The 109,209-nt window shown below is 73.5% G+C and carries 110 protein-coding genes and 1 riboswitch (2 of these 111 only partly in view); of the genes, 57 read left to right on the forward strand and 53 right to left on the reverse strand.

The window, feature by feature from the left end:
- Positions 1-347: the 3' portion of a luciferase domain-containing protein gene (locus tag SAM23877_RS05785; RefSeq protein ID WP_053127556.1), read on the forward strand. It extends 43 nt beyond the left edge of the window; 347 of the gene's 390 nt are visible here — the last part of the coding sequence; its start codon lies beyond the left edge, outside the window; it ends in the stop codon at positions 345-347.
- Between the two features lie 52 nt (positions 348-399).
- Here the strand turns inward: SAM23877_RS05785 and SAM23877_RS05790 are convergent, their stop codons facing one another.
- Together SAM23877_RS05790 and SAM23877_RS05795 are read right to left on the reverse strand one after the other, a co-directional pair.
- The gene (locus SAM23877_RS05790) at positions 400-1,992 is read right to left on the reverse strand and encodes an MFS transporter (RefSeq protein WP_053127558.1); all 1,593 of its coding nucleotides are present in this window, start codon (positions 1,990-1,992) and stop codon (positions 400-402) included.
- A gap of 127 nt (positions 1,993-2,119) precedes the next feature.
- Positions 2,120-2,593 carry a MarR family winged helix-turn-helix transcriptional regulator gene (locus tag SAM23877_RS05795; RefSeq protein WP_053127560.1) on the reverse strand — a complete coding sequence of 158 codons (474 nt, stop codon included), beginning with the start codon at positions 2,591-2,593 and terminating at the stop codon, positions 2,120-2,122.
- Positions 2,594-2,713: 120 nt separating this feature from the next.
- Between SAM23877_RS05795 and SAM23877_RS05800 the strand changes: the two genes are divergently transcribed.
- Complete coding sequence (locus SAM23877_RS05800) at positions 2,714-3,082, forward strand: DUF779 domain-containing protein (protein WP_053127561.1); 369 nt, start codon at positions 2,714-2,716, stop codon at positions 3,080-3,082.
- Between the two features lie 33 nt (positions 3,083-3,115).
- Here the strand turns inward: SAM23877_RS05800 and SAM23877_RS05805 are convergent, their stop codons facing one another.
- From SAM23877_RS05805 to SAM23877_RS05830, 6 genes are all read right to left on the reverse strand, one after another.
- On the reverse strand, positions 3,116-3,310 hold the full coding sequence (locus SAM23877_RS05805) for a hypothetical protein (RefSeq protein ID WP_053127564.1): 195 nt from the start codon (positions 3,308-3,310) through the stop codon (positions 3,116-3,118).
- 152 nt (positions 3,311-3,462) lie between these two features.
- Entirely contained in the window at positions 3,463-4,326 is an 864-nt protein-coding gene (locus SAM23877_RS05810; protein WP_053127566.1) for a phosphatidylinositol-specific phospholipase C/glycerophosphodiester phosphodiesterase family protein, read from the reverse strand.
- A 204-nt stretch (positions 4,327-4,530) separates the two neighbouring features.
- Positions 4,531-5,619: an acyl-CoA dehydrogenase family protein gene (locus tag SAM23877_RS05815; protein WP_053127568.1), complete on the reverse strand. Its 1,089-nt coding sequence runs from the start codon at positions 5,617-5,619 to the stop codon at positions 4,531-4,533.
- Positions 5,616-6,797 (reverse strand): acyl-CoA dehydrogenase family protein, encoded by a 1,182-nt coding sequence (locus SAM23877_RS05820; protein WP_053127570.1) that lies wholly within the window; start codon positions 6,795-6,797, stop codon positions 5,616-5,618. Before SAM23877_RS05820 ends, SAM23877_RS05815 begins: the two co-directional genes overlap by 4 nt.
- On the reverse strand, positions 6,794-7,765 hold the full coding sequence (locus tag SAM23877_RS05825) for an NADPH:quinone oxidoreductase family protein (protein WP_053127572.1): 972 nt from the start codon (positions 7,763-7,765) through the stop codon (positions 6,794-6,796). Before SAM23877_RS05825 ends, SAM23877_RS05820 begins: the two co-directional genes overlap by 4 nt.
- 104 nt (positions 7,766-7,869) lie before the next feature.
- A complete protein-coding gene (locus tag SAM23877_RS05830) occupies positions 7,870-8,445 on the reverse strand; it encodes a helix-turn-helix domain-containing protein (protein WP_053127574.1) in 576 nt (191 codons plus the stop codon).
- 77 nt (positions 8,446-8,522) lie between these two features.
- Here SAM23877_RS05830 and SAM23877_RS05835 point away from each other — a divergent pair, with 77 nt between their 5' ends.
- From SAM23877_RS05835 to SAM23877_RS05860, 6 genes are all read left to right on the forward strand, one after another.
- Positions 8,523-9,557 carry an NAD(P)/FAD-dependent oxidoreductase gene (locus SAM23877_RS05835; protein WP_053142198.1) on the forward strand — a complete coding sequence of 345 codons (1,035 nt, stop codon included), beginning with the start codon at positions 8,523-8,525 and terminating at the stop codon, positions 9,555-9,557.
- A 628-nt stretch (positions 9,558-10,185) separates the two neighbouring features.
- A complete protein-coding gene (locus SAM23877_RS05840; RefSeq protein ID WP_053142200.1) occupies positions 10,186-11,724 on the forward strand; it encodes an ATP-dependent DNA ligase in 1,539 nt (512 codons plus the stop codon).
- Positions 11,721-12,188 (forward strand): NUDIX hydrolase, encoded by a 468-nt coding sequence (locus SAM23877_RS05845; protein ID WP_053127576.1) that lies wholly within the window; start codon positions 11,721-11,723, stop codon positions 12,186-12,188. Before SAM23877_RS05840 ends, SAM23877_RS05845 begins: the two co-directional genes overlap by 4 nt.
- A gap of 110 nt (positions 12,189-12,298) precedes the next feature.
- Positions 12,299-13,684, forward strand: a complete 1,386-nt coding sequence (locus SAM23877_RS05850) for an NADP-dependent succinic semialdehyde dehydrogenase (RefSeq protein WP_053127578.1) — start codon at positions 12,299-12,301, stop codon at positions 13,682-13,684.
- 25 nt (positions 13,685-13,709) lie between these two features.
- Positions 13,710-13,946, forward strand: a complete 237-nt coding sequence (locus SAM23877_RS05855; protein WP_030969080.1) for a DUF6213 family protein — start codon at positions 13,710-13,712, stop codon at positions 13,944-13,946.
- Between the two features lie 308 nt (positions 13,947-14,254).
- Positions 14,255-15,475 carry a cytochrome P450 gene (locus SAM23877_RS05860; RefSeq protein ID WP_053127579.1) on the forward strand — a complete coding sequence of 407 codons (1,221 nt, stop codon included), beginning with the start codon at positions 14,255-14,257 and terminating at the stop codon, positions 15,473-15,475.
- 187 nt (positions 15,476-15,662) lie between these two features.
- Here SAM23877_RS05860 and SAM23877_RS05865 read toward each other — a convergent pair whose 3' ends face one another.
- Entirely contained in the window at positions 15,663-16,889 is a 1,227-nt protein-coding gene (locus SAM23877_RS05865; protein WP_053127581.1) for an acyl-CoA dehydrogenase family protein, read from the reverse strand.
- Between the two features lie 169 nt (positions 16,890-17,058).
- Between SAM23877_RS05865 and SAM23877_RS05870 the strand changes: the two genes are divergently transcribed.
- Positions 17,059-17,715, forward strand: coding sequence for a TetR/AcrR family transcriptional regulator (locus SAM23877_RS05870; RefSeq protein ID WP_053127583.1), 657 nt, complete (start codon positions 17,059-17,061; stop codon positions 17,713-17,715).
- Positions 17,716-17,741: 26 nt separating this feature from the next.
- Here the strand turns inward: SAM23877_RS05870 and def are convergent, their stop codons facing one another.
- Positions 17,742-18,347 (reverse strand): peptide deformylase, encoded by a 606-nt coding sequence (gene def, locus SAM23877_RS05875; RefSeq protein WP_235614521.1) that lies wholly within the window; start codon positions 18,345-18,347, stop codon positions 17,742-17,744.
- Positions 18,348-18,515: 168 nt separating this feature from the next.
- Here def and SAM23877_RS05880 point away from each other — a divergent pair, with 168 nt between their 5' ends.
- From SAM23877_RS05880 to SAM23877_RS40165, 5 genes are all read left to right on the forward strand, one after another.
- Positions 18,516-19,754: a MurT ligase domain-containing protein gene (locus SAM23877_RS05880; protein WP_053127586.1), complete on the forward strand. Its 1,239-nt coding sequence runs from the start codon at positions 18,516-18,518 to the stop codon at positions 19,752-19,754.
- 23 nt (positions 19,755-19,777) lie between these two features.
- Positions 19,778-20,506 (forward strand): type 1 glutamine amidotransferase, encoded by a 729-nt coding sequence (locus SAM23877_RS05885; RefSeq protein WP_053127587.1) that lies wholly within the window; start codon positions 19,778-19,780, stop codon positions 20,504-20,506.
- Positions 20,507-20,722: 216 nt separating this feature from the next.
- Positions 20,723-21,748, forward strand: coding sequence for a 6-phosphofructokinase (locus SAM23877_RS05890; RefSeq protein WP_053127589.1), 1,026 nt, complete (start codon positions 20,723-20,725; stop codon positions 21,746-21,748).
- A 119-nt stretch (positions 21,749-21,867) separates the two neighbouring features.
- Positions 21,868-22,818 (forward strand): cytochrome c oxidase assembly protein, encoded by a 951-nt coding sequence (locus SAM23877_RS05895; RefSeq protein WP_053127590.1) that lies wholly within the window; start codon positions 21,868-21,870, stop codon positions 22,816-22,818.
- 190 nt (positions 22,819-23,008) lie between these two features.
- Positions 23,009-23,179, forward strand: a complete 171-nt coding sequence (locus SAM23877_RS40165; RefSeq protein ID WP_107291848.1) for a hypothetical protein — start codon at positions 23,009-23,011, stop codon at positions 23,177-23,179.
- Positions 23,180-23,203: 24 nt separating this feature from the next.
- On the opposite strand, the gene SAM23877_RS05900 is transcribed toward SAM23877_RS40165, so the two are convergent.
- From SAM23877_RS05900 to SAM23877_RS05915, 4 genes are read right to left on the reverse strand one after another with little or no spacing between them, the layout of a single operon-like run.
- Complete coding sequence (locus tag SAM23877_RS05900; protein WP_053142202.1) at positions 23,204-24,409, reverse strand: sensor histidine kinase; 1,206 nt, start codon at positions 24,407-24,409, stop codon at positions 23,204-23,206.
- Positions 24,410-24,417: 8 nt separating this feature from the next.
- On the reverse strand, positions 24,418-26,148 hold the full coding sequence (locus SAM23877_RS05905) for a sodium/solute symporter (RefSeq protein WP_053127592.1): 1,731 nt from the start codon (positions 26,146-26,148) through the stop codon (positions 24,418-24,420).
- Positions 26,149-26,167: 19 nt separating this feature from the next.
- Positions 26,168-26,527: a hypothetical protein gene (locus tag SAM23877_RS05910; RefSeq protein WP_053142204.1), complete on the reverse strand. Its 360-nt coding sequence runs from the start codon at positions 26,525-26,527 to the stop codon at positions 26,168-26,170.
- A 2-nt stretch (positions 26,528-26,529) separates the two neighbouring features.
- Positions 26,530-27,288, reverse strand: a complete 759-nt coding sequence (locus tag SAM23877_RS05915; protein WP_053127594.1) for a LytR/AlgR family response regulator transcription factor — start codon at positions 27,286-27,288, stop codon at positions 26,530-26,532.
- Between the two features lie 77 nt (positions 27,289-27,365).
- On the opposite strand from SAM23877_RS05915, the gene SAM23877_RS05920 reads away from it, so the two are divergent.
- The 3 genes from SAM23877_RS05920 (at position 27,366) to rocD (ending at position 30,060) form a co-directional block, all read left to right on the forward strand.
- Positions 27,366-27,869 carry an Lrp/AsnC family transcriptional regulator gene (locus SAM23877_RS05920; RefSeq protein ID WP_053127597.1) on the forward strand — a complete coding sequence of 168 codons (504 nt, stop codon included), beginning with the start codon at positions 27,366-27,368 and terminating at the stop codon, positions 27,867-27,869.
- 125 nt (positions 27,870-27,994) lie between these two features.
- Complete coding sequence (gene ddaH, locus SAM23877_RS05925; RefSeq protein WP_053127599.1) at positions 27,995-28,843, forward strand: dimethylargininase; 849 nt, start codon at positions 27,995-27,997, stop codon at positions 28,841-28,843.
- Positions 28,840-30,060 carry an ornithine--oxo-acid transaminase gene (gene rocD, locus SAM23877_RS05930; protein WP_053127601.1) on the forward strand — a complete coding sequence of 407 codons (1,221 nt, stop codon included), beginning with the start codon at positions 28,840-28,842 and terminating at the stop codon, positions 30,058-30,060. Before ddaH ends, rocD begins: the two co-directional genes overlap by 4 nt.
- A gap of 18 nt (positions 30,061-30,078) precedes the next feature.
- Here the strand turns inward: rocD and SAM23877_RS05935 are convergent, their stop codons facing one another.
- Positions 30,079-30,534 (reverse strand): RpiB/LacA/LacB family sugar-phosphate isomerase, encoded by a 456-nt coding sequence (locus SAM23877_RS05935; protein WP_053127605.1) that lies wholly within the window; start codon positions 30,532-30,534, stop codon positions 30,079-30,081.
- 129 nt (positions 30,535-30,663) lie between these two features.
- On the opposite strand from SAM23877_RS05935, the gene proP reads away from it, so the two are divergent.
- Entirely contained in the window at positions 30,664-32,190 is a 1,527-nt protein-coding gene (gene proP / locus SAM23877_RS05940; RefSeq protein WP_235614522.1) for a glycine betaine/L-proline transporter ProP, read from the forward strand.
- A gap of 25 nt (positions 32,191-32,215) precedes the next feature.
- On the opposite strand, the gene SAM23877_RS05945 is transcribed toward proP, so the two are convergent.
- The 4 genes from SAM23877_RS05945 to SAM23877_RS05960 form a co-directional block, all read right to left on the reverse strand.
- Positions 32,216-32,935, reverse strand: coding sequence for an alpha/beta fold hydrolase (locus SAM23877_RS05945; RefSeq protein ID WP_053127607.1), 720 nt, complete (start codon positions 32,933-32,935; stop codon positions 32,216-32,218).
- A gap of 21 nt (positions 32,936-32,956) precedes the next feature.
- Positions 32,957-33,949, reverse strand: a complete 993-nt coding sequence (locus SAM23877_RS05950; protein ID WP_053127609.1) for an alpha/beta hydrolase — start codon at positions 33,947-33,949, stop codon at positions 32,957-32,959.
- 173 nt (positions 33,950-34,122) lie between these two features.
- Entirely contained in the window at positions 34,123-34,467 is a 345-nt protein-coding gene (locus SAM23877_RS05955) for a GNAT family N-acetyltransferase (RefSeq protein WP_053127611.1), read from the reverse strand.
- Positions 34,468-34,490: 23 nt separating this feature from the next.
- A complete protein-coding gene (locus SAM23877_RS05960; RefSeq protein ID WP_053127613.1) occupies positions 34,491-35,480 on the reverse strand; it encodes a pirin family protein in 990 nt (329 codons plus the stop codon).
- An 88-nt stretch (positions 35,481-35,568) separates the two neighbouring features.
- On the opposite strand from SAM23877_RS05960, the gene SAM23877_RS05965 reads away from it, so the two are divergent.
- From SAM23877_RS05965 to SAM23877_RS05985, 5 genes are all read left to right on the forward strand, one after another.
- A complete protein-coding gene (locus SAM23877_RS05965; RefSeq protein ID WP_053127615.1) occupies positions 35,569-36,051 on the forward strand; it encodes a carboxymuconolactone decarboxylase family protein in 483 nt (160 codons plus the stop codon).
- The gene (locus SAM23877_RS05970; protein ID WP_079030043.1) at positions 36,048-38,441 is read left to right on the forward strand and encodes an ATP-binding protein; all 2,394 of its coding nucleotides are present in this window, start codon (positions 36,048-36,050) and stop codon (positions 38,439-38,441) included. The genes SAM23877_RS05965 and SAM23877_RS05970 overlap by 4 nt, the downstream gene beginning before the upstream one ends.
- A gap of 184 nt (positions 38,442-38,625) precedes the next feature.
- The gene (locus tag SAM23877_RS05975; protein ID WP_244903058.1) at positions 38,626-39,633 is read left to right on the forward strand and encodes an AraC-like ligand-binding domain-containing protein; all 1,008 of its coding nucleotides are present in this window, start codon (positions 38,626-38,628) and stop codon (positions 39,631-39,633) included.
- A 50-nt stretch (positions 39,634-39,683) separates the two neighbouring features.
- Entirely contained in the window at positions 39,684-40,406 is a 723-nt protein-coding gene (locus SAM23877_RS05980; protein WP_053127619.1) for a lysophospholipid acyltransferase family protein, read from the forward strand.
- Between the two features lie 67 nt (positions 40,407-40,473).
- A complete protein-coding gene (locus SAM23877_RS05985; RefSeq protein WP_079030044.1) occupies positions 40,474-41,508 on the forward strand; it encodes an NAD-dependent epimerase/dehydratase family protein in 1,035 nt (344 codons plus the stop codon).
- 57 nt (positions 41,509-41,565) lie between these two features.
- Here the strand turns inward: SAM23877_RS05985 and SAM23877_RS05990 are convergent, their stop codons facing one another.
- The 8 genes from SAM23877_RS05990 to SAM23877_RS06025 form a co-directional block, all read right to left on the reverse strand.
- Positions 41,566-43,173 carry an alpha/beta hydrolase gene (locus tag SAM23877_RS05990; RefSeq protein ID WP_053142210.1) on the reverse strand — a complete coding sequence of 536 codons (1,608 nt, stop codon included), beginning with the start codon at positions 43,171-43,173 and terminating at the stop codon, positions 41,566-41,568.
- A gap of 128 nt (positions 43,174-43,301) precedes the next feature.
- The gene (locus SAM23877_RS05995) at positions 43,302-44,072 is read right to left on the reverse strand and encodes an urease accessory protein UreD (RefSeq protein WP_425314749.1); all 771 of its coding nucleotides are present in this window, start codon (positions 44,070-44,072) and stop codon (positions 43,302-43,304) included.
- Entirely contained in the window at positions 44,060-44,734 is a 675-nt protein-coding gene (gene ureG / locus SAM23877_RS06000) for an urease accessory protein UreG (protein ID WP_053127623.1), read from the reverse strand. The genes SAM23877_RS05995 and ureG overlap by 13 nt, the downstream gene beginning before the upstream one ends.
- Before the next feature lie 94 nt (positions 44,735-44,828).
- A complete protein-coding gene (locus SAM23877_RS06005; RefSeq protein WP_053127624.1) occupies positions 44,829-45,503 on the reverse strand; it encodes an urease accessory protein UreF in 675 nt (224 codons plus the stop codon).
- Between the two features lie 8 nt (positions 45,504-45,511).
- Complete coding sequence (locus tag SAM23877_RS06010; protein ID WP_053127625.1) at positions 45,512-47,233, reverse strand: urease subunit alpha; 1,722 nt, start codon at positions 47,231-47,233, stop codon at positions 45,512-45,514.
- On the reverse strand, positions 47,226-47,537 hold the full coding sequence (locus SAM23877_RS06015; protein WP_053127626.1) for an urease subunit beta: 312 nt from the start codon (positions 47,535-47,537) through the stop codon (positions 47,226-47,228). Before SAM23877_RS06015 ends, SAM23877_RS06010 begins: the two co-directional genes overlap by 8 nt.
- Positions 47,538-47,550: 13 nt before the next feature.
- Entirely contained in the window at positions 47,551-47,853 is a 303-nt protein-coding gene (locus SAM23877_RS06020) for an urease subunit gamma (protein WP_053127629.1), read from the reverse strand.
- A 166-nt stretch (positions 47,854-48,019) separates the two neighbouring features.
- Positions 48,020-48,673, reverse strand: a complete 654-nt coding sequence (locus SAM23877_RS06025) for a TetR/AcrR family transcriptional regulator (RefSeq protein WP_053127631.1) — start codon at positions 48,671-48,673, stop codon at positions 48,020-48,022.
- 106 nt (positions 48,674-48,779) lie between these two features.
- Here SAM23877_RS06025 and SAM23877_RS06030 point away from each other — a divergent pair, with 106 nt between their 5' ends.
- Positions 48,780-49,772 carry a hypothetical protein gene (locus tag SAM23877_RS06030; RefSeq protein ID WP_053127633.1) on the forward strand — a complete coding sequence of 331 codons (993 nt, stop codon included), beginning with the start codon at positions 48,780-48,782 and terminating at the stop codon, positions 49,770-49,772.
- Positions 49,773-49,912: 140 nt separating this feature from the next.
- On the opposite strand, the gene SAM23877_RS06035 is transcribed toward SAM23877_RS06030, so the two are convergent.
- Positions 49,913-50,194 carry a type II toxin-antitoxin system Phd/YefM family antitoxin gene (locus tag SAM23877_RS06035; RefSeq protein ID WP_053127635.1) on the reverse strand — a complete coding sequence of 94 codons (282 nt, stop codon included), beginning with the start codon at positions 50,192-50,194 and terminating at the stop codon, positions 49,913-49,915.
- 109 nt (positions 50,195-50,303) lie between these two features.
- Between SAM23877_RS06035 and SAM23877_RS06040 the strand changes: the two genes are divergently transcribed.
- From SAM23877_RS06040 to SAM23877_RS06055, 4 genes are all read left to right on the forward strand, one after another.
- On the forward strand, positions 50,304-50,663 hold the full coding sequence (locus SAM23877_RS06040) for a VOC family protein (protein ID WP_053127637.1): 360 nt from the start codon (positions 50,304-50,306) through the stop codon (positions 50,661-50,663).
- A gap of 130 nt (positions 50,664-50,793) precedes the next feature.
- Positions 50,794-51,429, forward strand: a complete 636-nt coding sequence (locus SAM23877_RS06045; RefSeq protein ID WP_053127639.1) for an ATP-dependent Clp protease proteolytic subunit — start codon at positions 50,794-50,796, stop codon at positions 51,427-51,429.
- Positions 51,430-51,435: 6 nt separating this feature from the next.
- Positions 51,436-51,744: a hypothetical protein gene (locus tag SAM23877_RS06050; protein ID WP_053127641.1), complete on the forward strand. Its 309-nt coding sequence runs from the start codon at positions 51,436-51,438 to the stop codon at positions 51,742-51,744.
- A 291-nt stretch (positions 51,745-52,035) separates the two neighbouring features.
- Positions 52,036-52,258: riboswitch (cyclic di-AMP (ydaO/yuaA leader) on the forward strand.
- A 3-nt stretch (positions 52,259-52,261) separates the two neighbouring features.
- A complete protein-coding gene (locus SAM23877_RS06055) occupies positions 52,262-52,735 on the forward strand; it encodes a C40 family peptidase (RefSeq protein WP_053127643.1) in 474 nt (157 codons plus the stop codon).
- A gap of 225 nt (positions 52,736-52,960) precedes the next feature.
- On the opposite strand, the gene SAM23877_RS06060 is transcribed toward SAM23877_RS06055, so the two are convergent.
- Positions 52,961-53,452 carry an ATP-binding protein gene (locus SAM23877_RS06060; RefSeq protein WP_053127645.1) on the reverse strand — a complete coding sequence of 164 codons (492 nt, stop codon included), beginning with the start codon at positions 53,450-53,452 and terminating at the stop codon, positions 52,961-52,963.
- Positions 53,453-53,666: 214 nt separating this feature from the next.
- Here SAM23877_RS06060 and SAM23877_RS06065 point away from each other — a divergent pair, with 214 nt between their 5' ends.
- The gene (locus tag SAM23877_RS06065) at positions 53,667-54,527 is read left to right on the forward strand and encodes a helix-turn-helix domain-containing protein (protein WP_053127647.1); all 861 of its coding nucleotides are present in this window, start codon (positions 53,667-53,669) and stop codon (positions 54,525-54,527) included.
- A gap of 9 nt (positions 54,528-54,536) precedes the next feature.
- The gene (locus SAM23877_RS06070) at positions 54,537-54,779 is read left to right on the forward strand and encodes a DUF397 domain-containing protein (RefSeq protein ID WP_053127650.1); all 243 of its coding nucleotides are present in this window, start codon (positions 54,537-54,539) and stop codon (positions 54,777-54,779) included.
- Between the two features lie 42 nt (positions 54,780-54,821).
- On the opposite strand, the gene SAM23877_RS06075 is transcribed toward SAM23877_RS06070, so the two are convergent.
- On the reverse strand, positions 54,822-55,949 hold the full coding sequence (locus tag SAM23877_RS06075; RefSeq protein WP_053127651.1) for an 8-amino-7-oxononanoate synthase: 1,128 nt from the start codon (positions 55,947-55,949) through the stop codon (positions 54,822-54,824).
- Between the two features lie 151 nt (positions 55,950-56,100).
- Here SAM23877_RS06075 and bioB point away from each other — a divergent pair, with 151 nt between their 5' ends.
- The 10 genes from bioB (at position 56,101) to mug (ending at position 66,596) form a co-directional block, all read left to right on the forward strand.
- Positions 56,101-57,363 (forward strand): biotin synthase BioB, encoded by a 1,263-nt coding sequence (bioB, locus tag SAM23877_RS06080; protein ID WP_053127653.1) that lies wholly within the window; start codon positions 56,101-56,103, stop codon positions 57,361-57,363.
- The gene (locus SAM23877_RS06085; protein WP_053127654.1) at positions 57,356-58,642 is read left to right on the forward strand and encodes an adenosylmethionine--8-amino-7-oxononanoate transaminase; all 1,287 of its coding nucleotides are present in this window, start codon (positions 57,356-57,358) and stop codon (positions 58,640-58,642) included. The genes bioB and SAM23877_RS06085 overlap by 8 nt, the downstream gene beginning before the upstream one ends.
- Position 58,643: 1 nt before the next feature.
- Positions 58,644-59,360, forward strand: a complete 717-nt coding sequence (gene bioD / locus SAM23877_RS06090; protein ID WP_053127656.1) for a dethiobiotin synthase — start codon at positions 58,644-58,646, stop codon at positions 59,358-59,360.
- Between the two features lie 285 nt (positions 59,361-59,645).
- Positions 59,646-60,335, forward strand: coding sequence for a class I SAM-dependent methyltransferase (locus SAM23877_RS06095; RefSeq protein ID WP_053127658.1), 690 nt, complete (start codon positions 59,646-59,648; stop codon positions 60,333-60,335).
- Between the two features lie 222 nt (positions 60,336-60,557).
- Positions 60,558-60,983: a GNAT family N-acetyltransferase gene (locus tag SAM23877_RS06100; RefSeq protein ID WP_053127659.1), complete on the forward strand. Its 426-nt coding sequence runs from the start codon at positions 60,558-60,560 to the stop codon at positions 60,981-60,983.
- 192 nt (positions 60,984-61,175) lie between these two features.
- Positions 61,176-62,522, forward strand: coding sequence for a hemolysin family protein (locus tag SAM23877_RS06110; protein ID WP_053127667.1), 1,347 nt, complete (start codon positions 61,176-61,178; stop codon positions 62,520-62,522).
- On the forward strand, positions 62,519-63,532 hold the full coding sequence (locus SAM23877_RS06115) for a hemolysin family protein (RefSeq protein WP_053127669.1): 1,014 nt from the start codon (positions 62,519-62,521) through the stop codon (positions 63,530-63,532). The genes SAM23877_RS06110 and SAM23877_RS06115 overlap by 4 nt, the downstream gene beginning before the upstream one ends.
- Positions 63,533-63,722: 190 nt before the next feature.
- Positions 63,723-64,502 (forward strand): SGNH/GDSL hydrolase family protein, encoded by a 780-nt coding sequence (locus SAM23877_RS06120; protein WP_053127671.1) that lies wholly within the window; start codon positions 63,723-63,725, stop codon positions 64,500-64,502.
- Between the two features lie 103 nt (positions 64,503-64,605).
- Positions 64,606-66,048: an adenylosuccinate lyase gene (purB, locus tag SAM23877_RS06125; protein WP_053127673.1), complete on the forward strand. Its 1,443-nt coding sequence runs from the start codon at positions 64,606-64,608 to the stop codon at positions 66,046-66,048.
- The gene (gene mug, locus SAM23877_RS06130; protein ID WP_162492140.1) at positions 66,045-66,596 is read left to right on the forward strand and encodes a G/U mismatch-specific DNA glycosylase; all 552 of its coding nucleotides are present in this window, start codon (positions 66,045-66,047) and stop codon (positions 66,594-66,596) included. The genes purB and mug overlap by 4 nt, the downstream gene beginning before the upstream one ends.
- Before the next feature lie 7 nt (positions 66,597-66,603).
- On the opposite strand, the gene SAM23877_RS06135 is transcribed toward mug, so the two are convergent.
- Genes SAM23877_RS06135 through SAM23877_RS06145 form a run of 3 tightly spaced genes read right to left on the reverse strand, consistent with a single transcriptional unit; the run spans position 66,604 to position 68,751 of the window.
- Positions 66,604-67,044, reverse strand: a complete 441-nt coding sequence (locus tag SAM23877_RS06135) for a hypothetical protein (protein ID WP_053127677.1) — start codon at positions 67,042-67,044, stop codon at positions 66,604-66,606.
- 58 nt (positions 67,045-67,102) lie between these two features.
- The gene (locus tag SAM23877_RS06140; protein ID WP_053127679.1) at positions 67,103-67,828 is read right to left on the reverse strand and encodes an ABC transporter permease; all 726 of its coding nucleotides are present in this window, start codon (positions 67,826-67,828) and stop codon (positions 67,103-67,105) included.
- A gap of 2 nt (positions 67,829-67,830) precedes the next feature.
- Positions 67,831-68,751, reverse strand: coding sequence for an ABC transporter ATP-binding protein (locus SAM23877_RS06145; protein WP_053127680.1), 921 nt, complete (start codon positions 68,749-68,751; stop codon positions 67,831-67,833).
- 107 nt (positions 68,752-68,858) lie between these two features.
- Here SAM23877_RS06145 and SAM23877_RS06150 point away from each other — a divergent pair, with 107 nt between their 5' ends.
- The 3 genes from SAM23877_RS06150 to SAM23877_RS06160 all read left to right on the forward strand — a co-directional run bounded on the left by SAM23877_RS06150 (position 68,859) and on the right by SAM23877_RS06160 (position 71,947).
- Entirely contained in the window at positions 68,859-70,016 is a 1,158-nt protein-coding gene (locus SAM23877_RS06150; RefSeq protein ID WP_053127682.1) for a sensor histidine kinase, read from the forward strand.
- A 14-nt stretch (positions 70,017-70,030) separates the two neighbouring features.
- Entirely contained in the window at positions 70,031-70,693 is a 663-nt protein-coding gene (locus SAM23877_RS06155) for a response regulator transcription factor (RefSeq protein WP_053127684.1), read from the forward strand.
- A gap of 99 nt (positions 70,694-70,792) precedes the next feature.
- A complete protein-coding gene (locus SAM23877_RS06160; RefSeq protein ID WP_053127686.1) occupies positions 70,793-71,947 on the forward strand; it encodes an ROK family transcriptional regulator in 1,155 nt (384 codons plus the stop codon).
- Between the two features lie 239 nt (positions 71,948-72,186).
- Here SAM23877_RS06160 and SAM23877_RS06165 read toward each other — a convergent pair whose 3' ends face one another.
- Both SAM23877_RS06165 and SAM23877_RS06170 read right to left on the reverse strand, forming a co-directional pair.
- Complete coding sequence (locus SAM23877_RS06165) at positions 72,187-72,948, reverse strand: GntR family transcriptional regulator (RefSeq protein ID WP_053127688.1); 762 nt, start codon at positions 72,946-72,948, stop codon at positions 72,187-72,189.
- A 174-nt stretch (positions 72,949-73,122) separates the two neighbouring features.
- Complete coding sequence (locus tag SAM23877_RS06170) at positions 73,123-74,010, reverse strand: RNA polymerase sigma-70 factor (RefSeq protein WP_053127690.1); 888 nt, start codon at positions 74,008-74,010, stop codon at positions 73,123-73,125.
- 188 nt (positions 74,011-74,198) lie between these two features.
- Between SAM23877_RS06170 and SAM23877_RS06175 the strand changes: the two genes are divergently transcribed.
- The gene (locus SAM23877_RS06175; protein WP_053127692.1) at positions 74,199-75,077 is read left to right on the forward strand and encodes an alpha/beta fold hydrolase; all 879 of its coding nucleotides are present in this window, start codon (positions 74,199-74,201) and stop codon (positions 75,075-75,077) included.
- Here the strand turns inward: SAM23877_RS06175 and SAM23877_RS06180 are convergent.
- Positions 75,029-75,898 (reverse strand): alpha/beta fold hydrolase, encoded by an 870-nt coding sequence (locus SAM23877_RS06180; RefSeq protein WP_053127694.1) that lies wholly within the window; start codon positions 75,896-75,898, stop codon positions 75,029-75,031. The two genes, SAM23877_RS06175 and SAM23877_RS06180, sit on opposite strands and share 49 nt — an antisense overlap.
- 366 nt (positions 75,899-76,264) lie before the next feature.
- On the opposite strand from SAM23877_RS06180, the gene SAM23877_RS06185 reads away from it, so the two are divergent.
- From SAM23877_RS06185 to SAM23877_RS06210, 6 genes are all read left to right on the forward strand, one after another.
- Positions 76,265-76,891, forward strand: coding sequence for an HD domain-containing protein (locus SAM23877_RS06185; protein WP_053127696.1), 627 nt, complete (start codon positions 76,265-76,267; stop codon positions 76,889-76,891).
- A 49-nt stretch (positions 76,892-76,940) separates the two neighbouring features.
- The gene (locus SAM23877_RS06190; protein WP_053127698.1) at positions 76,941-78,698 is read left to right on the forward strand and encodes an NAD(P)/FAD-dependent oxidoreductase; all 1,758 of its coding nucleotides are present in this window, start codon (positions 76,941-76,943) and stop codon (positions 78,696-78,698) included.
- Positions 78,699-78,922: 224 nt separating this feature from the next.
- The gene (locus tag SAM23877_RS06195; protein ID WP_053127700.1) at positions 78,923-79,372 is read left to right on the forward strand and encodes an RNA polymerase sigma factor; all 450 of its coding nucleotides are present in this window, start codon (positions 78,923-78,925) and stop codon (positions 79,370-79,372) included.
- A 52-nt stretch (positions 79,373-79,424) separates the two neighbouring features.
- The gene (locus SAM23877_RS06200; RefSeq protein ID WP_053127702.1) at positions 79,425-80,144 is read left to right on the forward strand and encodes a hypothetical protein; all 720 of its coding nucleotides are present in this window, start codon (positions 79,425-79,427) and stop codon (positions 80,142-80,144) included.
- Positions 80,145-80,234: 90 nt separating this feature from the next.
- Positions 80,235-81,800, forward strand: coding sequence for an ABC1 kinase family protein (locus tag SAM23877_RS06205; protein ID WP_053127704.1), 1,566 nt, complete (start codon positions 80,235-80,237; stop codon positions 81,798-81,800).
- 115 nt (positions 81,801-81,915) lie between these two features.
- Positions 81,916-82,785, forward strand: a complete 870-nt coding sequence (locus SAM23877_RS06210) for an SAM-dependent methyltransferase (protein ID WP_053127706.1) — start codon at positions 81,916-81,918, stop codon at positions 82,783-82,785.
- A gap of 60 nt (positions 82,786-82,845) precedes the next feature.
- On the opposite strand, the gene SAM23877_RS06215 is transcribed toward SAM23877_RS06210, so the two are convergent.
- The 9 genes from SAM23877_RS06215 to SAM23877_RS06255 all read right to left on the reverse strand — a co-directional run bounded on the left by SAM23877_RS06215 (position 82,846) and on the right by SAM23877_RS06255 (position 91,730).
- Complete coding sequence (locus SAM23877_RS06215; protein WP_053127708.1) at positions 82,846-84,087, reverse strand: wax ester/triacylglycerol synthase domain-containing protein; 1,242 nt, start codon at positions 84,085-84,087, stop codon at positions 82,846-82,848.
- Between the two features lie 76 nt (positions 84,088-84,163).
- Positions 84,164-85,486: an NAD(P)/FAD-dependent oxidoreductase gene (locus SAM23877_RS06220; RefSeq protein WP_053127710.1), complete on the reverse strand. Its 1,323-nt coding sequence runs from the start codon at positions 85,484-85,486 to the stop codon at positions 84,164-84,166.
- Positions 85,483-86,067, reverse strand: coding sequence for a flavin reductase family protein (locus tag SAM23877_RS06225; RefSeq protein WP_107291850.1), 585 nt, complete (start codon positions 86,065-86,067; stop codon positions 85,483-85,485). The genes SAM23877_RS06220 and SAM23877_RS06225 overlap by 4 nt, the downstream gene beginning before the upstream one ends.
- Positions 86,039-86,506, reverse strand: a complete 468-nt coding sequence (locus tag SAM23877_RS06230) for an SRPBCC family protein (protein WP_053127712.1) — start codon at positions 86,504-86,506, stop codon at positions 86,039-86,041. Before SAM23877_RS06230 ends, SAM23877_RS06225 begins: the two co-directional genes overlap by 29 nt.
- A gap of 42 nt (positions 86,507-86,548) precedes the next feature.
- The gene (locus SAM23877_RS06235) at positions 86,549-87,826 is read right to left on the reverse strand and encodes an aspartate aminotransferase family protein (RefSeq protein WP_053127714.1); all 1,278 of its coding nucleotides are present in this window, start codon (positions 87,824-87,826) and stop codon (positions 86,549-86,551) included.
- Positions 87,823-88,941, reverse strand: a complete 1,119-nt coding sequence (locus SAM23877_RS06240; protein WP_053127716.1) for an SDR family oxidoreductase — start codon at positions 88,939-88,941, stop codon at positions 87,823-87,825. The genes SAM23877_RS06235 and SAM23877_RS06240 overlap by 4 nt, the downstream gene beginning before the upstream one ends.
- Before the next feature lie 50 nt (positions 88,942-88,991).
- The gene (locus tag SAM23877_RS06245) at positions 88,992-90,125 is read right to left on the reverse strand and encodes an acyl-CoA dehydrogenase family protein (RefSeq protein ID WP_053127718.1); all 1,134 of its coding nucleotides are present in this window, start codon (positions 90,123-90,125) and stop codon (positions 88,992-88,994) included.
- A 152-nt stretch (positions 90,126-90,277) separates the two neighbouring features.
- A complete protein-coding gene (locus SAM23877_RS06250; protein WP_053127720.1) occupies positions 90,278-91,240 on the reverse strand; it encodes a bifunctional lysylphosphatidylglycerol flippase/synthetase MprF in 963 nt (320 codons plus the stop codon).
- A complete protein-coding gene (locus SAM23877_RS06255) occupies positions 91,224-91,730 on the reverse strand; it encodes a hypothetical protein (protein ID WP_053127721.1) in 507 nt (168 codons plus the stop codon). The genes SAM23877_RS06250 and SAM23877_RS06255 overlap by 17 nt, the downstream gene beginning before the upstream one ends.
- Before the next feature lie 263 nt (positions 91,731-91,993).
- Here SAM23877_RS06255 and pdxR point away from each other — a divergent pair, with 263 nt between their 5' ends.
- The 3 genes from pdxR to SAM23877_RS06270 all read left to right on the forward strand — a co-directional run bounded on the left by pdxR (position 91,994) and on the right by SAM23877_RS06270 (position 96,703).
- A complete protein-coding gene (pdxR, locus tag SAM23877_RS06260; RefSeq protein WP_053142216.1) occupies positions 91,994-93,376 on the forward strand; it encodes a MocR-like pyridoxine biosynthesis transcription factor PdxR in 1,383 nt (460 codons plus the stop codon).
- Between the two features lie 188 nt (positions 93,377-93,564).
- Positions 93,565-95,151, forward strand: a complete 1,587-nt coding sequence (locus SAM23877_RS06265; RefSeq protein ID WP_053127723.1) for an alkaline phosphatase D family protein — start codon at positions 93,565-93,567, stop codon at positions 95,149-95,151.
- A gap of 196 nt (positions 95,152-95,347) precedes the next feature.
- A complete protein-coding gene (locus SAM23877_RS06270; RefSeq protein ID WP_053127725.1) occupies positions 95,348-96,703 on the forward strand; it encodes a GNAT family N-acetyltransferase in 1,356 nt (451 codons plus the stop codon).
- A 22-nt stretch (positions 96,704-96,725) separates the two neighbouring features.
- Here the strand turns inward: SAM23877_RS06270 and SAM23877_RS06275 are convergent, their stop codons facing one another.
- Entirely contained in the window at positions 96,726-97,949 is a 1,224-nt protein-coding gene (locus SAM23877_RS06275) for a trans-sulfuration enzyme family protein (protein WP_053127727.1), read from the reverse strand.
- Between the two features lie 60 nt (positions 97,950-98,009).
- On the opposite strand from SAM23877_RS06275, the gene SAM23877_RS06280 reads away from it, so the two are divergent.
- Both SAM23877_RS06280 and SAM23877_RS06285 read left to right on the forward strand, forming a co-directional pair.
- Entirely contained in the window at positions 98,010-98,513 is a 504-nt protein-coding gene (locus tag SAM23877_RS06280; RefSeq protein WP_053127729.1) for an Lrp/AsnC family transcriptional regulator, read from the forward strand.
- Positions 98,514-98,591: 78 nt separating this feature from the next.
- Positions 98,592-100,280, forward strand: coding sequence for a DUF885 domain-containing protein (locus SAM23877_RS06285; protein WP_053127731.1), 1,689 nt, complete (start codon positions 98,592-98,594; stop codon positions 100,278-100,280).
- Between the two features lie 7 nt (positions 100,281-100,287).
- Here SAM23877_RS06285 and SAM23877_RS06290 read toward each other — a convergent pair whose 3' ends face one another.
- From SAM23877_RS06290 to SAM23877_RS06300, 3 genes are all read right to left on the reverse strand, one after another.
- Complete coding sequence (locus tag SAM23877_RS06290; protein WP_053127733.1) at positions 100,288-101,133, reverse strand: SDR family oxidoreductase; 846 nt, start codon at positions 101,131-101,133, stop codon at positions 100,288-100,290.
- Between the two features lie 110 nt (positions 101,134-101,243).
- On the reverse strand, positions 101,244-101,759 hold the full coding sequence (locus tag SAM23877_RS06295) for an immunity 21 family protein (RefSeq protein ID WP_053127735.1): 516 nt from the start codon (positions 101,757-101,759) through the stop codon (positions 101,244-101,246).
- A gap of 21 nt (positions 101,760-101,780) precedes the next feature.
- Positions 101,781-102,257 (reverse strand): rhodanese-like domain-containing protein, encoded by a 477-nt coding sequence (locus SAM23877_RS06300; RefSeq protein ID WP_053127737.1) that lies wholly within the window; start codon positions 102,255-102,257, stop codon positions 101,781-101,783.
- A gap of 121 nt (positions 102,258-102,378) precedes the next feature.
- Between SAM23877_RS06300 and SAM23877_RS06305 the strand changes: the two genes are divergently transcribed.
- Positions 102,379-102,825 (forward strand): Lrp/AsnC family transcriptional regulator, encoded by a 447-nt coding sequence (locus SAM23877_RS06305; protein ID WP_053127739.1) that lies wholly within the window; start codon positions 102,379-102,381, stop codon positions 102,823-102,825.
- Between the two features lie 16 nt (positions 102,826-102,841).
- Here SAM23877_RS06305 and SAM23877_RS06310 read toward each other — a convergent pair whose 3' ends face one another.
- The 4 genes from SAM23877_RS06310 to SAM23877_RS06325 form a co-directional block, all read right to left on the reverse strand.
- Positions 102,842-105,835, reverse strand: coding sequence for an AAA family ATPase (locus tag SAM23877_RS06310; RefSeq protein WP_053127741.1), 2,994 nt, complete (start codon positions 105,833-105,835; stop codon positions 102,842-102,844).
- A complete protein-coding gene (locus SAM23877_RS06315; protein ID WP_053127743.1) occupies positions 105,832-106,995 on the reverse strand; it encodes an exonuclease SbcCD subunit D in 1,164 nt (387 codons plus the stop codon). Before SAM23877_RS06315 ends, SAM23877_RS06310 begins: the two co-directional genes overlap by 4 nt.
- 245 nt (positions 106,996-107,240) lie before the next feature.
- On the reverse strand, positions 107,241-107,867 hold the full coding sequence (locus tag SAM23877_RS06320) for a YigZ family protein (protein WP_053127745.1): 627 nt from the start codon (positions 107,865-107,867) through the stop codon (positions 107,241-107,243).
- A gap of 71 nt (positions 107,868-107,938) precedes the next feature.
- Entirely contained in the window at positions 107,939-108,661 is a 723-nt protein-coding gene (locus SAM23877_RS06325; protein WP_053127747.1) for a cysteinyl-tRNA synthetase, read from the reverse strand.
- 208 nt (positions 108,662-108,869) lie between these two features.
- Between SAM23877_RS06325 and SAM23877_RS06330 the strand changes: the two genes are divergently transcribed.
- A protein-coding gene (locus SAM23877_RS06330; protein WP_053127749.1) for a CoA-binding protein crosses the window boundary here: on the forward strand, positions 108,870-109,209 show its 5' portion. The gene runs 68 nt beyond the window's last position; only the first 340 of its 408 coding nucleotides appear in the window; its start codon is at positions 108,870-108,872; its stop codon lies beyond the right edge, outside the window.

Below are 109,209 nucleotides of genomic sequence, written 5' to 3' on the forward strand. Positions count from 1 at the left end.
CCGACCTCACGACGGGTCAGGCCAGTTGCGGAACCGGACGGGCGCTGCGCTCCGTCCGCGACGAGATAGTCCACTTCCACTCGGACCGGGACGTGGACCTCCACCTGACCCACCGGGCCATCCAGCGTTTCCAGTACGACCTGGGCGGCTCCAGCGCCATCCGCATGGTCCCCGGCTCGCGGTGGGTGACCGTGCACCTGGACTGCGACGCCGACGTCGACCTGCTGCTGAGCCTGGTGAGCATCGCGCTGAAGGCCCACCAGACCAGGCCCCCCTCCGACCTGCCCTCGGGCTGCAACTTCCGCCGGGTCACGGTGCTCCCCCGGACCGCGGCCGGGGACTTCTGAGGCATCCGACGGCGGAGCCCCCCGACTCGGAGGGGCGCCGCCGTTCCGTTCCTCAGTGCTCCGCCGGCCGGTCCGCGGTGCGCCGGATGCCGGCCGCGGCGAGCACGGCGCCGAGCACACAGAGCGCGCCGGTGACGACCACCGCCGCGTGCACGCCGTTCATGAAGGCCTGCCCGCTGCCCTCCACCACGGCCGCCCGCAGGCCGGCCGGCATGTCGCCGGAGACGGGCGCCACGCCCATCGCCACGGCGTCCTTCGCCTCCCGCAGACCGTGGGCCATGGCCGGGGGCACGCCCGCGCCGGTCAGTTCGCCGGTGAGGGTGGAGCCGACCTTGCCGCTGATCAGGGAGACGAGCACGGACGTACCGAGCGCACCGCCGATCTGCAGGGTCGTGGCCTGCAGACCGCCGGCCACACCGCCGTCGCGTACGGGGGCGTTGCCGACGATGGCGTCGGAGGACGCGGACATCACCATGCCGACGCCGAGGCCGAGCGCGATGAACGGCGGCCACATCGTGGCGTAGGAGGAGTCGGTCTGCCAGGTGAGCATGCCGAAGCAGGACGCCGCCTGGAGCAGCATGCCCAGCGGCATGGTCAGCCGGGGTCCGAAGCGCTGGGTCAGGGCCGCGCCCAGGGGCGAGGCGACCAGCGAGGCGAGGCTGAGCGGGAGTGTCCGCACCCCCGCCTCGACCGGCGTGAAACCGCGTACGTTCTGCAGGTAGAGCATGACGAAGAAGATCACGCCGAGCATGACGAAGAAGTTCAGTGCGGTGATGATCGCGCCGATCGTCAGCGCACGGTTGCGGAACAGGCGCATCGGCAGCAGCGGGTGCTCGACCCGGGTCTCGTACCAGCCGAACACGAGCAGGAGCACGAGTCCGGCGGCTACGGCGCCCAGGGTGCCGGCGGACGTCCATCCCCAGGTCTCGCCCTTGACGACGCCGAAGACCACGGCCAGCAGGCCGAGGGCCAGCAGGACGAGGCCAGGGATGTCGAAGCGTTCCCGGCCGGCGGCGTTGCGGCTCTCGGGGAGGACCAGGGCGCCGAAGACGATGGCGGCGATGCCGATGGGGGCGTTGATGTAGAAGACGGACTCCCAGTTGACGTGCTCCACGAGGAGGCCGCCGACAATGGGCCCGAGTGCCGTCGCGACGGCGGAGACCATGGCCCAGATGCCCACGGCCATGCCGAACTTCCTCGGCGGGAAGACGGACCGGAGCAGGCCGAGGGTGTTGGGCATCAGCAGTCCGCCGAAGGCACCCTGGAGGGCGCGGAAGGCGACGACGCCCTCGATCGACCCGGCCAGGCCGATGGCTATCGAGGCGAGGGTGAAGCCGGCGACGCCCACGAGGTAGTAGGTGCGCCGGCCGAACCGGTCGCCGAGCTTGCCGCCCAGGATGAGCGTGGCGGCGAGGGCGAGCAGGTAGGAGTTGGTCACCCACTGCAGCTGGGCGGTCGAGGCCTGCAGGTCGCTGCCGATCTCGGGGTTGGCGATGGCGACGACGGAACCGTCGAGCTGGACCATGAACAGTCCGAACGCGACCGCGAGGAGGGTCAGCCAGGGGTTGGACCGCAGGCGGCCGACCGCAGGCGGGGCGGTCGGGGCCGCGGGTGCGGCGGGGTGGTCCAGGGACGTGGGCGGCATGGGTGTGCCTTCTCTTCCAGGTTCAGGGGTGGTGCGTGGGGGCGGGGCGGCCCCCGGGAGCACGGCGGGCCGGCCGCGGGCACGTCGGCGTGCCCGCGGCCGGCGGGAATGCCCGGGCCCCGCCCGGTCAGCGGGCGGCGGGGTGGAGGTGCCGCGTCAACGCGTCGAGGGCGTCCAGGGCGGAGCCGAGCGCGCCCTGCTGGCCCTCGGTGAGGGAGGCCAGGGCGTTGCGGATGAACGCGGTCTCCAGGTCCCGTACCTCGGACACTCGCTCCCGGGCCGTGGCCGTGAGGTGGAGGTGCGCGACGCGCTTGTCGGCGTCGTCCTGCCTGCGCTCCAGGTCGCCCGTGTCGGTGAGCTGGGAGACCAGGGCGCTGACGTTGTTGGGCTTCATCAGCAGGGCCTCGGCCGCCTCACGCACCGTGGCGCCCTCGTGCTGGGCGACGAACCGCAGCAGGGCGAGCTGGCCCTCCGGGGGCTTGGGGTGCGGGTACTGGGCGGAGACCCGACGGTCCAGCGCCCGGTGCAGCGCGGGAAGGCATGCCGCGAGCCCGGAGGCCACACGGTCGATGTCCCGGCGAGGGGTGCTGGAGTCGGTCACCCGACGATATTAGCTATGTGAAAATAGGTATGTCAAAAGAGGTAATCTTGGGGAGGCGGTTCCCGACGTGGTGACGCGGTGCAACCCTCCCGCAACCTTCACCGTGCTGGTGTGGGGGGCATGCCCGACACATACGAGGAGACGCCCCGCGTGGCGGTCACGCCCGACGCGGCCGCACTGCTGCGGCGGCTGCGCGAGGCGCACGGTCCGCTGATGTTCCACCTGTCCGGCGGCTGCTGCGACGGCAGCTCCCCCATGTGCTACCCGGCCGGCGAGTTCCGCACCGGCGCGGCCGACGTGCTGCTGGCGGAGCTGGTGATCGACGGCGTCGAGGAGCCGGTGGGGTTCTGGATGTCGCGCAGCCAGTACGAGGCGTGGAGCCACACCCGGTTGATCGTGGACGTCGTCGCGGGCCGGGGCGGCGGCTTCTCGCTGGAGGCGCCCGAGGGGGTGCGTTTCCTCATCCGCTCCCGCCTCGTCGGCGCCTAGCCACCCGGGAGGCCTCGGCGCCCGGCCCGCCCGTCACGGTCTGAGGCTGCTGACGATGTCCGCCGTCGCGGTCAGGCCGCTGTTGATGGTCGGCGCGATGCTCGTGCCGGACAGATAGAAGCCGAGCAGCAGACACACCAGGGCGTGCGAGACCTTCAGCCCGCCGTTCCGCAGGAAGATCACCGCCAGGACGGACAGCAACAGCACCACAGAGATGGAAACGGCCATCGTCAACCTCCTCCGCCACGTCCACTTCGCGGCGTTCGGCCGCAAGTGTGGCGTAGCGGAGGGTTCGTCCGGGCGGCTGACCTGTCCGCCGAACGAGTGGTGTCCCGCGGTGTCGGCCGGCGCCCCGGGCCCGGCCTGGGCGTCCCGGTGTCCTACGCGCCCCGGTGGGCGTCGAGGAACGCCTCCAGGCCGGCGAGGTCGTCGGTGTTGAGGTGGTCGACACCGGCGGCGAGCAGCTCGGTCCACACGGCGTCCCGGGCGGGCCCCGCCAGGTCGGGCGTGGCCCAGAACCGCACCCGCTGCCCGCGGGCGTGTGCCGCGCCGACGAGGTCCCGCAACCTGCGCCGCTCGGCCGCCGGGAAGGCGCCCACGCCCTGCCAGGTGAAGTTGAGCGTCCAGTTGTCGCTGATCAGCGGGACGAAGGAGGCCGGCGCGGAGGTACCGAGGTCCTTGAGGCGACCGTCGTAGAAGGCGTGGCGGGTGCTCTGCGCCTCCATGGGCGCACGGGCCGCCCGGTCGCCCGAGACCACCGCGGTGACCGCGCCGGGGAACACCCGTCCGTGGGCGTACGTGGTGAACAGATGCCGGTAGCGGCGCAGACGGCGGTCGAGTTCCAGGTACGTCGACGCCCCCTCGGTCTTGATGTCGATCAGGAGTTGCAGGGCGCGGCGGTCCCGTCGGTACACCCGGCCGTGGTGCGCGCGGACGCGGGCGGCGAGGGGCTCCAGGTAGAGGGACTCCAGGGTCCGGCCGGGATCGAGGTCCTCCGCGTCGTGTGCGACGAGGAGTTGGCCGCCGACCAGGTGGATGTCGGCCTCGACGCTGCCGAAGCGGTGGTCGAGGGCGTCCAGGAGGGGGCGGGCGTGCTCGTAGTCGTTGTGGGCGTGGGCCCGCCACAACGGGCGCGGTCCGGGCCTGCCTTCGCCGGCCAGCGCGGTGCCGGCGGGCAGGGCGACCGCGCCCGCGAGGGCGGTGCCGAGGGTGGTGAGGGCTCTGCGTCGGGTGGTGAGGGCCATGCTCTGCCTCCCTGGAAGTGCCGTACGGGACGCATGTGAGTATGGGGTCCCGACACCCTCGGGAAGCAGGGTCCTGCGCGGAGTTGGCCGGACTGCCGCCGCTCGTTCACTTCGGCGCAGCGGGGCGCACGGACCGTCCGCCCCGGTGGGACGGAGATGCCCGCCCCTGGCGGGACGGGCATCTCGCGTGCCGGATCGCAGCCGTCAGGGGGCTTGCAGGTCGACCAGAGCGGCCAGCGCCTCCCGGTGGGTCCCCGCCGTCCCGTACGCGATCGAGTCGGCCTTGGCCCGCTTCAGGTACAGGTGGACCGGGTGCTCCCACGTCATACCGATACCGGCGTGCAGTTGCAGCGCCTCCTCGGCGGCGTGCACGGCGACCTGGCCCGCGTACGCCTGGGCCACGGCGACGGCCACGTCCGTGTCCTCGCCGGTCGCCAGCGCGTCGGCGGCGTTGCGGGCCGCGGCGCGCAGGCCCGCGACCTCCAGCCACAGCCGGGCGAGCCGGTGCTTGAGCGCCTGGAAGCCGCCGACCTGCCGGTTGAACTGCCTGCGCTCCTTGAGGTAGCGGACGGTCTCGGTCAGCAGCCAGTCGGCGAGGCCCAGTTGCTCGGAGGCGAGCAGCCCGGCGCCCGCCCGCAGGGCCCGTCGTACCGCGGCCTCGGTGTCGCCCAGCCGGCGCCCGGTGACGCCGTCGAGGGTCACGCGGGCGAGTGGCCTGGTCAGGTCCAGGGACACCTGCGGGGTGACGGTGACCTCGGCGGCGCGGACCGCGTACAGACCTCCGTCGTCCGCCGGCACCAGCAGCACGTCGGCGACGGCCGCGTCGGCGATGCCGGTCAACTCGCCCCGCAGGGCGCCCTCTTCGAAGCGCACCCGGTCGATGTCGCGGCCGGGCGCGGTGTGCAGTCCGACGGCGAGTACCGCGATCGTCGTCGCGGACGCCAGGTCGCGGAGCAGGTCGTCGGCTCCGCAGCCGAGCAGGGCCTCGGTCGCGACCACGGCGCTCGTCAGGTACGGCACCGGAGCGACCGCGCGCCCCAGCTCCTCCAGCACCACGGCGACTTCCCGGTGGCCGGCGCCCTGACCGCCCAGTTCCTCGGGGATCAGGAGGCCCGCGAGGCCCATCTGCCCGCACAGCGCCTTCCACAGCGACACGTCGTGCGGCGCGGCCGACTCGGTCCGGGCGATGACGCCCGCCGGGTCGCAGTGGTCGGTGAGCAGGTCCCGGACGGCGGCGCGCAGCGCCTCTTCCTCCTCCGAGTAGAGAAGACCGGGTTCCGACTGTGCGCTCATCGGGCGAGGTCCTTCCATGCGACGTCCTTGTCGGTGCGCGGTTCGGCGGGCAGGCCCAGGACGCGCTCGGCGACGATGTTCAGCAGGACCTCGCTGGTCCCGCCCTCGATGCTGTTGCCCTTGGAACGGAGGTAGCGGTACCCGGCGTCGCGGCCGGTGAAGTCCACCAGTTCGGGGCGGCGCATGGTCCAGTCGTCGTACAGCAGGCCTTCCTCGCCGAGGAGTTCGACCTCCAGACCGCTGATCTCCTGGTTCAGGCGGGCGAAGTTCAGCTTCATACCGGCGCCCTCGGGGCCCGGCTGGCCGGCCACCAGTTGCTGGCGCAGCCGCACGCCGGTGAGCCGTGCGACCTCGGCCTCGACCCACAGACCGAGCAGCCGCTGGTGGAGGTCGTGGGTGCGCAGGTCGGGGCGTTCCCGCCAGGTGGCGGCGATCTTGCCGATCATGCCGCCCTCGCGGGGGATCGGGGTGCCGCCGATGGCCACGCGTTCGTTGTTCAGCGTGGTCTGCGCGACCCGCCAGCCGTCGCCGATCTCGCCGAGGCGGCGGGAGTCGGGGATGCGGACGTCGGTGAGGAAGACCTCGTTGAACTCGGCCTCGCCGGTGACCTGGCGCAGCGGACGGACCTCGACGCCGGGGTCGGTCATGTCGCACACGAAGTACGTGATGCCCCGGTGCTTGGGCACGGCCGGGTCGGTGCGGGCGATGAGGATGGCCCAACGGGCGACGTGCGCGCTGGACGTCCACACCTTCTGCCCGTTGACGACCCAGCCGTCACCCTCGCGCACGGCCCTCGTGCCGAGCGCGGCCAGGTCGGACCCGGCGCCCGGCTCGCTGAAGAGCTGGCACCAGACCTCCTCGCCCGTCCACAGCGGGCGCAGGAGCCGCCGCTTCTGCTCCTCCGTGCCGTACTGGAGGATGGTCGGGGCGGCCATGCCGAGGCCGATGCCGATGCGCCGGGGGTCGTTGTCGGGGGCGCCCGCGGCCTTCAGTTCGGCGTCCACGACGGGCTGGAGGGAGCGGGGGGCGGCGAGTCCGCCCAGGCCCTGGGGGAAGTGCACCCAGGCGAGTCCGGCGTCGAACCGGGCCCGCAGGAAGTCCAGGCGGTCCGTGGTCGCCGGCGGGTGCGCGGCCAGCAACTCCTTGGTGAGGCGGCGCAGTTCCGCTGCGTCGGTCATGCTGCGGCTCCCTTCTGAGGGACGACGGCCACCCGGCCGGTCGTCGTGCCGTCGGCGACGCGCTGCACGGCGTCCGCGGCCCCGTCGAGCGGTACCCGCTCGCTCACCAGGGGCTTGATCGCGCCCCGGGCGGCCAGCTCGGTCAGCTGCTCGTGGCAGTGCTGGACCAGCTTGGGGTTCTTGGTGTTGTACAGGCCCCAGTGCAGGCCGAGGACGGCGTAGTTCTTCACCAGGGCGTGGTTCAGCGCGGGGCTGGGGATCGTGCCGCTCGCGAAGCCGACGACGACGATCCGGCCCTCGAAGGCGACGACCTTGGCGGACTGGGCGTAGGCCTGACCGCCGACCGGGTCGTAGACCACGTCGGCGCCCCGGCCGCCGGTGGCCTCCTTCACGGCGCCGACGACGTCCTCGCCGTGCCGGTCGACGACCACGTCGCAGCCCAGTTCGCGGGCGACGGCCGCCTTCTCGGGGCCGCCGACGACACCGATGACGGTGGCGCCGGCGGCCTTGCCGAGCTGCACGGCCGCGCTGCCGACCCCTCCGGCGGCAGCGTGGACGAGCAGCGTCTCGCCGGCCTCCAGCCGGGCCCGGCGGTGCAGGCCGAACCAGCCGGTCTGGTAGCCGATGTGCAGGGCGGCGGCCTCGGCGTCGTCCAGCGCCTCGGGTGCGGGCAGCAGGGCGCGGGCGTCGGCGACCGCGTACTCGGCGAAGCCGCCGTGCGGCAGCGCCGGGTTGGCGAGGACGCGGCGCCCGTCCTCGGTCTCGCCGCAGATCTCCACGCCCGGCGTGAACGGCAGCGGCGGCCTGACCTGGTACTGGCCCCGGCACATCAGGGCGTCCGGGAAGTTGATGTTCGCGGCGCGGACCCTCAGCAGGACCTGGCCCTCGCCGGGGGTCGGCGGCGCCACGTCCGCGAGGCGCATCACCTCGCGCGGCTCGCCGTTCTCGTGCACCTGCCATGCCTGCATGCGGGGCCTCCACCGACTGCGTCGTCCGTCCGGGTCCACCGCATACTAAGCGGTCGCTTGCCGATCAGGGAACAGGTGGGCGCGGTCGCCGCCCGGGCCGCAGGTCAGGACCGGGTCGGTCGCGCCCGGACGTGCATCCGCTCCCCCTGCGGGCCGAACAGGCTGAGGAACTCGACCGGCCCCTCCCCCGTCGACCCGAACCAGTGCGGCACCCGGGTGTCGAACTCCGCGGCCTCGCCCGCCGACAGCACCACGTCGTGATCGCCGAGCACGAGCCGCAGCCGGCCCGAGAGGACGTACAGCCACTCGTATCCCTCGTGGGTCCGCGGGTCCGGTTCCTCCTTGCGCCGGGGCTCCAGCACCTTGAACGCCTGGAGTCCCCCCGGCTGGCGGGTGAGGGGCCAGTGGGTGCGGCCGTGGCGCTCGATCGGCTTGGCCCGCACCCGGGGGTCGCCGACCGGCGGGGCGCCGACCAGCTCGTCCAGCGGCACCTGATGGGCCTGGGCGATGGGCAGCAGCAGTTCGAGGCTCGGTCGGCGCAGTCCCGACTCCAGCCTCGACAGGGTGCTGACCGAGATGCCGGTGGTCTCGGAGAGCGCCGCCAGGGTCACCTCCCGTTCCTTGCGCACCTGGCGGAGCCTCGGCCCTACGCCGGCGAGAACGTCGTCTGCAGTGGTCATGCCCTTATTGCAGAACCGGCAAATGTATTTGTCAATCCCGGCGCGTTCGAGCGACCTTTTCCGTGGAGGTGGTCACCATGACCCGCTACAAGGACCCGTTCGAGAAGCAGCCGTCGGGGACGTACGACGTGGTCGTCGTCGGCGGCGGCGCGGCCGGGCTCTCCGCCGCGCTCGTCCTGGGCCGCTCGCGGCTGCGCACCCTGGTCGTCGACGCCGGTGAGCCGCGCAACGCGCCCTCGGACCACATGCAGGGCTACCTGACCCGCGACGGCATGCCGCCCGCCGAGTTCCTCGCGCTCGGCCGCAAGGAGATCGCGCGGTACGGCGTGGAGCTGGTCCGCGACCGGGCCGTGGACGCGACGCGGGGCGTGGACACGCCCCGAAGCGACGACGGGACCCGGGGCGACGACGCGGCCCGGGGAGCGGGCGTGGCCACGGGCGAGGACTTCGCCGTGGCGCTGGCCGGTGGCCGGACCGTGCACGCCCGTCGGCTGATCGTCACCACGGGGCTCAGGGACGAGCTTCCCGCGGTGCCCGGCGTCGCCGAGCGGTACGGCCGGGACGTGCTGCACTGCCCGTTCTGCCACGGCTGGGAGGTGCGCGACGAGCGCTTCGGAGTCCTCGCCACCAGCGCGCTCAGCGTGCACCAGGCGCTGATGGTGTCCCACTGGTCGGACGACGTGACCCTCTTCCTCGACACGGTCGCCGAGGACGAACTCTCCGACGAGGATCTGCGCCGGCTCGCGGCGGCCCGGGTGAAGGTGGTGCCCGGTGCGGTGGCCGGTCTGCGGGTCGAGGACGACCGGCTCACCGGGGTCCGGCTGGCGGACGGCACGGTGCACGACCGCTCGGTGGTGTTCGTCGCCCCCCGGGCCGTGCCGCAGACCGGTCTGATGGAACGGCTGGGCGCGGAGCTGCGGGAGACCCCGTTCGGCGCCTACCCCGTGGTCGATCCGACCGGCCTGACCACCGTGCCCGGCGTGTGGACCGCGGGCAACGCGATGGGCTTCGCCGAGCAGGTCGTCCACGCGGCGAGCGGCGGCTACCGGGCGGCGTCGGCCGTCGTCGGCGACCTGATCATGTCCCGCCTGGACGCGGCGGTCGCGGGTTAGGCCGGGTGGCGGGGTCACCGCGCGGTGGCCGGACCGCCGCCGGATGACCGGACCGCCGCCAGGTGACGGGGCCGCGGCCAGGTGACCGGTCCGCCGCGCAGTGACCGGTCCGCCGCGCAGTGCCCGGACCGCCGCGCAGTGCCCGGACCGCCGTGAAGTGACCGGACCGCCGTGAAGTGCCCGGTCCGCCGTGAAGTGCCCGACTGGCGGGTGGCGGGAACACCGCTAGGTCGCCCGACCGGCTCCGGGTGGCCAGACCGCCGCGAGGTGATCGAACCACCGCGAGCTGGCCGGACCCCCGCCGGACGGCGGGACCACCGCGGGGCGACCAGCCGCAGCCCGGCGGCGGGACCACGACGGAGGAGCCGAACCGCCGGCCGGTGACAGGACGACCAGCGGAGGAGCCGAACCCCCGCCCGGTGACAGGACCACCAGCGGAGGAGCCGAACCCCCGCCCGGCGGCGGGACCGCCGAAGGCCGCCCCGTCCGGCAGGGCCGCACGGCGTCGCCGGGTACGCGGGCGTCGCCGGGTACGCGGGCGTCGCCGACGGCGCGGCCGGGGGGGCCGCCGGACGGAAACCGGAGCCATCGGGGTGTGACCCCGTGCTTCCCGGTGCACCATGACTGCATGCTGCTCGCCCGGTTGGCCCAGGTGTCCCGGGAGGTCGCCGCCACCTCGGCGCGGTCCCGGAAGACCGCCCTGCTCGCGGAGCTGTTCCGGGAGGCGGAGGCGGCGGACGTGCCGGTGGTCATCCCGTATCTGGCGGGACGGCTCCCCCAGGGCCGGATCGGCGTCGGCTGGAAGGTGCTGAGCCGCCCGGTCACGCCGGCCGCCGGGCCGACCCTGACCGTGCGCGAGGTGGACGACCGGCTGACCCGCCTCGCGGCGGTGTCCGGCGCCGGTTCGCAGGCCGAGCGGGCACGTCAGGTGGACGAGCTGATGGGCACGGCCACCGAGGACGAGCAGCGCTTCCTGATCGGGCTGCTCACCGGCGAGGTCCGGCAGGGCGCCCTGGACGCGGCAGCCGTGGAGGGCCTGGCGGCGGCGACCGGCGCGCCCGCGGCGGACGTGCGGCGCGCGGTGATGCTCGCGGGCTCCCTTCAGACGGTGGCCGAGGCCCTGCTCGCCGACGGCCCCGGCGCCCTGGACGGCTTCCGGCTCACCGTCGGACGGCCGGTCCTGCCGATGCTCGCCCACAGCGCCTCCTCGGTCGCCGAGGCGATCGGCAAGCTCGGTGCCGCGGCCGTCGAGGAGAAGCTGGACGGCATCCGCGTCCAGGTGCACCGCGACGGCGCCACCGTACGCGTCTACACCCGCACCCTGGACGACATCACCGACCGGCTCCCCGAGGTCACCGCGACGGCCCTCGCCCTGCCCGGGGAGCGGTTCGTCCTGGACGGGGAGGTGATCTCCCTCGACGAGGACGGACACCCCCGCTCCTTCCAGGAGACCGCCGGACGCGTCGGCTCCCGCACGGACGTCGCCACGGCCGCACGGGCGGTGCCCGTCTCCGTCGTGTTCTTCGACGCGCTGTCCGTCGACGGCCGTGACCTGCTCGACCTGCCGCTCACCGAGCGCCACGCGGAGCTGGCCCGGCTGGTTCCCGAGCCGACGCGGGTACGGCGCACGCTGGTGCCCGGCCCCGAGGAGACACCGGCGGCGCAGGAGTTCCTCGCCCAGGCGCTGGAGCGCGGCCACGAGGGCGTCGTGGTGAAGGGCCTCGACGCCGGTTACAGCGCGGGCCGGCGCGGCGCGTCCTGGCTCAAGGTCAAACCCGTGCACACCCTCGACCTGGTCGTCCTGGCCGCCGAGTGGGGACACGGCCGCCGCACCGGCAGGCTCTCCAACCTCCACCTGGGCGCCCGCACCGCGGACGGCTCCTTCGCGATGCTCGGCAAGACCTTCAAGGGCATGACCGACGCCCTGCTGGCCTGGCAGACCGAACGTCTGGGAGAACTGGCCGTCGAGCAGCACGACTGGGGAGTGACCGTACGCCCCGAACTGGTCGTCGAGATCGCCTACGACGGTCTCCAGCGCTCCACGCGCTACCCGGCCGGCGTCACCCTCCGCTTCGCCCGCGTCGTCCGCTACCGCGAGGACAAGCGCCCCGAGGAGGCGGACACGGTGGAGACGCTGCTCGCCGCGCACCCCGGGGCGGCCCCGTGAGACGCAGCGCGGGCCTCCTCCTGCACCGCCCCACCGACCGGGGCCGCGAGGTGCTGCTCGGTCACATGGGCGGCCCCTTCTACGCCCGCCGGGACGCCGGCGCGTGGACCGTCCCCAAGGGCGAGTACGACCCCGCCGAACCGGCCTGGGACGCGGCCCGGCGCGAGTTCGAGGAGGAGCTGGGACTGCCACCGCCCGAGGGCGGGGCCGTTCCGCTCGGCGAGGTCCGGCAGGCGGGCGGGAAGGTCGTCACGGTGTGGGCCGTCGAGGCCGACCTGGATCCGGCGACGGTCGTCCCCGGCACCTTCCGCATGGAGTGGCCGCCGAGGTCGGGCCGGATCGAGGAGTTCCCCGAGCTGGACCGGGTGGCCTGGTTCCCGGTGGACCGGGCGCGCGAGGTGATCGTGAAGGCGCAGGCCGCGTTTCTCGACCGGCTGGATGAGCACTCGCACGGACGGAAGTGACGAGGAGCGACGAGAAGCTCGGGACGGTGCCGACGGGGCCCCGTCCGCGTTGCGGCACCCCACGCCGCGCGCCAAGGTCGAAGCACGAGTCAGCACCAGGGAGGTCGGCCATGCCCATCGCGACGGTGAACCCGGCGAACGGCGAGACGCTCAGGACGTACGAGGCCATGGGCGAGGAGGAGATCGAGCGCCGGCTCCAGCTCGCGGAGGCCACCTTCCGCACGTACCGGACCACGGGGTTCTACGAGCGGGCCGGACTGATGCGCCGGGCCGCCGACCTCCTGGAGGCCGATCAGAACGAGATCGGCAAGGTCATCACCACCGAGATGGGCAAGCCCGTCAAGCAGGCCCGCGCGGAGGCCGCCAAGTGCGCCAAGGCGATGCGCTGGTACGCCGACCACGCGGCGGAGCTGCTCGCCGACGAGGAGCCCGCCGAGTCGGACGTGAAGGACTCCGGCGCCTCCCGGGCCCTGGTCCGCTACCGGCCGCTCGGCCCGGTGCTCGCGGTGATGCCGTGGAACTTCCCGCTCTGGCAGGTGATCCGGTTCGCGGCGCCCGCCCTGATGGCCGGCAACGTGGGGCTGCTCAAGCACGCCTCCAACGTGCCCCAGACGGCCCTGTACCTGGAGGACCTGTTCCACCGGGCGGGCTACCCCGAGGGCTGCTTCCAGACCCTGCTCATCGGCTCGGCGGCGGTCGACGACATCCTGCGCGACGAGCGGGTGCGGGCCGCCACCCTCACCGGCAGCGAGCCGGCCGGCCGCGCGGTGGCCTCCACGGCCGGGGAGATGATCAAGAAGACGGTGCTGGAGCTGGGCGGCAGCGACCCCTTCGTCGTGATGCCGTCCGCGGACGTCGAGAGGGCCGCCGAGGTCGCGGTGACCGCGCGCACCCAGAACGCCGGGCAGTCCTGCATCGCCGCCAAGCGGTTCATCGTCCACACGGACGTGTACGACGCCTTCGCCGAACGCTTCACCGAGGGCATGCGGGCGCTGACGGTCGGCGACCCCATGGACGAGGGGACCGACGTCGGCCCGCTCTCCAGCGAGCAGGGCGTCGAGGACCTGGTGGAGCTGGTCGACGACGCGGTGCGCGGCGGCGCGGCCGTCCTGTGCGGAGGCGAACGCCCGGACGGTCCCGGCTGGTACTACCCGCCGACGGTCCTCGCCGGTGTCACCAGGGAGATGCGCATCCACCGCGAGGAGGCCTTCGGCCCGGTCGCCACGCTGTACCGCGCCGCCGACCTGGACGAGGCCGTGCTGATCGCCAACGATTCGGACTTCGGGCTCAGTTCCAACGTGTGGACGCGCGACGACGCCGATGTGGACCGTTTCGTCCGGGACCTGGAGGCGGGCGGCGTGTACGTCAACGGGATGACGGCGTCCCATCCGGCGTTCCCCTTCGGCGGGGTCAAGCGCTCGGGCTACGGCCGTGAGCTGTCCGGGCACGGAATCCGGGAGTTCTGCAACATCACCACCGTATGGCACGGAGCGTGAGCCTTCCGCGACTACGATCCCCTTTGTGAACCGCGAAGTGACCCTGCCTCTGATCGTCGACGACCGCGGTACCTTGCAGGTCGCCGCGTCCGACGTGAGCAAGCTGCTGCGCACGGTGGGCGGGAGATGGCTGCGGCTGGTGGAGGCCGGCGAGGAGAGTCTGGACGAGGACACGGTCGCGGCCCTCACCATCGAGCTGGCCAAACTCGCCGACCGGATCGACGTGGCCTGCATCGCCCACAGCAGCGGCCAGTCCTCCTGACGCCGCGCGCCCCGGCCCGCACGGGTCGGGTTCCCCGGGACGGAGCAGCCCGGCGGGAGAACGCCGCTCCCGTGAGTGATCGTGGGTGAACATCCCCGGGAAGGCGCACCCCGCTGCCCGGCCGGGGTCGAGACCTTCCGCGAGGCGAGAGCAGGCACGGTTCATGGCGACGTCGCGCAGACCCCCGGCCGCCGTCTCCGAGGACGTCGTCACGAGCGGAGAGACGCCGGGGCCGCACGCGGGCGCCCCGCCGGCCACCCGCGACGGCCCCCGGTCCCCCGGCCGATGGAGAACGGTGTGAGGCAAGCGTGAGCGAAGACACCCTCGACCGGGCCGAGAGCGCGCCGCCGGTCCGCGACTGGCCGGCCAACGACCTGCCCGGCACCGACTTCGACCCCGTCCTGCGCGCGCTGATGCGGGAGGGGCCCGTCACCCGCGTCTCGCTGCCCGACGGTGAGGGCTGGGCCTGGCTGGTGACCCGCCACGACGACGTCCGCCTGGTCGCCACCGATCCACGGTTCGGCCGCGAGGCCGTCGTGGACCGGCAGGTCACCCGGCTCGCCCCGCACTTCGTCCCGGCGCGCGGCGCGGTCGGTTTCCTCGATCCGCCGGACCACACCCGGCTGCGCCGCTCGGTGGCCGCCGCGTTCACGGACCGGGGTGTGGAGCGCGTGCGCGGTCGGTCGCGCGGCCTGCTCGACGAACTGGTCGACGCCATGCTGGAGGCGGGCCCGCCGGCCGACCTCACCGAGGCGGTGCTGGCCCCTTTCCCCGTCGCGGTGATCTGCGAGCTGATGGGCGTCCCGGACTCCGACCGGCACAGCGTGCACACCTGGACCCGGCTGGTCCTCTCCTCGTCGCACGGCGCGGAGGTCAGCCAGCGGGCCAAGCACGAGATGGGCGCGTACTTCGCCGACCTGATCGGAGCCCGGTCCGACGCCACCGGCGAGGACGTCGCCTCGCTCCTCGGTGCCGCCGTGGGCCGGAACGAGATCACGAGGGACGAGGCGGTGGGGCTGGCCCTGCTGGTGCAGCTCGGCGGTGAAGCGGTCACCAACAACAGCGGGCAGATGTTCTACCTGCTGCTGACCCGCCCCGAGCTCGCCGAACGCCTGCGCGCCGAACCGGAGATCCGGCCCCGGGCCGTCGACGAGCTGCTGCGCTGGATTCCCCATCGCAACGCGGTCGGGCTGTCCCGGATCGCCCTGGAGGACGTGGAGATCAAGGGGGTGCGGATCAGGGCGGGCGACGCGGTGTACGTGTCGTACCTGGCCGCCAACCGCGACCCGGCGGTCTTCCCCGACCCGGACACGATCGACTTCGCCCGCGGCCCCCGCCCGCACGCGTCCTTCGGCTTCGGCCCGCACTTCTGCCCCGGCGGCGCGCTGGTCCGGCTGGAGTCGGAACTCCTGGTCGGCACCGTCCTGGACCGCGTGCCGGGCCTGCGGCTCGCGGTGGCGCCGCAGGACGTGCCCTTCCGGAAGGGCACGCTGATCCGCGGCCCCGAGGCACTGCCGGTGACCTGGTGAGTGATCTCGCGGCCGCGCACGCCTTCGCGAACCCGGCGGTCGCGCGCGCCTTCGCGAACCCGACGGGCGGGCCCGCCGGGATGTCCTCCCCGGCGGACCCGCCCCGGTCCACGACACCTTCGGGGCGCCGCGAGCCGAGGACGTGAGGAAACAGCCGCCACCGGCACCGGCACCGGCCTGAACGGTCCTAGCGGATCGGCATCCCCGCCAGGGTTCGCGCGATCACCAGCCGCTGGATCTCGCTCGTGCCCTCGAAGATGGTGTAGATCGCGGAGTCCCGGTGCATCCGCTCCACCGGGTACTCCCGCGTGTAGCCGTTGCCGCCGAGGATCTGGACCGCCTGGGCGGTCACCTTCTTGGCCGTCTCGCTCGCGAACAGCTTGGACATCGACCCCTCGGCCGCCGTGAACGGCTTGCCGTTGATCGCCATCCACGAGGCCCGCCACACCAGCAGCCGCGCGGCGTCGATGGACGTCCGCATGTCCGCGAGCTGGAAGGCGATGCCCTGGTTGTCGATGATCGGCCGCCCGAACTGCTCACGGGTCTGCGCGTACTCCAGTGCCACCTCGTACGCGGCCCGGGCGGTGCCCACCGCCATCGCGCCGACCGCGGGACGGGAGGCCTCGAAGGTGGCCATGGCGGCGTTCTTGACCCGCTCGCCGCCCTTCCTGGCCTTCTCCCGGGCGCGGGCGAGGCGCGCGTCCAGCTTCTCCTTGCCGCCGAGCAGGCAGGAGCCGGGGACCCGCACGTTGTCCAGGACGACCTCGGCGGTGTGCGAGGCGCGGATGCCGTGCTTCTTGAACTTCTGGCCCTGGGACAGTCCCGGGGTGGCCGGCGGGACGATGAAGGAGGCGTGGCCCTTGGAGCCCAGCTCCGGGTCGACGACCGCGACCACGACGTGGACGTTGGCGATGCCACCGTTGGTGGCCCAGGTCTTGGTGCCGTTGAGCACCCACTCGTCCTTGGCCTCGTCGTACACGGCGCGCGTGCGCATGGAGGCGACGTCGGAGCCGGCGTCGGGCTCGGAGGAGCAGAAGGCGGCGACCTTCACGTCGTTGGCATCGCCGTACATCTGGGGGATCCAGGTGCCGATCTGCTCCTCGGTGCCGTTGGCGAGGACGCCGACGGCGGCGAGGCCGGTGCCGACGATGGACAGGGCGATGCCCGCGTCACCCCAGAACAGCTCCTCCATCGCCATGGGGATGCCGAGGCCGGTGGAGTCGAAGTACTGCTGGGCGTAGAAGTCGAGCGAGTAGATGCCGACCTTGGCGGCCTCCTGGATGACCGGCCAGGGAGTCTCCTCGCGCTCGTCCCATTCGGCGGCCGCGGGGCGGATGACGTCGGCGGCGAAGCCGTGCAGCCAGTCCCGGACCTCCTTCTGTTCGTCGCTCAGCTCCATGGTGAACTCGGCCATGTCCCCTCCAGTGACGCACGTGCATGTTACTTGCGGTAACACGAGTCTGTTACCGGCGGGTAGGAAAAGTCAACTCCCCGGAACCCGTCGCCCTCCCGTTCGATGTCCGGCGTCCCGTGGGTGTTAGTTTGCGCAGGCGTCACCGAACCAGCACGGGTGGGGAGAGCACATGAACACCACGCAGCGGACCGATCAGCAGCGGTCCGCCGACCGCAGACGGCGCGAGCTGCTGGAGGCCGCCGACCGGGTGGTGCTGCGCGACGGCCCGCAGGCCTCGATGAACGCCATCGCCGCCGAGGCCGGAATCACCAAGCCGATCCTCTACCGCCACTTCGGCGACAAGGGCGGACTCTACGCCGCCCTCGCGCAGCGGCACACGGACGCCCTCCTCGCCTCGCTGCGGGCCGCCCTGGACGCCCCGGCGGACCGCCGTGACCGCGTCGAGGCCACGCTGGACACCTATCTGGCGGCCATCGAGGCACGCCCGCAGGTGTACCGCTTCCTGATGCATCCGGCGGAGGGAGCCACCGCGCCGGGCGACCAGGCCGAGCAGGGTTTCGACGTCGGCAAGCACTCGGCGCCGCTGCTGCGCCGCATGGGCGAGGAACTGGGCACGGTCATCGAGGAGCGCCTCGACATGGGACCGGACAGCCGGCAGCTGTCCCGCGTGTGGGGGCACGGCATCGTCGGCATGATGCACGCGGCCGGCGACTGGTGGCTGGGCGAACGGCCCTGTTCCCGGGCCGAGTTGGTGCGCAGCCTCGCCGACCTGCTGTGGGGCCGGCTGGCCGCGGCCGGGGACAAGGTGGGCGGGCCCGGCTTCTGAGGTCCCGCGGACGGCCGCCGGGACGGTCAGCGGCCGGGGTGAGGGCGGGCGGGCCCGGCCTCCGGGGGCCCGGGGGCGCCCGCCGGGACGGTCCGGCCGCTCCAGGACGCCCGGGCGGCCCGACGGAGCACCTTGCGTCTGCGCCACCCCGTGAGGCGGTCGACGTAGATGCCGCCCTCCAGGTGGTCGCACTCGTGCTGGAGGCACCGGGCGAAGAACCCCGTCCCGCGCACGGTGACCGGCTCCCCGGTCACCGTGAAGCCCGTCACGACCGCCTCGTCGTGGCGTTCCGTACCGGCCTCCAGCCCCGGCAGCGACAGACAGCCCTCCGCCCCGCGCACCACCACCCCGCCGGTCTCGACGAGCCGGGGGTTCACCACGTGGCCGAGGTGGCGCTCGTCCTCGTCGTCCGGGCAGTCGTACACGAAGACGCGGACCGGCTCGCCGATCTGGTTCGCGGCCAGACCCACTCCGTGGGCGGCGTACATGGTCGCGAACAAGTCCTCCACGAGCGCCGCGAGTTCCGGACCGAAGTCCGTCACCTCCTCGCAGGGGGCGTGCAGGACGGGGTCGCCGAGGATTCTGAGGGGCCGGACGCGCCCGTGGACGCCCGGGATGGAGCCGTGTCGCATGGCGGCAAGAGTAAGGTCCCTGTGTCCCCCGGCGGCTCGCGCCCACCGTCGGAACCCGTGGCCGGTGCCGCGATTCGGGAGTGCGAACGGATCTCGATAGGCTGAGGTCCACACCACGTGGCCGTCAGGCTTCAGGCGCGGCGCGTACGCAAGGAGGATCGAGAACTGATGGCAGGCAACTCGGACCCGCTCACGCCCCGGGCCAAGATCGCCGTGACCGCGGGCAAAGCGGTCGCGGCGGCTTCGCGCGCCGCGGGGCGCGGCAGCGGTTCGGTGATCGGCGGCAAGGTCGCGCTGCGACTCGATCCCGACCTCCTGGCCCGGCTCGCCCAGCACCTGGATGTGACGCTGGTCTCGGCCACCAACGGCAAGACCACCACCACCCGGCTCATCGCCGAGGCGCTCAAGGCGGCCGGGCCGGTCGTGTCCAACGCGCTCGGCGCCAACATGCCGGCCGGCATCACCTCGGCGCTCGCGGGCGGTTCGGACGCCCGGTTCGGCGTCATCGAGGTCGACGAGAAGTACCTCGCGGGTGTCGCCCGGGACACCGACCCCAAGTGCATCGCGCTGCTCAACCTCTCCCGCGACCAGCTCGACCGCGCCGCCGAGACCCGGATGCTCGCCGAGAACTGGCGCGAGGGCCTGGCCGGTTCGAAGGCCGTGATCGTCGCCAACGCCGACGACCCGCTGGTGGTGTGGGCCGCGTCCTCCTCCCCCAACGTCATCTGGGTCGCCGCCGGGCAGATGTGGAAGGACGACGCCTGGTCCTGCCCGTCCTGCGGCGGTGTGATGCAGCGTCCGGGCGACGACTGGTTCTGCGGCGAGTGCGGCTTCCGGCGTCCCACGCCGAGCTGGGCCCTGTCCGGCGACCACGTCCTCGACCCGCACGGCTCCGCCTGGCCCATCCACCTCCAGCTGCCGGGCCGCGCCAACAAGGCCAACGCCGCCTCCTCGGCCGCCGTCGCCGCCGTCTTCGGGGTGCCGCCGCAGGTCGCGCTGGAGCGGATGTACCAGGTGCAGGCGGTCGCCGGGCGCTACGACGTCGTGCAGTTCCAGGGCCGCGACCTGCGTCTGCTGCTCGCCAAGAACCCGGCGGGCTGGCTGGAGACCTTCTCCCTGATCGACCCGCCGCCGACCCCGGTGATCCTCTCGGTGAACGCGCGCGGCGCCGACGGCACCGACACCTCCTGGCTGTGGGACGTGGACTACACCCGGCTGTCCGGCCACCCGATCTGCGTGATCGGCGACCGGAAGCTGGACCTCGCGGTGCGTCTGGAGGTCGCGAACCAGCAGTTCCAGGTGTGCGAGAACCTCGACCAGGCGATCCAGCTGTGCCCGCCCGGCCGGATCGAGGTCATCGCCAACTACACCGCCTTCCAGGACCTGCGCCGCCGCGTCGGCAACTGACCGCGAGACTTCAGGGGACTTTCGTGAGCGACAACCAACTGCGGATCGTCTGGATCTACCCGGACCTCCTCAGCACCTACGGCGACCAGGGCAACGCCCTCGTCGTGGAGCGCCGGGCCCGCCAGCGCGGCCTCGACGTGGCCCGGCTCGACGTGCGCAGCGACCAGCCGATCCCGACCTCCGGCGACATCTACCTGATCGGCGGCGGCGAGGACCGGCCGCAGCGGCTGGCGGCCGAGCGGCTGCGCCGCGACGGCGGTCTGCACCGGGCGGTGGCGAACGGCGCGATCGTCTTCTCCGTCTGCGCCGGCTACCAGATCCTGGGTCACGAGTTCATCAACGACCTGGGTCAGCGCGAGCCGGGCCTCGGCCTGCTCGACGTGGTCTCCACGCGCGGTGAGGGCGCGCGGTGTGTCGGCGACGTCCTCGGCGACATCGACCCGCGCCTCGGTCTGCCCCCGCTGACCGGCTTCGAGAACCACCAGGGCGTCACCCATCTGGGCCCCGGTGCCCGGCCGCTCGCCCAGGTCCGTTTCGGCAACGGCAACGGCACGGGGGACGGCACGGAGGGCGCGTACAACGACACCGTCTTCGGTACGTACATGCACGGCCCGGTGCTGGCCCGCAACCCGCTGATCGCGGACCTGCTGCTGAAGCTGGCCCTCGACGTGAACGCGCTGCCGCCGACCGACGACCGCTGGTACGAGGCGCTCCGCAACGAGCGCATCGCGGCTGCGCAGCAGCCTGCGTAGGCACCGCTGCGCAGCAGCCCGAGGCACCGCTGCGCAGCAGCCCGCGTGGATGCCCGTGCGGCCGGCCCGTCTGATGTGTCATCCGCACAGGTGAGCGGGCACGTCCAGTAGGCGGACGCACGGTTCGGTCTCGCCCCCCGATGCCGCTAGGGTGGCGGGGATCGAGCCGGACAGCGCGGTCCGGACCCGTGCCACGTTGAGAAGGTATTTCGGGCTATGCGCATTGGTGTCCTCACGTCCGGCGGCGACTGCCCCGGCCTGAACGCCGTCATCCGGTCCGTCGTGCACCGCGCCGTCGTCGACCACGGCGACGAGGTCATCGGCTTCCGGGACGGCTGGAAGGGCCTCCTGGAGTGCGACTACCTCAAGCTCGACCTGGACGCGGTCGGCGGCATCCTGGCCCGCGGCGGCACCATCCTCGGCTCCTCCCGGGTCCGTCCCGAGCATCTGCGGGACGGCGTGGAGCGCGCCCGGGGGCACGTCGAGGAGCTCGGCCTCGACGCGATCATCCCGATCGGCGGCGAGGGCACGCTGAAGGCGGCCCGGCTGCTGTCCGACAACGGTCTGCCGATCGTGGGCGTGCCGAAGACCATCGACAACGACATAGCGGTCACGGACGTCACGTTCGGCTTCGACACGGCCGTCACCGTCGCCACCGAGGCCCTGGACCGGCTGAAGACCACCGCCGAGTCCCACCAGCGGGTGCTGATCGTCGAGGTCATGGGACGTCACACCGGCTGGATCGCGCTGCACTCGGGGATGGCCGCGGGCGCCCACGCCGTCGTCGTCCCGGAGCGGCCCTTCGACATCGAGGAGCTGACCGCCAAGGTCGGCGAGCGCTTCTCGGCGGGCAAGCGGTTCGCGATCGTGGTGGCCGCGGAGGGCGCCAAGCCGAAGGCCGGCAGCATGGACTTCGACGAGGGCGGCAAGGACGTCTACGGCCACGAGCGCTTCGCCGGGATCGCCCGCCAGCTCTCGATCGAGCTGGAGGAGCGGCTCGGCAAGGAGGCCCGGCCGGTGATCCTCGGGCACGTCCAGCGCGGCGGGACGCCGACGGCCTACGACCGGGTGCTGGCCACGCGGTTCGGCTGGCACGCGGTGGAGGCCGTGCACCGCGGCGAGTTCGGGATGATGACGGCTCTGCGCGGGACGGACATCAGGATGGTGCCGCTCGCCGACGCGGTCGAGTCGCTGAAGACGGTGCCGGACGCGCGGTACGCGGAGGCGGAGTGCGTTCTGTGAGAACGCGGTAGTACGTCGACACCGCCCCCGGTCACATCAGTGGCCGGGGGCGGTTCTACTCTTGCTTCGGACAGACGGCGCTCAACCGCGCTCAACCCCCACGAAACAGGAGCCGGCGGATGGATCACAGCGGGCACGGCATGACGATGGATCTGCCGCCGTTCACGCTGGGGCGAGGTCTCGCGTGGTCGGCGGACCCCTTCTTCCTCGTCGCCTGCCTCCTGGGGCTCGCGCTGTACGGCTGGGGCGTCCTCCGGCTGACCCGGCGCGGCGACAAGTGGCCGGTGGGGCGCACCGTGTCCTTCGTGACCGGTGTGCTGAGCGTCGGGCTGATGATGTGCACCAAGCTCAACGACTACGGCATGGTCATGTTCAGCGTGCACATGGTGCAGCACATGATCATCAGCATGGTGTCCCCGATCCTGCTGCTGCTCGGTGCTCCGATCACGCTGGCCCTGCGCGCGCTGCCGACGGCCGGTCGTGGCCGCAAGGGCCTGCGCGAGCTGCTGCTGATGCTGCTGCACAGCCGCTACATGCGGATCATCACCCATCCCGCCTTCACCATCCCCCTGTTCATCGCGAGCCTGTACGCGCTGTACTTCACCCCCCTCTTCGACTTCCTGATGGGCTCCCAGGCCGGGCACATCGCGATGATGGTGCACTTCCTCGCCGTGGGAGTGGTGTTCTTCTGGCCGATCATGGGCGTGGACCCGGGCCCGCACCGGCCGGGCTACCTGATGCGGATGCTGGAGCTGTTCGCGGGCATGCCGTTCCACGCGTTCTTCGGCATCGCGCTGATGATGGCGTCCTCGCCGATGGTCGAGACGTTCAGGAACCCGCCCGCTTCGCTCGGCATCGACGCGCTCTCGGACCAGAACGCGGCCGGTGGCATCGCCTGGGCCTTCAGCGAGGTGCCCTCCGTGCTGGTGCTGCTCGCGCTGCTGTTCCAGTGGTACGCCTCGGAGGAACGGCAGGCCCGGCGCACCGACCGCGCCGCCGACCGCAACGGCGACAAGGAGCTCGAGGCGTACAACGCCTACCTGGCCTCACTGAACGCACGCGGCGGCTGAGCGCGGGTGCGCGGATTCACCCGGTCGGCCCCTGGCGTCACGTCCCTCTAGGTGCCCGCGGCGGGTGCGCGGAAGGTGCCTCCGCCGGTCCTGGGCGCGGGGAAATCCGGCTCACTTCTCGCCGTCCGCACCGTGCGGAGGCGAAACGGGGCACCATGGAGGGGATCGGACCCATGAGGAGGGTGTTGCGATGCCCGGTTCCACGGACAGTTCGACGAAGACGATGGGGGCGCTCACCATCGGCGGCCTGGTCGCGGTGACCGCCTACACGGTGGCGCTCGGGAGCAACGGCTGGCTGTGGTTCGGCTGGGTGGTGCTGGGCCTGATCACGCTCGGGATGGTGGCCACCCGCAGCGCCTGAGCCCCGCCCGGGGCGCAGGACGACTCACTCGCGGCCGAGCCGGCCCGCCGAGTGCACGCCCGGCTGGTACTTCGGCAGCCGGACGGTGATCCTCATGCCCGCGCCGACGGCCGTCTCGATGACGAGCCCGTGGTCGTCTCCGTAGACCTGGCGGAGCCGGTCGTCGACGTTGGACAGCCCGATGCCGCCCGACGGGCTGACCTCGCGCGCGAGGATGCGGCGCAGCAGCCCGGGGTCCATTCCGGCGCCGTCGTCCTCGATGACGACCAGGGCCTCCGCGCCCGCGTCCTGCGCGGTGATCTGGATGCGGCAGCGGTCGGACTTGCCCTCGAGGCCGTGTTTGACGGCGTTCTCGACGAGGGGCTGCAGGCACAGGAAGGGCAGGGCGACCGGCAGCACCTCGGGCGCGATCTGGAGGGTGACGGCGAGACGGTCGCCGAAACGGGCCCGCACCAGCGCCAGGTAGTGGTCGATGGCGTGCAGCTCGTCGGCGAGGGTGGTGAAGTCGCCGTGCCGGCGGAACGAGTAGCGGGTGAAGTCGGCGAACTCCAGCAGCAGCTCGCGGGCGCGCTCGGGGTCGGTGCGGACGAAGGACGCGATCACCGCGAGCGAGTTGAAGATGAAGTGCGGGGAGATCTGGGCCCGCAGCGCCTTGATCTCGGCCTCGATGAGCCGGGTGCGGGACTGGTCGAGGTCGGCCAGTTCCAGCTGGACGGAGACCCAGCGGGCGACCTCGCCGGCGGCCCGGACCAGGACGGCCGACTCGCGGGGCGCGCAGGCGACCAGGGCGCCGTGCACCCGGTCGTCGACGGTGAGCGGGGCGACCACCGCCCAGCGCACCGAGCAGTCGGGGGTGTCGCAGGTGAGCGGGAAGGCCTCCCCGCGGCCGGTCTCCAGCGGGCCCGCGAGGCGCTCCATGATCTCGGCCCGGTGGTGGGCCCCGACGCCGTCCCAGACCAGCACGTCCTTGAGGTCGGTCAGGCACAGCGCGTCCGTGCCGAGCAGGGAGCGCAGTTTGCGGGCCGACTTGCCGGCTGTCTCCTCGGTGAGACCGGCCCGCAGCGGGGGCGTGGCCAGGGAGGCGGTGTGCAGGGTCTGGAAGGTGGCGTGCTCGACCGGGGTGCCGAGTCCGCCGAGGTGCCGCGGGCGGGCCGTGCGCCGGCCCAGCCAGAAGCCCGCGGCCAGCAGGGGGAGCACGGCGACGGCCAGGCCCGCCAGGAAACCGCTCACGGAGCCGCTCACGGGGTCGCCTCCTTGCGCAGTTCGTCGGCGTGCAGCTCTTCCGGCAGGTGGAAACGGGCCAGGATCGCCGCCGTCCCGGCCGGCACCCGGCCCGGGGTGGCCAGGGACACCAGCACCATCGTGAGGAAGCCCAGCGGCACCGACCACAGCGCCGGCCAGGCCAGCAGCGCGTGCAGCGCTCCGCCGCCGCCGGGGAAGCCGCCCATGGTGGCGGCGACCGCGAGCAGCGCGGAGCCGCCGCCCACCAGCATTCCGGCCGCCGCGCCGGGCGGGGTGAGCCGCCGCCACCAGATGCCGAGGACGAGCAGCGGGCAGAACGACGAGGCGGACACGGCGAAGGCGAGACCCACCGCGTCGGCCACCGGAAGCCCGCCGACCAGGGCGCTCGCCGCCAGCGGCACGGCCATGGCGAGGACGGTGCCGAGCCGGAAGTGCCGGACGGCGCGGGACGGCAGCACGTCCTGGGTGAGGACGCCCGCGACGGCCATGGTCAGCCCCGACGCGGTGGACAGGAACGCGGCGAAGGCGCCGCCCGCGACCAGCGCCCCGAGCAGGTCGCCGCCCACTCCCCCGATCATCCGGTCGGGCAGCAGCAGGACGGCGGCGTCGGCATCGCCGGTGAGGGTGAGCTCCGGGGCGTACAGGCGGCCGAGGGCGCCGTAGACGGGCGGCAGCAGGTAGAAGGCGCCGATCAGGCCGAGGACGGCGACGGTGGTGCGGCGGGCGGCGACGCCGTGCGGGCTGGTGTAGAAGCGGACCACGACGTGCGGCAGGCCCATGGTGCCCAGGAAGGTGGCGAGGATCAGGCCGTACGTGGCGTACAGCGGGCGTTCCGTGCGGCTCTCCGCCCGGGAGGGCGACAGGGCGTCGTCGGCGCCGCGTCCGGCGGCCGGGACCGAGGTGCCCCGGGCGAAGGTGAGGCGGGTGCCGGCCTCGATGCGGTGGGTGCCGGTGGGCAGGACGGTCCGGGTGCCGTCGTGGGCGCGGCCGTCGACGGTGCCGTCCACGGTGACGGTCAGCGGTTCGTCGAGTTTGAGCGTGAGGCCGTCCTCGACGCGGACGGAGCGCTGCTCGCGGAAGGTGGCCGGTTCCTCGAAGGGGCGGCCGGGGGCGCCGTCGTCCTGCCAGGCCAGGACGAGGAAGAGGGCGGGGACGAGCAGGGCGGTGAGTTTGAGCCAGTACTGGAAGGCCTGGACGAAGGTGATGCTGCGCATGCCGCCGGCGGCGACGATGGCGGTCACGACGACGGCGACGATCACCCCGCCGAGCCAGTCGGGCGCGTCGCTGAGCACGGTCAGGGTCAGTCCGGCGCCCTGGAGCTGGGGCAGCAGGTACAGCCAGCCGACGCCGACGACGAAGGCGCCCGCGAGGCGTCGTACGCCCTGGGAGGCGAGGCGGGCCTCGGCGAAGTCGGGCAGCGTGTAGGCGCCGGAGCGGCGCAGCGGGGCGGCGACGAAGAGCAGCAGGACCAGGTAGCCGGCGGTGTAGCCGACGGGGTACCAGAGCATGTCGGGGCCCTGGACGAGGACCAGGCCGGCGATGCCGAGGAAGGACGCGGCCGAGAGGTACTCGCCGCTGATGGCGGCGGCGTTGAGGCGGGGGCCGACGGTGCGGGAGGCGACGTAGAAGTCCGAGGTGGTGCGGGAGATGCGCAGGCCGAAGGCGCCGACGAGGACGGTCGAGACGACGACCAGCGCGACGGCCGGTATGGCGTAGGTGCTGTTCACGGTTCCTCGGGGGAGAGGGTCATCGGTCCTCGACGAGGCGCACGAAGTCGCGTTCGTTGCGCTCGGCGCGGCGGACGTACCAGCGGGCGAGGAGGACGAGCGGGGCGTACAGGCCGAAGCCGAGGACGGCCCATTCCAGGAGGTGGGCGTCCGGCATCGCCGCGAACAGCAGGGGCAGCGGGCCGACGAGGAGCCCGAGGACCGCGAAGGCGGCGAGACCGGCGCGCAGCTGGCTGCGCATGAGGGAGCGGACGTAGGTGTGCCCGAGGGTGGTCTGCTCGTCGATCTCGGTGCGCGGCCGGTAGTAGCCGGAGGCGGGCCTGCTGCGCCTGGGCGGGCCGGTGACGGTGACGCGGCGTTCGGTCGGGTCCTGGGGCACGGTCACGGCCTCCGCATGAGCAGGTCCCGCAGTTCGCGGGCGTGGCGTCGGCTGACCTGGAGCTCCTCGGTGCCGACCAGGACGCTGACGCTCCCCGCGTCCAGGCGGAGCTCGCCGATGTGGCGCAGGGCGACGAGGTGGCGGCGGTGGATGCGGACGAAGCCGCGGGCGCGCCAGCGCTCCTCCAGGGTGGACAGGGGGATGCGGACGAGGTGGCTGCCCCGGCCGGTGTGCAGGCGGGCGTAGTCGCCCTGGGCCTCGACGTGGGTGATGTCCTCGACGGGGACGAAGCGGGTGACGCCCCCCAGTTCCACGGTGATGTGGTCGGGGTCGGGCTCGTGCACGGGCACGCGGGGGGCGGGGGGCGCGGTGCCTCGGCGTTCGGCGGCGCGGCGGACCGCCTCGGCGAGCCGTTCCCGGCGGACGGGCTTGAGGACGTAGTCGACGGCCTTGAGGTCGAAGGCCTGCACGGCGAAGTCCTCGTGCGCGGTGACGAAGACGACCAGCGGCGGCCGGGCGAAGCCGGTCAGCAGCCGGGCGAGGTCCAGCCCGTCGAGGCCGGGCATCTGGATGTCGAGGAAGACGACGTCGATGGCGTCCGGCCCGTCGGGGCCCGACTCCAGCGCTCGGTTGATGCGGCGCAGCGCCTCGGTCGCGTCGCCCGCGCCCTCCGCCGTACCGATGCGGGGGTCGGCGTTCAGCAGGTACACGAGTTCCTCGAGCGTGGGGCGTTCGTCGTCGACAGCCAGGGCGCGCAGCATGAGGCTGGAGTGTAGGGGCGATCCGTACGCCTGAACACGGGCCCGACAGGGACGTATCCGCTGGATACAGTGCCCGCATGAACAGCAGGCCCACCCCGTTCGACGAACTCGACCGGAAGATCGTCACCGCTCTGACGGCGAACGCCAGGACGTCCTTCGCCGAGATCGGCGCCGCGGTCGGACTGTCCTCGACGGCGGTCAAGCGCCGGGTGGACCGGCTGCGCGAGACCGGCGTGATCACCGGCTTCACCGCGACGGTACGGCCCTCCGCGCTGGGCTGGCGGACCGAGGCGTACGTGGAGGTGTACTGCGAGGGCGCGGCGCCGCCGCGGCGGCTGGCGGAGGTGGCGCGCGGCTATCCGGAGATCACGGCGGCGATGACGGTGACCGGGGGCGCGGACGCCCTGCTGCATGTGCGGGCGCGGGACGTGGAGCACTTCGAGGAGGTCCTGGAGCGGATCCGCGCCGAGCCGTTCATCCGGAAGACGATCAGTGTGATGGTGCTGTCCCACCTGATCCCGGACAGTCCGGAGGCCGGCGCGGGCCTGCCCGCCACGGAGGACGCAGCGGACATGCGCTGACCGGTGCGACAACGCAGCATTGCTGCGGGGACACGCAGCTTTCCGCGCTTGTCGGGCGGCCTCGTCGCTTCCTACCGTGGTGTCAACCCCTCGTCACACACCGTGAGGAACGGAGGTACCCCTCTGTGCCCGACTCCCGTGTGCCGCGTCGGCGGCGCTTCCTGGTCTGCGAACCCAGACACTTCGCCGTGCAGTACGCGATCAACCCGTGGATGAGCACCGGCCGGCCCGTCGACGTCATCCGCGCCCTGGACCAGTGGCAGTCACTGGTCGACGCCTACCGCGCGCACGGCCACACCGTACACACCGTCCAGCCGGTGTCGGGGCTGCCCGACATGGTCTTCGCCGCGAACTCCGCGGTCGTCGTGGAGGGCCGGGTGTTCGGCTCCCGCTTCCACGCTCCCGAGCGCCGTCCCGAGTCCGTGCCGTACGCGGCGTGGTTCAAGACCGAGGGCTTCGAGGTGCACCCGTCCGAGGCGGTCTGCGAGGGCGAGGGCGACCTGGTTCCGGCCGGCCGCTGGATCCTGGCCGGCACCGGGTTTCGCACCACGCGTGAGGCGCACCGCGAGGCGCAGGAGTACTTCGGTGTGCCGGTGATCTCGCTGACGCTGGTGGACCCGTACTTCTACCACCTGGACACGGCGCTGTTCGTGCTCGACGACGGAAGCGGGGGGACCCCCGGCACGGCGGGGAACGTCGCCTACTACCCCGGGGCCTTCTCGCCCGGCAGCCGTGAGGTGCTGGAGCGGCTCTACCCGGACGCGGTGATCGCGACCCGCGAGGACGCCCTGGCCTTCGGGCTCAATTCCGTCTCCGACGGACGACACGTGTTCATCTCGCCCGGGGCCAGGGGACTCGCCGATCGGCTGGCCGTCCTCGGCTACGTCCCCGTCCCCGTCGACCTGTCCGAGTTCCACAAGGCCGGTGGCGGCATCAAGTGCTGCACCCAGGAGATCCGGGAGATCCGCTCATGACCGCACCCGCCCGCACCCGCGGCTCCGAGGAGCTCATCCGCGCCGAGGAGCCCGTCCTCGCGCACAACTACCACCCGCTGCCGGTCGTCGTGGCCCGCGCGGAGGGCGCCTGGGTCGAGGACGTGGAGGGGCGCCGCTACCTGGACATGCTCGCGGGGTACTCGGCGCTCAACTTCGGCCACCGCCACCCGGCGCTGGTCGAGGCGGCCCACCGCCAGCTGGACCGGCTCACCCTCACCTCGCGGGCCTTCCACAACGACCGGCTCGCCTCCTTCGCCGAGCGGCTGGCCGCGCTCACCGGCACGGACATGGTGCTGCCGATGAACACCGGCGCCGAGGCGGTGGAGAGCGGCATCAAGGTGGCCCGCAAGTGGGCCTACGACGTGAAGGGCGTGCCGCGGGACCGGGCGACGATCGTGGTCGCGGCGGACAACTTCCACGGCCGTACGACGACGATCGTGGGCTTCTCCACGGACGAGACGGCCCGCGCCGGCTTCGGCCCCTTCGCCCCCGGCTTCCGGGTCGTGCCGTACAACGACCTGGCGGCGATGGAGGCGGCGGTCGACGAGACGACGGCGGCCGTGCTGATCGAGCCGATCCAGGGCGAGGCGGGGGTGAACATCCCGGACGACGGCTATCTGGCCGGCGTACGGGAGCTGACCCGCCGAGCCGGGTGCCTGTTCATCGCGGACGAGATCCAGTCCGGTCTCGGCCGTACGGGGCGCACGCTCGCCGTGGAGCACGAGCCGGTCGTGCCGGACCTGGTGCTGCTCGGCAAGGCGCTGGGCGGCGGGATCGTGCCGGTGTCGGCGGTGGTCGGCAGCCGGGAGGTGCTCGGTGTGCTGCGTCCGGGCGAGCACGGCTCGACGTTCGGCGGCAATCCGCTGGCCGCCGCGGTCGGCACGGCGGTGGTCGAGTTGCTGGAGACGGGCGAGTTCCAGCGGCGGGCGACCGAGCTGGGCGTGGTGCTGCGCGAGGGGCTCGCCGCCCTGGTCGGCAAGGGTGTCGTCGGTTTCCGCGCGCGCGGGCTGTGGGCGGGCGTCGACGTCGACCCGGCGCTCGGGACCGGGCGTGAGGTCAGCGAGCGCCTGATGCGCGAGGGCGTCCTCGTCAAGGACACCCACGGCTCCACGATCCGCCTGGCGCCGCCGCTGACCGTCACCGGTGCGGAGCTGGAGGGGGCGCTCGGGACGCTGGAGAAGGTGCTGACCTCCTGAGAAGCGCGCCCGGGGAGGTCACGGAGCGGCTCGGCCCTCGTCGAGCCGCCGCACCCGCGTCACCCCGTCCCGGTCCTCGGCGTCCTCGCTGGGCGTCCCCGCGAACCAGGCGTCGAGGATCTCCCCCAGCAGCGGCCCCGAGGTCAGGCGCAGGCTGAGGGCGAGGACGTTGGCGTCGTTCCAGCGGCGGGCACCGTCCGCCGTGTAGGCGTCCGTGCACAGGGCCGCCCGTACGCCCGGCACCTTGTTCGCCGCGATGGACGCGCCCGTGCCGGTCCAGCAGCACACCACCGCCTGGTCGGCCGTGCCGTCGGCGACCTCGCGCGCCGCACGCTCGGAGCACACCGCCCACCGGGCGTCGGCCCCCGGGCTCAGGGCGCCGTGCGCGCGCACCTCGTGACCGCGTCCGCGCAGCTCCTCCACGAGGAGGCGGGCCACGGGTTCGTCCATGTCGGAGGAGACGGAGATCCGCATGTGCGAAGCCTACTCAGCGCGGCCGCTCACCTCATCGGCCCAACCACATGACCGAGGTCACGGCCATACGCAGCATGATCGGGGGAACGGTACGACCTGAGAATCGTACGACCGAGCAGTTTCCCCGCCATGGGTCTCTGCGTGGAAAGGGAGGCCGCCACGTCCCCCAACGACAACGGCCAGGAATCCGACGCCGCGGCGATCCGCCGCCACCCCGCCCTGTTCCGGGCCATCAGACGTCGGCAGAACCCGCGACTGCGCCGGTCGGACATCACCGTCACGGACGAGGCCGCGGTCAAGCGAGCCGTGAAGGCCGCCTCGCTGGGCAACGCCATGGAGTGGTTCGACTTCGGCATCTACGCCTACCTGGCGGGCACCATCGGCCGGGTGTTCTTCCCGTCCGGAAGTGACACGGCGCAGCTGCTCTCCTCGTTCGCCACGTTCGCCGTGGCGTTCCTGGTGCGGCCGCTCGGCGGCATGGTCTTCGGCCCCATGGGTGACAAGATCGGCCGCAAGAAGGTGCTGGCCCTGACGATGATCCTCATGGCGATCGGCACCGCCGCCATCGGGCTCATCCCCAGCTACGCCTCCATCGGCTTCTGGGCTCCCGTCCTGCTGATCCTGTTCCGTCTGCTCCAGGGCTTCTCGACCGGCGGCGAGTACGGCGGCGCCTCCACCTTCATCGCCGAGTACGCGCCCGACAAGCGGCGCGGGTTCTTCGGCAGCTTCCTGGAGCTGGGCACGCTGGCCGGGTACACCGGCGCCGCGAGCCTCGTGACCGCCCTGACGGCCTGGCTCGGCAGCGACACCATGGACGCCTGGGGCTGGCGCATCCCGTTCCTGGTCGCCGCGCCGCTCGGCATCGTCGGCATCTACCTGCGGCTGAAGCTGGACGACACGCCCGCGTTCCTGCAGCTGCAGGACTCCAACGTCCACGTCTCGGACGCGGCGAACGCGGTGGAGACCACCGCGCGGGGCGACCTCGCGAAGATCTTCCGCACGCACTGGCGGGCGCTGGTCCTGTGCATCGCGCTCGTCGGCGCGTACAACATCACCGACTACATGCTGCTGTCGTACATGCCGACGTACCTGTCGGACGAGCTGCACTACAGCGAGAGCCACGGTCTGATGATCCTGGTGGCCACCATGGTGCTGCTGATGCTGATCATCAACCAGGTGGGCCGGCTGTCCGACCGCTTCGGCCGCAAGCCGCTGCTCATGACCGGCATGATCGGCTTCTTCGTCCTGTCCGCGCCGGCCTTCGTGCTGGTGCAGGACGGCAGTCTGCTCGCCGTCTCGGCCGGCATGCTGATGCTCGGCCTGTCCCTGGTGTGCCTGCTCGGCACCATGTCGGCGGCGCTCCCCGCGATGTTCCCGACGAACGTGCGCTACGGGTCCCTCTCGGTCGGCTACAACCTGTCGGCGTCCCTGTTCGGCGGCACGACGCCGCTGGTGATCACGGCGCTGATCGGCGTGACCGGCTCCGACATGATGCCCGCCTACTACGCGATGGCCGCGGCCCTGGTCGGCGTCGTGGCGGTGGCCTGCATGAAGGAGACCGCACAGCAGCCCCTGGAGGGTTCCCCGCCCTCGGTGCAGACCGACGAGGAGGCGGCGGAGCTGGTCGAGGCCCAGGCGCCGACGCCGAAGTTCTGAGGACGGGTCACGGAAACGGCCGCGGTCAGCGGGTGGCGCGTACCGCCTCGCGGATCAGCTCGGCGACCTCCTTCGGGCGGGAGAGGGCGACGGCGTGGGACGCGCCCTCGATCTCGACGACGGTCGCGCCGGCCCGCTCGGCGCCGTAGCGCTCGACCTGCGGGTTGATCGCCCGGTCCGCGCCGGCCACGACCGCCCAGGCCGGCCTGGTCCTCCAGGCCGCGGCGGACGCCTTCTCCTCGAAGGCCGCCGCGGCCAGCGGACGCTGCGCCGCCGCGAGGGTGTGCGTGACGTCCTCGGGGACGTCGGCGGCGAAGATTTCGGGGAACGCGGACTCCTGGATGGTCACCTCGACGGCCGGTTCTCCACCGGGGCCGGGGTACGACCACTCCTTCAGGTTGCTCACCAGGGGGGAGAGCGGGAAACGGCCCTGCAGCTCGCCGAGGCTCTCGCCCTCCTCCAGTACGTAGGCGGCCACGTAGACGAGGCCGACGACGTTGTCCGCGGTGCCGGCCACGGTGATCAGCGCACCGCCGTAGGAGTGCCCGGCCAGGACCACGGGACCGTCGATCTGAGCGATGACGGAAGCGAGGTAGGAGGCGTCGTGGGACAGGCCGCGCAGCGGGTTCGGCGGGGCCAGGACGGGGATGCCCTCGCTCCGGAGTGCGGTGCTGACCCCGGACCAGCTCGCCGCGTCGGCGAACGCGCCGTGGACGAGGACGACGGTGGGGATGGGGGCGCTCATGGTGCTGTGTCTCCCGGCGTTTCAGGCGGTGTGCGGGTCGGCGTGCGCGGTGTGCAGGGCCGCGTGGAGGGTGCGGGCGGCCAGGGCGATCGCGGCGCCGGCGCCGTGGGTCTCGCGCAGGGCGTTCAGCATGACGAAGTCGTGGATGACGCCCTGGAACCGCACGGCGGTCACCGCGACCCCTGCCTGGCGCAGCTTGTTCGCGTACGCCTCCCCCTCGTCGCGCAGCACGTCCGCCTCGGCGGTGACGACGAGCGCCGGCGGCAGGCCGGTCAGCTGCTCGGTGGTGGCGCGCAGCGGCGAGGCGGTGATCCGCGCCCGTTCGGCGGGGTCGGTCGTGTACTGGTCCCAGAACCACTGCATGCCGTCGCGGCGCAGGAAGTAGCCCTCGGCGAACTGGTGGTAGGAGGCAGTGTCGAAGGCGGCGTCGGTGACCGGGTAGAACAGCACCTGCTGCACCAGGGGGACGTCGCCGCGTTCCTTGGCCATCAGGGTCAGCGCGGCGGCCATGTTGCCGCCGACGGAGTCACCGGCCACGGCCAGCCGCGAGCCGTCCAGGGCCGACGCCGCGCCCTCCTGGACGATCCAGCGGGCGACCGCGTAGTTCTGCTCGATCGCCACCGGGTAACGCGCCTCGGGCGAGAGGTCGTACTCGGGGAAGACGACGGCGGCCCGCGCGCCCACCGCGAGTTCGCGGACCAGGCGGTCGTGCGTGTGGGCGTTGCCGAAGACCCAGCCGGCGCCGTGGATGTACAGCACCACCGGGAGGGTGCCCTCGGCACCGGCCGGCCTGACGATCCGGGCGCGGACACTGCCCGTGGGACCGCCGGTGACGGTGACCCATTCCTCGTCGACGGCGGGCAGCGCGATGTCACCCGACTGCACCTCGTCGACCGCCTTGCGGCCCTCGGAGGGCGGCAGTTCGAAGAGGTACGGCGGGCGGGCGGTCGCCTCGGCGAAGGCCGCGGCCGCGGGCTCCAGCACCGGCTGGACGGGCTCGACGGTGTCCGGCATGTTCAGTCTCCTGGTCGCTCTCGGTCCCCGTCGGCCGTGCCGGCGGGTGGGCGGCCCGGGCGGTGACTGGTGCCATGCCCGGGTGCCACGACGGCACGCTAGTGCGGGCGTGCGGTCCGGAATTGACCGCCGGTGCACCGTCCCTGTACCACCGGTGCCCGTCGCCGGCGTCCTCAGCGTCCGAGTTCGGCGTCCAGCCACGTGCGGACCTCGGGGGTCACGGGGTCGGTGATGTCGTCGAAGTCGTGGTGCTTGGTGAGGTACTTGGCGACGTACGGGCAGACGGGCACGATGCGCAGTCCCAGGGCGCGCACGTCGGTGAGCGCCTGCCGGACCAACTGTCCGGCCAGGCCCTGCCCGGCGTAGGCGTCGTCGATCTCCGTGTGGAAGAAGACGCGCTGCTCGCCGCGGTCGCGGTAGGCCGTCAGGCCGGCCTGACGGCCGTCGACCAGGATCACGTAGCGGTGGCGGTCGTCGATCCGCTCGACGGCGGGTGCGGAGGAGGGCTGCTCGTTCACGGGGTTCCTCTCGTGGGTTCGGCTCAGCGGCGCGGCGGGTTGCCGCGTGGGGTCAGGGCCCCGTTGGGCAGGGCGGGAGCGGGCAGCCGGTCTCCGGGGTATCCCTCGACGGCGCCGAAGCGGTCGGAGGCGTTCTGCCAGTCGGTGCGCGCCCGGACGATGTCCTCGTGGCTGCGGCCGATGAAGTTCCACCACATCACGATCTCCTCGTCGAAGGGGGTGCCTCCGATCAGGACCGCCCGGGCCGGGGTGTCGGCCGCGTTGACGAGCGTCAGGGTGTCGCTCCCGGCGTCGAGGAAGCCGAGGTCGGCCGGGCGCAGCGGGGTGCCCGCCATGCCCACCTCGCCCCGGTCGACCAGAAGGCCGTGCTCGAAGGCGGGGTCGACGTCGAGCGTGACCGTGGCCCCCGGTGCGAGCGCGATCTCCGCGCCGAGGAGGGGCGAGAAGGTCGCCACGGGCGAGGTGGATCCGGCCAGGGAGCCCAGGAACACCCTGATCTCCGCGCCGTCCACGGACACGGGCTCCGGCACGTGGTGCTGGAAGTCCCGGGGGGCGTTCCGGTGCTCCCCCGGCAGCGCCACCCACAGTTGCACGCCGTGCAGGACGGTGGTCCGCGGGGTGGAGACCTCGGTGTGGCTGATGCCGTGGCCGCCGGTCATGAGGTTCAGCTCGCCGGGCCGGACGTGGGCATGGCTGCCGAGGCTGTCGCGGTGTTCGATCTCCCCGCTGAACAGCCAGCTCACCGTCTGCAGCCCGGTGTGCGGATGCGGGGCGACGTCCATGCCGCCGGTCCGTGCCACGTCGTCGGGACCGTAGTGGTCGGCGAAGCACCAGGCCCCGATCAGGGTCCGGGAGCGCTGGGGCAGGGTGCGGCGCACGGTCATGGCGCGCGGGCCGCCCAGGGGAACGTCGCGCGGCGCGAGGACCTCGACGCGCGGGGCGGTGTCCGGCGGGCCCGCGTCGGCGGCCGGTCCGCACCGCACCGCGACGGGGTTCGTCTCGACGTTGCTCATCGGCAGCCTCCTGCGCCCGTCATGATAGTTTCAACTTCAACAATATGCCGTGATCATAGACGGCCGCGGCCTCACGAAGGAGCGTCGGGTGACCACTCCCGCCCAGGAATCCGCCGCCCCGCGGATCTACATCGACAAGCGGAGCCCGGCGGCGTACCGCGCCCTCGTCCAGACCGCCGAGGCGGTCCGCGCCGTCACCGCCGAGGCGGGTCTCGACCGGACCCTCGCCGAACTCGTCAACCTGCGCGTCTCCCAGCTCAACGGCTGCGCCTACTGCCTGGACGTGCACACCCGGGCCGCCCGGCGACTCGGGGAGACTCCGCGGCGTCTGGCCGTGCTGGCCGCCTGGCGGGACACCGAACTCTTCACCCCGGTGGAGCGGGCCGCCCTCGCCCTGGCGGAGGCGACCACCGCGCCCGCCGACACCGCCGCGCGGGACGCCGCCCACGCCGCCGCCCGGGAGCACCTGACGGACGACCAGATCTCCGCGGTGATCTGGGTGGCGGTCACCATCAACGCGTTCAACCGGGTCTCGGTCATGAGCAGGCACCCGGTACGGGCCGACCGGTGACGACGGGCACCGCACCGGACGCCGCCGCTCACGCTCCGAAGGAGACGGAGCCACCGACCTGGAGGACGGGGTCGACCGACGAGCAGGCGGCTTTCGGACCGCTGCTGAGGAGTCTGCGGCTGGCGGCGTCCCTGACCATCGAGGGCCTGGCCGAGGCGTCGGGCGTCAGCGTACGGGGCATCGGCGACCTGGAACGCGGGCGGCGGGCGGCTCCGCAGCGCCGCACGGTGGCGGCCATCGCCGACGGCCTGGGGCTGGGTCCCGCGGACCGGGACCGGCTGCTCGCCGTGGCCCGCGCCGGACGCACCCCCGTCTACAGCCCGGCGGGGATACGGGCCTTCCCGCGCGGCATCGACGACTTCGTCGGCCGGGAGGCGGAACTCGACCGGCTCTCGCTGCTCGCGGACCGGGCCGTGGCGCGCGGAGCCGAGGCAGACGGGGGGACGGCCGGCACCGCGGTCGTCGTGGCCGTGTCCGGCCCGCCCGGCACGGGGAAGACGACCCTCGCCCTGCACGGCGCCCGCCGGCTCGCCGAGCGCTTCCCGGACGGGCAGCTGCTGGTGGACCTGCGCGGAACGGACGACGATCCGCCCGACGCGGCCGAACTGACGCTCGGCGTGCTGAAGGCCCTCGGAGTTCCCGACCGGGACCTCGCGAAGGCGGGTGCGCAGGACCGCCCCGCCCTGTACCGGCGGGCGCTGGCCGAACGGCGCTGCCTCCTGGTGCTGGACAACGCCCGGGACGAGGCCCAGGTACGCCCCCTGCTGCCGGGTGCCGGCGCCACGATGGTGCTGGTGACCAGTCGGCGCATGCTGACCGGCCTGGACGACGTCCGCCGGCTGCCCCTCGGGGAGCTGAGCCCCGAGGAGGCCGCCGCGTTCCTGACCGCCCTGGTCGGATCGGACCGGGCCGCCGCCGATCCGGTGGCCGTCGACGACGTCACCCGGCGCTGCGGACACCTGCCGCTGGCGCTGCGGGTGGCGGGCAACTGGCTGGCCACCCGCACCGGCTGGACGGTGCGCCGCCTCGCCGACCGCCTCGCCCGCGAGGAACGGCGCCTGGACGCCCTGACCGCCGGTGACGTACGCGTGACGACCGCCTTCGACCTGTCCTACCGTCAGCTCACCCCGACCGCCGCCCGGCTCTTCCGGCGGCTCGCGCTGGTCCCGGGCCCGGACGTCCGGGCCCCCTGCGCGGCCCGGCTGACCGGCCAGGAGCTCTTCGACGCCGAGGACACCCTGGAGGAGCTGGTGGAGGCGGGGCTGCTCGGCACGGACGGGGACCGGTACCGCCCGCACGACCTGCTGCGCCTGTACGCCCGTACCCGGCTGACCGAGGAGGAGCGCGCCGAGGACGTCGAGGCCGCCCGCGCCGCGATGTACCGCTGGCTGCTGGAGACGGCGGTCGTCGCGGGCCGCTGGTACGAGCCGGGTCACGGAGCTCCCCCCGCGTCCTGGCAGGGGACGGTCGACCTCTCCAGCGCCGCGCTCGCCCGCGAGTGGCTGCAGGCCGAGGGCGCCAACTGGCTCGCCGCCCTGCGTGCCGCGGCACAGGCCGGTGAGCACGCCACCGTGGTGGAGGTGGCCGAGTCCCTGCACTGGTTCTCCGATCAGTGGATCTTCTGGGGGCACTGGCCGGAGGTCTTCGCCACCGCCGCCCGGTCGGCCCGCGCGCTGGACGACCCGCTGCTGGAGGCGACCCAGCTCAACTACCACGCCTGGGCCGTCCTGCTGTGCGAGGGCCGACCCCGCGACAGCCTCCCCCTGTCCGCCCGGGCCCTGGCCGCCGCCGAACGCGCCGAGGACCCGGCCCAGCAGGCCTGGGCCCACCAGTACCAGGGCTGGGCGTACCGTCTGCTCGGCGAGTCCGAGGCCGCCCTCGTCCACAACCGGCGGGCGGCCGAACTGTTCGGGGCCGCCGGTGATCTGCTCGGGAGCCTCCAGAGCATGCACACCCACGCCCTGGTCCTGGAGGGACAGAATCGCACCGAGGAGGCTCTCGTCTCCTACCGGCGCACCCTGGACCACCTGACCGAGGTCGAAGACCGCGTCGAGCCGCACGCCGCCGCGATGACCCGCCTCGGCCTGCACTCGGGCCTCGGTTGCTGCTACGCACGCCTGGGCCGGTGGCAGGAGGCCGTCGATCATCTGCGCACCGCCGTCGGCATCTGCCGGTCCGGGGGCAACACCGCGCTGGAGAGCCGTCAGCTCACCCTGCTCGGCGACGCCCTGCTGAGCGCCGGTCGGCCGGCCGAGGCGCGTGCGGCCTTCGACCGGTGTGCCGGACTCGGCCCGGACGCCGACCCTCGGCGGGTCGCCCTCGCCAGGGAACGACTCGCCCGTGTCGACGCCGATCCGGGCACCGCCGCCCCGCCGTCTCCTCGACCGTAGTGCCCGGCGGGCCGGGCGGCTTGCCGCCGCGTGCACCGCCCTGTTCTCCCAGCGCCCTCCGGGCTGCCGGCGGTCGGCGGCTGGCGGCGACGCGCACTCTGCCTGCTTTCTGCCTGGCGTCGAGCCGACGGCCCCGCTTGGCTGATCACCACGGGGAACGGAGAGGAGAACGCGCGTGGTCCTGATGCCGACGACCGAGTCGATCGTTGAGCGCGACCCGCTCGGCCACTGGCAGGAGGCCGTGAGCAGAGCCCTGGTCCCGTCACACGTCACCGGGCGCGACGGCCGTCCCCCCGGGGGCCGGATCACCGCGGCCTCCCTGGGAGCCGTGCGGCTGTGCGCGGTCGAGGGCGACGCGCAGCGCCTGACGCGCACCTCGGCCCACATCGCCCACGCGCGCGGTGCCTCGGAGGCGTTCCTGGTGATCGGCGTGCTGACGTCCGGCACGGCCACCCTGATGCAGGACGGCCGGCACGCGAGCGTGGACGAGGGGGACCTGATGTTCTACGACACGTCCCGACCGTACGCGGTGGACCATCCGGGGCGGTTCGCGTGCAGTCTCGTGCTCCTCCCCCGTGGTGCGCTGCTCCTGCCGGACGAACAGGTCCGCCGGGTCACCGGCAGCGCCGTCACGGCGTCGCGGGGCGTGGCCGCCGTGCTCGCGCCCTTCCTGGCCTCCCTGGTCTCCTCGGCCCCGGCGTGCCCGCCGGCCGTCGCGGCCCACCTGGCCGCCGCGGTCGTCGACCTCGCCACCACGCTGGTGGCCGACCGGACCGCACACGCCCTGCCGGGGCCGGACACCGGGCGCGAGCGGCTGGTGCGGTGCATCCGCGAGCACATCGACCACCACCTGCCGGACCCCGCCCTGTCCCCGCAGTCGGTCGCGCGCGCGCACCACATCTCCGTGCGCTACCTGCACCGGCTCTTCGAGGAGGAGGGCGTCACCGTGCGGCGGCTCATCCAGCGGCGCCGACTGGAGGAGAGCGCCCGGGAACTGGCACGCGGCGGCACGACGGCGCCCACCGTGGCGTCGGTCGCCCGGCGGTGGGGATTCGTCAGCCCCGCCCACTTCAGCCGCGCGTTCCGCGGTCTCTACGGCCACTCGCCCCGCGAGTGGCGCGGCCTCCGGACGGCCCACGCGGGGGACGCCGGTCGGGGGGCTCGTCCGGCGCCCGGGATATCCGTAGGCTGACCTGGGAAGACGCTGCCGCGAGACCGACCGGGCGGAATGAAGGGCGAGTCGTGTTCTACTACGTGCTCAAATACGTGCTGCTGGGGCCCCTGCTGAGACTGCTCTTCCGTCCCCGGATCGAGGGCCTGGACCACGTACCGGCGTCCGGGGCGGCCATCATCGCGGGCAACCACCTCTCCTTCGCGGACCACTTCCTGATGCCGGCGGTGCTCAGGCGCCGCATCACGTTCCTCGCCAAGGCCGAGTACTTCACCGGCCCCGGTATCAAGGGCCGGCTGACCGCGTTCTTCTTCCGCAGCGCCGGGCAGATCCCCGTCGACCGCTCCGGCAAGGAGGCGGGCCGGGCCGCGATCCGCGAGGGACTCGGTGTGCTGGGCAAGGACGAACTGCTCGGCATCTACCCGGAGGGCACCCGCTCGCACGACGGCCGGCTGTACAAGGGGAAGGTGGGCGTCGCGGTGATGGCGCTCAGGGCCGGGGCTCCGGTCGTGCCGTGCGCGATGATCGGCACCTTCGAGGCCCAGCCACCGGGCCGGAAGATCCCGAAGCTGCACCCCGTGGTGATCCGTTTCGGCGAGCCCCTGGACTTCTCCCGCTACGCCGGGATGGAGGGCGAGAAGGCCGTGCTGCGCGCCATCACCGACGAGATCATGTACGCCGTACTGACGTTGTCCGGACAGGAGTACGTCGACCGGTACGCGGCCGACGTCAAGGCCGAGGAGGCGCGGAAGGCGGCCAAGGGGCCGAGGATCCCACGGCTGCCGCACCGCTAGGCGCCCGCCTTCTGCCGGCGGCAGAAGAGCGTGGCCGAAGGGCGCGGAGTCCGCCTACCGTCGCCGTATGACACGAGCTGTGGTGATCGGGGCGACGGGGCAGATCGGACGGCCGGCCGTGGAGGCGCTGGCCCGGGACGGCTGGGAGGTGACGGCCGTCTCGCGGGGCGGGGAACGGGACGGGGACTGGCCCGGGGACGTTCGCGTGGTGCGGGCCGACCGGGAGGACGACGCGGCCCTGTCGGCGGCGGTCGGTGACGGCTGCGACGTGCTGGTGGACGTGGTGGCCTTCGGGGAGGGTCACGCACGGCAGTTGGTCTCGCTCGCCGGGCGGGTCGGCTCCGCCGTGGTGATCTCCAGTGTGTCGGTCTACGAGGACGACAAGGGCCGTAACTTCGACACGCAGGGCGAGCCCGACGGCTTCCCCGAGTACCCGGTGCCGATCACCGAGGAGCAGCGCACGGTCCGGCCGGGCGACTCCTCGTACAGCACCCGCAAGGCGGCGCTGGAGCGTGAACTGCTCGCGGCGGGCGACCGGTTGCCGGTCACGCTGCTGCGCGCGGGCGCGGTGCACGGGCCGCACTGCCGGACCCCGCGCGAGCTGTACTTCGTCAAGCGCGCCCTCGACGGCCGGCGCCGGCGCGTCCTCGCCCACGGCGGTGCGAGCCGCTTCCACCCCGCGAGCGTGCACACCATCGCCGAGCTGATCCGGCTGGCCGCTCCACGGCCGGGCACACGCGTGTTGAACGCGGTCGATTCCGAGGCCCCGACGGTGGCGGAGATCGCGGCGGCGATCGACGCGGTGATGGGTGTGGAGACCGAGGACGTACTGATGGACGGCCCGCCGGCCGCCGGCGGCGTGGGCGGCACGCCCTGGTCGGTGCCCTTCCCGGTGGTGTGCGACATGAGCGCGGCCGAGCGACAGCTGGGATACCGGCCGGTGGTCCGCTACGCCGACACGCTGCCGGAGACGGTGGCCTGGATCGAGGGGCAACTGGCCGCACGGGACTGGCGGGAGGCGTACCCGAAGATGGTCCGGGCGTACGGCGACCTCTTCGACTACGCGGCGGAGGACGCCTGGGCGGCGGCGCGGCGGGCGTGAGGACGAGGGAGGGGCGGCCGGTCGGTCCGGCCGCCCCTCCCCCGCGTCCTCGGGTCGCTACGGCTTGGGCGTGGCGTGGGGCGCGCAGGTCACGTCCCCGGCGTCCACCTTGCCGGTGAGCAGGTAGGTGTCGACCCGGTCGTTGACGCACGGGTTGACCAGGCCGGTGACCCCGTGCGATCCGGCGTCCCGCTCGGTGATCAGGCGCGATCCCTTGAACCGCTGGTGCAGTTCGACGGCGCCGCCGTAGGGGGTGGCCGCGTCCCGCTCGGACTGCACGATGAGCACGGGCGGCAGGCCCTTGCCGGTCTTCACGTCCACCGGGGTGTGCTGCTTGACGGGCCAGGTCGCGCACGGCAGGTTCATCCAGGCGTTGGCCCAGGTCATGAACGGGTGGTCGCGGTGCAGCCGGGTGTTGTCCCGGTCCCAGGTCTGCCAGTCGGTGGGCCACGGGGCGTCGGCGCACTCGACGGCGGTGTAGACGGCGTTGCCGTTCTCCGCGGAGGCGTTGCCCGCGGTGTCGGTGAGGTCGGGGGCGGCGGCGTCCACGAGGGCCTGGGTGTCACCGGCGGCGTACTTGCTGAAGACCGTCGCGACCGGCACCCACGCGGAGTCGTAGTACGGGGCGCTCTGGAAGAAGGAGATCAGCTCGGCCGGGCCGACCAACCCGCCCAGGGGCTCCTTCGCCGCGGCGGCGCGCAGTTCGAGCCACCGCTGCTGGACCTCGGCGCGGGTGTCCCCGAGGTGGAAGGCGGCGTCGTTCTCCGCGACCCAGTCCTGCCAGTCCTTCCAGCGCTTCTCGAACGCCACGTCCTGGTCCAGGTTGGCCTGGTACCAGATCTTGTCGCGGGACGGGTTGACGACGCTGTCGACGACCATCCGCCGGACGTGGTCCGGGAAGAGGGTGCCGTAGACGGCGCCGAGGTAGGTGCCGTAGGAGACGCCGAGGAAGTTGAGCTTCCGCTCGCCGAGCGCGGCGCGGACGACGTCCAGGTCGCGCGCGGTGTTCGGCGTGGTCATGTGCGGGAGCATCTCGCCGCTGCGCTCGAGGCAGCCCTCGGCGTACGCGCGGGCCAGCTTGCGCTGCGCGAGCTTGTCGGCCTCGGAGCCGGGCACCGGGTCCATCTTGGGCGCCTTCACGAACTCCTGCGGGTCGACGCAGGAGATGGGCGCGGACTTGCCGACACCGCGCGGGTCGAAGCCCACGAAGTCGTACGCCTCGGCCGTGTCGGCCCAGACGGCGCTCTTGCTCGTGACGCGGGCCGGGAAGCGCAGCCCGGAGCCGCCGGGTCCGCCGGGGTTGTAGAGGAGAGCACCCTGGCGCTCGGACTTCGTGCCGGTGTTGCCGATGCGGTCGACGGCGATCTTGATCTGCTTGCCGAACGGCTCGGCGTAGTCGAGCGGCACCGTGACGTAACCGCACTGGATCGGCTTGGGCAGGTTCCAGTCGGCGGGGCAGTCCTGCCAGTCGATGCCGGCCTTCGCCGCACGGGCCGCGGCGATCGCGGTCCCGCGGGCCTCGCGGTCCCAGCCCTTCGCGTGGCCGGCGGCCGGGCCGGCGCTCGCGGTGGGCGCCGCGACGGCGCCGGCTATCAGCGTGGCGGTGACGAGCGCTCCGGCCGTGCCGAACGCCGCCGTCCTCCGCCCCAGTCTGCTGTTCCTCAAGTGGCCCTCCCCGTACATGATTGCGACACGTACGGGGATCCTCGCGGCTGTGCGTTCCCTGAGGACAGAGGTGATACTACTTCTTTGCCAATCCGATAAACGGATAAAGGCGTTCGGTCGACGGAACCTCAGTCCAGCGAGGCCAGTGCCTCGTCCAGCAGACGCCTGAGCCGCAGCGCGTCCGAGGCCACCGCCGTCACCAGCGCGCACGGTCCGGCGAGCGGCATGACGGCCGCGCCCCCGGCGAGGACGCGGGCCGCCGGTGGAGCGGTCGCGAACTCCGGGCGGGCGACGACGAGCTGGCCGACGGCACGGTGTCCCGCCAGACCGGCGGGGCCGTCCCAGCCGCCCGGGGCGCCGGGCCCGCAGGCCAGCTCCTGGTCGAGGACGCTCCGGCCGTCGATCCGTACGGTCAGACGGCTGGTGAGCCGCCCCGGTTGCTCGCCGGACCGCCCGAGGACCTGCTCCTCACGCAGCAGGAGCCGGGCCGTGGCCGCGAGGTCGACGCATGTGGTGACGCGCAGGTCACTGCCGTGGGCGGAGATCAACTGCTCGGGAAGCCAGTGCAGTTCCGCGTCCTCGCCGACGGTGAGCCGGACGTCGTAGCGGGCGCCCGCCTTGCCCTGCCCCGGCAGTGCCAGGGTGGCGGCGGCCGAGCCGACCCGCAGCCGGGCACCCGGGGCCGCCTCGGCGGTCACCGTGAAGTGGTCGCCGCCGAGCGGCCCGCTCATGGCACCGACCAGCACGACCCGCGCCTCGGCCCCGCTCCCCCGGGTCCGCCGCACGGTGAGCGGCCCCTCCCCCTCCAGCACCGGCAGGGCGGTGCCGCCGCGCCCGTCACCGCGGGCGAGGACGTGCGCCCTCGCCCGCACGCCGGCCGGCGCGGTCATGCCGTCCATGCGGTGATCCGGGCCCGCACCCAGTCGGCGACCTCCCGGACGCCGTCCTCCCCGCGCAGCGACTGGAGGACGACCGGCAGTTCACCGCGCTGGGCCTTCGCGTCGGCGGCCATCCGCGCCAGGTCCGAGCCGACGTACGGCGCGAGGTCGGTCTTGTTGACGATCAGCAGGTCGGCGGTGGTGACGCCCGGCCCGCCCTTGCGCGGGATGTCGTCACCGCCGGCGACGTCGATCACGAAGATCTGGGCGTCGACCAGTCCCCTGGAGAAGGTGGCGGTGAGGTTGTCGCCCCCGGACTCCACCAGGACGAGGTCCAGCGGACCGACCTCGTCCTCCAGGTCCTCCACCGCTTCGAGGTTGGCCGAGATGTCGTCCCGGATGGCGGTGTGCGGGCAGGCGCCGGTCTCCACGGCGCTGATCCGTTCCGGCGGCAGCACCGCCTCGCGGAGCAGGAACTCGGCGTCCTCTCGGGTGTAGATGTCGTTGGTGACGACGGCGAGGGACAGCTCCTCGCGCAGGGCCCGGCAGAGCGCGGCGACGGTGGCGGTCTTCCCCGAGCCGACCGGCCCGCCGAGCCCGATCCGCAGGGCGCGGCGACTGCCGTCGGGCCGCCTGGCGTCGGCAGAGACGGCGGGCGTCTCGTGGTGGTGGTCGAGGTGCATGCTGCGACTCCTGGAAGGGGGCGGATCCCCTTGGGAAGGGAACGGACAAGACGGGAGAAAGGCGGGAGGGGAGAGGAGGGGGACGGTCGACCCGCTACGAGGCGAACAACCGCGTCGGCCAAGCGGCATGCGTCTCAGCCGCGATCTCCAGCACCGGCGAGGACCGCGCGGGCAGCACGTCGACCCCGTCGGTCACCGCGGCGCGCGCCGCCTCCACGGCGTCCTGTGCCACCCGGTCCAGCTCGGGAGCGAGTCGCGCCAGCACGCCCGTCGCGTCGAACGGATCGAGGCTGAGCAGCCGCACCACGGCGGTGGCCGGTCCGCTCACCCCCTCGTAGAGGGAGCAGTACGCCGCGTCCAGGGGCCCGAGTCCGGCCGCGCGGGCGGTCAGACCGAGGACGACGGGCTGGTGTGCGCCCTTGGGGAACCGTCCTGCCAGCGCGTCGAGTTCGGGGTGCGGCCAGGTCGCCCGCGCGGCCCGCATCAGCTGCCGTCCGAGGCGGCGCGCCACCCCGCGCAGGGCGGGCGACGGGGTACGGGCGTCCGCGGCCCGGTCGAGCTCGACGGGGTCCACGCCGAGGGCCGTGGCCGCGGCGAGGGAGGCCGCGACGCTTCCGCTCGTGTGCAGCCGCCCCCGGCAGAAGTCCTCCAGGCTCGCGGCGTCGGTGATGCGGCCCGCCCGGACGGCGGCCTCCGCCCCGCCGGAGTGGGCGTGCCCTCCGGCGGGGAAGCGGCCGTCCGCGAGGACGAGCAGTGCTGCACGGCTCATGTCGGCGCTCAGAACAGGAAGTACCGCTGCGCGAGCGGCAGTTCGACGGCGGGTGCGGGTTCGACGAGCTCGCCGTCGATGGTCACCGCGAAGGAGTCCGCGGCCACCTCGACGCGCGGCAGGGCGTCGTTCTCCCGCATGTCGGCCTTGGTGCGGCCACGGGTCGAGCGGATGGGCACGAGTTCCCGGCCGAGTCCGAGGCGTTCCGGCAACCCGTCCTCGATGGCGGCCCGGGCGACGAAGCCGACCGAGTTGGCGGCCGGAGCCGTCCCGTGGGCTCCGAACATCGGTCGTGGCAGCACCGGTTGGGGGGTGGGGATGGAGGCGTTGGCGTCACCCATCTGCGCGTACGCGATCTGCCCTCCCTTGAGGACGAGCTGCGGTTTCACGCCGAAGAACCGGGGGTCCCACAGCACCAGGTCGGCGAGCTTGCCCGTCTCCACCGAGCCGACCACGTGCTCGATGCCCTGGGCCACGGCGGGGTTGATGGTGTACTTGGCCACGTAGCGGCGGGCGCGCAGGTTGTCGGCGCGGGTGTCGCCGGGCAGGAAGCCGCGGCGCCGCTTCATCACGTGCGCGGTCTGCCAGGTCCGCAGGATCACCTCCCCGATGCGGCCCATGGCCTGGGCGTCCGAGGCCATGATGGAGATGGCCCCCATGTCGTGCAGGATGTCCTCGGCCGCGATGGTGCTGGGCCGGATGCGGGACTCCGCGAAGGCGAGGTCCTCGGGGACCGCGGGGTTCAGGTGGTGGCAGACCATCAGCATGTCGAGGTGCTCCTCGACGGTGTTGACGGTGTGCGGCCGGGTCGGGTTGGTGGACGCGGGGAGCATGTTCGGCAGCGACACGGCCGTGATCATGTCCGGCGCGTGGCCGCCGCCGGCACCCTCGACGTGGAAGGCGTGCAGCGTGCGTCCCGCGATGGCGTCGAAGGTGTCGCCGACGAACCCGGCTTCGTTGAGGGTGTCCGTGTGGACGGCGAGCTGGACGCCGGACTCCTCGCAGACGTCGAGGCAGGCGGAGATCACGGCGGGGGTGGCACCCCAGTCCTCATGGATCTTGAAGCCGAGGATGCCCGCGCGCAGTTGGTCGCGCATCGACTCCTTGGACATGGTGCTGCCCTTGCCGAGGAAGCCGATGTTGACGGGGCTCGACTCCAGGGCCGCGAACATCCGCGCGAGGTGCCAGGAACCGGGGGTGACCGTGGTCGCCTTGCTGCCCTCGGCGGGGCCGGTGCCGCCGCCGATGAGGGTGGTGACGCCGGAGGCGAGGGCCTCGTCGACGGCGGCCGGTGCGATGAAGTGGACGTGCGTGTCGATGCCGCCGGCGGTGAGGATCTTGCCGTTGCCGGCGATGACCTCCGTCTCGGGGCCGATGACGAGGTCGGGGTGGACGCCGTCCATGGTGTCCGGGTTGCCGGACTTGCCGATGCCGGTGATGCGGCCGTCGCGGATGCCGACGTCGGCCTTGACGACACCCCAGTGGTCGATGACCACGGCTCCGGTGATCACCGTGTCGGGGGCGCCTTCGGCGCGGGTGGTGCGCGACTGGCCCATGGACTCGCGCAGCACCTTGCCGCCGCCGAAGACGGCCTCGTCACCGGAGCGGCCGGGCCCGCCGGAGCGGTCCTCCTCGATCTCGACGAGGAGGTCGGTGTCGGCGAGGCGGATACGGTCGCCGGTGGTGGGGCCGAACAGGTCCGCGTAGGCGGGGCGGGTCAGTTCAGGCATCGAGGGCACCTCCGGTCGCCCCGCGCAGCCCCATGACGACGCGGGCCCCCGCCAGGGGGACGAGTTCCACGTCGACGGGGATGCCGGGCTCGAACCGGACGGCGGTGCCGGCGGAGATGTTGAGCCGCTTGCCGTGGGCCGCGGCGCGGTCGAGGTCGAGGCCGGGGTTCGCCTCGGCGAAGTGGTAGTGGGACCCGACCTGGACGGGCCGGTCGGCGGTGTTGAGCACGGTCAGGCGGGTGATCTCGCACCCCTCGTTGAAGGCGACCGGCGCGTCGGCGAAGAGGATCTCTCCGGGAATCATGGCTGCCGCCCCGTCAGATGATCGGATCGTGGACGGTGACCAGCTTGGTGCCGTCGGGGAAGGTGGCCTCGACCTGCACGTCGTGGATCATCTCCGGGACGCCCTCCATGACCTCGTCGCGCTGGAGCACCTTGCGGCCGGAAGCCATGAGTTCGCTGACCGTGCGACCGTCTCGGGCACCTTCGAGGATGTGCGAGGTGATCAGCGCGACGACCTCGGGATGGTTGAGCTTCACGCCTCGCGCGCGGCGCTTCTCCGCCACGTCGGCGGCCACATGAATGAGCAGTCTCTCCTGCTCGTGCGGGGTCAGCTGCACGTACCACCTCACAGGGCATCACGCCGGGACCGCGCGGCCCGGCTGCCGCGGCCACCGCGACGGCTCTAGATGTAACACACACGAATGCGCTGGAACGCGCCCGCAGGTGTACAGGAAACCGCAGGTGGATCGGGGTGCAGAGTAGGCTTGCAGTGTTTCCGCCGTGTCACCCGGATTTGACCGACTGATTACCGATGCCGCCGGCGGCCTCTCGCATGCCCGTCAGCGCCCGCACGCCCGCCCGGAGCGAGTCGGGGGAGAAGCCGCCGAAGAGCACGTGCTGGACCCCGAAGCCCTGCACCGTGGCCATCAGCGTCCGGGCCACGGCCTCCGGATCGACGTCGCCGGGCATCATGCCGCTTTCCTGGTAGCGGACCACCACCTTCACCCAGGCGGCGGTGACCGCGGCGAAGCCCTCCGCCAGCAGGGCCGCCAGCTCGTCGTTGCGCCGCGTCTCCGTCCAGGCGTGGATCATGAGCCGCGGGAACAGCCACTCCCCGTCGTCCGTGAGCGCCGGCCGCTCCCGCTCCATGTGCGCCACGGTCCGGGCGATCAGCTCGTCGGGCATCGGCGGCGGGCTCTCCAGCGCGGCGCGCTCGTAGACGTCACGGATGACGCCCATGACGTCGGTGACGATGGCCTCGATCAACTGCTCCTTGCCACTGAAGTAGCGGTAGACGGCCCCCGCGGACAGGTCGACCTCCTTCAGCACGTCCTGCATCGACGTGGCGTGGAACCCGTTGCGGGCGAAGCAGAGGGCGGCGCCGTCGAGGATCTGCCGGCGGCGGGCGTCGAGGTGTTCCTGGGATACGCGGGCCATGGTGTCCAGACTAAAACGAACGTTCATTCTTGACAAGACGCCGAGTCGGCCGCACGGTGGTGACATCACTAAAACGAACGATCCTTCTTTTTGCAGGGAGACCCCCATGCACAGCCGTCACCGCGTGATCGCCGTGATCGCCCTGATGCCCGCACTGGTCGCGCTGACCCTGTGGGCCTTCGCCTGGCCCGCCGCCCGCACGGCCCCGCACGACCTGCCGCTCGGCGTGGCGGGGCCGCCCCAGGCGGTCGCTCAGGTGGAGCAGCGGCTCTCCCGGCACGAGGGCGCCTTCGAGATCCACCGCTACGCCGACGAGGCGGCGGCTCGGGCCGCCATCGAGGACCGGGCCGTGTACGGAGCGGTGGTCACCGGCGACCGCGGCGGCAAGCTGCTCACGGCGTCGGCGGCGAGCCCCGTCGTCGCCCAGTTGCTCCAGCAGGCGGTGGCCGCACCGGGGGACGCGGCGGGGGCCCCGCCCGAGGTCGTCGACGTCGTGCCCGCACCCGGGACCGACCCGCGCGGCGCGGTCCTGGGCGCGAGCGTGCTGCCGCTGGCGCTGGCCGGCATCGCGGCGGGCGCCGTCACGACCCTGCTGGGTCTGCGCGGGGTCCGCACGGTCGGCGCGCTGGTCGGCGCCGCCGCGGGGGCGGGTCTGGTCGCCGCGGCGATCGCGCACAGCTGGCTCGGGACGGTCGGCGGTGACTGGTGGGCCGTGGCCGGCGTGTTCGGGCTGTCGGTCCTGGCGGTGGGCGCGGGTGTGGCGGGGGTCGCGGCCCTGCTGGGGCGCGCGGGTATCGGTCTGGGCGCGGCCGTGATGATGCTGCTGGGCAATCCCTTCTCGGGAGCCTCCTCGGCACCCGAGCTGCTGCCGCAGCCGGCCGGTGCGATCGGCCAGTGGCTCCCGCCGGGCGCCGGCGCCTCACTGCTGCGCTCGGTGTCCTTCTTCGACGGAGCCGCGGCCACCGGCCACGCGCTCACCCTCGCCTGGTGGGCCGTGCTGGGCCTCGGCGCGGTCCTGCTCGGCAGCACGCTGCGCCGGCGCGCGACCGGCGGCTCGCCGGCCCCCGACCGGGCCCCGGCACCCGCACCGGCAGCCTGAGCACGTCGGCGTACGCCCGTGGCCCCCGCGAAGTCGGGCCGGACACGCCTCCGAGCCCTCACCGGCCGACGGAAGCAGGCGGACCACCCCGGGTCGGAGTACGCCGCCGCGGGCAGCCGGAGTGCCCACCGCGGTGGTCGCTACGCCGGGTTCGGCCCCCGGTGTTCCGCCGCGATGCCGAAGCGGTGAGGCTCACGGGGCGTGGCGGCGGCGGTGTCGTGGACACGGGAGAGCGCGCCGACCACCTGGTCCCCCGCCGGTTCCCTGAGGCCCTCCAGCCGCTCGAGGTCGGCGGCGGAGACCAGGGCGACGAGAGGCTTGCCGTGCCGCGTCACGACGACCCGTTCACCGCCGTACACGACCCGGTTGATCAGGTCGGCGAGCTCAGCCCTGGCTTGCGTCACCGGAATCTCGTAGGCCATGGCCCCAGCTTACGGTTCGGCTCGCGGCGACCGGCTGCGGTGCCGCCCGGCGGGGAGGACGATGGAGGCGGGGGACGAGCACGGGCCACCGGCCCGCAGGAGGTGCCCCATGGCAGGCGAACCGTCGTTCTTCGAACTCGGTGTGGCCGACCCCGAGCGCGGGCGCGCCTTCTACGGCGCCCTCTTCGGCTGGACCCTCGAACCGGGGCCCACGGGCGGCGGCTTCACCATCGGCACCGACGGTGTCCCCGGCGGCCTGCACGGCGGGGACGCGCAGGCGTCCCCGTATCTCTTCTTCCGGGTCCCGGACCTGGACGAGGCGATGGCCCGGGTCAGTGAGCTGGGCGGATCGGTCGGGGACCGGGGCGCGGAGGACGCGCGGTCGGCCGCACGGTTCGGCCGGTTCGCCCTGTGCCGGGACGACCAGGGCTCCCCGTTCGGCCTGCACGAGCCTCCGAACGGACGGTGAGGCGCCCCTCCCCACTCGACCGAGCCCTCCTCGGCCTTGGCGGCTCCCTCCTCCCACCGATGTACGTCCTGTACATTTCTGACGGAGACAGTGCCGTCGGCAACGGTGCTGCCACGAGGAGGGGTTCGTCATGATCCTGCCGTCCGCCCGCCACGCCCCGCCCGAGTTCACCGAGCGCGCGAGCGCCGACGACCGGGTCGTGGATCCGTACGCGAAGCTGCTGGAGGAGCGCATCGTCCTCCTCGGCACACCGATCGACGAGGCCTCCGCGAACGACGTGACCGCGCGGTTGCTGTACCTGGAACACACGGCCCCGGACCGCGCCATCGCGCTGTACGTCAACTCACCCGGCGGCTCCTTCACCGCCATGACGGCGATCTACGACACGATGCGCCACGTCTCCTGCGACGTGGAGACGACGTGCCTGGGGCAGGCCGGCACGGCCGCCGCGGTGCTGCTGGCGGCGGGCACGCCGGGCAGGCGGGCCGTGTTGCCGGGCGCGCGCGTGATGCTCCGTCAACCCTCGCTCATCGAGACGGTGGAGGGGCGCACCGACGACCTCGCCGTGCGGGCCGACGAGTCGACCCGCATCCGCACCCGCCTCGAGGAACTTCTCGTACGACACACCGGCCGCACCCCCGAGCAGGTGACCGCGGACATCGAGCGGGAGACGATCCTTGACGCCCGACAGGCCCTGGACCACGGCCTGGTGGATCACATCGTGCCCGGCCGCGGGGCGACGCCCGCCACGCCCGGCGCCAGGTGAGCCGCCATGCTGCCGCCGGAACTGCCTCCGCTGCCCGCCCTCACCCGCGCCGAGGCCGAGCTGATCGACCGTTACCTCGAGGTCGTCGATCTCCTCGGGCGCATCAACCCGGCCCGGGACGGCGACACCTACCGCGGCCTGCGGGCCGCCCAGGCGCTGGTCGGCAAGGCGACCGCCCTGCGCGACGCGCTGGCCCTGATGCACCGCAGGGGTGAGACGGAACTGCACGCGGCCACCCTGGCCCGGGCGCTGCGTGTCCTGGACGGTGAACGGCGGACGGCGCGCGTCAGCCTGCCGCCGTCTGTGGACAGTTGAGCCACCCGGCTCGAAACGCACCAAACGGCTTACCCCCTTTCGGCGTAGGAACACCAGAAATGTCCGACCGTCCGCGGTTGCGCAACACGCCTGCCCAAGCGGCGGAACGAGCCACTCCGCCGCTGGTCCCGGCGTCGCCACCGCGGCCGGGCACGACTCGAACGCATAGCCGTCCACCCGAACGGGTGAGTGGTGAGTAACAACACAAAAGCCACGTTCCATTGGGATTTCCGCGCGGGGCGAGACAAGATCCGTGACTGACGACAAGCCCCCGCCGCAGCGGCGGGGCGGTCCGAGCGGACGCCGAATCCTGCCGCCGCCCGGACGACCGGTCGACAGGAGTGGATCGGCAGGAGTGGAGGACCCGAGCACGACGGGTCGCCGGAACGACCGCCTGCGCGAGTCAGGCGCCGGACCGAGCAGCCCTTGGGGTGAAGCCGCATCCGTGCGGCCGGGCATCTTCGCCAGCCCGAATCCGACAGGTCATCCTTCACAGGCGGCTGACGAAGGGTTGCGCATGTCTGCGCTCAATCGTGTCCCGTCGCTGATGGCCCGTGCCGGTACGGCCTCGGCTCTCACCCTCGCCGCCGTGGGCGGTTCCGTGGTGGTCCCCGGCGTCGCCTCCGAGGCCGCCGCGGCGAGCCACGCGACGAAGGCTCTCAAGATCGCGGCCTCCAAGAAAGGTGCGCCCTACAAATATGGCGCCGTCGGACCAGGCAGGTTCGACTGCTCCGGCCTGACGCTGTACTCGTTCAAGAAGGCCGGCAAGAAGCTTCCGCGCACCGCGGCCCAGCAGTACAACAAGACCCGGCACATCTCCTCCAAGAGCCGCAAGGCCGGGGATCTGGTCTTCTTCCACTCGGGCCGCAGCGTCTACCACGTCGGCATCTACGCCGGGAAGAACAAGATCTGGCACGCTCCGAAGACCGGGGACGTGGTGCGCCTGCAGAAGATCTGGACCGGCAGCGTCTGGTACGGCCGGGTCAAGTAGCCCGCCCGAGGGGGTGACGGCGCCTGTTCCGCCGTCACCCCCTCGGGTCGCGTGGCCCCGGCGTCGCGCGCACCGCCGCCCGGCGCGGGAGGAACCGCGCCACGGCGCACCGGGGGCGACGGTGCGCCACAGCCGACGGCGTGCCGGACGCAGGGCGCCAGCCGCAGCGCGCGCCGGGCCAGGGCGCAGCGCGCCGGCCGCAGCGCGCCGGTCGCCGACGGCACCTCACCGCGAAGGCTTCTGCTCTCCCGCCGCCCCTCCCACGGCCGTGGCCGGTTCGGCGACCGCCGGACGGCCGGGCGGCGTCCAGGGCAGTTCGATGGAGACGGTCTTGCCGCCCTCGCGCGTGGGCCGCACCCTCAGCCTGCCCCCGCACTCCGCCGTGAGCCAGCGGATGATCACCATGCCTCGGCCGTTGTCCTGCTGGACCGCGGCGGGCAGGCGCTTGGGGAAGCGCGGATGGCTGTCGGTGACGCCGACGCGCAGCCGCTCGTCGCGGTCGAGCGCCAGGTCCACCGTGAAGGTGGGCGACTGTCCGAACGTGTGCTGGACCGCGTTGGTCGCCAGTTCGGAGACGATGAGCCGGACGGTGTCGGAGAGATCGGCGCCCGCCGGCAGGCCCCACTCCGTCAGGGTGCCGACCACGTAGGTGCGCGCGGCGGCCACCGAGGCGGAATCGCTCGGCAGAGTGACGGATGCTTCCAGATGGTCTGCCATGGCGACGTCGTCCCTTTCCCACGGAACCGCAACCCGACACGGAGCGGACGGTTCGAGTACGGTCCCGGACTGGTGCTTCGCCGCCAGACTGCCATCACCAGGGCCGGGAAGGGCGGCGATCCACCAAGATATGCATATATCTGTCGCTCGATGCGGTGAACTCTGCGACGGCAGAGCGGATTTGGGCGGCCCATAAGGAGTAAGGGAGTGGCCCATGCAGCACGGTCCCGTGGTGCGTCGTCGGAAGCTGGGCGCCGAACTGCGCACCCTGCGCACGTCGGCGGGGATCACCAGCGGCGAGGCGGCCCGGTTGGTGGGCTGGCACCAGTCGAAGGTCAGCCGCATCGAGACCGGAACCAGCGGGGCGAAACCGGCCGACGTGCGGTTACTCCTCGACGCCTACGGTGTGGACGACTCCCGGCTGCGGGAGTTGCTGGAGATGCTGGCGGGCTCCGACGACGCGGGCGGCCGGCACCACTGGTGGCACGCCTATCGCGGGGTGCTGCCGCCGGCCTACCGCGACTTCATCAGCCTGGAGTCGCAGGCGAGCGCGATGCGCACGCTGGAGACCACGGTGGTACCCGGACTGCTCCAGACACCGGAGTACGCCCGCGCGGTGACGCGCGCCGCGGCGGACGGACTGCCGGAGGAACGGCTGGACACGCTGGTGGAGGTCCGGCTGGCCCGGCAGGACGTGCTGCGGGCGCAGCCGCCGCTGGAGCTGAGCGCGGTCCTGGACGAGGCGGTGCTGCGCCGGGAGGTGGGCGGCCCCGGAGTCATGGCACGCCAACTGGCGCGCCTGATCGAGGCCGCGCGCCTCCCTCATGTCCGGCTCCAGGTCCTGCCGTTCGCCGCCGGGGCGCACATCGGTGTCACCGGCCCTTTCGTAATCTTCTCTTTTTCGAGCACTTCTGATCTAGACGTGGTCGTTCTCGACCACTTGACGAGTAGCCTGCATCTCGAACGGAAAGAAGACCTAGAGGCCTACACCGAGGCCTTCAACGCCCTTCTGATCCATGCCCTTTCGCCCGAGGAATCGTTGGACTTCATCGCCGCGACCGCGGCAGGCGCGTAAGGAGGCACCATGTCAGGAACACCGTCCGCCCGCTGCCGGAGCATCCCTGCCGGCACCGATCTGCCCGGCCTGCGGTGGCTGCGCAGCAGCTACAGCACCGGAGCGAACAACTGCGTGGAGACGGCACGGCCGTCGGCCGGCCCCTGGGCCGGACTGCTCGCCGTGCGCGACTCCAAGGACCCGGCCGGACCCGCGCTGCTCTTCTCCCCCGAGAGCTGGGCGTCGTTCACGGACGCGGTCCACCACCGCTGATCCCGGGCCGGATCGAGCGAAGCACGGCCGTGTCACGCCGACTCATGGCCGCGTTTCGCCGATCACCCGTACAGCGCGTCCGACCTGTTCCGCGGAGAGGTCCGCACGTGCGGTCAGCCTGAGCCGTGAGATGCCGTCGGGTACGGAAGGAGGCCGGAAGCAGCCCACGGACAGGCCGGCCGAACGGCAGTCGGCCGCCCACTGGACGGCTCCCTCCGGGGAGGGCGCGCGCACCGAGACGACCGCGGCGTCCGGGCGCACCGCGGACAGGCCCATGGCGGTCAGACGTGCGTGCAGTTCGCCCGCCACCGCACGTGCGCGCGCCGCCCGCTCGGGCTCGCGGCGCAGCAGGGTGAGGGCCGCGAGGGCCCCGCCCGCCGCCGCGGGGGCGAGGCCGGTGTCGAAGATGAACGTCCGGGCCGCGTTGACCAGGTGTTCGATCACCGGGGCCGGTCCGAGGACGGCGCCGCCCTGGCTCCCCAGCGACTTGGACAGCGTCACCGTCACGACGACGTCGTCCGCACCCGCCAGCCCCGCCTCGTACGCGGCACCCCGGCCACCCGCGCCGAGGACGCCGAGGCCGTGCGCGTCGTCGACGACCAGCCCGGCGCCGTGCTCCCGGCACGCCTGCGCGAGCCCGGCCAGCGGCGCGGCGTCGCCGTCCACCGAGAACACGGTGTCGGACACCGCGATAGCGGGGCCCTCGTGGGTCGCCAGCGCCTTGCGCACGGCGTCCGGGTCGGCGTGCGTCACCACCTGGGTCGCGCCGCGGGCCAGCCGGCAGCCGTCGATCAGCGAGGCGTGGTTGCCCGCGTCGGAGACGACGAGGGAGCCGTGCGGCGCCAGCGCGGTGACCGCGGCGAGGTTGGCCGCGTAGCCCGAGGAGAAGACGAGCGCGGCCTCGAAACCGCAGAAGGCGGCCAGTTCGCGTTCGAGCTCGGCGTGCAGCTCGGTCGTGCCGGTGACCAGCCGCGAGCCGGTCGCGCCGGCGCCCCACTTCCGCGCGGCCCGCGCCGCCCCCTCGGTGACCTCCGGGTGCCGGGCCAGTCCGAGGTAGTCGTTGCTCGCCAGGTCCAACGGCGCCGAGTCGGCCGGGCGGGGGCGCAGAACCCGTACCAGACCCGCCTCGCGGCGCGCCCGGGCCTGCTCGTCGATCCAGCCGAACGCCATGGAGCGGTCCTCCAGAGGATTTGTAGGCAGTGGACAGACGATAGCGGTACCGCCACCCCCGCGAGGTGTGGCAATACCCACACGTCCATCTGCCAGTGTTGTGCGAAGTCTCCTTGGCCCCGGGTGGCCCCTTAGGACAGGATCGGCTCTCATGGATCTGCTGAACACGCTGGTGGACAAGGGGCTTCGGCGCGAGACGCCGACCCGCGAGGAGGCTCTCGCCGTCCTCGCCACTTCCGACGACGACCTGCTCGATGTGGTGGCCGCGGCCGGCAAGGTGCGCCGTCACTGGTTCGGCCGACGGGTGAAACTCAACTACCTCGTCAACCTCAAGTCGGGCCTGTGCCCCGAGGACTGCTCCTACTGCTCGCAGCGGCTCGGCTCCAAGGCCGAGATCCTCAAGTACACCTGGCTCAAGCCCGACCAGGCCTCCCGCGCCGCCGCGGCGGGCCTGGCCGGCGGCGCGAAGCGGGTGTGCCTGGTGGCCAGCGGACGCGGCCCGACCGACCGGGACGTGGACCGCGTCTCGGACACCATCAAGGCCATCAAGGAGCAGAACGAGGCCGTCGAGGTGTGCGCCTGTCTGGGCCTGCTCTCGGACGGCCAGGCGGAGCGGCTGCGCGAGGCGGGCGCCGACGCCTACAACCACAACCTCAACACGTCGGAGGCGACGTACGGGGACATCACGACCACCCACACCTACGCCGACCGGGTGGACACGGTGCGCAAGGCGCACGCTGCGGGACTCTCCGCCTGCTCGGGTCTGATCGCGGGCATGGGCGAGAGCGACGAGGACCTGGTCGACGTGGTCTTCTCACTGCGCGAGCTGGACCCGGACTCCGTGCCCGTCAACTTCCTCATCCCGATGGAGGGCACGCCACTGGCGAAGGAGTGGCACCTCACCCCGCAGCGGTGCCTGCGCATCCTGGCGATGACGCGGTTCGTCTGCCCGGACGTCGAGGTGCGCATCGCGGGCGGGCGTGAGGTCCATCTGCGCACGATGCAGCCGCTGGCCCTGCACCTGGCCAACTCCATCTTCCTCGGCGACTACCTCACCAGTGAGGGGCAGGCGGGCAGGACCGACCTGGAGATGATCGCGGACGCCGGGTTCGAGGTGGAGGGCGCGGGCGAGGTCACCCTGCCCGAGCACCGGGCCACGGCGGGTGGCGGCTGCGGGTCGCACGAGGGCGGTGGCGGCTGCGGGTCGCACGAGAGTGGTGGCGGCTGCGGGTCGCACGAGAGTGGTGGCGGCTGCGGGTCGCACGAGGGTGGCGGTGTCTGCGGCTCCGTGTCGGCCGAGGGGGACCGCGGCTCCGCCGTGCCCGCCGCACCGGCGGGGGCCGGCGAGGTCCGTACCGACCTGGTCGCCGTACGCCGCCGTGGCGCCGGAACGGATCTCGCGCCCAATGCCTGAGCCCGAGCTGACCGTGGACGAGCTGCTGACGCTCGACCGTCGGCACGTCTGGCATCCGTACGGCCCCATGCCCGGCCGGCAGGATCCGCTCGTCGTGGAGTCGGCGAGCGGGGTGCGGCTGCGGCCGGCCGACGGCTCGGCCGAGCTCGTCGACGGGATGTCGTCCTGGTGGTCGGCGATCCACGGTTACAACCACCCGGTGCTGAACGAGGCCGCGCGTGAGCAGTTGGGGCGGATGAGCCATGTGATGTTCGGCGGGCTCACCCACGAGCCCGCCGTGCGACTGGCCAAGCTCCTTGTCGACATGTCGCCCGAAGGGCTGGAGCACGTCTTCCTGGCCGACTCCGGGTCGGTGTCGGTGGAGGTCGCGGTCAAGATGTGCCTGCAGTACTGGCGCTCGCTGGGCCGCCCCGCCAAGCGGCGCCTGCTGACCTGGCGCGGCGGCTACCACGGCGACACCTGGCAGCCCATGTCGGTGTGCGACCCCGAGGGCGGGATGCACGACCTGTGGACGGGGGTGCTGCAGCGTCAGGTCTTCGCGGACGCGCCGCCGACGGAGTACGAGGAGACGTACGCCGATCACCTGCGGTCCGTGATCGAGCGGCACGCCGACGAGCTGGCCGCGGTGATCGTGGAGCCGGTGGTGCAGGGCGCGGGCGGGATGCGGTTCCACTCCCCCGCGTATCTGCGCGTGCTGCGGGAGGCGTGCGACGCGCACGGCGTGCTGCTGGTGTTCGACGAGATCGCGACCGGGTTCGGCCGTACGGGCGCGTTGTTCGCGGCGGAGCACGCGGCGGTGACGCCGGACGTGATGTGTGTCGGCAAGGCGCTGACCGGCGGCTACCTGACGATGGCGGCGACGCTGTGCACGCCGCGGGTGGCCGAGGGCATCTCCCGGGGGGACGTGCCGGTGCTGGCCCACGGGCCGACGTTCATGGGCAACCCGCTCGCGGCGGCCGTGGCGTGCGCGTCGATCGGGCTGCTGCTCGGCCAGGACTGGCTCGCGGAGGTCAAGCGGATCGAGGCGGGCCTGCGGGAGGGTCTCGCGCCCGCCGCCGGCCTGCCGGGCGTGCGCGACGTGCGGGTGCTCGGCGCGATCGGCGTGGTGCAGCTGGACCACGACGTCGACATGGCGGCGGCGACGCGGGCCGCCGTGCGGGAGGGCGTGTGGCTGCGCCCGTTCCGCGACCTGGTCTACACGATGCCGCCGTACGTCACGGGCGACGCGGACGTGGCACGGATCGCCCGCGCGGTGTGCGCGGCGGCGCGGGAGGGATGAGATGCCGGTACTGGTGATCACGGGCACGGGTACGGAGGTCGGCAAGACGGTCGTGACCGCCGCCGTGGCCGCGGCTGCGGTGGCGGCCGGCCGGTCGGTGGCCGTGCTGAAGGCCGCGCAGACCGGCGTACGGCCGGACGAGCCCGGGGACGCCCAGGAGGTGGCGCGTCTGGCGGGCGAGGTGACGGTGGCCGAAGTCGCCCGCTTCCCCGAGCCCTTGGCGCCGGGTACGGCCGCGCGTCGGGCCGGCCGGGCACCGGTGCGTCCGGCGGAGGTGGCAGAGGCCGCGGACAAGCTGGCCACCGAGCACGACCTGGTGCTGGTGGAGGGTGCGGGCGGGCTGCTCGTGCGCTTCGACGCCGCCGGCGGGACACTGGCCGACGTCGCCGGGCTGCTGGGGGCGCCGGTGCTGCTGGTGGCGTCGGCGGGGCTGGGCACGCTCAACACCACGGAGCTGACGGCACGTGAGCTGCGGACCCGCGGGCTGGAACTGCCCGGCGTGGTGATCGGCAGCTGGCCCGGTGCCCCGGACCTCGCCTCGCGCTGCAACCTCGCGGATCTGCCCGACGTGGCCGGCGCACCCCTCCTCGGTGCCGTGCCCGCGGGAGCGGCGTCCCACCCGCCGGGCGAGTTCCGCTCGTCGGCACCGCGCTGGCTGGCGCCCCGGCTGGAGGGGACGTGGGACGCGGACGCGTTCCGGGCACGGGAGGCGCCCTGACCGCGGCGGCGGAGGGGACGGTCCGAGGGCCCGGCCGGGCCGGGCAGCTCCCGCCCGCCCCGGGCGACGCCGTCGCGGACCGCCCCTGACCTCGGCGGGCGGGGGCCGGCCCGCACGGAGACAGGCGGGCGACCCCCGCCCGCCGCGCCTCCGCGACCGCGCCGGCGAGCCCGCCCGGTGCCCGGGGGACGGCTCCCAGGCGGAACGAGCCGCCGACGCGGTGGGTACGCGGCGGCCGTGAGGGGGAGACTCGGGGGTGAGGCACCACCTCGTGAGGGAGGTCCCATGCCGCTGCGATCCGCCCGTTCCCGCGGGGTGCCGCGGGACTGCGTGCACCATCCGCTGTTCGCCCGCTGCTATGCCAGGTGCAGTGTGAGCGCCGAGAACCGGATGGGCATGGGGCGTGTGCGCGAGCGGTTGCTCGCCGGACTGTCCGGGCGGGTGATCGAGATCGGCGCGGGCAACGGGCTGAACTTCTCCCACTACCCGGGCACCGTCTCGGAGGTCGTCGCCATCGAACCGGAGCGCCTGCTGCGCCAACTGGCCGTGGAGGCCGCGCTGCGCTCGCAGGTGCCGGTCGACGTGGCACCGGGGGCGGCCGAGGCACTGCCGGTCAAGAGCGAGGCCTTCGACGCGGCCGTCGTCTCGCTGGTGCTGTGCAGCGTCCGCGATGTGCCACGGGCCCTGGGAGAGCTTCGGCGGGTCCTGCGGCCGGGTGGTGAGCTGCGGTTCTTCGAGCACGGCCGGGGCGGCGGCCGGGTGATGGCCTTCACCCAGCGGGCGCTGGACCGGACGCTGTGGCCGCCGCTGAGCGGTGGCTGCCACCTGTCGCGCGAGCCGGTCGCCGCGCTGCGCGAGGCCGGGTTCGCGCTGGGGCCCTACCGGCGGGTGATGATGCCGGAGAACGGGCCGGTGCTGCCGAGTTCGTACTGCGTTCTGGGCACGGCCTGGCGGCCGCCCGGGGCCGAGGCGTAGTCACACGCCCACCGGCGCAACTCGTCGGCGAGACCGTACCGTTCGAGGTGAACCCGACCGCTTCCGCGGCTCGGCTCCCCGAGCGGCCCCGGCGGAGCACCTTCGACTCGGCGCGGGTACCGGAACCCCCGGCCCTCCGATGCGGTCGCCGCGCGCCGCCGGGCGGTCCACATGACGGAATCACGGCGCCGCCCGTCCGTCGCGCGTGGTGGGATCGGGCCCATGACCGATCTGCGGATACGGGCCGCCGCGCCCGAGGACCTGGACGCCGTGCTGGCCTTCTGGAAGGTCGCCGCCGAGGGGACGAGCATCAGCGACGACCGGGAGGGCGTGGAGCGGCTGGTCGCCCGCGACCCCGAGGCGCTGGTCCTCGCCGAGCGGAACGGCGAGCTGGTGGGCACGGTGATCGCGGGCTTCGACGGCTGGCGCTGCCATCTGTACCGGCTGGCGGTGCACCCGGACCACCGGCGTCGGGGCATCGGCTCCGCGCTGCTCACGGCGGCGGAGGAGCGCTTCGTACGGCTCGGCGGGCGCCGCGGGGACGCGATGGTGCTGCGGCGCAACGAGCGGGCCCAGCATGCCTGGCGAGCGGCCGGGTACGCGCCCGAGGAGCAGTGGCGACGCTGGGTGAAGCCCCTCACCGACTGAAAGGCTGTGACCACCGGCGCATGAGCGAGTCCCCATCGGCGAGTTCCCCGGCGTCCCGGCCGGCCCCTCCACCGGCGTCCCAGCCAGTCCCTCCCTCGACGTCCCACCCGGCCCCTCCCCCGGCGTCCCGACCGGCGCACGACATCGCGCGAACCGCCGCGTCCTGGCCGATCATGGATGCGAGGTGACCCGATGACCGAAGTGCTCCTCCTGCTGGTGGCGATCCTGCTCTCGCTGGCCTGCGGCGCCTTCGTCGCGGCGGAGTTCTCGCTGACCACGGTCGAGCGCGGCGAGCTGGAGCGGGCCGCCGAGCGTGGGGAGCGGGGTGCCGCGAGCGCGTTGAAGGCGGTACGGGCCCTGACCTTCCAGCTCTCCGGGGCCCAGCTCGGCATCACCGTCACCAACCTGGTGGTGGGCATGCTCGCCGAGCCCTCCGTCGCCGCCCTGATCTCCGGCCCGCTGGAGAGCGCGGGGGTGTCGGCCTCGACGGCCTCGTCGCTGGCGCTGGTGCTGGGCACCGGCCTGTCGACGGTCTTCCTGATGATCGTCGGCGAGCTGGTGCCGAAGAACTGGGCGATCTCCTCACCGCTGGCCGTCGCCAAACGGGTGGGCGGTCCGCAACGGTGGTTCAGCGCGGCCTTCCGGCCCTTCATCACCCACCTCAACAACACCGCCAACCGCATCGTCCGCCGTGCCGGCCTGGAGCCCGCCGAGGAACTGGCCTCCGCGCGCGGCCCGCAGGAGCTGGCGGCGCTCGCCCGGCACTCGGCCAAGGCGGGGGCGCTGGAGGCGGACACCGCCGAGCTGTTCGTGCGCACCCTGAACCTGGCCGACCTCACGGCGGAGAACGTGATGACCCCGCGCGTGCAGGTCATCGCCCTCGACTCCCGGGCGACCTGCGAGGACGTGGCGAACGCGACGCGGGCGACCGGGCTGTCCCGGTTCCCCGTCTACCGGGAGACCCTGGACGCCGTGGTGGGGACCGCACACGTCAAGGACGTCCTCGCCGTGCCCGCCGAGCAGCGGTCGTCCGTCCCGGTCGCCGACCTCATGCGCGAGCCGCTGCTGGTCCCCGAGTCACTGACCGTCGACCGCCTGCTGGACCGGCTCTCGGGCCGGCGCACGATGGCCGTCGTGATCGACGAGTACGGCGGGACCGCGGGCGTGGCCACGCTGGAGGACATCGTGGAGGAGGTCGTCGGCGAGGTGCGGGACGAGCACGATCCGCACGAGACGCCCGAGCTGGACCCGGCCGGCACCGACGAGCGGGGCCACGCCCTGTACCGGGCCGACGGCGCGGCACGCGTGGACCGGCTCGCGCGGGTGGGGCTCCGGGTGCCCGACGGGCCGTACGAGACGGTCGCCGGGCTGGTCGCGGCCGAGCTGGGACGCATTCCCGCCGTGGGCGACGCCGTGGAGGTCGCCGGCTGGCGACTGGAGGTCGTGGACGCCACGGGACGCAGGGCGGCCCGGGTGCTGCTGCACGCGCCGCTCGACGCGGCGCGTGCCACCGGTGAGGACGGGGAGGCCGCACGGTGACCGCCGTACAGCTGCTGATCGGCCTGGCGACGCTCGTCGTCAACGCGTTCTTCGTGGGCGCCGAGTTCGCGTTGATCTCGGTGCGGCGCAGCCAGGTGGAGCCGTACGCCGAGGAGGGCGACCGGCGGGCGAAGAGCGTGCTGTGGGGGCTGGAACACGTGTCGGCGCTCATGGCGGCGGCCCAGCTCGGCATCACCCTGTGCACGCTGGTCCTCGGTGTGGTCGCGGAGCCGGCGATCGCGCACCTGCTGGAGCCGCTGTTCCACGCGGTGGGCCTGCCGTCCGGCGTGGGGCACGCGGTCTCGTTCGCGATCGCCCTGTCGCTGGCGACGTACCTGCACATGCTGCTCGGCGAGATGGTGCCCAAGAACATCGCCCTGGCCGAACCGGTGCGCAGCGCGCTGCTGCTCGGACCGCCCCTGGTGGCGCTGTCCCGGGCGCTGCGTCCGGTGATCTTCACGGTCAACGCCTTCGCGAACGCCCTGCTCAAGCTGCTCAGGGTGGAGGCCAAGGACGAGGTGTCGGCGACCTTCACGGACGCGGAGCTGGCCGAGATCGTGAAGGACGCCAGTGAGGCCGGACTGATCGACGACCGGGCCCAGGAGCGGCTGCACGACGCCCTGGAACTGGGCCGGCGGCCGGTGCGGGACGTGGTGCTGCCGCTGGAGAAGGTGGTCCACGCGCGCGTGGGCATCACCCCGGAGCAGTTGGAGCGGCTGTCGGGCCGGTCCGGCTTCTCCCGCTTCCCCGTGGTGGACGACGGGCGGCGGATCGTCGGCTACCTGCACGTGAAGGACGCCCTGGACGCCTCGCCGCGGCACCTGCCCTTCCGGCCGGCGGACATGCGGCCCATCGCGCGGGTGCGGGAGAGCACCCCGCTGGACGACGTGCTCACCGCCATGCGGCGCAGCCGCACACACCTGGCGGCCGTGCTCGGGTCCGACGGACGGCTGGCCGGGCTGGTGACCATGGAGGACGTGCTGCGGGAACTGTTCGGGCAGCGGACCTGAGCCGTCCGAGCGGCGCAGCGAGCCCGGGCCGTCCGAGCGGCGCAGCGGACCTGAGCCGTCCGGGCGGAGGTCGACCGGGCGGACGGCGACCGGGCGGACGGCGACCGGGCGGGTAGTGACCGGGCGGACGGCGTCCGCACGGAGGGCGACCGACCGGCGGGTATGTGCGGGGGCTACCATTTCTGTCGCCATGCAGACGAATCCCACCCACACCAGCCTCGTCGCCGTCGGCGACTCCTTCACCGAGGGCATGTCGGACCTGCTGCCCGACGGCTCCTACCGGGGCTGGGCCGACATCCTGGCGGCGCGGATGGCCGCCCGCTCCCCCGGCTTCAGGTACGCCAACCTCGCGGTGCGCGGAAAGCTGATCGGACAGATCGTCGACGAGCAGGTCGAGGTCGCGGCGGCCATGGGGGCCGACGTGATCACCCTGGTCGGCGGACTCAACGACACGCTGCGGCCCAAGTGCGACATGGCCCGGGTGCGGGATCTGCTGACGCAGGCCGTGGAGGGGCTGGCACCGCACTGCAAAGAGCTGGTGCTGATGCGCAGCCCGGGTCGGCAGGGACCGGTGCTGGACCGGTTCCGGCCGCGCATGGAGGCGCTGTTCGCGATCATCGACGACCTGGCCGCGGAGCACGGCGCCGTGGTCGTCGACCTGTACGGGGCCCGGTCGCTGGCCGACCCGCGGCTGTGGGACGTGGACCGGCTGCACCTGACCGCCGACGGGCACCGCCGGGTCGCGGAGGCGGTGTGGCAGTCCCTCGGCTACGAGCCCGAGGATCCCGACTGGCACGCCCCGGTGCCGGCGACGCCGCCGCCGGGCTGGATCATGCGGCGGACGGCGGACGTACGGTTCGCCCGCCGGCACCTGCTGCCCTGGATAGGCCGCAGGCTGACCGGCCGGTCGTCCGGCGACGGCCTGCCGGCCAAGCGACCGGAGCTGCTGCCGTACGAGGACCTGGCGTGATCCCGCGCCGGCCCACGGGGCACCCGCCCAGAAGGCCTTCGTAGCTTCCGACGAACAACCCCGCGGCGCTGGCCTGCACGAATCGCCAGTAGAATCCGTACACGTGACTTCCGCTCCCGCCAAGCCCCGCATCCCGAACGTCCTCGCCGGACGCTACGCCTCCGCCGAGCTCGCCACGCTCTGGTCCCCCGAGCAGAAGGTGAAGCTCGAGCGGCAGCTCTGGCTCGCCGTGCTGCGGGCCCAGAAGGACCTCGGCATCGAGGTGCCCGACGCCGCGCTCGCCGACTACGAGCGCGTCCTCGACCAGGTCGACCTGGCCTCGATCGCCGAGCGCGAGAAGGTCACGCGGCACGACGTGAAGGCGCGGATCGAGGAGTTCAACGACCTCGCCGGGCACGAGCACGTGCACAAGGGCATGACCTCCCGCGACCTGACGGAGAACGTCGAGCAGCTCCAGATCCGGCTCTCGCTGGAGCTGATCCGCGACCGCTCGGTGGCCGTCCTGGCCCGCCTCGGCAAGCTGGCCGGCGAGTACGCCGAGCTGGTCATGGCCGGCCGCTCCCACAACGTCGCCGCGCAGGCCACGACGCTGGGCAAGCGCTTCGCCACCGCCGCCGACGAGCTGCTCGTCGCGTACGGCCGTCTGGAGGAGCTGCTCGGCCGCTACCCGCTGCGCGGCATCAAGGGTCCGGTCGGCACCGCCCAGGACATGCTGGACCTGCTCGGCGGCGACGCGGGCCGGCTCGCGGAGCTGGAGCAGCGGATCGCCGGGCACCTCGGCTTCTCGCAGGCCTTCACCTCGGTCGGCCAGGTCTACCCGCGTTCGCTGGACTACGAGGTCGTCACCGCGCTGGTGCAGCTGGCGGCGGCGCCCTCCTCGCTGGCGAAGACGATCCGGCTGATGGCCGGGCACGAGCTGGTCACGGAGGGCTTCAAGCCCGGCCAGGTCGGCTCCTCGGCGATGCCGCACAAGATGAACACCCGCTCCTGCGAGCGCGTCAACGGCCTGATGGTCATCCTGCGCGGCTACGCCTCGATGACCGGCGAGCTGGCCGGCGACCAGTGGAACGAGGGCGACGTGTCCTGCTCGGTGGTGCGCCGGGTGGCGCTCCCCGACGCGTTCTTCGCCCTGGACGGACTGCTGGAGACCTTCCTGACCGTGCTCGACGAGTTCGGCGCCTTCCCGGCCGTCGTCGCCCGTGAGCTGGACCGCTACCTGCCCTTCCTCGCCACCACCAAGGTCCTGATGGGCGCGGTGCGGGCCGGTGTCGGCCGCGAGGTCGCGCACGAGGCGATCAAGGAGAACGCCGTGGCCTCCGCCCTGGCCATGCGTGAGCAGGGCGCGGAGCGCAACGAGCTGCTCGACAAGCTGGCCGCCGACGAGCGCATCCCGCTGGACCGCGCCGGACTGGACGCGCTGATGGCCGACAAGCTCTCCTTCACCGGCGCCGCGGCCGGCCAGGTCGGTGTCGTCGTCGGCCGGATCGAGGAGATCGTCAAGCAGCACCCGGCCGCCGCGGGCTACACCCCCGGAGCGATCCTCTGACGCGTTTCACCCGGGCCGAGCTGGAGGCCGCCCGCGACCGTCTCGTACCGGACGTCGTCGCGGACGGCCTCCGCGTGCTGTTCTGCGGGATCAATCCCGGGCTGATGACGGCGGTCACGGGGCACCACTTCGCCCGTCCCGGGAACCGCTTCTGGCCGGTGCTGCACCGGTCCGGGTTCACCCCCCGGCTGCTGAAGCCGTCGGAGCAGGACGAGCTGCCGTCGTACGGACTCGGCATCACGAACGTCGTCGCGCGCGCCAGCGCGCGGGCGGACGAGCTGACGGCCGAGGAGTACCGGGAGGGCGGTCGGCTGCTGGCACAGAAGGTGGCGCGGCTGCGGCCCCGCTGGCTGGCCGTCGTCGGAGTGACCGCGTACCGCGCGGCCTTCGACGACCGCAAGGCGCAGGTCGGCCCGCAGGCCAGGACGTTCGGGGACACCCGGGTGTGGGTGCTGCCCAACCCCAGCGGGCTCAACGCGCACTGGACGACGCAGACGATGGCGGAGGAGTTCGCCCGGCTGCGGGTCGCGGCGGACACGGAGGAGTAGTCCGGCGTCACGGGGGTGCCTCCTGCGTGACGACGGCCAGCAACTGCACCTCGTCCGTCGCGTCCCGGTCGGCGACGGCGACCGCGACCCAGCGACCGGTGCCGTCCGCCTCCCAGAGGTACGCCACGCGCGCGCGGGCGCTCAGGCCGGCCCACGGCTCGGGTATCCCCTCCCGTTCGCTCCGCAGCAGGACCGTCTGCAGGTTCCAGGGGTCCGTCTCGCCCCAGCGGAGGGCCAGGCGCTCGTAGAGGGCGTCCCGGTCCTTCTCGTACTGCTCCACCGTCACCGCCCGCTCCGCCGGGTCGCCGCCGCGCAGGCCGTGGCTGCTCTCCAGCACCGCAGTGAAGTGGCCGGGCCCCTCGGCGCCCCCGTCCGACGGGCCGTGCTCCGCCGGGAAGGGGCGGAAGCACAGCTCGTCGACGAGGGCGATGTGCCGGGCGATGTCCATGCCGTCCAGTAAACCGGCCGCCACTGACAATTGGCGGGGCGTCAGTCGCGGGGTGGCGTCAGGCGTCCCGGCCGCGCAGCCGCCAGGCTCCCGCGAGGAGGGCCGCCGCGGCCCACAGCGCCGTCACCGCGAGTCCCGCCCAGGGGCCCAGAGTTCCGTCGTGCGTCTGGTACAGGACGACTTGCCCGGCCTTGTCCGGCAGGAAGTCGGTGGCGCCGCCCGCGACGTCCCCGACCACGAAGGAGACGACGAGGATGAACGGGATCAGGGTGGACAGGGTGGCCACGCCACTGCGGAACAGGGCGGTGAGACCGGCCGCGAGCAGGGCCATCAGCATGAAGTAGATGCCGCAGCCCACCACTCCGCGCGCCTGCTCGCCCGTGGTGAGCCCGTCCGCCGCCGGGCCGAGTCCCGCCCGGGCCGCGACGAGGGCGGCGAACGCGGCGAGCAGCCCCACGACGAGGGCCGGTACGGCGACGGCGACGAGCTTCGCCGCGAACCACCGCCCGCGCCGCGGCACCGCCGCCAGGGAGAGCCGGATCCCGTTGCCCTGGTACTCACAGGAGACGACCGTGGCGCCGAAGGCGATGGCGGCGATCTGACCGGGCACGGCCCCGGACAGGGCCATGAACAGCGGGTCGAAGTCCGGGTCCGAGGTGTCGGAGACCCCCGCCAGCGCGGAGAAGGCGGTGGTGCAGGCGAACACGGCCATCAGCGTGCCGTACAGCGAGCGCAGAGTGAGTACCTTGAGCGCCTCGGAGCGGAGTACGGGTGCGAAGGGCATGGTCAGGCCTCCTGGGACGGTGCGGTGAACTCGGCCTCGGTGGCCGTCAGGTCGAGGTAGGCCTGTTCCAAGGTGCCTTCCGCCGCGCTCAGTTCGAGGATCGGGACGCCGGCACCGGACAGGGCGCGGCCGATGTCGTCCACGCGTGCGTGCGGCACGGTCCAGTACCCGTCGTGGCCTTCCACCGCCTCGTGCCCGTGCCGGGCGAGAGCGGCCTCGAGCGCGGTGGCGTCCGAGGTCCGGACACGGACGCCGGGCCGCACCCGCGCGTCGATGAACTCCCGCATCGGGGTGTCGGCGAGCAGTCGGCCCCGCCCGAGGACGACCAGGTGGTCGGCGAAGGACGCGGTCTCGTTCATCAGGTGACTGGAGACCAGGACCGTGCGCCCCTCGGCCGCGAGACGACGCAGCAGCTCGCGGATCCAGATGATGCCTTCCGGGTCCAGACCGTTCGAGGGCTCGTCCAGCATCACCACCTCGGGGTCGCCCACCAGCGCGGCGGCGATACCGAGCCGCTGGCGCATCCCCAGGGAGTACGTCTTCACCCGGCGGCGCGCCACCGGCGCGATGCCGGTCTGCTCCAGCACCTCGTCGACCCGGCGCGCGGGAAGGCGGTTGCTCGCCGCAAGGACGCGCAGGTGGTCCCGACCGGTGCGGGAGCCGTGGGCGGCGTCCGCGTCGAGCAGGGCGCCCACGTGCCGCAGCGGCTCGCCGAGGGTGGCGTAGGGGCGTCCACCGACGGTCGCGGTGCCGGAGGTCGGCCGGTCGAGGCCGAGGACCAGGCGCATGGTGGTGGACTTCCCCGCGCCGTTGGGGCCGAGGAAGCCGGTGACGCGGCCGGGGTGCACGGTGAAGGTGAGGTCGTCGACGGCTCGTCGGGTGCCGTACTCCTTGGTGAGGTTCTGGACGTCGATGCTGGTCATGGCATCAGCGTGCCGGTCCGCACGGGGGCGGGTCCTCCCCCGCCGGTGGAGACCGTCTCCCCCGTGCGGGGGAACCGGGTGTCGGTGGCGGCTGGCACGATGAGGCAATGGTCCGCCTTCTGCGCCCGCTGTTCCGGGGGGCTACTTACACACGGCTCGTGTACCTGTGGGTGCCGATGCTGATCGTGAGCGTGTGGGTGCTCATCGACGACACCCACATGTGGGTGCCGGCGGCCCTGTTGCTTCCGGTCGGTCTCATTCCGGCGGTGCGGACCGGCGAAGGCGTGCAGGCTCGGTGGCTCCTCGTCCCCGGACGGGACGACGAGGGCTTCTCGGTGGCCCCGTCGGCGACCTGGCGCGACCGGCTGCGCACGGTGGTGTGGCTGGAAGGGCGCCTGCTGCTGGGTCTGTTGACCGCGGGTGCCTGCGTCTGGCTGCCGATCCTCACCGTCGAACTGGTCCGGCTCGCCGCGGGGCACCGGGTCGACGACATCCCGGTGCTGCGGGACGCCGCGCCGCACTGGGCCTACGCGCTCCTCGCGCCGCTCCCCGTACTCGCCCTGTACGGCGCCGTGGTCGGCCTCGGCCTCCTGGCGACGGCGGGGGCCCGCGCGCTGCTCGGCCCCTCCGCCGCCGAGCGGCTCACCGCCCTCGAGGAACGCACCGAACAGCTCCTGGAGCGCACCCGCATCGCCCGCGAGCTGCACGACTCCATCGGCCACGCCCTGACCGTCGCCGTCGTACAGGCGGGGGCCGCCCGTACGGCGAACAGTCCCGAGTTCACCGACCGGGCCCTGACCGCGATCGAGGAGACCGGCCGGGCCGCGCTGGAGGATCTGGAGCGGGTGCTCGGCGTACTGCGGGAGACGGAGCGGCCCCTGAGCGCCAGACCGACGCTCGCCGACGCGGACCGACTGCTGGAGTCCGCCCGCGCCTCCGGGACGACAGTGGACGCCGAGGTCACGGGGCCGGTGGAGACCCTGCCGGGCCCCGTCTCCCGGGAGGGCTACCGCATCCTCCAGGAGGCGCTGACCAATGTGCTGCGGCACGCGGGGACGGTGCCGGCGCGGGTCCGCGTCGCGGTGGCGGACGGTGCGCTCACCCTGGAGGTGTGCAACGCGCTCCTGGACGGGAGAGCGGACCCCGGACGCGGCAGCGGGCTGCGCGGCATCCGCGAGCGGGCCGCGCTGCTGGGCGGGCGCGCGCACACGGGCCCGGACGGCGCCGGTGACTGGCAGGTGCGGGTCGAGCTGCCGACCGGCTGATCTACGCTGGGCGGATGCCCGTCAGAGTGCTCCTCGTCGACGACGAACCCCTCGTACGCGCAGGTCTGCGGGCCGTGCTGGAGGCGCAGCCGGACATCGAGGTGGTCGGGGAGGCGGCCGACGGGGCGGCGGTCATTCCACTGGTGCGGCAGGTGCGGCCGGACGTGGTCGCCATGGACGTCCGGATGCCGCTGCTGGACGGCATCGAGGCCACCCGCGCGCTGCTGCGGACGGTGACCGACCCGCCGAAGATCCTGGTGGTGACGACCTTCGAGAACGACGAGTACGTGTACGAGGCACTGCGCGCGGGCGCCGACGGGTTCCTGCTGAAGCGGGCCCGGCCCGCCGAGATCGTGCACGCGGTACGGCTGATCGCCGAGGGCGAGTCCCTGCTGTTCCCGGCCTCGGTGCGGCGGCTCGCCGCCCGGTACGGCGACGGCGGCGGCGACCGCGCGGCCCGCGCCGAGTCGACGCGGGCGCGGCTGACAGAGCGGGAGGGCGAGGTGCTGCGGCTGATGGCGCGCGGGCTGTCGAACGCGGAGATCGCCGCCCGGCTGGTCGTCGGCACGGAGACGGTGAAGTCGCACGTGAGCGCGGTACTGGCCAAGCTGGGCGCGCGGGACCGCACCCAGGCGGTGATCACGGCGTACGAGTCGGGATTCGTCGCGCCCGGCTGAGGCGGGCCGCCGGGCGGGACCTGACGGACCGGCACTCGCCGGGGTGGACCGGGCCGAGTACGATCCGGCCAACACGCGCACGAGCTGGGAGGACGGACCTTGGGAGGGCTGACCGGCGGGGATCCGTCACTGCTGCGGAGGATCAACTCCGCTGTGGTGCTGCACGCCTTGCGTGCCACGGACTGCGCGACGCTGACCGAGATCACCCGGGTGACGGGCCTGTCCCGCCCGACCGTCGAGGGTGTCGTGGAAGGGCTGATCGAGGCCGGTCTCGTCGTCGAGGCGGCCGCCGACGAGGGTACGGCCCGGCGGCAGGGCCGGCCCGCCCGGCGTTTCCGGTTCCGGGCGGAGGCCGGGCACCTGCTCGGTCTGGAGATCGGCCCGCACCGCGTCGCCGCGCTCCTGTCCGATCTGGACGGCCGGGTGATCGGCGCCCAGGCCAAGGACGTCGACGAGACCGCGTCGGCGGACGAGCGGCTGGAGCGGCTGCGCACGGCGGTAGCCGAGCTGTTGCGCCGGGCAGGGGTCGCGCGTGGTTCGCTGCGGGCCGTGGGCGCCGCCACGCCGGGGATCGTCGAGGCGGACGGCACGGTGCGGCTGAGCACCGCGCTGCCCGAGTGGACGGGGCTGCGCCTGGGCGAGCGCCTGAGCCGTTCCTTCAAGTGTCCGGTGCTGGTCGAGAACGACGCGAACGCGGCGGCCGTCGCCGAGCACTGGAAGGGTGCCGCCACCGAGTCCGACGACGTGGTGTTCGTGCTGGCCGGGCTGAGTCCGGGGGCGGGGGCGCTGATCGGCGGGCGGCTGCACCGGGGGTACGGCGGGGCGGCCGGCGAGATCGGCGCGCTGCACCTGCTGGGCCGGGACGTGACGCCGGAGACGCTGCTGTCCACCACGGACCAGCCCCTGCATCCCCTGGACGAGCAGGCGGTCGCCAAGGTGTTCGCCGAGGCGCGTCAGGGCGACGCGCGGGCCCGCGCGGCCGTCGAGCGCTTCCTCCAGCGGCTGGTGCACGACGTGGCGGCGCTGGTGCTGGCCCTCGATCCCGAACTCGTCGTCATCGGCGGCTGGGCGGCCGGCCTGGACGGCGTGCTGGAGCCGCTGCGGCACGAGCTGGCCCGTTACTGTCTGCGCCCGCCGAAGGTGACCCTCTCGCTGCTCGGAGAGGCCGCCGTGGCCACGGGTTCGCTGCGGCTGGCGCTCGACCACGTGGAGGAGCAGCTGTTCGCCGTCGAGGGCGCGACGGCCCGCCGCTGACCGGGGGCGCGGGCGACCGCCCCCGACGGGCGGCACGGGCCGGTACGCCACGCCCTGACGTCGCGGGTCAACCGCCGTCGACCGGAGCCGGGACGGGCCGACCCGCCACCCGGCCGAGGGCGCGGCTCAACCGTCCCCGGCCGAGGTCGTGCCGAGCCCGCCGGCCAAGATCGCGGGTCAGCCGCCCCCGGCCGGGGCCGGTGCGGGCCGGGTGGCTTGCTCGTCGGTGTGGCGGAGGGTCAGGAGGCGCGGGTCTGCGGGCCGTGGTGTATCTCGACGTCGCCGGAGTCCCCGAACGTCAGCCGGCAGGTGTCCGCACGGTAGGTGGCGACGGAGAGCGCGGCGGTGCGGCCCCCGGCGAGATACCGGGTGGTGACCACGAGGACGGGCGCTCCCGGCAGGCGGTCCAGCTCCTTCGCGTCCTCGGCGCCGGCCGATCCCAGTTCCACGGCGCTCTCCTGCCCCTCCAGTTCGCCGCGCTGCAGCTCACGCAGCACGGCACGCGCGCGTGCGGCGCCGGAGGGCGCGTCGATGGCGGTGAGGTCGGGCACCGAGGACGGCGCGATGTAGAGCAGCTCCGCCGCGACGGGCAGGCCGTGGGTCCCGCGGGAGCGGCGGACGGTGTGCACGGGCTCGTCGCGTCCGGTGCCCAGGGCGTCGGCGACGGCCGCGGGCGGAGCGGCGAGGACGCAGTCGGCGGGCTGCCAGACGTCGTCGGCCGTTCCGGGCCAGTCGTGCCGCCGGGTGCCGACGGCCACGCCGACGCGCGGCGGGGCGACGGTCGTGCCGACACCGCGTCGACGCTGGAGCCTGCCCTCCAGTTCGAGCTGTTCCAGGGCCTGGCGGAGGGTGGCGCGGGCGACGCCGAAGCGGGCGGCGAGGTCGCGCTCGTTGGGCAGGACCTCGCCCACCGAGAACTCCGTGTCGAGGGCCTGGCCGAGCAGGTTCCTGAGATGCCAGTACTTCGGCTCCGGTACCGGTTCCAGCTGCGTGGTCCCCACCCTGTCCTCCGCAATCGCCGTGGTCCGGCGGCGTTTTGACGCCCTTGTTTATTAAAGGTTGTTGCAGTTCTCTGCGACCATAAAACGGCCCACATCCTTGGTCAAGACCAATCCGGTGAACAGGACGGCGGAGCCCCCGCCGCGGGGCGGGGGCTCGGGCGGGGCCGGGGGCGGTTAGCCGAGGGCGGCCAGGGAGCGCAGTTTGTCGGGGTTCCGGATGATGTAGACCGCCTGGATGCGGCCCTCGGCCACGTCCAGTTGGAAGACGGAGTCGGGTTCGCTCCCGGACAGCACCAGCAGCGCCGGACCTCCGTTGAGCTCCAGGAAGTGGAAGGAGACGTCCGGGACTCCCTTGTGCGCGGCCCCGAGCAGGAAGCGGGCCACCTTGTCGGAGGAGTCCACGACGCGCAGCGGCACCCTGGCCTTGCCGCCGCTGTCGCCCACCAGCCGTACGTCGGGCGCGAGCAGCGCCACCAGCCCGTCGAGATCCCCTTCGGTCGCGGCGGCGAGGAAGCGCTCGGTGAGGTCCCGGCGCTGCGCGGGGTCGACCTCGTAGCGGGGCCGCCGCTCGTCCACGTGCTTGCGGGCCCGCCCGGCGAGCTGGCGCACGGCCGCCTCACCGCGCTCCAGCATGGCGGCGATCTCGGCGTACGGATAGCCGAACGCCTCCCTCAGGACGAAGACCGCCCGCTCCAGCGGTGAGAGCGACTCCAGGACGACGAGGACGGCGAGGGACACGGAGTCGGCGAGCACGGCCCGCTCCGCGGTGTCCGCGACGGCGTCCCCGAAGTCGGTGGCGTAGGGCTCGGGCAGCCACGGGCCGACGTAGGTCTCACCCCGCGACTTGATCTGCCGCAGCCGGTCGATGGCGACCCGGGTGGTGATCCGCACCAGGTAGCCGCGCGGCTCGTGGACGCCGGACCGGTCGGCAGCGGACCAGCGCAGCCAGGCCTCCTGGACCACGTCCTCGGCGTCGGCCAGGCGGCCCAGCATGCGGTAGGCGACCCCCAGGAGGACGGGACGGTGCGCTTCGAAGACGTCGGTGGCGGTGTCGGTGGTCACCGCTCCATCCCAGCGGACACGTCACGGCGTGTCCAGGCGCGGCCGTCCGCCTCCGGGGACAGCCGGGGCCCACGAGAAGGGGTGGCACCCAGGGGCTACCCGTCGGTAGCCACTACTGACAGTCTGTCTACGCAACGCCGTCATCGCTCACGCGTTCCCGCAGACGCGTGTTCCCGACAAGGAGCCCCATGTCCGCGACGCTCTCCTTCACGGCCCCCACCGAGCACGGCCCCCAGGACATCACCCTGTCCTACACGCGCGCAGGCGCCGGCGAGCCGCTGCTCCTGCTGCACGGCATAGGCCACCACCGGCAGGCCTGGGACCCGGTGGCCGGCATCCTCGCGACCGAGCGCGACGTGATCGCCGTGGACCTGCCGGGGTTCGGGCGGTCCTCCGCGCTGCCGCGGGGACTGCCGCACGACCTGCCGACGACGACCGCGGTGCTCGCCGCGTTCTGCGCGGCGCTGGGTGTGGACCGGCCGCACGTGGCGGGCAACTCCCTGGGGGGTCTGCTGGCCCTGGAGCTCGGCCGGGAGAACCTGGTGCGGTCGGTGACGACCCTCTCCCCGGCCGGCTTCTGGACGCAGGCCGAGCGGCGCTACGCCTTCGGTCTGCTGACGGGCATGCGCCGGACCGCGCGCGCCCTGCCGCTCCCCCTCGTCGAGCGACTGTCCCGGACGGCGGCCGGCCGCACCGCCCTGACCAGCACGATCTACGCCCGCCCCGCGCGCCGCTCCCCAGAGGCCGTGGTCGCCGAGACGCTCGCGCTCGCCCGGGCGGAGGGGTTCGCCGAGACGCTCCGGGCGGGGCGCACCGTGCTCGTCACCGACGACGTCCCGGACGTTCCCGTCACCGTGGCCTGGGGCACCCGGGACCGCCTGCTCCTGCCTCGGCAGGGCGTCCGCGCCAAGCGGATCATGCCGCGGGCCCGGCTGGTGCGGCTGCCCGGATGCGGCCACGTCCCGATGAACGACGACCCGGCACTGGTCGCCCGCGTCCTCCTGGACGGCAGCCGCGCTCAGTCGGCCAGGGCCTTGAGCACCTCGTTCAGCACGGTCGCGTTGTAGGGCATGCTCACGTGCGGGGTGTGGTCGTCCGGGTCGAGGTCCTGCAGGACGATGTTGTTCACGTAGCGCCCGTCGGTCTGTTCGAGGGCGCACGACGTGTACGGGGTGACCACGTCGTCGTACCGGGTGGCGATGACGGTGTGGCGGACGCCCTCCGTCGTCTCCCCGAGGGCGGCCAGCTCGCGCTGGAAGGAGTGGTCGTGCTGGAGCTGGGGCCAGGCCGGCACGACCTCCCCGACCGCGCCCTGTTCGAGCACTTCCACCGCTCCGGGAATCTGCCGGGCGAGGTTCATCAGGCCCTGGGCCGTGACGCCGTGGTTGCTGGGCGCGATGCCGACGAAGTTGTGCACCTTGGGGCCTCCCCCGAGGGCGTTGAGGTAGTAGCGCGGCATCATGCCGCCCTGCGAGAAGCCGACCAGGTCGACCTGCTGGGCGCCGGTCCGCCGCAGGACCTCGTCGACGAAGTCGGCGAGCTGCCGGGCGGAGTGCTTGATGTCGCCGAGTCCGAAGATCACGGGGTTGCCGTGCTGGCCGTAGTCGAGCCGGAAGACGCGGTGCCCGTGCTGCCGCAGCAGGGGGGTCGCCGTGTTCCAGGTGTAGCCGCGGTTGCCGAAGGTGCCGTGCACCAGCACCACCGGCCGGGGATGCTCCTCGCTCGGTGGGGTGTTCCAGTCGTCCTCTCCCGCCTGCACGTCGACGGTGGCGATGACCTGCGCCCCACCCGCCTGGGCGACCGCGCCCAGGCGGTGCGGGGCCTCGGTGATGTCCGTGAGGACGTCGTCCGAGTTTACTCCGGGAATACGGGGGTTGAGGAAACTCACGGTGTTCTCCCTCTCGCCGGGAAATGACGCGGAGTCCGGTCCGATGTCACAGACCCGCTGCACGCTGCTCAGGTGCGACGTCTCAGTCTCGCGTCCATGGAATGCGACAACGATCCCTCGACCGGGGGAAAGAATTCACTCCATGGAGTAAGTAGGGCTCATTCATTCGAGCAGGCCACGCGGTCCGCCGTGGCGGCGTCGGGATGCGCGCCGGGCGCGCGCACCGAGCCGCGCACGCCGCCGGTCGCACGCCAACGCGCCGACATGAAAGGGGTGTTGTTGCCCGAGGGCGCAGTACCGCCCCGTGCGTAATGACAGTTGAGACGGACACAGCGACCAGGTCGCACGGCGAAGGGGGGCGGGTTCATGGCCACAGGGCCCGAGACACCGAAGGCACCCGAACCGCCGCAGGGGGCACCCGGGGCGTGGCAGCCCCTGCTCGGCCGGCCGGCCCTCGCCGACCTGCTCGGACACCCCCTCGCGGGCGCCGCGCTGACGGAGCTGGGCCGACTCCTGCCGCCCCACGTCGCCGTGCACTCCCTGCGCGTTTTCCTGCTGGCCGACGCGTGGGCGCGGACCCACGGGATCGCGTACGACCGGGTCGGCGTGCTGGCCGCCGCGGTGTTCCACGACGCCGGGCTGGTGGGCCGCGCACCGCTCGGCCGCGGCGGGTTCCCCGGCCGCTCGGCCGCGCTGCTCGACCGCTTCCTGGCCGGGCACGAGGTGGGCATGGGGCGGCGCACGACCCTCACACGGGCGGTGCGCGAGCACATGCGGCCGTTCCCCGCGCGCGACGCCGGTCCCGAGGCGCGGCTGCTGCACTTCGGCGCGTGGCTGGACGTCACCGGCCGCGGTGAGCGTCAACTGCCCGACGAGAGACGGCGGTTGCGCGCCCTGGCCCCCACTCCGTGGTTCGCCGTGTCCTTCTCCGCCCGGGTGGTGGCCTGCGGGCTGCGCCGGGTGCTGCCGGATTCTCCCGTCACCGCCCGGTGACGGGAGAGGCCGGCGACTCGCCCTTCCCGTCGCGAAAGGAACCGCAGACATGCAAGAAGACCAGCGTGTTTTCGATGTCGCCATCGTCGGAGGCGGCATCGGCGGGACGATGCTGGGGACCGTCCTCGCCCGCCACGGTGTGCGCGTGCTGCTGCTGGAGGGCAGCGGCCACCCCCGGTTCGCCATCGGAGAGTCCACCGTCCCCGAGACCACGTTCGGCCTGCGGGTGCTGGCCCGCCGCTACGACGTCCCGGAGCTCGAGCACCTGGCGACCAACGGGGCGCTGCGCCGCCACGTGTCGTCGAACTGCGGGGTCAAGCGCAACTTCAGCTTCATCTACCACCGGGAGGGCGAGCCCACCCGGCCCGAGGAGTGCACCCAGTACCCCACGTGGGGTCCGCCGCTCGGCCCCGACTCGCACTACTTCCGGCAGGACGTGGACGCGTACATGTTCCACGTCGCCGTGTCCTACGGTGTCACCGCCCACACGCACACCGTGGTCGAGGACGTGAAGTTCGAGGAGGACGGTGCCACGCTCGTCACCCGGGAACGAGGCACCTTCCGGGCCTCGTACGTGGTCGACGCCGGCGGGATGCGGGCGGTCCTCCCCGAGCGGCTGGGCCTGCGGCAGGACCCGCCGTACCGGACCCGGTCGCGCACGATCTTCACGCACATGGTGGGCGTACGCCCCTTCGACGCCGTGGCGCCCTCGCGTGAGCAGCACGGCATGCCGAGCCCCTTCAGCCAGGGAACGCTCCACCACATGTTCCCGGGCGGATGGTTCTGGGTCATCCCGTTCGACAACCAGTCGACCAGCACGAGCGAGTTGTGCAGCGTCGGCATCAACCTCGACCTCGACCAGCACCCCCGCCCGGACGACGTCTCGCCGGAGGAGGAGTTCTGGCGGTACGTGCACCGGTTCCCCAGCGTGGCGCGGCAGTTCGAGCGGGCGCGGGCGGTGCGTCCCTACGTCTCCACCGACCGCACCCAGTTCGCCTCGCAGAAGGTGGTCGGCGACCGGTGGTGCCTGCTGCCGCACGCCAGTGACTTCATCGACCCGCTCTTCTCCAGCGGTCTCGCCGTCACCGTGATGGCGCTGAACGCGCTGAGTCACCGGCTCATCGACGCGGTGCGCCAGAACGACTTCGACACCTCCCGGTTCGCGTATCTGGACCACTGGACCAAGCGCATGTTCCGGTTCTACGACGACCTGGTGTCCTGCAGTTACATCGCGTTCGACGACTTCGACCTGTGGAACGCCTGGAACCGGGTGTGGACCATCACCACGCTGTACGGCACGAACGCCCAGAACCAGGCCGCCGTCACGTTCGAGAAGACACGGGACCCGGCCTGCTTCGACATGCTGGAGCTGCCGCCGTACCGAGGGCTCCAGGGCATGGACAACCCCTGGGTGGAGCGCATGTTCGACCAGGCGCGGGACGCCGTACTCGCCTACCGGGCGGGGGAGTCGACGAAGGAACAGACGATCGCGCGCATCTACGCCCTGTTGGACGAGAGCGGGCTGGTTCCGTCGGTGTGGGCGACCCTGGACCCTCGGAACCGCTGCCCGTCCGGGGTGTTCACGCTCTGGCCCCTGATGAAGATCCTGCTGTGGGGCAAGTACCGCTCACCGCAGCACGTCCGGGGTTCCTACTTCACCGGCGGGGCACGGCTGGTGGGCCGGGAGGCGGTCGAGGCGTACCTCACCGAACTGCGGGCCGGCAGCTCCCAGGTCCACCAGACCGTGCGGGACATGTGGCTCAACTGGAACCGCGACTGGGCCGAGCGGCCGGCTCCTCGGAAATGAGCGCGAAAAATCATTCCTGCCATCCGGCGGAGGCATGCATTCCGGTTTGCCGCCCAAGGCGCTCGGGTAGGAAAACCACACGGCCGACAATTGGAAAGTCGGTCTCGGTTCCCTCTGCTCGATCGAGAGACAACGGGCTGCAATCCATCATGGTGCGACATTCCACCTGCCCCTCGCCCGCTGAATGCTCCTGGGAAGAAATCTTCCAGCATCAGGACCGCCTCATGCGGCTGGTTCGGCGAAGACTGCCAAGTTTCCAGGACGCCGAGGACTGCGTCCAGGAGACCATGGCCCGCGCGGCCGCCCACGCCGCGCTGGACAGGAATCGACTCGGCGCCTTCCTGACGTCCGTGGCACTCCGCCTCTGCATCGACTTCTACCGTGACCTGGAACGACGCAGCAGACTCCTCCAGCGCGCGGCGCTCGCCGACACCCCCGGCACGACCGAGGAGGATGTCTGCGACGAGGACTTCGGCAGATGGCTGCTGGGCCAGGTACAACACCTGCGGGGGCGGGAGCAAGAAGTCATACTCGCCCGCGCCAAGGGCATTTCCACCGCGGAATTCGCCCGCCTGCACAACATTTCCGTGAAGGCCGCAGAAGCCGCCTTCACCAGGGGCCGCGCACGATTGAAGACCGTGTGTGCAAAAGCCTTGGAAGGCTGCTCCCGATAACACCCGGAACCTGCATATCCCCCTCGCAGAGAAACGGAAAGGGACCCCACTCATGTCCAACAACAAAAACATCCAGGACATCTTCAAGGACCTGGTCGGCAATATGGCCGACAGCGGGAAGGAGGCCTTCGACGACATGCTCAACCGGGCGGACAAGCCCGGGTCGTGCGGCTCCGGGAACGCCGTCGACACCCTGGCCGGGCTGCCGGCGAACGCGCTCGGCGCCCTGGCCGGTGCCGTCAACCCGGCGACCGCGCTGGCGGGCGCCGCCAATCCGCTGGCGGTCCTCGCGGGGGGCGGGGGCAACCCGCTGGCCGCGCTCGGCGGCCTCGCGGGCGGCGGCAACCCGCTCGCCGGTCTCACCTCGGGGGCCGCGAACCAGCTGGGCAACATCGCCAACGCGGCGCAGAACCCCCTGGCCGCGCTCACCGGCGCCGCGGGCGTGGGCAACCCGCTCGCGGCCGTCGTCGGCGCGGCCAACCCGCTCGCCGCGGTCGGCGGGGCGGCCGGCGCCCTCGGCGGTCTCGGTCAGCTGGCCGGCGGCCTCGGCCATGCGGCGGGCGGGGTCGGCGACCTCATGTCGCTGCCCACCCAGCTCACCCAACTGCTCCAGGTGCTGCCCAAGCTGATCGAGGCCCTCCAGGGGCTGCAGAACCTGACCAACCTGCCGGCCCAGGCCGGACAGCAGGGCCTGGCGGCGTTGCAGGGCCTGACCGGTCAGCAGCAGGGAGGTGGCAAACCGCAGGGCGGACCGTCCTCGACCCCGAGCTGACCGACCGTGCCACCGTCCCGTCCGGCCGGCCGTGCGGAGAGCGCCGGCGTCGTACCGTCCGGGATCCCCACATGAGGAGGAGGACACACGATGGCGTCTGCCGTCGGCGACCGGCTGCGTCTCGTGGTCAGGGTCCTGGGCAGCCTCGCGGCCGACGAGGTGGGGCAGGCCACCCGGCTGCGGAGACGGACGGGGCGGGGCACACGGTTCCCGGCGGAGGGCACAGCGGCCTCCGCCGGGTCCACCGAAGGGGCGGAGCGGCGCCGGGCCAAGGCGGTCCGGCACGCGCTGGAGAGCCTCGGCCCCTTCTACGTGAAACTCGGCCAGATCCTGTCCACGCGTCCCGACATGGTCCCCGCGTCCATCCGGGACGAACTGCAGAACCTGCACGACGAGGTCGACGTCCAGCCCTTCTCCGAGTTCGAGCCCGTGCTGGCGCGGGACCTCGGGCCGGACTGGAAGCTGCGCTTCGACGACATCGAGACCGTCGCCCCGCTCGGGGCGGCGTCCCTCGCGCAGGTCTACCGCGTGACGCTGCCGGGCGGGCGCCCGGCGGTGGTCAAGATCCAGCGGCCCGGCATCCGTGACGGCGTGCTCGCGGACATGGCCCTGATGCGGCGGGCGTCGAGGATCGTGGCCCGGGTCGCGCCCCGGTTCAACGAGGTGATCGACATCGAGGCGATGCTCGGCTCGGTCTTCGACGCCATGGAGCCGGAGCTGGACTTCACCGGCGAGGCCCGCAACATGGACGAGGCCCGTGAGCACGTCCGGGCGTTCCGCACCCTGGAGGTCCCCCGCGTCCTGCACGCGAGCCCGCGGGTCCTCGTCCAGTCGCTGGCCGACGGGAAGTCGGTGCGGCACGTCGACCGCGGCCACTTCACCGACGACGAGCGCGTCGAGATCGGCAAGGACCTGCTGCGGTTCATGTACCACGGGTACTTCGTCCACCGCTTCTTCCACGCCGACCCGCACGCCGGCAACGTCTTCGCCGCCCCCGGCGGGCCCGCGACGCTCATCGACTGGGGCATGGTGGGCAGGCTGGACCGGCGGACCAGCCTGCAACTGCTGCCCCTGTTCATGACACTGGCGCAGAACGACGGCGCCGGCCTGGCGCAGCACTGGGCGGGAATGGGCCGCATGACGCCGTGGGCCAACATGCCGGCGTTCGCCGCCGACATGGCCGCGTTCGTGCCGAAGGTCTCCCATCTGTCCCTGGAGGACATGAACTTCGGCGTCTCGCTCACCACCGTGCTCGCCAAGGCGACCAAGCGGGGCATCGGTTCACCGCCCGCGGTGTCGCTGCTGGGCAAGTCGTTCGCCAACCTGGACGGCTCGGTGCGGTGCCTGGCTCCCGAGATCACCCTGCCCGAGGTGTTCCAGGCGGAGGTGCCGAAGATCCTCCTCTCGCTGGGCCGCGAGTTCCTCGGACGCAACCAGTTCGCCCGGAACTCCATGGAACTGCTGCTGGCCGCCGTCACCAGCCCCGACCAGATGCGGGGCGTCCTCTCCGACGTGGCCAACCGGCAGTTCGCCCTGCACCTCCACGAGCCGCGCACGCCGGCCGCGCTGGGCGGCCAGCGACCCACCCGCCCCTCCGCCAGCCTGCTCGCGCTGGGTGCCGCGGCCTACCTGCTGGGCCGTCGCCGCTCCGGCTGAGCCGGGCCCCGCGGGGCCGCCCCGCCCCGTCGCGCCCGCGCCGCCCCTGGCCCGGCCCTTCGCACCCCTTCCTCATCCCGTTCCATCAGGTTCCGTTCCGTTCCAAGGAGGCCCCATGCCGGAATCCGCACGTCCGCAGGCGCCGGCCGCCGACACCCCGGCGGGCGTCCCGCTCGCGGCGCTCTGGACGGCCGCCGCGCACGCGGCGGAGTACCTCCGGCCCGCGCCGTACGTCCGCGACCCCTGGGCCGCCGACTTCCTGCACGCGGCCGGCTTCGAAGGCGGCCCGCCCGGTGACGGGCCGATGCAGCGCCTGCTGCCGGACTGGCAGGTGGTGCGCACCCGCTTCTTCGACGACCATCTGCTCACCGCCGCCCGTTCGGGCCGCCGCCAGGTGGTGCTGCTCGGCGCGGGCCTCGACACCCGCGCCTTCCGGCTCGACTGGCCGACCGGCGTCCAGGTCTTCGAGATCGAGGATCCGGCCGTACTCGCCTTCAAGGAGTACGTACTGGACTGCAGCCGTCCCTCGTGCGGGCGCCGCACGCTCGTCGAGGCCGACGCCCGCTCCGCCTGGGGCCCGGAACTCGTCGCGGCGGGCTTCGACCCCGCCCGGCCCACCTCCTGGCTCTGTGAGGCGCCCCTCTACTTCCGCCGCCCCCCGGAGGTGGAGGCCGCTGTCGCCACGATGACCGAACTCTCCGCTCCGGACAGCGTGTTCGGCGCCGAGTGCGTGAACTCCGCCACGACGTCCTCGCCGTTCGTGGCGCCCTTCATGGACGCCCTGTCGACGATCGGGCTGGCCTGGAACTGGCAACTCGGCGAACCGGAACGCTGGTGGGCGGAGCGCGGCTGGGACGCGGCGGTCGCCGACCCGTTCACGCTGCCGTACGTGATCGAGCGCCTCTCCCCGTACCTGCCGATGGTGGGAACGGCCGCCGCGAAGTGCGTGTTCCTGACGACGGGGACGCTGCGCGACACGGTCTGAGACGCCGTGCGCGGGGCCCCGGGCGTCATGTCCGGGGCCCCGCGCACGACACCGTCGGGTCTACGGCCGCTCCAGCTCCAGCAGAGCGGCGAGCCACAGGTCCGGAAGCTCGTCCGCGGTCGCCAGGGCCTCGTCGTGGACGACGGTCAGACACGCGGTGTCGTGCTGGCTCGTCAGCGTCGTCACGCACCGGATGCCCGACGCGACGCCGGTGAAGACCGCCGCGCGCCGGGCCGCGGCCCCCTGGTGGACCAGGGCCGTGCCGAAGTCCACGCTGCTCACCGGTCCGGCGACGACGGCACCGTGGACCAGGCGGGTGCCGACGGTGGCGCCCAGCGTCCGCGGGGCGGCGGCCAGCAGCAGGCGCATGGCGTCGCGCCGCCGGGTCTCGCGCAGCCGGCCCGTGCACGCGACGACCCTGGCCAGGGCCCGGCGCGGCGACTCCTCGTCGCAGGGCAGCAGGAGCCGGGCGGTGACCATGCGGTTGCCCGGGGCGTACTCCTCCCCCGGCGCCCGGACCGACATCGGGATCGACACGGGCAGCGGCGGATGGGCCGAGCCGGTGTCCTTCAGGTACCAGGTACGGACGGCGTGGGACAGGGCGGCCAGGTAGACGTCCGTCACCGTGCCGCCGTGGGCGCGGGCGACGGCGCGCAGCCGGGCCAGCGGGGTGTCGGTGTGGCACACGTCGACGCGGCCGGTCGACACCCCGTCGAAGGCCGGTTTGCTGGTGGGCCCGCGGAAGGCGGCCGCCACCTCGCCGAGGGCGTCCGCGAGGCCGGGCACGGTGGGCCGGGCGGGGGGCCGCGGGGACGGCCCGCCACCGGGCTCGTCGCCGAGGAGGGCGCGGGCGGTGTAGACGGCGCCCATGCCGTCCTGGAAGGCGTGGTCGGTGCGGTAGACCAGGGCGTGGCGGCCGGCCGGGCCGTGGACCAGCCACACGTCCCAGGGCGGCCGGTCGTCCGTGCCCAGCGGCCGGGACAGCATCAGCCGGCTGGTCGCCGAGCCGTCGGTGTCCTCGGGCAGCCACGCCTCGTGCACGTGCAGGTCCACCGCGATCCGGTCCACTCGCCGGAACCTCCCGCGGTCCCGTGCGATGCGGTAGCGCAGGGTCGGGATGCGGTGGGCGCGTGCGGCGACCCGCGCGCGGAGGGAGTCCAGGGTGGGCGCGCGGCCCTCGAACTCGAACACGAACGCGACGGGCAGCGGCCGGCCGCCCGTCGCCCTGTGGAAGGCGACGTCGGCGGTTCCCATGGACAGGGACGGCGGCAGTCGGCCGTCCGTGCCGAGGCGGGGTGTCATCGAGGAACCTCCTGGTCGGTTATCGGTTCGGGGGACCGCGGTGCTCGCGGACGGATGAGGTGAGAAGGGGCCGGTGTCAGCATGTATGCCGCGCCACGCGTCCCAACGTGTCCACGTACGCGCGCAGCAGGGGCCGAACGGGTCCGCGTACGGGCAGGGCCGGGGCCTGGGAGCGGTGCCACGGGAGCGGTTCGCCGGGCTGCGGATCGCCCAGCAGGGCGGCGGCCACATGCGCGCCGTGTGCCACGGACAGGGCGAGGCCGTGGCCGCAGCAGCCGCCGATGTACCAGACGTCGTCGAAGCCCCGCACCGGCCCGACCACCGGCAGGTCGTCGCCGGTCATGCCGATGCGGCCGGACCAGCGGTGGGTGACCCGTACCTCGGCGAGGTCGGGATGCAGGGACCGCAGCCAGCGCTCCAGCCGGCCCCAGGCGCGCTCCCCGGCCGCCCGCAGCCGGGCGGCGCCGAGGCCGGCCGGGACCGTGGCGGTGCCGCCGCCCGCGACCAGGCCCCGGTCAGGGAGCACCCGGAAGTACGGCGCCATCGGCATGGCGTCGACGACGGAGTGCCCGGCCCGCCCGCCCAGGGCCTCGTACGCGGCCGGGCTCAGCGGCTCGGTGGCGACGGCGTACACCTCCAGCGGCAGGACGGTGCCGACCGGCAGGGCCAGTGCCGTTGCGGCCGAGTTGACGGCCAGCACCGCCTTCCCGGCGTAGAGCCGGCCGTGCGGGAGGACCAGTTCGGGGCCGACCAGATCGCCCGGGTGGACCGCCAGCAGCGGGCTGCGGCCGTAGAACCGGACGCCCTTGCCGGCGCAGGCGCGGGCGAGGGCGCAGGTCAGGGCGGCCGGGTCGAGGGTCGCGGCGGGACGGTGCACCAGTGCGGCCCGGTAGGGCACGCCGACCCGGTCGCGGATGCCGGCCGGGGTGAGGACGGGGACGTCCAGGCCGATCTCGCGGCAGGCGCGGGCCTGGCGGGCGAGTGCCGCGAGGCCCGCGGCCGAGCGGGTGGCCACGAGCTGTTCGCCGGTCCGCAGTCCGCAGGGCACGTCGAGCCGGGTGCACAGCTCCAGGACGTCCCGTACCGCCCGCTCGCTGGCCCGGTGCATCCGGCGGGCCGTCCGCGGGCCGAAGCGGCGCACCGCGCGGTCGACGGCGGGGCCGGCCCGGGGGCCCAGCAGGCCGGTGCCCCGGCCGCTGGCCCCCGCGGCCGGGTGCTCGGCGTCCACCACGACGACGTCGAGCCCGGGGGCGCGTTCGGCGAGGTGGTAGGCGCAGGACAACCCGGCCAGGCCGGCCCCGACGACGGCCACGTCCGCGGTGACCACGCCGTGCAGTTCGGGGCCCGGCGGCAGTTCCGCCGGTCCCCAGTACGGCGTTCCGGCCGCCGGCCCGCTCATCCGGCGGCGTCCGGCACCCGCTCGGTCAGCGCACCGAAGCGGCGGTCGTGCCACAGCAGCGGGCGTCCGCCGCCCACGTGCACGGCGGCGACCCGGCCGACGACGAGGTGGTGGTCGCCGTAGCGGCGCACGTCCTCGGTCAGGCACACCGACCAGGCGAGCGCGCCGGCCAGTACGGGGACGCCCAGCACCTGTCGGGTGTCGGTCCCGGAGAACCGCTCCGCGGCCGTCGCCGTCGGGGAGGCGAACCGGCCCGCGAGGTCCTGCTGTTCCTCGCGCAGCAGGTGCACGGCGAAGGCACGGCGGGCGCGGACGGCGGCGAGGGTGCGGGAGCCGTCGCGCAGGCAGGCCAGGAGCAGCGGCGGGCGGGCGGAGAGCGAGGTGACGGCGGAGACGGTCATCCCGAGCGGGCCCTCCTCTCCCCGTGCGGTCACCACGGTCACCCCGGCGGCCAGCTTGGCGTACAGGCCGAGGCAGCGGGCGGCGCCCGGGCCCGGTTCCTCGCGCAGCGGGTCGGCGGTCGCGACCGGGCCACCGGGGGCCGCCGTCCGGTCAGCCACGAGCCGCAGTCGCGCGCTCATCGATCACCTCCGCGTCCACCAGGCCCCGCAGCACGCGGGCGATGTTGGTCCGCACGGTCGACTCGGCGACCGGGTCGAGGATCTCGGCCAGGGAGGGGATGCCGAGGTCGAACGCGGCGGTGAAGACGACGAGGGTGCCCCTGTCGTGCGGTTCGCAGCGCCAGCTCCCCTCGAAGACCTGGAAGTCGCCGCTGAGCTGCTCGAAGGCGAGGGAGTGCGTCTCGGGCGAGTAGGTGTCGCGTTCCCTCCAGCGCATCAGCCCGCCCCGGAACTCGACGGTCCAGTCCGAGACCGTCGAGCCGTCGGGCAGCGGAGGCTCCACGTACACCTCGCGGAAGGTGTCGCTGTACTCGGGGTAGCGGCGGAAGTCGCTGATGCGGCCGTAGACCTCGGCGGGTGCCAGGCCGTGGGCGAGGGCGTGCAGGACCACGTGGCGCATGGGGCGTTCGGTTCCTTCCCAGAGGGGTGGCGGACGCTGGTGTCAGCCGGCCATGCGGTCGGCCGTGCTGTGCAGCGCCTCGGTGAGGGTGGTGAGGAACAGGTCGAGGGCCGTGTCGTCGACGACGGCCGGCGGGGTCAGCCGCAGCACGCGGGTGGAGTTGAGGGAGTGGTTCACCAGCACGCCGCGGGCGATCAGCTCCAGCAGGAGTTCGCCGACCGCGCGTTCCTCGGCGAACTCGATGCCGATCAGCAGCCCACGGCCGCGCACCTCGCGGACCAGCCCGCCCTCGTACGGCGCGCACACGGCCCGTACGGCGGCCAGGAGGCGCAGGCCGAGGGCGGCGGCCCGGGCGACGGTGTCCTCCGCCTCCATCGCCCGTACGGTGGCGAGGGCGGCGGCGCAGGCGATCGGCGAGGCGCCGAAGGTGGAGGTGTGCAGGTACGGGTCCCGGCCGAAGGGCGCGTAGGCCTCCGCGGTGGCGGTCATCGCGGCGACGGGGACGACGCCGCCGCTGAGTCCCTTGCCGGCCAGCAGGACGTCCGGCCGCACGTCCTCGGCGTCGACGCCCCACCAGGTGCCCAGCCGCCCCATGCCGGTCTGGATCTCGTCGACGACCATGAGGGCGCCGTAGGCCCGGCACAGTGCCCGCACCTGGCTGAGGTAGCCGGGGCGGGGGACGCGTACGCCGCCCTCGCCCTGTACGGGTTCGACGATGACGCAGGCCCGGTCGCGGCGGGCGGCCAGCGCCTGTTCGAGATCGGCCGGGTCGTCGTAGCCGACCTGGGTGACGTCGGGCAGCAGGGGCTGGAAGGGGGTCTGGTACGTGGGGTTGGCGGTGACGCTCAGAGCGCCCAGGGTCTTGCCGTGGAAGCCGCGCCGGGTGGTGATCACGGAGGTGCGTCCGTGGGCGCGGGCCAGTTTGAGGGCGGCTTCGGTGGCCTCGGCGCCGGAGTTCACGAAGTGGACGTAGTCGAGGCCGGGCGGGGTGTGCGCGGCGAGGGCCCGGGCGGCCAGGGCCGCGACGGGTTCGAGGAAGACGCGGCTGGCCAGCGGGTGGGTGTCGATCTGCCGGTGCACCGCCTCGACGACGGCCGGGTGGCGGTGGCCCAGGATGAAGACCCCGTAGCCGCCGAAGTCGAGGAAGCGGCGGCCGTCGTCGGCGTGGATCCAGACGCCCTCCGAACGGACCTCGGACATGCCGCCCATGACGCGGCCCATGACGGCGCGGCCGGAGCCGATGTGCTTGAGGTAGAGGTCGACGACGTCGTCGTGCCCGGTCGGCGCGGCGGCCCCGGTGGCCGGGGGTGACATCGTCATGACGCGACCTCCGTCGGAGCGGCCGCGGTGGCCCGGTGCCGGCTGAGCAGGGCGGCGTTGGCGACGGCCCAGTTCTCCGCGTTGTTGGCGAGGGCGGTGCGGATGTCCGCGTGGGTCGGGCGGGCGCCGCAGTCGGGGTCGCCCAGGGAGGTGTCGAAGGGCAGCTCCCGCTGGAACACCAGCAGCAGTTCGGCGTAGTACTGGAGCCGTTTGCGGACCGCGGAGGGCAGCGAGGTGCCCTCCAGCAGGGGCAGCAGCAGCCGGTGCACCGCCTCGACCGGGATGAGCCGGGGCCGCTCGGGCCGGGGCAGGCCGTGGCGTACGGCGACGTCCGCGCAGACGTCGGCGAACTCGCCCAGCTCGATGGCCTGCTTGCCCGCCGTCAGCCAGTACTCGCCGCTGCCCACGCGGCCCCGGACCAGGTCGCCGACGGCCCGCGCGACGTAGTCCTGGGGCACCATGTCGATCCGGGCCTCGGGGGCCCCGGGCAGCACCGGCACCTGCCCCAGCATCATCGACCCGATCGTCCGGGTCAGGCCCTGCTCACCGGCGATCCGACCGGTACCGGAGTCACCCATCACCACCGAGGGGCGCACGATGGCTCCGGGCACGCCCGCCTCGCGGTGCAGCTGTTCCGCCCGGGCCTTGGAGTCGAGGTAGGCGGCGGCGCCGGGGAAGCGGCGGTGGTCCTCCTCGGTGGGCGTGTTGGCCACGAAGGCGGTACTCACCAGGTACATCGGGGCGTCGGCCCGGGCGGCCAGGTCGAGCATGCTGTCCGCGCCGCGCAGGTTGGTGCGCGTGATGTCCTCGGGCGGGGTGCGCCAGTTGGTCTCGGCGGCGGAGTGCAGCACCACGTCCACCTCCAGGGCCAGTTCGTGCCAGGCCAGCGGGCTCAGACCGAGCCGGGGGGCGACGAGGTCTCCGCGGAGCTCACGCACCCGCGGATCGCGCAGCGGGGTGTTGCGGCGCAGGCACAGCAGGTCGAAGTCGGGTGACAGCTCGTCGATCAGGGCCCGTCCGAGCACTCCGGAACCGCCGGTGAGCAGCAGGGTGGGACGGTCGCGCGGTCCCGTGCGGGCGGGCAGCACGGCGAGACGCGGGTTGTGTGACGGCATGGGTGTGTTTCTCCCAACGGGTCTCGACCACAGGGGGCGGTGGGGCGGGCTCAGGCGATGGCGAGGGGCCGGTCGGCCAGGTACGCAGAGAAGGGGCCGGTCATCCGGGAGCGCGAGGGCGGGTGCAGGGACAGACCGTTGGCACACGCGGCCAGCTGCCCCACCTCGTCGGAGGTCATGAAGTTGAGCCCACCGAGCAGTTCGACCGCGCGCGGCACGACGCGGGCGATGGCGTCCTGGACGCCGTAGCGCACGTACAGCGCCTGTGCGAGCGCCGACTCGTCCAGGTCACCGGCGTCGATCCGGCGGGCGACGCCCTCGGCGGTGGCCATCGCGGCCTCCGTCTCGACGAACAGGCGCACGCGCTCGTGCTCGGGGATCCGGTCGTTGAGCAGCACCCGCTCCACCAGTGCGCTCGCGGCGCCGAGGTAGCTGCCCGTCATCAGCGCCTGGAACCAGATCAGACCGGCCGTCTGGACCCCGTCGAGCCGTTCGCCGGAGGCCGACGCGGTGCGCAGCAGCAGCTCCGGCGGGACCAGGACGTCGGTGAGCGTCACCTGTTCGCTCTCGGCGCCGGCCAGGAAGGCGCTGGACCAGAAACCGCTGACGCTCAGGCCTTCGCTCTCGGCCGGCACGAGGGCGACGGCGAGTTCGTCCCCCTGTCCGTCCTCGCGCGGGACGACGACGCCGGCGGTGAGCACGTCCATGGAGCGGGCCAGGCTGCACGGCCGCTTGACGCCGTTGATCCGGATGCCGTCCCCGGTCACCTCGGCGGTCATCGCCGGGTCCAGGATTCCGGCGCCGCTGCGGCCCTCGGCGAACCCGGAGGCGATGATGCGGTCGGCCGCGGCCACCTCTTCGATCAGCGTCCATTCCAGGCCGTCGCCGAGACCGCCGAGGCCGACGAGGGTGGCCATGGAGAAGTGGTGCATCGTGGTGGCCACGGCCAGGGAGGGCGAGCGGCTGCCGATGGCCCGCTGGACGCGCAGGGCGTCCAGCGCGGTGGCGCCCCGGCCCCGGTGCGACTCGGGGACGAGCAGTCCCGGGCCACCGCTGTTCCGGAAGTGCCGGATGCCCGGGCTGCCCGGGCGCTCCAGCTCCATCAGCGGGGTCTCGCGCAGCGCCGGGTCCAGGTCGGGCAGCAGCTTGGCGAGGGTGGCGCGTTCACGTTCGAGGAATCTCATGGGCGTGCGGTCCTCCAGGGCGGGTCGGGTGCGTGAGAAGCCACGCCATCGGCATCGGCATCGGCATCGGCATCGGCACGGTGGTGGCGGCGGCGGCAGCGGCGACGGGCAGGTGGTGGCAGCGGGGCCGGTGGTGGTGGCGGGGCCGGTGGCTATACGGCGTTGGTGGCTCGCAGCAGTTGCCAGACGGCGCCCGGGCGGACCCCGCCGCGGAAGGCGAGGTACTCCGGCAGGACGGCGTGCGGGGCCCACTTCTGCTTGTACTCGAGCTGGGAGGCCGCGGGGTAGACCGCGCTGCCGTGTTCGGCCAGCAGCCGCGCGAACCGGGTGAACGGGCGGCTGGCGCCGTCCAGTTCGTGCCGCGGGTCGAGCCCGGCGAACGGGGTGAAACCGAAGTGCAGCCACCCTGCCCCGTCGGCCGTCAGCCGCTCCATGACGGTGGCGTTGAGCGCCTCCATCACGCCGGGCGGCGCGTCGGGGCGGCGCCGGCTGAGGTCGTGCAGCCAGCCCGGCCGGCTGCCGTAGACCGGCGAGTAGTTGATGTATCCGGCCGCCTCGCCGTCGATCCGGCCGACGAACAGGCGGCGGTGCTTCTGAAGGTCCCCGTCCCGCTGGCCGACGAGGAACCGCAGCTCCTTGACGTGCCGGCCCTTCTCCCGCAGCCAGCGGGCGTCCAGCCGGTCCAGTTCGGCACAGTCGTCGCCCGCCGACACCTCGACAACCTCCAGGCCGGCCCGCCGGGCGCGCGAGATCTTGTTGCGCAGCCGGACGAACCGCGAGCCGCGCAGGGTGAAGAGGCTCAGGTCCACGGCGTACGACGACCCGATCTGGTTGACCGTGAAGCCGTGCGCCGCGTACAGCTCGGCGTCCGCCCGCTGCAACTGCACGGCGACCAGGCGCCGTCCGGCGTGGGCGGCGAAGGCCTCCAGCAGGCGCGCGCGGTGTTCGGGGGCGGCGAAGGGGCCGCCGAACTGGAGGACGTAACGGCCCGAGGAGCGATAGGCGCAGGCGCCCTCGAACCGGTCGTCGTGAAAGTAGGCGTTCCCGCTGTTGAGGGCGAGAAAGGTGCTCGGGTTGTCGCTGTGCGCGGCGAGGGTGTCAAGCACGGACGGCATCGGTGTCCTCCACGGAGGTCCGCGCCCCGGCATGCGTACCGGAGAGCGCCGCCGACCGATAGCGCTGCTCGAACGTCCGGAACGCCGGGAGGGTCTCCGGTTCGAAGGCGACACCGAAGGGTTTGAGGGAGTTCCCGAAGAGCGCACGGTCGCCCATGAGGTGGACGGGAAGGGCGAGCAGCGCCCATTCCGGCCGCACGAACAGCGCCCACGCCCCGGCCAGGACACCCGCCGTGACCAGGCTGTGCATCGTGTTGTAGGCCACGTAGCAGCCGCGCGGAACGCGTCCGTCCGGGCTGCGCCGGAAAGCGATCGCGCCGGGCAGGTATCCGATGACGTCGATCACCGCGAACAGCAGCAGGAAGACGCCCCAGCGGATTTCCGAGAGGTGCTGGAACACGAGCACGAGCGAAACGGTGAGAAAGCCCAGCCATTCGAGTCGGGAGAGAGCGAAGGTTGCCTTCGTCTCGAAACGGTTCTTGGCGTCCACGGGCGCTCCTGGATTGCGCTGACGATTTCGGGGCCGGCCCCGGCCCGCCCCCTCGCTGTGGTCTGTCACTCGGTTTACGCACCGGCGTGCCCAACCCCTCGTAAGGTGAGGGTGATTGGGCGCGGATGAATTTCTGGGGGACTGTTTTGACGACGCCAGCGCCGACCGGCCCGGGCGGCCACCCGGGTCCCGACCCCGGCACCACGCCCGGCACCGCGAACGGCAGCACGCCCGGCACCGCGAACGGCACCGCGGCATGGGAGTTGCTGCTGCCGGCCGCCTCCGCACCGGCGCGTGCGCGCGGCCGCGCGCTCCAGGCCGCGCTGCGGGACGCGGTCCGCGCGGGACGGCTCACGCCCGGCACCCGCCTGCCGTCGAGCCGGAACCTCGCGACCGACCTCGGAGTGTCGCGGGGACTGGTGACCGAGGCGTACGAGCAGCTCACCGCCGAGGGCTACCTGCGCAGCGGGCGGGGCGCGGGGACCTGGGTGGGCGACGCCGTACGGGCCGCCCGTCCAGGCGCGCGGGACCTCGCCCCGCGCTCCCCGGGCGACAGCGCCGACTTCGTGCCGGGGACGCCGGATCTGTCGCTCTTCCCCCGCGCGGCCTGGGCCGCCGCGCAACGGGGCGTGCTGGCGGAGCTGCCGCACGAGAGCCTCGGCTATCCCGACCCGCGCGGGCTGCCGCGGCTGCGGACCGCGCTGGCCGAACTGCTCTCGCGGCGCCGCGGCGTGGTGGCGGACCCGGAGCGGATCATGGTCGTCTCCGGGGTGGCGCAGGCGACGGCGCTGCTCGCGAGCGTGCTGCGGGCACGCGGGATGCGCACCGCCGCCGTCGAGGACCCCGGCAGTCCCCAGCACGACGCCCTGTACGCGGCGGCGGGTGTGCGCACCGTGCCGCTGCCCCTGGACGACGAGGGGCTCGCCGTCGGTCCGCTGCGCGCCTCAGGCGTGCGCTCCGTCGTGACGACTCCGGCCCACCAGTTCCCGACGGGGATCGCCTACTCCGCGAGGCGTCGCGCCGAACTGCTGGACTGGGCGCGGTCCGTGGACGGCCTCGTCGTGGAGGACGACTACGACGGTGACTTCCGCTACGACCGTGCTCCCGTGGGCGCCCTCCAGGGGCTCGATCCGGAACGCGTCGCCTACACGGGCTCGGTCAGCAAGTCCCTCGCGCCGGGACTGCGGCTGGGCTGGCTGCTGGTTCCCGAGTGGCTCGCGGAGGACGCCGTGCACCGCAAACGCACCACCGACCTCGGGCATCCGGCCCTCGACCAGGCCGTCTTCGCGCGCTTCGTGGAACGCGGCGACTACGACCGCCAGCTGCGCCTGTGCCAGCGCGCCTACCGCGAGCGGCGCGACGCCCTGGTCGCGGCGCTGGGCGAGCACTTCCCCGGCTCCCGGGTCTCCGGCATCGCCGCCGGCCTGCACGCCATCGCCGCGCTCCCCGAGCGGTACGGCCCCGAGGATCGCTTCCTCGCGCGGGCGGGGGAGGCCGGGGTCGCCGTGCGTTCGCTGGCGGAGTACGGACACGGGGCGGGCGGTGACGAGGCGGCGGGGAAGGAGGTGCGGCTGGTGCTGGGATACGCGCATCTGACGCCGGGGCGCATCCGGGCGGGGGTGGAGCTGCTCGCGAGGTCCGTGTGAGGCGGGCCGACGGTCCGTCCCCGGGCGACGGGCCGACGGTCCGTTCCCCGGGCGAACGCCGCGCGAGGCGTCCGCGTGGGCGGGCCGTTGTTCACCCGGAATTTCCGTGGCCGCCGCGCCGCACCAGTAGGTCTGGCTCTGCACACTGGCCGCAGCTCTGGCCGGATCCCGTCCCTGGAGGCGTATCCATGTCACACCGTCCGTCGCCCGGTCGCCGCAGCGTACTGCGCGGCTCTCTCGCCGCGTCCGCGGCCCTCACCCTGCCCACGGCCCTCGGGACCGCGCCGGCGTTCGCCCGTTCCGGCCGGCCGGGTGCGGGGTGGGGGGTGCAGACGGGGGACGTGACCTCCCACTCCGGTCTGGTGTGGGTACGGTCCGACCGGCCGGCCCGGATGGTCGTCGAGACGTCCGCGACGGAGTCGTTCCGCAACCCGCGCCGATGGCGCGGCCCGCTGCTCGGGGCCGGCACCGACTTCACCGGCACGACCAGGCTGCACGGTCTGCCGCCCGGCGAGCAGATCCACTACCGCGTGCTCCTCGCCGACCCCGACGACCCGCGCCGCACCGGCGAGCCGGTCCCCGGCACCTTCCGCACGGTACCGGTCCGCCGACGGGCGGGAACGCGGTTCGTGTGGTCCGGCGACCTGGCCGGCCAGGGCTGGGGCATCAACCCCGACCTCGGCGGCTACCGCATCTACGACGCGATGGGCGCCCTGGACCCGGACTTCTTCCTGTGCAGCGGCGACACGATCTACGCCGACGGCCCCATCGCCGGGACGGCCGCGCTGCCCGACGGCGGTACCTGGCGGAACATCACCACCGAGGAGAAGTCGAAGGTCGCCGAGACCCTCGCGGAGTTCCGCGGCAACTTCCGCTACAACCTGCTCGACGAGAACCTGCGGCGCTTCAACGCCCAGGTCCCGTCGGTCGTCCAGTGGGACGACCACGAGGTGCGCAACAACTGGTACCCGGGCCAGGTGATCGCGGACACGGACAGCCGCTACACCGAGAGGAACGTCGACGTCCTGGCCGCCCGGGCCCGGCGCGCGTTCGGTGAGTACTTCCCGGTCTCCACGCTCCGTCCCGGCGCGCGGGAGGGGCGGGTGCACCGGGTGCTGCGCCAGGGCCCGCTGCTGGACGTGTTCGTGCTGGACATGCGGACGTACCGCAACGCCAACTCCCCCGGCGACCAGAGCGTGGACCCGCAGGGCATCCTGGGCCGCGAGCAGCTGGAGTGGCTCAAGCGGGAGCTGTCCCGCTCGCGTGCGGTGTGGAAGGTGATCGCCGCCGACATGCCGATCGGCCTGGTCGTGCCCGACACCTCCGAGGGCGGCGCGAACGTCGAGGCGGTGGCGCAGGGCGACCCGGGCGCGCCGCTCGGCCGTGAGCTGCAGATCGCCGAGCTGCTCCGGTTCGTCAAGCACCGGCGGATCACCGGCACGGTGTGGCTGACGGCGGACGTGCACCACACCTCGGCCCAGCACTACCAGCCGTCGCGGGCCGCGTTCACCGACTTCGAGCCGTTCTGGGAGTTCGTGTCCGGGCCGCTCAACGCGGGCGCCTTCCCGGCCAGCGCCCTCGACGGCACCTTCGGCCCCGAGAGGGTGTTCGTGAAGGCGCCGACCGCGTCGAACGTCTCGCCCGCGGGCGGCTACCAGTTCTTCGGCGAGGTCGACATCGACGGTGACACCGCCGAGATGACGGTGCGGCTGCGCGAGCAGGACGGCACGGTGCTGTTCACGAAGGTGCTCCAGCCGGGCCGGGTCGGCCAGTAAGTTCCCGTAGCCTGTCGGGTGTGCCGCGCATCGGCGTCATCCCCCGGTGCGCGGCCCGGAGTTGCCGCCCGACGCGGTACGGGTCCGTGCCCCCACCCTCGTGGTAAAAAGTGCAACAAACGCCCCAGAGGCACTCTTTACCCGTCTGTCACGGGGCGTTCGCGATCACGCAACACCGTCCCTCCACAGTGGTTGCATGAGTCGATACCTGTCCGACCCGACGACGACCGCCGCGCCCCTGATGGAACACGGCCCCGCGGTGCCCGCCCTGCTCGTGGCCTCGCTGGCGGCCCTGATCGCCACGGCGGGCTTCCAGACCTGGTGGTCACGGCGCCACGGGCACGCCCCGCCGCCGGACGATACCGGCGCCCGGCCGCCGTCCACGGCACGGCAGGCCGGGCCGCCGGAGACCGGGTCCACGTCCGCTCCCGGCAGCGGCACCGGTGCACAGGACGCGGACAGCGCGCTGTGGCGGATGCGGACGACGGTGCGGGACGCGCCCGGGTCGCTGGCCCGGTTGTGCGCGGCCCTCGCCGGCCGGCGGATCGACATCCTCAGCCTGCAGACGCACCCGCTGGCCGACGGAACGGTGGACGAGTTCCTGCTCCGCGCCCCGGGCGAGCTGACGGGCTCGGAGCTGACCGGCCTGGTGTCGACGGCCGGCGGAACCGAGACCTGGACCGAGCGGGCGGACGCGCACGACCTGGTGGACGCGCCGGCCCGGATACTGGGGCTGGCCACCCGTACGGCTCTGGACACCGCCGAACTCCCGCTGGCGCTGCGTCAGTTGCTGGGCCGTTGCACCATCCGGTCGCTGCCCGCACCGTTCGGTGGACGTCCGTCGGACGACGTGCCGCCGGAAGGCGTACTGGAGGACACCGTGCTGCGGCTGCGCGCGCCGGAGGGCGGGACGATCAGCGTGGAGCGGCCGTACCTGCCGTTCACTCCCGCCGAGTTCGCCCGGGCGCGGGCGCTGGTGGAGCTGGACGCCCGGCTCGGTCCGCGCGTCCCGCGCGGCCGGGACGTACTGACACTGCCCGAGGGGAGCGACATCACGGTCCGGCGCGCCCACCCGCGCGACCTGCCGGCGGCGAAGGCGATGCACGAGCGGTGCTCGGCCGCGACACTCGGGATGCGGTACCACGGCCCGGTCGTCGACGCCGACCGGTATCTGAACCACCTGCTGAGCCCGCGCTACGGCCGGACCCTCGCCGTACAGACCGCGTCGGGCCGGATCGTCGGGCTGGGGCATCTGCTGTGGGACGGGGACGAGACGGAGGTCGCGCTGCTCGTGGAGGACGCGTGGCAGCGCCGGGGCGTCGGCGGTGAGCTCCTCGGCAGGCTCGTGGCGATGGCCGCGGAGACCGGCTGCGAGAGCGTGTACGCCGTGACGCAGGCGTCCAACACCGGCATGGTCGCCGCGATGCGCGGCCTGGGCCTCCCCCTCGACTACCAGATCGAGGAGGGGACCCTCGTGGTCACGGCCCGCCTGGATGCGGCGGCCCGGGCGGCGGCACGGCTGCCCCACGGGGAGCGGATCGGCCGGGAGTGAGCGGGCGGGGAAGCCCCGCTGGTCACTCGGCCCGCGACAGCGCCTCCCGCAGCGGGATCGCCTCGGCCACCCGCTCCCCCAGCGCCCGGTCCAGATCGGCCCACAGGTCGTCCACGTCCTCCAGGCCGACCGACAGCCGCAGCAGCCGGTCGCCGACCCCGGCGTCCCGGCGGTCGTCGGCGTCGACGATGCGGTGGCTGATGGACGCCGGGTGCTGGATCAGCGTGTCGACGCTGCCGAGGCTCACCGCCGGGGTGATCAGGCGGACCCGGGCGATGACCTCGTGCGGGTCGCCGTGGATCTCGAAGGAGACCATCGCGCCGCCGATCCGCGGGTAGTGGACGCGCCTCACGCGCGGGTCGGCGGCGAGCCGCTCGACGAGGACCGCGGCGTTGGCGGAGGCGGCCCGCACCCGCACGGGCAGGGTCGACAGCCCGCGCAGCAGGAGATAACCGGCCAGCGGATGCAGAACGCCCCCGGTGGCGAAACGCACCTGCCGCAGCCGTCCCGCGAACTCCTCGTCGCAGGCCACGACACCGGCCAGCACGTCCCCGTGCCCGCCGAGGTACTTGGTGGCGCTGTGCAGCACCAGCCGGGCACCCTGCTCGGCGGGGCGCTGCAGGACGGGCGTGGCGAAGGTGTTGTCCACGAGCAGCGGCACCGAGCCGCAGGCGTGGGCGACGGCCCGCAGGTCCACCTCGGCCAGGGTGGGGTTGGCGGGCGACTCCACGAGCACCAGCCCGGTGTCCGGACGCAGCGCGTCGGCTATGCCCGCCGGGTCGGTCCAGGTGACCTCGGACCCCAGCAGGCCGGCGGTCAGCAGGTGGTCGCTGCAGCCGTACAGGGGTCGCACGGCCACGACGTGCCGCAGCCCCATCGAGGCGCGGACCAGCAGGACCGCGGTCAGCGCGGCCATCCCGCTGGCGAAGGCGACGGCGGCCTGCGTGCCCTCCAGCCGGGCCAGCGCCGTCTCGAAACGGGCGACGGTGGGATTGCCGAGGCGGCCGTAGACCGGCGGGCCCTGCGGGTCGGCGCCGGTGGCGGCGAACGCGTCGATGCGGGCCGCCTCACCGCGGCTGTCGTACGAGGGGTAGGTGGTGGACAGGTCGATGGGCGGGGCGTGCAGTCCCCGGCCCGCGAGGTCGTCGCGGCCGGCGTGCACCGCCTCGGTGGCCAGTGCCCTGCCCGTGAGCGGGGTGGTGCGTACGTCGTGGGGTGGTGACGTGGGCGTGCGCGCAGAGTCCATGGGCGGAAGAGTGAACACCGAACGGGCGGCCCGGGCCGACGACCGTGTTACGTTCGGCCCATGGCCGAATCCGTCGTACTGGATCCGGTCGATCTCCAGCTGCTGCGGCTGCTGCAGAACGACGCCCGGACCACCTACCGCGACCTCGCCGCCCAGGTCGGTGTGGCCCCGTCGACGTGCCTGGACCGGGTGGCCCGGCTGCGGCGTGCCGGGGTGATCCTCGGTCATCGGCTCGAACTGGACCCGGCGAGGCTGGGGCGCGGGCTCCAGGCGCTGCTGTCGGTGCAGGTGCGCCCGCACCGGCGGGAGCTGGTGGGCCCGTTCGTCGACCGGATCAGGGCCCTGCCGGAGTCGCGCACCGTCTTCCACCTCACCGGTCCCGACGACTACCTGGTCCATGTCGCGGTCGCGGACATGGCCGACCTGCAGCGACTGGTCCTGGACGAGTTCACGTCCCGCCGGGAGGTGGCCCGGGTCGAGACGCGGCTGATCTTCCAGCAGTGGGAGTGCGGCCCCCTGCTGCCGCCCGCCCCGCCCCCTGTCGCACCCCCGGCCACGCCCTGAGCGAAATCCGGCCGCCCGCATCACCGGGCCTGCCGCAGCGGGCTGACGCGGCACCGGTATCCGTACGAGGATGTCCGCATGTCAGAGACCAAGAGCCCGCTGCCCCGCGAGGTCGCCGACGCCTACGTCGACGACCTCATCGCCCTCGACCCGGTCACCGGTACCTACCTCGGTGTGCAGGAGAGTTCCAGCCGTCTGCCTGACCTCTCGCCCGCGGGGCAGGAGGCTCGGGCGGAGCTGGCGCGGGCCACGCTCGCCCGGCTGGACGAGGCGGAGCGCCGGCCCGGCGGGGACAGCGACGTGGAGCGGCGCTGCGCCCGGCTGCTGCGCGAGCGCCTCACCGCCGAACTCGCCGTGCACGAGGCGGAGGAGGGCCTGCGCTCGGTCGGCAACCTGGGCACCGCCGCGCACTCGGTGCGCGAGGTCTTCACGGTGACGCCGACGCGGACGGACGAGGACTGGGCCCGGATCGCCGAGCGGCTGCGCGCGGTGCCGAACGCCCTCGCGGGCTACCGCGCGTCCCTGACGCTGGGCCTGGAGCGCAAGCTGTACGCCTCCCCGCGCCCGACGGCCACCTTCGTCGACCAGCTCGGCGAGTGGGCCGACACGAGTGAGGGCCGCGGCTGGTTCGAGGACTTCGCGTCCGCCGGTCCCGAGGCGCTGCGCGCGGAACTGGACGAGGCGGCCAGGGGCGCGACGGCGGCCGTGGTCCAGCTGCGGGACTGGATGCGCGAGGTGTACACGCCGGCCATCGAGGGGGCTCCGGACACGGTCGGCCGCGAGCGCTACGCCCGCTGGTCGCGCTACTACAACGGCACGGACCTGGACCTGGACGAGGCGTACGCGTACGGCTGGGCCGAGTACCACCGGCTGCTCGCCGAGATGAAGCGGGAGGCGGAGAAGATCCTGCCGGGCGCCGAGACGCCCTGGGTGGCGCTGGCGCACCTGGACGAGCACGGCAGGCACATCGAGGGGGTCGACGAGGTCCGCGACTGGCTGCAGGGCCTGATGGACCGGGCGATCGAGTCGCTGGACGGCACCCACTTCGAACTCGCCGAGCGGGTACGGAAGGTGGAGTCGCGCATCGCCCCGCCGGGCAGCGCCGCGGCCCCGTACTACACGCCTCCGTCGGAGGACTTCTCGCGCCCCGGCCGCACCTGGCTGCCGACGATGGGCCTGACCCGCTTCCCCGTCTACGACCTGGTCTCCACCTGGTACCACGAGGGCGTCCCCGGCCATCACCTCCAGCTCGCCCAGTGGGCGCACGTCGCCCAGGACCTCTCGCGCTACCAGGCCTCGGTCGGCATGGTCAGCGCCAACGCCGAGGGTTGGGCGCTGTACGCGGAGCGGCTGATGGACGAGCTGGGCTTCCTCACGGACGCCGAGCAGCGCCTCGGCTACCTGGACGCGCAGATGATGCGGGCCGCCCGGGTCGTCGTGGACATCGGCATGCACCTGGAGCTGGAGATCCCGGCCGACTCGCCGTTCCACCCGGGTGAGCGCTGGACGCCGGAGCTGGCCCAGGAGTTCTTCGGCGCGCACAGCAGCCGCCCGGCGGACTTCGTGGAGAGCGAGCTGACCCGGTACCTGACGATCCCGGGCCAGGCGATCGGCTACAAGCTCGGTGAGCGGGCGTGGCTGCTGGGCCGGGAGAACGCGCGCAGGCGGCACGGTGACTCCTTCGACCCGAAGGCCTGGCACATGGCCGCCCTCTCCCAGGGTTCGCTGGGCCTGGACGACCTGGTGGACGAGCTGTCCCGGCTCTGATCCCGGCTCACCGCCGGAAGCCGCCCTCCGAGTCGACGACCTGACCGGTGACCCACTCCGCCTCGTCCGTGGCGAGCCACGCGACGAGGCGGGCCGGGTCGTCGGGCATGCCCCACCGGCCGGCGGGGAAGAGCGCGGCGATGGCCTCGTAGTCCTCGCCGGTCATGTAACCGGTGTCCACGGGGCCGGGGTTGACCGCGTTCACGGTGACGGCGTGCTCGGCGAGGGCCGTCGACAGGGATCGGGTGACGGAGGCGAGCGCGCCCTTCTGCAGGGCGTAGGCGATCTCGCCGGGCATGCCGCCCCCGAGGTCCTGGCCGGACGTCATCATCACGACGCGTCCGCCGGGCGTGCGGGGCGGGAGCGCGGCGCGCAGCCGGGCGAAGGCCTGGACGAGCAGCAGCACCGAGCGGGTGTCGACCCGCCAGTGCGCGTCGAGCATGCCGGCGTCGATCGTGTCGAGGGTGCCGTCGGAGCCGCTGAGCGCGTGGTTGGCGACCAGGATGTCCAGCCGTCCGCCGAGCGCCCCGGCGGCGGTGGCGATGAGTTCGCCCGGCGCGTCGACTTCGGTGAGGTCGCCGGGGCCCGCGACGACGGTGGCGTCCGGGTCGCCGAGTGCGGCGCGTACGGAGGCGGCCACCTCCTCGGGCTGGTCGGCGCCCCAGGGCATGGCGGCGTCGTGCGGGACGTGGTGGTGCACGTAGACGCTCGCTCCGTACGCGGCGAGCCGTCGGGCCACGGCGTGGCCGATGCCGCCGCGGCGGCTGGCTCCGGTGACGAGGGCGGTCCGGCCGCGCAGGGGCAGGGGGTCGCGGCGCAGGTCTTCGGGTGCGGTGTGGGGAATTCGTGGCATGGGCAACCATGATGGGCGGTCCGCCACCGACCCGCACGCCGATTTCGCTCCGCCGGCGCGAGGCCCTCACCGGTGGGTCACCGAGGGGCCGCCGGTCGGCCTCCCGCCGACTACCGGTCGAGCCGCCGCAGTTGGACGACGTTCAGCCAGGTCTCGGGCCCGGGGCGCACCTCGGCGGCGCGCACCGCGTACTGGCCCGGTTCCAGGGCGACCCGCACGTGGTCGGTGCGGTCGCAGGTGGTTCCGGGCCACGCCGCGTCGAAGAGCAGCACGGGACCGGACACGCGCCAGGACACCTCGGCGTCCCACTCGGCCGCGTCCAGCGCCGCGGGAACCCCGGCCAGGACCTCGGCCTCCGAGTCCGCGGCGCACCAGCGGACGAAGGCACCGTGGTCGGGCAGGTAGGCGGTCGAGGCGGGTTCGTCGCCCAGTACCAGTGCGGTGGCGTCGCCGACCGGGAGGAGCCCGACGTACCCGTCGACCTCGCAGGCCCGGTCGTAGTCGGAGGCCGTCTCCTCGCCGTCGGCACCCGTCCAGAACGGCAGGACCGTCTCCGGGACCGCTATCAGCGGACCGCCGCCCGACTCGACCCACTCCACCGCGCCCGGCTCCGCGTATCGCACCATGCGGCAGAACCTACACGTCCGTCAGCAGCCGCAGTCGGCCGCGTCCACCGGGGCGGTCAGGGGGTCCACGGCACGGCGCCCGGTGCCCTGCCACGTCTCGTGGGCGAAGCCCTCACGCGCCCAGTACTCGAAGCCGCCGAGCATCTCCTTGACGCGGTAGCCGAGTTCGGCGAGGGCGAGGGCGGCGCGTGCCGCGCCGTCGCAGCCGGGCCCCCAGCAGTACGTCACGACCGGCACCGCGGGGTCGAGGAGCCGGCGGGCCTGCTCGGGGACGAGGGCGGTGGGCAGGTGGACGGCGCCGGGGACGTGGCCCTGGTCCCAGGACTGGGTGGAGCGGCAGTCCACGAGGACGAACCCCGGGTCACCGTCGGCCGCGAGGGCGGCGGCGACGTCGGAGACGTCGGTGTGGAAGGCGAGGCTCGCCCGGAAGTAGGCGGCGGCCTCCGCGGGCGGCGCGGGGGCGACGCGCAGGACGGGGCTGGCGGTGGTGACGCTCATGGTCGGGCCTCTCCTCGATGGATCTCCTGGCCAGAAATCTAAGGTCGTGACCGCCCCCGCAGAAGGAGGTTTCCCCGGCGTACACATTGCTCCACCGGGGATTCCCTGCTATCCATCCGGGATGACCATGTATTCTCCGGACGCCACCGACTGGCTCATCCTCGACGCCCTCCAGCGCAACGGGCGGGCCAGTTTCGCCGAGCTCGCCCGTGCCGTCTCGATGTCCGCGAGCGCGGTGACCGAGCGGGTGCGCCGGCTGGAGGAGACCGGGGTGATCCAGGGGTACGCGGCGGTGGTCGACCCCGAACGGCTGGGGCTGCCGATCCTGGCGTTCGTGCGGCTGCGCTATCCGGTCGCCAACTACAAGCCGTTCCACGACCTGGTCGCCGTGACCCCCGAGATCCTGGAGGCCCACCACGTCACGGGGGACGACTGCTTCGTGATCAAGGTCGCGGCCCGTTCGATGCGGCACCTGGAGCAGGTGTCGGGCCGGATCAGCGCGCTCGGCTCGGTGACCACGAGCGTCGTCTACTCCTCGCCCCTTCCCCGCCGGTCCCTGGGCCGCTGAGCGCCGCGGCGGCCTCTCAGGCGGTGCCCCGCTGCCGCAGCACCGAACCCGACCGCCCCTTCACGACCTCCAGTTGGGCGTGGATCCGCCGCCGCAGGTCGGCGACGTGGCTGACGATGCCGACGCTGCGGTCCCGCTCGCGCAGGGAGTCGAGGACGTCGAGGACCTCGTCGAGGGTCTGGTCGTCGAGGCTGCCGAAACCCTCGTCGATGAAGAGGGTGTCGAGGCGCACACCGCCCGCCTCGTCGGTGACGACGTCGGCGAGGCCGAGCGCGAGGGCGAGCGAGGCGAAGAACGTCTCACCGCCGGACAGGGTGGCCGTGTCGCGTTCGCGTCCGGTCCAGGCGTCGACGACGTGCAGGCCGAGGCCGCTGCGGCCGCGCCCGGTGCGGTCGTCGGAGTGGACGAGGGTGTAGCGGCCCGAGGACATGCGCCGAAGCCGCGCGGTCGCCGCCGCGGCGACCTGCTCCAGCCGGGCGGCCAGCACGTAGGACTCCAGACGCATCCGGCGTTCGTTGTCCGCCGAGGTGCCCGCGGCGAGGGTGGCGAGACGGGCCACGCGGCCGTGCTCCTCGCGCAGCGGGAGGAGCCGGCGCACGGCGGTGGCGGCCCGCGCGGACAGGCGGTCCAGCTCGGCGCAGCGCCGGGTGGCGGCGTCCCGCGCCGAGGAGGCCTCGCGCAGCCGCCGGCCCGCGTCGGCGGCGGTGCGTTCCGCCGCCGGGAGGTCGGCGGGCGGCCGCCGGGCCGCGTCGGCGGTGTCGGCCTCGGCGAGGACGGCGCGGACGGCGGAGTCCTCGGACTGCCATGCGTCGAGCCGCCGTTGCAGTTCTCGGTGGGCGGCGTCGTCGAGGAGCGCGGCGGCGGCGTCCCGGGGGGTGTCGAACCCGGCGCGGAAGGCGGCGTCGGCGAGACGGGCGTCGGCTTCCTTGAGCCGCTGGGCCGTGTCCTCGGCGACGCGGGCGGCCTCGGCGGCCTCCGTGAGCCGCTCGGCCCGCCGCTCCAGCTCCGCGACCCGCGCCGCCACGCTGTCGGCGGTGCCGCGGGCCCGGGTCAACTCCTCCTCCAGGGCGAGCCGCTCGCTCTCCAGTCGCTCCCGGTTGCCGACCCGCGAGGCGGCGCGGACGGCGGCCTGCTGCTGAGCGGCGACCCGCTGCTCCCGCTCCTGCTCCGCCCGGCGCAGCTCCTCCTGGGCGGCATGGAGCCCCGAGGCGGTGGCCCGGGCCCGCGCGTACTGCCGCTCCAGCTCCTCGCTCTCCTCGGCCAGCCGGGCGGTGGGCGCGTCCCCGGCCTCCGCCGTGGCCGCGGCCAGCGCCTCCCGTACGGTGCCCAGGCGTCGTTCGGCCTCGGCGCGCCGCTCGTCCGCCGCCTGGTAGGCGGCGAGGGCCTCCTCCTCGGCCTCGCGGTCGACGTGTCCGACGACCTTGCGGGCGGGGGCGGGGTGTTCGGTGGCACCGCACACCGCGCACGGTGCGCCGTCGGTGAGGCCAGCGGCGAGCTCGGCCGCTATGCCGTTCAGCCGCTGTTCCTTGAGGTCGAGCCAGTGGGCGCGGGCCGCGACCGCGTGTTCGGCCGAGACCAGCGCCACCCGCCCCGCCTCGTCGGTGTCGCCGGCGAACTGGTCGCGCTGCCGGGCCGCGTTCAGCCGGCGCCGGGCCGGGTCGCGCTGGACGGCGAGCTGCTCGGCGCGGGTCGCCGCCTCCTGCGCCCGGTCGAGGCGGTCCTGCAGTCCGGTGCGGGTGGCCGCCCAGTCGGCGAGCCAGGTCTCCGCCTCGTGCAGGACCTCCTCGTCGGCGCGTTCCTGGCGCTCCAGCCGGGTCCGTTCCTCGGCCAGCTCGGTGAGGCGCTGCTCGGCCCTGCGTGCCGATTCCAGCCCGCCCAGCTCTTCGGCCGCCCGGCGTGCTGCCGCGGCCAGGCCGGCGGCGCCCGCGTCCGCGAGGGCCTCCGGCAGCAGGGCGCGCGCCCTGGCCTCGGCGGCCGCCGCCCGTCGGTGCTCGGTGTCGGTGCCGTCCCGCAACTCCAGTGCGGGGGCCACCGCTTCGGCCTTGCGTCCCCGTTCCATCCGCTCCTGGGCGGCGCGGTGGGCGTCCGCCCGCTCCGCCAGCCGTGCGGCCCGCTCCCGCGCCTCGGCGGACCTGCGCTGCAACCGGTGCAGTTCCCGTGCGTCGGCCAGGTCGCGCTCGGCGGCGGCCTGGGCGGACTCGGTGGCCGCAAGCCGGCCGTCGGCGATGTCGAGCAGTTCCCTGGCCGTGCTGCGGGCGACCGCGGCGGCGCTCAGCACGGCCTCGGCCAGGCCCGGCTCACCCGGCGCCAGCTCCGGCAGTTCCATGGCGTCGCCGGCGGCCTGCTGCATCCGGTGGGCGTCGGCCAGCAGCGCGGCGTCCCCCTCCCGCACCTGGGCCTCGGTCGCGCGGCGCCGCTCGGCGAGGTGCTTCTCGACCTCGGCGAAGCGCCGGGTGTCGAAGAGCCGGCCGAGCAGCTTGCCGCGCGCTTCCGCGTCGGCGCGCAGGAAGCGTGCGAAGTCGCCCTGGGGCAACAGCACGACCTGACAGAACTGCTCACGGCTCATGCCGAGCAGCTGCGTGATCTCCTCCCCGATCTCCTGGTGGGAACGGCTGAGGTCCTTCCAGGCCCCGGCGCCCGCGTCGTACTCGCGCAGCCAGGTCTGGGCCTTGTCGACGGTGGTGCCCTTGCCGCGCAGCTTCGGACGCTCCCAGGGCGGCTGCCGGGTGACCTCCAGCCGCCGTCCGGCGACGGTGAGTTCGAGGCGCACCTCGGTGCGCGTGCCGACGGCGGCGTGGTCGCTGCGCAGGGTCGCGCCCTGACCGCTCTGGCGGGCGCCGGGCACCGAGCCGTACAGCGCGTAGCACACCGCGTCGAGGACGGAGGTCTTGCCGGCACCGGTCGGGCCGTGCAGCAGGAAGATCCCGGCTGCCGACAGGTCGTCGAAGTCGACGCTCTGCGAGGCACCGAACGGCCCGAACGCGGTGATGTCCAGTCGGTGCAGCCTCACCGGGCCACCTCCCGCACGGTCTCGTCGGTGCGCACCGCGTCGAAGGCGTCCCTCAGCACGGTCCGTTCGTGGAGGTCGGGGCCCGCGCCTCGTACGTGCGTCACGAAGTCCTCCGCGATCTGCTGGTCGCCGCGGCCGGCGAGGCGCCGGGCGTAGGAGACGGCCGGCTCCTCCGGGCCCCGCTCGGGGTCGAAGACGAGGCTCAGCGTGTGCGGGAAGCGGCCGGTGAGTCTGGCCATGGGGTCGGCGGGACGGACCGGGTCGGTGAGGGTCGCCTCGACCCACGCCTCCTCGTGCCGGGTCAGCCCCGGGTCGGCGAGCAGGTCCTCCAGGGTGCCCCGCAGCCGGGCGAGCGCGCGGGGCACGGGGCAGTCGACGCGCTCGGCGGTGACCGCGCCCTCGGCGTCGAGGTCGACGAGCCACATGCTCTTGCGGTGCGCGGCTTCGGAGAAGGAGTAGGGCAACGGGGAGCCGGAGTAGCGCACGCGCTCGGTGAGGGTCTGGCAGCCGTGCAGGTGCCCGAGTGCCACGTAGTCGACGCCGTCGAAGACTCCGCGGGGCACGGCGGCCACTCCGCCGACGGTGATGTCCCGCTCGCTGTCGCTCTGTTCGCCGCCGGTGACGAAGGCGTGGGCGAGGACGACGGACCGCGTCCCCCGCGCGCGCGTGGCGAGGTCGGCGCGGACCCGGTCCATGGCGGCGGCGAGCACCGCCTCGTGCCCCGCCTTCTCCACCCCGAACCCGGCCTTCACGAGAGCGGGCTCCAGGTACGGCAGTCCGTAGAAGGCCACCTCGCCGTGCGCGTCCGCCAGCATCACCGGCGTCCCGCACCCCGCGGGGTCGGTGCGCAGGTGGATGCCGGCACGGTCGATGAGTCCGGCGCCGACGCCGAGGCGGCGGGCCGAGTCGTGGTTGCCGGAGATCATCACCGTCGGCACCCCGAGGTCGGCGAGGCGGTGCAGGGCGTCGTCGAAGAGCTCGACCGCGGCGAGCGGCGGCACCGCCCGGTCGTACACGTCCCCCGACACGACCACGGCGTCGACGGCGTGCTCGCGCACGGTCGCGACGAGGTGGCCGATGAATCCGGCCTGGGCGTCGAGCATGTTCACCCGGTGGAACGCCCGGCCCAGATGCCAGTCGGAAGTGTGCAGCAGTCGCATGATCCCCGAGGTTAACGGCAGGGTCCGACAGCCCGGGGGGTTACTCCCGTTTCGCCCCTCCCACCGCCCCACAAAGGGCCGTTATGACCCTCTTATCCGTTTCGCCGACCGTTCTGGCTCACGTCGCCCTCCCGTCCGCGCCGCGCCTGCCACGCCGTGCGTGACGCGCCATGCGTGACGCGCCGTGCGTGACGCGCCGTGCGTGACGCGCCGTGCGTGACGCGCCGTGCGGCACACCCGCGCCGTCACGCGTCGCCGTACGCCTCGCCGCCCAGTTCGAACCCGGCCGAGCCCGCGGTGGCGTCCGCGAGCCAGGACCGGAAGGCGTCCACCTCGGCCTCCGGCAGACCGACCTCGATGGTGACGGCCTCGGCGTACCGCACCTCGCGTACCGCGCGTCCCGCCGCGTGCAGGTCGTTCTGGAGCTTCCCGGCGCGCTGGTGGTCGACCGTCACCGTGGCCAGGCGGAACCGGCGGCGGGTGAGCGTGCCGAGGTCGTCGAGCGCCTCGCCGACCGCACCCCCGTAGGCGCGGATGAGGCCGCCCGCGCCGAGCTTGACCCCGCCGTAGTACCGGGTGACGACGGCCACGACGTACCGCATGTCGCGGCGCAGCAGCATCTGGAGCATCGGTACGCCGGCGGTACCGCCGGGCTCTCCGTCGTCGCTGGCCTTCTGGACGGCCGCGTCGGCACCGATGACGTAGGCCCAGCAGTTGTGGGAGGCGTCCGCGTGCTCCTTGCGCACGCCCGCGACGAACGCCTGGGCCTCCTGCTCGGTGGCGGCCGGGGCGAGGGCGCACAGGAAGCGGGAGCGGTTGATCTCGGTCTCGTGCACACCCGCGCGGGCGACCGTGCGGTACTCGTCCTGCATCCGGCCAGCCTATGCGCTCACCGTCGCCCGCCTCTCGGCACGGTCGTCCCGGCCGGACCCGGGGCGCGCGGTCACTCCGGGGCTCCGACGTCCCGGGCGAGGTGGAGCCCCAGGAAGCGGTCGGCGTAGGCGTAGGTCTCGAACCGGACTCCGTCCGGAAGGTCCGGGTCGTCCTCCACCCGGCGCAGGACCCGCAGGACCCCGGGCGCGTCCAGGTCGTCCTCCCAGGCGTCTCGCAGCCGGTCGCGCACCTCGCCCGGCACGGGGCGCGACGGCTGCCGCGCCCAGCGGGCGACCGCGCGGCGCCAGCGCGCGAGCGTGTCCCGGGCCTCGTCCAGCGCGCTCGCGCCGAGCTCCACGCGCGTGTGGTGGTGGTGCGACAGCAGGGCGAGGCGCAGGGCGTCGGGGTCGGCGAGGTCGGGTGCGGCCGGGTCCGCCGGGGCGACGGCGAGCGTCGTCCCGCGCGAAGCGGCGTGGCCCTCGCGCACCACGTGCACGGCCTGGCCGGTGCCCGGACCGGAGCCGGCGCCGCCGCTCTCGAAGGGACGGACACCGAGGGCGGCCGCGTCCGCCCGCAGCCGCGCCCCGTCCTCGTCGTCCGCCGGGCCGGACAGCACGGCCCACGCGGGCGTGCCGTCGAGTTCCAGGGCGCGGATCAGCAGATCGGCGACGAGCAGCACGCGCAGCCCGGTCGTGTCACGGCCCGGCACGTGGGCCTCGACCCGGGTCGGGCCCCGTCGCACGGGGGCGGCGGGGGCGGGCTCTGCGGTCCGGGCGTCGATGATGTGCAGCACGGGGTGAGCGTAGGCGTGGCGGGGACGGGGCGCACCGGGGGCGCGCTCGCGGCCGTTCCCCAACGCGTCGAGGAGTCGCCGCGGTGGGGTGGAGGAACGCCGCCGCCCGGGTGACCCCGCCGCGTGGGGAATCCCGGCGGGCCGCCGTCCGTTGTCCTCGCCGGAAGGCGCGACAAGCGGGTCGTCCAGGAGTCCGAGGAGGCCGCCGGTGCACGGCGACGAGGCAACCGTCCGCAAGATCCTCACCGAGCTGGGCGACACCTGGGCCGTGGTGGGCCTGTCGTCCAACCGGCAGCGTGCGGCGTACGGCGTCGCCGAGGTGCTCCAGCGCTTCGGCAAGCGGGTCGTGCCCGTGCATCCCAAGGCGGAGACGGTGCACGGCGAGCGGGGTTACGCCTCGCTCGCGGACATCCCCTTCCACGTGGACGTCGTCGACGTCTTCGTCAACAGCGACCTGGCCGGGGGCGTGGCCGACGAGGCGGTGGCGAAGGGAGCGCGTGCCGTCTGGTTCCAGCTCGGGGTGGTCGACGAGGCCGCGTACGGGCGGA

It is taken from the genome of Streptomyces ambofaciens ATCC 23877, from assembly GCF_001267885.1.
GTDB classification, from domain to species: Bacteria; Actinomycetota; Actinomycetes; order Streptomycetales; family Streptomycetaceae; genus Streptomyces; species Streptomyces ambofaciens.

Coding starts and splice junctions, on each gene's coding strand:
- SAM23877_RS06045 (WP_053127639.1), top strand. CDS start 50,794: ATGATCCTGCCGTCCGCCCGCCACGCCCCGCCCGAGTTCACCGAGCGC.
- SAM23877_RS06290 (WP_053127733.1), bottom strand. CDS start 101,133: ATGCCACGAATTCCCCACACCGCACCCGAAGACCTGCGCCGCGACCCC.
- SAM23877_RS06155 (WP_053127684.1), top strand. CDS start 70,031: ATGCCCGTCAGAGTGCTCCTCGTCGACGACGAACCCCTCGTACGCGCA.
- bioB (WP_053127653.1), top strand. CDS start 56,101: ATGGATCTGCTGAACACGCTGGTGGACAAGGGGCTTCGGCGCGAGACG.
- SAM23877_RS06135 (WP_053127677.1), bottom strand. CDS start 67,044: ATGGACATCGCCCGGCACATCGCCCTCGTCGACGAGCTGTGCTTCCGC.
- SAM23877_RS05810 (WP_053127566.1), bottom strand. CDS start 4,326: ATGGCCCTCACCACCCGACGCAGAGCCCTCACCACCCTCGGCACCGCC.
- SAM23877_RS06275 (WP_053127727.1), bottom strand. CDS start 97,949: ATGGACTCTGCGCGCACGCCCACGTCACCACCCCACGACGTACGCACC.
- SAM23877_RS06305 (WP_053127739.1), top strand. CDS start 102,379: ATGACCATGTATTCTCCGGACGCCACCGACTGGCTCATCCTCGACGCC.
- SAM23877_RS06120 (WP_053127671.1), top strand. CDS start 63,723: ATGCAGACGAATCCCACCCACACCAGCCTCGTCGCCGTCGGCGACTCC.
- proP (WP_235614522.1), top strand. CDS start 30,664: ATGGGTCTCTGCGTGGAAAGGGAGGCCGCCACGTCCCCCAACGACAAC.
- SAM23877_RS05945 (WP_053127607.1), bottom strand. CDS start 32,935: ATGAGCGCCCCCATCCCCACCGTCGTCCTCGTCCACGGCGCGTTCGCC.
- SAM23877_RS06185 (WP_053127696.1), top strand. CDS start 76,265: ATGGCCACAGGGCCCGAGACACCGAAGGCACCCGAACCGCCGCAGGGG.
- SAM23877_RS06265 (WP_053127723.1), top strand. CDS start 93,565: ATGTCACACCGTCCGTCGCCCGGTCGCCGCAGCGTACTGCGCGGCTCT.
- SAM23877_RS06315 (WP_053127743.1), bottom strand. CDS start 106,995: ATGCGACTGCTGCACACTTCCGACTGGCATCTGGGCCGGGCGTTCCAC.
- SAM23877_RS06095 (WP_053127658.1), top strand. CDS start 59,646: ATGCCGCTGCGATCCGCCCGTTCCCGCGGGGTGCCGCGGGACTGCGTG.
- SAM23877_RS06070 (WP_053127650.1), top strand. CDS start 54,537: ATGTCAGGAACACCGTCCGCCCGCTGCCGGAGCATCCCTGCCGGCACC.
- SAM23877_RS06055 (WP_053127643.1), top strand. CDS start 52,262: ATGTCTGCGCTCAATCGTGTCCCGTCGCTGATGGCCCGTGCCGGTACG.
- SAM23877_RS05960 (WP_053127613.1), bottom strand. CDS start 35,480: ATGAGCAACGTCGAGACGAACCCCGTCGCGGTGCGGTGCGGACCGGCC.
- bioD (WP_053127656.1), top strand. CDS start 58,644: ATGCCGGTACTGGTGATCACGGGCACGGGTACGGAGGTCGGCAAGACG.
- SAM23877_RS05870 (WP_053127583.1), top strand. CDS start 17,059: ATGAACACCACGCAGCGGACCGATCAGCAGCGGTCCGCCGACCGCAGA.
- SAM23877_RS06295 (WP_053127735.1), bottom strand. CDS start 101,759: ATGGTGCGATACGCGGAGCCGGGCGCGGTGGAGTGGGTCGAGTCGGGC.
- SAM23877_RS06030 (WP_053127633.1), top strand. CDS start 48,780: ATGCACAGCCGTCACCGCGTGATCGCCGTGATCGCCCTGATGCCCGCA.
- SAM23877_RS06200 (WP_053127702.1), top strand. CDS start 79,425: ATGTCCAACAACAAAAACATCCAGGACATCTTCAAGGACCTGGTCGGC.
- SAM23877_RS06235 (WP_053127714.1), bottom strand. CDS start 87,826: ATGACGATGTCACCCCCGGCCACCGGGGCCGCCGCGCCGACCGGGCAC.
- SAM23877_RS06065 (WP_053127647.1), top strand. CDS start 53,667: ATGCAGCACGGTCCCGTGGTGCGTCGTCGGAAGCTGGGCGCCGAACTG.
- SAM23877_RS06060 (WP_053127645.1), bottom strand. CDS start 53,452: ATGGCAGACCATCTGGAAGCATCCGTCACTCTGCCGAGCGATTCCGCC.
- SAM23877_RS05865 (WP_053127581.1), bottom strand. CDS start 16,889: ATGGCCGAGTTCACCATGGAGCTGAGCGACGAACAGAAGGAGGTCCGG.
- SAM23877_RS05995 (WP_425314749.1), bottom strand. CDS start 44,072: ATGGACGGCATGACCGCGCCGGCCGGCGTGCGGGCGAGGGCGCACGTC.
- SAM23877_RS05915 (WP_053127594.1), bottom strand. CDS start 27,288: ATGCTGCGCGCCCTGGCTGTCGACGACGAACGCCCCACGCTCGAGGAA.
- SAM23877_RS06175 (WP_053127692.1), top strand. CDS start 74,199: ATGTCCGCGACGCTCTCCTTCACGGCCCCCACCGAGCACGGCCCCCAG.
- SAM23877_RS05790 (WP_053127558.1), bottom strand. CDS start 1,992: ATGCCGCCCACGTCCCTGGACCACCCCGCCGCACCCGCGGCCCCGACC.
- SAM23877_RS06285 (WP_053127731.1), top strand. CDS start 98,592: ATGTCAGAGACCAAGAGCCCGCTGCCCCGCGAGGTCGCCGACGCCTAC.
- SAM23877_RS06015 (WP_053127626.1), bottom strand. CDS start 47,537: ATGATTCCCGGAGAGATCCTCTTCGCCGACGCGCCGGTCGCCTTCAAC.
- SAM23877_RS06040 (WP_053127637.1), top strand. CDS start 50,304: ATGGCAGGCGAACCGTCGTTCTTCGAACTCGGTGTGGCCGACCCCGAG.
- def (WP_235614521.1), bottom strand. CDS start 18,347: ATGCGACACGGCTCCATCCCGGGCGTCCACGGGCGCGTCCGGCCCCTC.
- SAM23877_RS06100 (WP_053127659.1), top strand. CDS start 60,558: ATGACCGATCTGCGGATACGGGCCGCCGCGCCCGAGGACCTGGACGCC.
- SAM23877_RS06005 (WP_053127624.1), bottom strand. CDS start 45,503: ATGAGCCGTGCAGCACTGCTCGTCCTCGCGGACGGCCGCTTCCCCGCC.
- SAM23877_RS06140 (WP_053127679.1), bottom strand. CDS start 67,828: ATGCCCTTCGCACCCGTACTCCGCTCCGAGGCGCTCAAGGTACTCACT.
- ureG (WP_053127623.1), bottom strand. CDS start 44,734: ATGCACCTCGACCACCACCACGAGACGCCCGCCGTCTCTGCCGACGCC.
- SAM23877_RS05840 (WP_053142200.1), top strand. CDS start 10,186: ATGCTGCTCGCCCGGTTGGCCCAGGTGTCCCGGGAGGTCGCCGCCACC.
- SAM23877_RS05975 (WP_244903058.1), top strand. CDS start 38,626: ATGCCGACGACCGAGTCGATCGTTGAGCGCGACCCGCTCGGCCACTGG.
- SAM23877_RS06150 (WP_053127682.1), top strand. CDS start 68,859: ATGGTCCGCCTTCTGCGCCCGCTGTTCCGGGGGGCTACTTACACACGG.
- SAM23877_RS06145 (WP_053127680.1), bottom strand. CDS start 68,751: ATGACCAGCATCGACGTCCAGAACCTCACCAAGGAGTACGGCACCCGA.
- SAM23877_RS05805 (WP_053127564.1), bottom strand. CDS start 3,310: ATGGCCGTTTCCATCTCTGTGGTGCTGTTGCTGTCCGTCCTGGCGGTG.
- SAM23877_RS06195 (WP_053127700.1), top strand. CDS start 78,923: ATGCGGCTGGTTCGGCGAAGACTGCCAAGTTTCCAGGACGCCGAGGAC.
- SAM23877_RS06230 (WP_053127712.1), bottom strand. CDS start 86,506: ATGCGCCACGTGGTCCTGCACGCCCTCGCCCACGGCCTGGCACCCGCC.
- SAM23877_RS06280 (WP_053127729.1), top strand. CDS start 98,010: ATGGCCGAATCCGTCGTACTGGATCCGGTCGATCTCCAGCTGCTGCGG.
- SAM23877_RS06085 (WP_053127654.1), top strand. CDS start 57,356: ATGCCTGAGCCCGAGCTGACCGTGGACGAGCTGCTGACGCTCGACCGT.
- SAM23877_RS40165 (WP_107291848.1), top strand. CDS start 23,009: ATGCCCGGTTCCACGGACAGTTCGACGAAGACGATGGGGGCGCTCACC.
- SAM23877_RS06220 (WP_053127710.1), bottom strand. CDS start 85,486: ATGAGCGGGCCGGCGGCCGGAACGCCGTACTGGGGACCGGCGGAACTG.
- SAM23877_RS06025 (WP_053127631.1), bottom strand. CDS start 48,673: ATGGCCCGCGTATCCCAGGAACACCTCGACGCCCGCCGCCGGCAGATC.
- SAM23877_RS06240 (WP_053127716.1), bottom strand. CDS start 88,941: ATGCCGTCACACAACCCGCGTCTCGCCGTGCTGCCCGCCCGCACGGGA.
- SAM23877_RS05935 (WP_053127605.1), bottom strand. CDS start 30,534: ATGCGGATCTCCGTCTCCTCCGACATGGACGAACCCGTGGCCCGCCTC.
- SAM23877_RS05890 (WP_053127589.1), top strand. CDS start 20,723: ATGCGCATTGGTGTCCTCACGTCCGGCGGCGACTGCCCCGGCCTGAAC.
- SAM23877_RS05950 (WP_053127609.1), bottom strand. CDS start 33,949: ATGCCGGACACCGTCGAGCCCGTCCAGCCGGTGCTGGAGCCCGCGGCC.
- SAM23877_RS05880 (WP_053127586.1), top strand. CDS start 18,516: ATGGCAGGCAACTCGGACCCGCTCACGCCCCGGGCCAAGATCGCCGTG.
- SAM23877_RS06010 (WP_053127625.1), bottom strand. CDS start 47,233: ATGCCTGAACTGACCCGCCCCGCCTACGCGGACCTGTTCGGCCCCACC.
- SAM23877_RS06205 (WP_053127704.1), top strand. CDS start 80,235: ATGGCGTCTGCCGTCGGCGACCGGCTGCGTCTCGTGGTCAGGGTCCTG.
- SAM23877_RS05920 (WP_053127597.1), top strand. CDS start 27,366: ATGAACAGCAGGCCCACCCCGTTCGACGAACTCGACCGGAAGATCGTC.
- SAM23877_RS06215 (WP_053127708.1), bottom strand. CDS start 84,087: ATGACACCCCGCCTCGGCACGGACGGCCGACTGCCGCCGTCCCTGTCC.
- SAM23877_RS06300 (WP_053127737.1), bottom strand. CDS start 102,257: ATGAGCGTCACCACCGCCAGCCCCGTCCTGCGCGTCGCCCCCGCGCCG.
- SAM23877_RS05850 (WP_053127578.1), top strand. CDS start 12,299: ATGCCCATCGCGACGGTGAACCCGGCGAACGGCGAGACGCTCAGGACG.
- SAM23877_RS06035 (WP_053127635.1), bottom strand. CDS start 50,194: ATGGCCTACGAGATTCCGGTGACGCAAGCCAGGGCTGAGCTCGCCGAC.
- SAM23877_RS06050 (WP_053127641.1), top strand. CDS start 51,436: ATGCTGCCGCCGGAACTGCCTCCGCTGCCCGCCCTCACCCGCGCCGAG.
- SAM23877_RS05985 (WP_079030044.1), top strand. CDS start 40,474: ATGACACGAGCTGTGGTGATCGGGGCGACGGGGCAGATCGGACGGCCG.
- SAM23877_RS05895 (WP_053127590.1), top strand. CDS start 21,868: ATGGATCACAGCGGGCACGGCATGACGATGGATCTGCCGCCGTTCACG.
- SAM23877_RS06110 (WP_053127667.1), top strand. CDS start 61,176: ATGACCGAAGTGCTCCTCCTGCTGGTGGCGATCCTGCTCTCGCTGGCC.
- SAM23877_RS05800 (WP_053127561.1), top strand. CDS start 2,714: ATGCCCGACACATACGAGGAGACGCCCCGCGTGGCGGTCACGCCCGAC.
- SAM23877_RS06225 (WP_107291850.1), bottom strand. CDS start 86,067: ATGAGCGCGCGACTGCGGCTCGTGGCTGACCGGACGGCGGCCCCCGGT.
- SAM23877_RS06075 (WP_053127651.1), bottom strand. CDS start 55,949: ATGGCGTTCGGCTGGATCGACGAGCAGGCCCGGGCGCGCCGCGAGGCG.
- SAM23877_RS06250 (WP_053127720.1), bottom strand. CDS start 91,240: ATGCCGTCCGTGCTTGACACCCTCGCCGCGCACAGCGACAACCCGAGC.
- SAM23877_RS06270 (WP_053127725.1), top strand. CDS start 95,348: ATGAGTCGATACCTGTCCGACCCGACGACGACCGCCGCGCCCCTGATG.
- rocD (WP_053127601.1), top strand. CDS start 28,840: ATGACCGCACCCGCCCGCACCCGCGGCTCCGAGGAGCTCATCCGCGCC.
- SAM23877_RS05815 (WP_053127568.1), bottom strand. CDS start 5,619: ATGAGCGCACAGTCGGAACCCGGTCTTCTCTACTCGGAGGAGGAAGAG.
- SAM23877_RS06190 (WP_053127698.1), top strand. CDS start 76,941: ATGCAAGAAGACCAGCGTGTTTTCGATGTCGCCATCGTCGGAGGCGGC.
- SAM23877_RS06210 (WP_053127706.1), top strand. CDS start 81,916: ATGCCGGAATCCGCACGTCCGCAGGCGCCGGCCGCCGACACCCCGGCG.
- SAM23877_RS05830 (WP_053127574.1), bottom strand. CDS start 8,445: ATGACCACTGCAGACGACGTTCTCGCCGGCGTAGGGCCGAGGCTCCGC.
- SAM23877_RS06320 (WP_053127745.1), bottom strand. CDS start 107,867: ATGCAGGACGAGTACCGCACGGTCGCCCGCGCGGGTGTGCACGAGACC.
- SAM23877_RS06245 (WP_053127718.1), bottom strand. CDS start 90,125: ATGAGATTCCTCGAACGTGAACGCGCCACCCTCGCCAAGCTGCTGCCC.
- SAM23877_RS05825 (WP_053127572.1), bottom strand. CDS start 7,765: ATGCAGGCATGGCAGGTGCACGAGAACGGCGAGCCGCGCGAGGTGATG.
- SAM23877_RS05835 (WP_053142198.1), top strand. CDS start 8,523: ATGACCCGCTACAAGGACCCGTTCGAGAAGCAGCCGTCGGGGACGTAC.
- SAM23877_RS05820 (WP_053127570.1), bottom strand. CDS start 6,797: ATGACCGACGCAGCGGAACTGCGCCGCCTCACCAAGGAGTTGCTGGCC.